Annotated in this window: 103 protein-coding genes and 2 tRNA genes (1 of these 105 running past the window's edge); 61 read left to right on the top strand and 44 right to left on the bottom strand. The window is 62.3% G+C overall.

The window, feature by feature from the left end; genetic code table 11:
- On the bottom strand, positions 1–827 hold the 5' portion of the coding sequence (locus tag MU846_RS12060; protein WP_246953059.1) for a M48 family metalloprotease. It extends 616 nt beyond the left edge of the window; 827 of the gene's 1443 nt are visible here — the first part of the coding sequence; it begins with the start codon at positions 825–827; the stop codon falls past the left edge of the window.
- Between the two features lie 109 nt (positions 828–936).
- On the opposite strand from MU846_RS12060, the gene MU846_RS12055 reads away from it, so the two are divergent.
- Positions 937–1215, top strand: a complete 279-nt coding sequence (locus MU846_RS12055) for a sulfurtransferase TusA family protein (RefSeq protein ID WP_246953057.1) — start codon at positions 937–939, stop codon at positions 1213–1215.
- 12 nt (positions 1216–1227) lie between these two features.
- The gene (locus tag MU846_RS12050; RefSeq protein ID WP_246953055.1) at positions 1228–2301 is read left to right on the top strand and encodes an AI-2E family transporter; all 1074 of its coding nucleotides are present in this window, start codon (positions 1228–1230) and stop codon (positions 2299–2301) included.
- Between the two features lie 139 nt (positions 2302–2440).
- Here the strand turns inward: MU846_RS12050 and MU846_RS12045 are convergent, their stop codons facing one another.
- Positions 2441–2911 carry a peroxiredoxin gene (locus MU846_RS12045; protein WP_246953053.1) on the bottom strand — a complete coding sequence of 157 codons (471 nt, stop codon included), beginning with the start codon at positions 2909–2911 and terminating at the stop codon, positions 2441–2443.
- Positions 2912–3067: 156 nt separating this feature from the next.
- Entirely contained in the window at positions 3068–3289 is a 222-nt protein-coding gene (locus tag MU846_RS12040) for a hypothetical protein (protein WP_246953051.1), read from the bottom strand.
- 54 nt (positions 3290–3343) lie between these two features.
- On the opposite strand from MU846_RS12040, the gene dapA reads away from it, so the two are divergent.
- Genes dapA through purC form a run of 4 tightly spaced genes read left to right on the top strand, consistent with a single transcriptional unit; the run spans position 3344 to position 6381 of the window.
- Positions 3344–4231 carry a 4-hydroxy-tetrahydrodipicolinate synthase gene (gene dapA / locus MU846_RS12035; protein ID WP_371738943.1) on the top strand — a complete coding sequence of 296 codons (888 nt, stop codon included), beginning with the start codon at positions 3344–3346 and terminating at the stop codon, positions 4229–4231.
- Entirely contained in the window at positions 4228–4839 is a 612-nt protein-coding gene (gene bamC / locus MU846_RS12030) for an NlpB/DapX family lipoprotein (RefSeq protein ID WP_246953049.1), read from the top strand. The genes dapA and bamC overlap by 4 nt, the downstream gene beginning before the upstream one ends.
- Positions 4836–5615: an MBL fold metallo-hydrolase gene (locus MU846_RS12025; RefSeq protein WP_246953047.1), complete on the top strand. Its 780-nt coding sequence runs from the start codon at positions 4836–4838 to the stop codon at positions 5613–5615. The genes bamC and MU846_RS12025 overlap by 4 nt, the downstream gene beginning before the upstream one ends.
- A gap of 49 nt (positions 5616–5664) precedes the next feature.
- Positions 5665–6381: a phosphoribosylaminoimidazolesuccinocarboxamide synthase gene (gene purC, locus MU846_RS12020; RefSeq protein ID WP_246953045.1), complete on the top strand. Its 717-nt coding sequence runs from the start codon at positions 5665–5667 to the stop codon at positions 6379–6381.
- Between the two features lie 268 nt (positions 6382–6649).
- Here purC and MU846_RS14780 read toward each other — a convergent pair whose 3' ends face one another.
- On the bottom strand, positions 6650–6883 hold the full coding sequence (locus MU846_RS14780; protein WP_371738940.1) for a pentapeptide repeat-containing protein: 234 nt from the start codon (positions 6881–6883) through the stop codon (positions 6650–6652).
- 170 nt (positions 6884–7053) lie between these two features.
- Here MU846_RS14780 and MU846_RS12015 point away from each other — a divergent pair, with 170 nt between their 5' ends.
- Together MU846_RS12015 and MU846_RS14775 are read left to right on the top strand one after the other, a co-directional pair.
- The gene (locus MU846_RS12015) at positions 7054–7509 is read left to right on the top strand and encodes a hypothetical protein (RefSeq protein ID WP_246953043.1); all 456 of its coding nucleotides are present in this window, start codon (positions 7054–7056) and stop codon (positions 7507–7509) included.
- A gap of 636 nt (positions 7510–8145) precedes the next feature.
- Positions 8146–8838 (top strand): GntR family transcriptional regulator, encoded by a 693-nt coding sequence (locus MU846_RS14775; protein WP_246953042.1) that lies wholly within the window; start codon positions 8146–8148, stop codon positions 8836–8838.
- Here the strand turns inward: MU846_RS14775 and cysZ are convergent.
- Complete coding sequence (gene cysZ, locus MU846_RS12005; protein ID WP_246953040.1) at positions 8786–9631, bottom strand: sulfate transporter CysZ; 846 nt, start codon at positions 9629–9631, stop codon at positions 8786–8788. The genes MU846_RS14775 and cysZ overlap by 53 nt on opposite strands.
- 317 nt (positions 9632–9948) lie before the next feature.
- Between cysZ and smc the strand changes: the two genes are divergently transcribed.
- The 6 genes from smc to MU846_RS11975 all read left to right on the top strand — a co-directional run bounded on the left by smc (position 9949) and on the right by MU846_RS11975 (position 18320).
- Positions 9949–13443 carry a chromosome segregation protein SMC gene (smc, locus tag MU846_RS12000; RefSeq protein WP_246953037.1) on the top strand — a complete coding sequence of 1165 codons (3495 nt, stop codon included), beginning with the start codon at positions 9949–9951 and terminating at the stop codon, positions 13441–13443.
- 58 nt (positions 13444–13501) lie between these two features.
- The gene (gene zipA, locus MU846_RS11995; RefSeq protein ID WP_246953035.1) at positions 13502–14506 is read left to right on the top strand and encodes a cell division protein ZipA; all 1005 of its coding nucleotides are present in this window, start codon (positions 13502–13504) and stop codon (positions 14504–14506) included.
- Positions 14507–14588: 82 nt separating this feature from the next.
- Positions 14589–16919: an NAD-dependent DNA ligase LigA gene (gene ligA / locus MU846_RS11990; RefSeq protein ID WP_246953033.1), complete on the top strand. Its 2331-nt coding sequence runs from the start codon at positions 14589–14591 to the stop codon at positions 16917–16919.
- The gene (locus tag MU846_RS11985) at positions 16916–17515 is read left to right on the top strand and encodes a transglycosylase SLT domain-containing protein (protein ID WP_246953031.1); all 600 of its coding nucleotides are present in this window, start codon (positions 16916–16918) and stop codon (positions 17513–17515) included. The genes ligA and MU846_RS11985 overlap by 4 nt, the downstream gene beginning before the upstream one ends.
- A 33-nt stretch (positions 17516–17548) precedes the next feature.
- Positions 17549–17977 carry a hypothetical protein gene (locus MU846_RS11980; RefSeq protein WP_246953029.1) on the top strand — a complete coding sequence of 143 codons (429 nt, stop codon included), beginning with the start codon at positions 17549–17551 and terminating at the stop codon, positions 17975–17977.
- 118 nt (positions 17978–18095) lie between these two features.
- Positions 18096–18320 carry a hypothetical protein gene (locus tag MU846_RS11975; RefSeq protein ID WP_246953027.1) on the top strand — a complete coding sequence of 75 codons (225 nt, stop codon included), beginning with the start codon at positions 18096–18098 and terminating at the stop codon, positions 18318–18320.
- A gap of 14 nt (positions 18321–18334) precedes the next feature.
- Here the strand turns inward: MU846_RS11975 and MU846_RS11970 are convergent, their stop codons facing one another.
- The gene (locus tag MU846_RS11970) at positions 18335–19081 is read right to left on the bottom strand and encodes a hypothetical protein (protein WP_246953025.1); all 747 of its coding nucleotides are present in this window, start codon (positions 19079–19081) and stop codon (positions 18335–18337) included.
- A gap of 94 nt (positions 19082–19175) precedes the next feature.
- On the bottom strand, positions 19176–21488 hold the full coding sequence (metE, locus tag MU846_RS11965) for a 5-methyltetrahydropteroyltriglutamate--homocysteine S-methyltransferase (protein ID WP_246953023.1): 2313 nt from the start codon (positions 21486–21488) through the stop codon (positions 19176–19178).
- Between the two features lie 118 nt (positions 21489–21606).
- Between metE and MU846_RS11960 the strand changes: the two genes are divergently transcribed.
- Positions 21607–22524: a LysR family transcriptional regulator gene (locus tag MU846_RS11960; protein ID WP_246953021.1), complete on the top strand. Its 918-nt coding sequence runs from the start codon at positions 21607–21609 to the stop codon at positions 22522–22524.
- 43 nt (positions 22525–22567) lie between these two features.
- On the opposite strand, the gene MU846_RS11955 is transcribed toward MU846_RS11960, so the two are convergent.
- On the bottom strand, positions 22568–23230 hold the full coding sequence (locus MU846_RS11955; RefSeq protein ID WP_246953018.1) for a glutathione S-transferase family protein: 663 nt from the start codon (positions 23228–23230) through the stop codon (positions 22568–22570).
- A gap of 235 nt (positions 23231–23465) precedes the next feature.
- On the opposite strand from MU846_RS11955, the gene MU846_RS11950 reads away from it, so the two are divergent.
- Positions 23466–23541 (top strand) — tRNA-Glu (locus MU846_RS11950).
- Between the two features lie 172 nt (positions 23542–23713).
- A tRNA-Gly gene (locus MU846_RS11945) sits at positions 23714–23789 on the top strand.
- A 313-nt stretch (positions 23790–24102) separates the two neighbouring features.
- On the opposite strand, the gene MU846_RS11940 is transcribed toward MU846_RS11945, so the two are convergent.
- The 4 genes from MU846_RS11940 to MU846_RS11925 form a co-directional block, all read right to left on the bottom strand.
- Positions 24103–25035 (bottom strand): nucleotidyl transferase AbiEii/AbiGii toxin family protein, encoded by a 933-nt coding sequence (locus tag MU846_RS11940; protein ID WP_246953016.1) that lies wholly within the window; start codon positions 25033–25035, stop codon positions 24103–24105.
- Positions 25028–25786: a type IV toxin-antitoxin system AbiEi family antitoxin domain-containing protein gene (locus MU846_RS11935; protein ID WP_246953014.1), complete on the bottom strand. Its 759-nt coding sequence runs from the start codon at positions 25784–25786 to the stop codon at positions 25028–25030. Before MU846_RS11935 ends, MU846_RS11940 begins: the two co-directional genes overlap by 8 nt.
- A 307-nt stretch (positions 25787–26093) precedes the next feature.
- The gene (locus MU846_RS11930) at positions 26094–26525 is read right to left on the bottom strand and encodes a VOC family protein (protein WP_246953012.1); all 432 of its coding nucleotides are present in this window, start codon (positions 26523–26525) and stop codon (positions 26094–26096) included.
- 42 nt (positions 26526–26567) lie between these two features.
- Positions 26568–27182 (bottom strand): glutathione S-transferase family protein, encoded by a 615-nt coding sequence (locus MU846_RS11925; RefSeq protein WP_246953010.1) that lies wholly within the window; start codon positions 27180–27182, stop codon positions 26568–26570.
- 123 nt (positions 27183–27305) lie between these two features.
- Here MU846_RS11925 and MU846_RS11920 point away from each other — a divergent pair, with 123 nt between their 5' ends.
- A complete protein-coding gene (locus MU846_RS11920) occupies positions 27306–27653 on the top strand; it encodes a LysR family transcriptional regulator (protein ID WP_246953077.1) in 348 nt (115 codons plus the stop codon).
- A gap of 13 nt (positions 27654–27666) precedes the next feature.
- Complete coding sequence (locus MU846_RS11915; protein ID WP_246953008.1) at positions 27667–27999, top strand: hypothetical protein; 333 nt, start codon at positions 27667–27669, stop codon at positions 27997–27999.
- 171 nt (positions 28000–28170) lie between these two features.
- Here the strand turns inward: MU846_RS11915 and MU846_RS11910 are convergent, their stop codons facing one another.
- Entirely contained in the window at positions 28171–30207 is a 2037-nt protein-coding gene (locus MU846_RS11910) for a CocE/NonD family hydrolase (RefSeq protein ID WP_246953006.1), read from the bottom strand.
- Positions 30200–31531: an ATP-grasp domain-containing protein gene (locus MU846_RS11905; protein WP_246953004.1), complete on the bottom strand. Its 1332-nt coding sequence runs from the start codon at positions 31529–31531 to the stop codon at positions 30200–30202. Before MU846_RS11905 ends, MU846_RS11910 begins: the two co-directional genes overlap by 8 nt.
- Positions 31532–31983: 452 nt before the next feature.
- Between MU846_RS11905 and MU846_RS11900 the strand changes: the two genes are divergently transcribed.
- On the top strand, positions 31984–32508 hold the full coding sequence (locus MU846_RS11900; RefSeq protein WP_246953002.1) for a DUF4142 domain-containing protein: 525 nt from the start codon (positions 31984–31986) through the stop codon (positions 32506–32508).
- A 178-nt stretch (positions 32509–32686) separates the two neighbouring features.
- Positions 32687–33937: a cytochrome P450 gene (locus tag MU846_RS11895; protein ID WP_246952999.1), complete on the top strand. Its 1251-nt coding sequence runs from the start codon at positions 32687–32689 to the stop codon at positions 33935–33937.
- 10 nt (positions 33938–33947) lie between these two features.
- On the opposite strand, the gene MU846_RS11890 is transcribed toward MU846_RS11895, so the two are convergent.
- A complete protein-coding gene (locus MU846_RS11890) occupies positions 33948–35048 on the bottom strand; it encodes a mechanosensitive ion channel family protein (RefSeq protein WP_246952997.1) in 1101 nt (366 codons plus the stop codon).
- Positions 35049–35101: 53 nt separating this feature from the next.
- The gene (locus MU846_RS11885; RefSeq protein WP_246952994.1) at positions 35102–35611 is read right to left on the bottom strand and encodes a ferritin-like domain-containing protein; all 510 of its coding nucleotides are present in this window, start codon (positions 35609–35611) and stop codon (positions 35102–35104) included.
- 432 nt (positions 35612–36043) lie between these two features.
- Here MU846_RS11885 and MU846_RS11880 point away from each other — a divergent pair, with 432 nt between their 5' ends.
- The 6 genes from MU846_RS11880 (at position 36044) to glgB (ending at position 46136) form a co-directional block, all read left to right on the top strand.
- On the top strand, positions 36044–36883 hold the full coding sequence (locus MU846_RS11880) for a ZIP family metal transporter (protein ID WP_246952992.1): 840 nt from the start codon (positions 36044–36046) through the stop codon (positions 36881–36883).
- A gap of 200 nt (positions 36884–37083) precedes the next feature.
- Positions 37084–37524, top strand: coding sequence for a con-10 family general stress protein (locus MU846_RS14770; RefSeq protein WP_371738935.1), 441 nt, complete (start codon positions 37084–37086; stop codon positions 37522–37524).
- Between the two features lie 170 nt (positions 37525–37694).
- Positions 37695–38549, top strand: a complete 855-nt coding sequence (locus MU846_RS11860) for an SDR family oxidoreductase (RefSeq protein ID WP_246952990.1) — start codon at positions 37695–37697, stop codon at positions 38547–38549.
- Complete coding sequence (locus tag MU846_RS11855; protein ID WP_246952989.1) at positions 38542–40623, top strand: alpha-1,4-glucan--maltose-1-phosphate maltosyltransferase; 2082 nt, start codon at positions 38542–38544, stop codon at positions 40621–40623. The genes MU846_RS11860 and MU846_RS11855 overlap by 8 nt, the downstream gene beginning before the upstream one ends.
- Positions 40613–43876: a maltose alpha-D-glucosyltransferase gene (gene treS, locus MU846_RS11850; RefSeq protein WP_246952987.1), complete on the top strand. Its 3264-nt coding sequence runs from the start codon at positions 40613–40615 to the stop codon at positions 43874–43876. Before MU846_RS11855 ends, treS begins: the two co-directional genes overlap by 11 nt.
- A complete protein-coding gene (glgB, locus tag MU846_RS11845; RefSeq protein WP_246952984.1) occupies positions 43869–46136 on the top strand; it encodes a 1,4-alpha-glucan branching protein GlgB in 2268 nt (755 codons plus the stop codon). The genes treS and glgB overlap by 8 nt, the downstream gene beginning before the upstream one ends.
- A gap of 749 nt (positions 46137–46885) precedes the next feature.
- Here the strand turns inward: glgB and MU846_RS11840 are convergent.
- Genes MU846_RS11840 through glgA form a run of 6 tightly spaced genes read right to left on the bottom strand, consistent with a single transcriptional unit; the run spans position 46886 to position 58969 of the window.
- Positions 46886–48190, bottom strand: a complete 1305-nt coding sequence (locus tag MU846_RS11840) for a zinc-binding dehydrogenase (RefSeq protein ID WP_246952982.1) — start codon at positions 48188–48190, stop codon at positions 46886–46888.
- Between the two features lie 19 nt (positions 48191–48209).
- Positions 48210–50348, bottom strand: a complete 2139-nt coding sequence (gene glgX, locus MU846_RS11835; protein WP_246952979.1) for a glycogen debranching protein GlgX — start codon at positions 50346–50348, stop codon at positions 48210–48212.
- Complete coding sequence (treY, locus tag MU846_RS11830) at positions 50345–53158, bottom strand: malto-oligosyltrehalose synthase (protein WP_246952978.1); 2814 nt, start codon at positions 53156–53158, stop codon at positions 50345–50347. Before treY ends, glgX begins: the two co-directional genes overlap by 4 nt.
- Entirely contained in the window at positions 53155–55302 is a 2148-nt protein-coding gene (gene malQ / locus MU846_RS11825; RefSeq protein WP_246952975.1) for a 4-alpha-glucanotransferase, read from the bottom strand. The genes treY and malQ overlap by 4 nt, the downstream gene beginning before the upstream one ends.
- Complete coding sequence (gene treZ / locus MU846_RS11820) at positions 55290–57419, bottom strand: malto-oligosyltrehalose trehalohydrolase (RefSeq protein ID WP_246952973.1); 2130 nt, start codon at positions 57417–57419, stop codon at positions 55290–55292. The genes malQ and treZ overlap by 13 nt, the downstream gene beginning before the upstream one ends.
- Entirely contained in the window at positions 57419–58969 is a 1551-nt protein-coding gene (glgA, locus tag MU846_RS11815) for a glycogen synthase GlgA (protein WP_246952971.1), read from the bottom strand. Before glgA ends, treZ begins: the two co-directional genes overlap by 1 nt.
- An 899-nt stretch (positions 58970–59868) precedes the next feature.
- Here glgA and MU846_RS11810 point away from each other — a divergent pair.
- Both MU846_RS11810 and MU846_RS11805 read left to right on the top strand, forming a co-directional pair.
- A complete protein-coding gene (locus MU846_RS11810) occupies positions 59869–60420 on the top strand; it encodes a hypothetical protein (RefSeq protein WP_246952968.1) in 552 nt (183 codons plus the stop codon).
- Positions 60421–60446: 26 nt separating this feature from the next.
- The gene (locus tag MU846_RS11805) at positions 60447–60872 is read left to right on the top strand and encodes a hypothetical protein (RefSeq protein ID WP_246952966.1); all 426 of its coding nucleotides are present in this window, start codon (positions 60447–60449) and stop codon (positions 60870–60872) included.
- On the opposite strand, the gene MU846_RS11800 is transcribed toward MU846_RS11805, so the two are convergent.
- Genes MU846_RS11800 through MU846_RS11790 form a run of 3 tightly spaced genes read right to left on the bottom strand, consistent with a single transcriptional unit; the run spans position 60827 to position 63785 of the window.
- Complete coding sequence (locus MU846_RS11800; protein ID WP_246952964.1) at positions 60827–61807, bottom strand: lysylphosphatidylglycerol synthase transmembrane domain-containing protein; 981 nt, start codon at positions 61805–61807, stop codon at positions 60827–60829. The genes MU846_RS11805 and MU846_RS11800 overlap by 46 nt on opposite strands.
- Positions 61804–63009, bottom strand: a complete 1206-nt coding sequence (gene clsB / locus MU846_RS11795; RefSeq protein ID WP_246952962.1) for a cardiolipin synthase ClsB — start codon at positions 63007–63009, stop codon at positions 61804–61806. The genes MU846_RS11800 and clsB overlap by 4 nt, the downstream gene beginning before the upstream one ends.
- Positions 63006–63785 carry an endonuclease/exonuclease/phosphatase family protein gene (locus MU846_RS11790; RefSeq protein ID WP_246952961.1) on the bottom strand — a complete coding sequence of 260 codons (780 nt, stop codon included), beginning with the start codon at positions 63783–63785 and terminating at the stop codon, positions 63006–63008. Before MU846_RS11790 ends, clsB begins: the two co-directional genes overlap by 4 nt.
- 247 nt (positions 63786–64032) lie before the next feature.
- Between MU846_RS11790 and MU846_RS11785 the strand changes: the two genes are divergently transcribed.
- Both MU846_RS11785 and MU846_RS11780 read left to right on the top strand, forming a co-directional pair.
- The gene (locus MU846_RS11785) at positions 64033–64539 is read left to right on the top strand and encodes a DUF3775 domain-containing protein (RefSeq protein ID WP_246952958.1); all 507 of its coding nucleotides are present in this window, start codon (positions 64033–64035) and stop codon (positions 64537–64539) included.
- On the top strand, positions 64532–65839 hold the full coding sequence (locus tag MU846_RS11780) for an iron-containing redox enzyme family protein (protein ID WP_246952957.1): 1308 nt from the start codon (positions 64532–64534) through the stop codon (positions 65837–65839). Before MU846_RS11785 ends, MU846_RS11780 begins: the two co-directional genes overlap by 8 nt.
- 105 nt (positions 65840–65944) lie before the next feature.
- On the opposite strand, the gene MU846_RS11775 is transcribed toward MU846_RS11780, so the two are convergent.
- Positions 65945–66631 (bottom strand): TetR/AcrR family transcriptional regulator, encoded by a 687-nt coding sequence (locus MU846_RS11775; RefSeq protein ID WP_246952955.1) that lies wholly within the window; start codon positions 66629–66631, stop codon positions 65945–65947.
- Between the two features lie 93 nt (positions 66632–66724).
- Between MU846_RS11775 and MU846_RS11770 the strand changes: the two genes are divergently transcribed.
- Together MU846_RS11770 and MU846_RS11765 are read left to right on the top strand one after the other, a co-directional pair.
- Positions 66725–68221 (top strand): flavin-containing monooxygenase, encoded by a 1497-nt coding sequence (locus MU846_RS11770; protein ID WP_246952953.1) that lies wholly within the window; start codon positions 66725–66727, stop codon positions 68219–68221.
- A gap of 72 nt (positions 68222–68293) precedes the next feature.
- Positions 68294–68545, top strand: a complete 252-nt coding sequence (locus MU846_RS11765; protein WP_246952951.1) for a YheU family protein — start codon at positions 68294–68296, stop codon at positions 68543–68545.
- 186 nt (positions 68546–68731) lie between these two features.
- Here the strand turns inward: MU846_RS11765 and MU846_RS11760 are convergent, their stop codons facing one another.
- Both MU846_RS11760 and mnmC read right to left on the bottom strand, forming a co-directional pair.
- Entirely contained in the window at positions 68732–69133 is a 402-nt protein-coding gene (locus MU846_RS11760; protein WP_246952950.1) for an MAPEG family protein, read from the bottom strand.
- A complete protein-coding gene (mnmC, locus tag MU846_RS11755) occupies positions 69130–71031 on the bottom strand; it encodes a bifunctional tRNA (5-methylaminomethyl-2-thiouridine)(34)-methyltransferase MnmC2/FAD-dependent 5-carboxymethylaminomethyl-2-thiouridine(34) oxidoreductase MnmC1 (RefSeq protein ID WP_246952947.1) in 1902 nt (633 codons plus the stop codon). Before mnmC ends, MU846_RS11760 begins: the two co-directional genes overlap by 4 nt.
- 96 nt (positions 71032–71127) lie before the next feature.
- Between mnmC and MU846_RS11750 the strand changes: the two genes are divergently transcribed.
- Positions 71128–72009 (top strand): AEC family transporter, encoded by an 882-nt coding sequence (locus MU846_RS11750; protein ID WP_246952945.1) that lies wholly within the window; start codon positions 71128–71130, stop codon positions 72007–72009.
- Here the strand turns inward: MU846_RS11750 and MU846_RS11745 are convergent.
- Positions 71971–72612 carry a hypothetical protein gene (locus tag MU846_RS11745; protein ID WP_246952943.1) on the bottom strand — a complete coding sequence of 214 codons (642 nt, stop codon included), beginning with the start codon at positions 72610–72612 and terminating at the stop codon, positions 71971–71973. The two genes, MU846_RS11750 and MU846_RS11745, sit on opposite strands and share 39 nt — an antisense overlap.
- 119 nt (positions 72613–72731) lie before the next feature.
- Positions 72732–73073, bottom strand: coding sequence for a hypothetical protein (locus MU846_RS11740; protein WP_246952942.1), 342 nt, complete (start codon positions 73071–73073; stop codon positions 72732–72734).
- A gap of 136 nt (positions 73074–73209) precedes the next feature.
- On the opposite strand from MU846_RS11740, the gene MU846_RS11735 reads away from it, so the two are divergent.
- From MU846_RS11735 to MU846_RS11725, 3 genes are all read left to right on the top strand, one after another.
- Positions 73210–74454 (top strand): NADH:flavin oxidoreductase/NADH oxidase family protein, encoded by a 1245-nt coding sequence (locus tag MU846_RS11735; protein WP_246952940.1) that lies wholly within the window; start codon positions 73210–73212, stop codon positions 74452–74454.
- Between the two features lie 177 nt (positions 74455–74631).
- On the top strand, positions 74632–76866 hold the full coding sequence (locus tag MU846_RS11730; protein WP_246952939.1) for a patatin-like phospholipase family protein: 2235 nt from the start codon (positions 74632–74634) through the stop codon (positions 76864–76866).
- A gap of 757 nt (positions 76867–77623) precedes the next feature.
- A complete protein-coding gene (locus tag MU846_RS11725; protein ID WP_246952938.1) occupies positions 77624–77971 on the top strand; it encodes a hypothetical protein in 348 nt (115 codons plus the stop codon).
- Here MU846_RS11725 and MU846_RS11720 read toward each other — a convergent pair.
- From MU846_RS11720 to MU846_RS11710, 3 genes are all read right to left on the bottom strand, one after another.
- The gene (locus MU846_RS11720) at positions 77965–81075 is read right to left on the bottom strand and encodes an error-prone DNA polymerase (RefSeq protein ID WP_246952937.1); all 3111 of its coding nucleotides are present in this window, start codon (positions 81073–81075) and stop codon (positions 77965–77967) included. The genes MU846_RS11725 and MU846_RS11720 overlap by 7 nt on opposite strands.
- A gap of 531 nt (positions 81076–81606) precedes the next feature.
- Positions 81607–82209: an HPP family protein gene (locus tag MU846_RS11715; protein ID WP_246952936.1), complete on the bottom strand. Its 603-nt coding sequence runs from the start codon at positions 82207–82209 to the stop codon at positions 81607–81609.
- A 221-nt stretch (positions 82210–82430) separates the two neighbouring features.
- The gene (locus MU846_RS11710; RefSeq protein WP_246952935.1) at positions 82431–83465 is read right to left on the bottom strand and encodes a hypothetical protein; all 1035 of its coding nucleotides are present in this window, start codon (positions 83463–83465) and stop codon (positions 82431–82433) included.
- Positions 83466–83665: 200 nt separating this feature from the next.
- Between MU846_RS11710 and MU846_RS11705 the strand changes: the two genes are divergently transcribed.
- Positions 83666–84988 (top strand): DUF2157 domain-containing protein, encoded by a 1323-nt coding sequence (locus tag MU846_RS11705; RefSeq protein WP_246952934.1) that lies wholly within the window; start codon positions 83666–83668, stop codon positions 84986–84988.
- A complete protein-coding gene (locus tag MU846_RS11700) occupies positions 84978–85646 on the top strand; it encodes a GDYXXLXY domain-containing protein (protein WP_246952933.1) in 669 nt (222 codons plus the stop codon). Before MU846_RS11705 ends, MU846_RS11700 begins: the two co-directional genes overlap by 11 nt.
- A 148-nt stretch (positions 85647–85794) precedes the next feature.
- Here MU846_RS11700 and brnA read toward each other — a convergent pair whose 3' ends face one another.
- The 4 genes from brnA to MU846_RS11680 all read right to left on the bottom strand — a co-directional run bounded on the left by brnA (position 85795) and on the right by MU846_RS11680 (position 88097).
- Positions 85795–86064: a type II toxin-antitoxin system BrnA family antitoxin gene (gene brnA, locus MU846_RS11695; protein ID WP_246952932.1), complete on the bottom strand. Its 270-nt coding sequence runs from the start codon at positions 86062–86064 to the stop codon at positions 85795–85797.
- On the bottom strand, positions 86054–86215 hold the full coding sequence (locus tag MU846_RS11690; RefSeq protein ID WP_246953073.1) for a BrnT family toxin: 162 nt from the start codon (positions 86213–86215) through the stop codon (positions 86054–86056). The genes brnA and MU846_RS11690 overlap by 11 nt, the downstream gene beginning before the upstream one ends.
- 121 nt (positions 86216–86336) lie before the next feature.
- Positions 86337–87032 carry a pirin family protein gene (locus MU846_RS11685; RefSeq protein WP_246952931.1) on the bottom strand — a complete coding sequence of 232 codons (696 nt, stop codon included), beginning with the start codon at positions 87030–87032 and terminating at the stop codon, positions 86337–86339.
- 3 nt (positions 87033–87035) lie between these two features.
- On the bottom strand, positions 87036–88097 hold the full coding sequence (locus tag MU846_RS11680) for a helix-turn-helix domain-containing protein (RefSeq protein ID WP_246952930.1): 1062 nt from the start codon (positions 88095–88097) through the stop codon (positions 87036–87038).
- 153 nt (positions 88098–88250) lie between these two features.
- Between MU846_RS11680 and MU846_RS11675 the strand changes: the two genes are divergently transcribed.
- Both MU846_RS11675 and MU846_RS11670 read left to right on the top strand, forming a co-directional pair.
- The gene (locus MU846_RS11675) at positions 88251–89219 is read left to right on the top strand and encodes a sterol desaturase family protein (RefSeq protein WP_246952929.1); all 969 of its coding nucleotides are present in this window, start codon (positions 88251–88253) and stop codon (positions 89217–89219) included.
- On the top strand, positions 89185–89919 hold the full coding sequence (locus tag MU846_RS11670; RefSeq protein ID WP_246952928.1) for an NYN domain-containing protein: 735 nt from the start codon (positions 89185–89187) through the stop codon (positions 89917–89919). Before MU846_RS11675 ends, MU846_RS11670 begins: the two co-directional genes overlap by 35 nt.
- A gap of 11 nt (positions 89920–89930) precedes the next feature.
- Here the strand turns inward: MU846_RS11670 and MU846_RS11665 are convergent, their stop codons facing one another.
- The 5 genes from MU846_RS11665 to imuA all read right to left on the bottom strand — a co-directional run bounded on the left by MU846_RS11665 (position 89931) and on the right by imuA (position 94498).
- Positions 89931–90356, bottom strand: a complete 426-nt coding sequence (locus MU846_RS11665; RefSeq protein ID WP_246952927.1) for a VOC family protein — start codon at positions 90354–90356, stop codon at positions 89931–89933.
- Between the two features lie 495 nt (positions 90357–90851).
- The gene (locus MU846_RS11660; RefSeq protein WP_246952926.1) at positions 90852–91859 is read right to left on the bottom strand and encodes a DUF6607 family protein; all 1008 of its coding nucleotides are present in this window, start codon (positions 91857–91859) and stop codon (positions 90852–90854) included.
- Entirely contained in the window at positions 91840–92022 is a 183-nt protein-coding gene (locus MU846_RS11655; RefSeq protein ID WP_246952925.1) for a hypothetical protein, read from the bottom strand. Before MU846_RS11655 ends, MU846_RS11660 begins: the two co-directional genes overlap by 20 nt.
- A complete protein-coding gene (locus MU846_RS11650; protein WP_246952924.1) occupies positions 92022–93554 on the bottom strand; it encodes a Y-family DNA polymerase in 1533 nt (510 codons plus the stop codon). The genes MU846_RS11655 and MU846_RS11650 overlap by 1 nt, the downstream gene beginning before the upstream one ends.
- Positions 93555–93556: 2 nt before the next feature.
- Positions 93557–94498: a translesion DNA synthesis-associated protein ImuA gene (gene imuA, locus MU846_RS11645; protein ID WP_246952923.1), complete on the bottom strand. Its 942-nt coding sequence runs from the start codon at positions 94496–94498 to the stop codon at positions 93557–93559.
- Between the two features lie 78 nt (positions 94499–94576).
- Between imuA and MU846_RS11640 the strand changes: the two genes are divergently transcribed.
- The 3 genes from MU846_RS11640 to MU846_RS11630 all read left to right on the top strand — a co-directional run bounded on the left by MU846_RS11640 (position 94577) and on the right by MU846_RS11630 (position 96764).
- The gene (locus MU846_RS11640) at positions 94577–94906 is read left to right on the top strand and encodes an ArsR/SmtB family transcription factor (protein WP_246952922.1); all 330 of its coding nucleotides are present in this window, start codon (positions 94577–94579) and stop codon (positions 94904–94906) included.
- 20 nt (positions 94907–94926) lie between these two features.
- Positions 94927–95352, top strand: a complete 426-nt coding sequence (arsC, locus tag MU846_RS11635) for an arsenate reductase (glutaredoxin) (RefSeq protein WP_246952921.1) — start codon at positions 94927–94929, stop codon at positions 95350–95352.
- A gap of 101 nt (positions 95353–95453) precedes the next feature.
- Positions 95454–96764: an arsenic transporter gene (locus MU846_RS11630; protein ID WP_246952920.1), complete on the top strand. Its 1311-nt coding sequence runs from the start codon at positions 95454–95456 to the stop codon at positions 96762–96764.
- A gap of 47 nt (positions 96765–96811) precedes the next feature.
- Here MU846_RS11630 and MU846_RS11625 read toward each other — a convergent pair whose 3' ends face one another.
- Together MU846_RS11625 and MU846_RS11620 are read right to left on the bottom strand one after the other, a co-directional pair.
- Positions 96812–97273, bottom strand: a complete 462-nt coding sequence (locus MU846_RS11625; RefSeq protein ID WP_246952919.1) for a CYTH domain-containing protein — start codon at positions 97271–97273, stop codon at positions 96812–96814.
- 308 nt (positions 97274–97581) lie between these two features.
- Complete coding sequence (locus MU846_RS11620) at positions 97582–97986, bottom strand: DUF4279 domain-containing protein (RefSeq protein WP_246952918.1); 405 nt, start codon at positions 97984–97986, stop codon at positions 97582–97584.
- A gap of 179 nt (positions 97987–98165) precedes the next feature.
- Between MU846_RS11620 and ccmA the strand changes: the two genes are divergently transcribed.
- The 17 genes from ccmA to dmpE all read left to right on the top strand — a co-directional run bounded on the left by ccmA (position 98166) and on the right by dmpE (position 114359).
- The gene (ccmA, locus tag MU846_RS11615) at positions 98166–98798 is read left to right on the top strand and encodes a cytochrome c biogenesis heme-transporting ATPase CcmA (RefSeq protein ID WP_246952917.1); all 633 of its coding nucleotides are present in this window, start codon (positions 98166–98168) and stop codon (positions 98796–98798) included.
- A complete protein-coding gene (ccmB, locus tag MU846_RS11610) occupies positions 98795–99463 on the top strand; it encodes a heme exporter protein CcmB (protein WP_246952916.1) in 669 nt (222 codons plus the stop codon). The genes ccmA and ccmB overlap by 4 nt, the downstream gene beginning before the upstream one ends.
- A 62-nt stretch (positions 99464–99525) precedes the next feature.
- The gene (locus tag MU846_RS11605; protein WP_306799386.1) at positions 99526–100458 is read left to right on the top strand and encodes a heme ABC transporter permease; all 933 of its coding nucleotides are present in this window, start codon (positions 99526–99528) and stop codon (positions 100456–100458) included.
- The gene (ccmD, locus tag MU846_RS11600) at positions 100458–100643 is read left to right on the top strand and encodes a heme exporter protein CcmD (protein ID WP_246952915.1); all 186 of its coding nucleotides are present in this window, start codon (positions 100458–100460) and stop codon (positions 100641–100643) included. Before MU846_RS11605 ends, ccmD begins: the two co-directional genes overlap by 1 nt.
- Entirely contained in the window at positions 100640–101089 is a 450-nt protein-coding gene (ccmE, locus tag MU846_RS11595) for a cytochrome c maturation protein CcmE (RefSeq protein WP_246952914.1), read from the top strand. The genes ccmD and ccmE overlap by 4 nt, the downstream gene beginning before the upstream one ends.
- 253 nt (positions 101090–101342) lie before the next feature.
- Positions 101343–101573 carry a bacterioferritin-associated ferredoxin gene (locus tag MU846_RS11590; protein WP_246952912.1) on the top strand — a complete coding sequence of 77 codons (231 nt, stop codon included), beginning with the start codon at positions 101343–101345 and terminating at the stop codon, positions 101571–101573.
- Positions 101574–101824: 251 nt separating this feature from the next.
- A complete protein-coding gene (gene bfr, locus MU846_RS11585) occupies positions 101825–102301 on the top strand; it encodes a bacterioferritin (RefSeq protein ID WP_246952910.1) in 477 nt (158 codons plus the stop codon).
- Between the two features lie 372 nt (positions 102302–102673).
- Complete coding sequence (locus tag MU846_RS11580) at positions 102674–103390, top strand: GntR family transcriptional regulator (RefSeq protein WP_306799385.1); 717 nt, start codon at positions 102674–102676, stop codon at positions 103388–103390.
- A 422-nt stretch (positions 103391–103812) separates the two neighbouring features.
- Positions 103813–104817, top strand: a complete 1005-nt coding sequence (locus tag MU846_RS11575; protein WP_246952906.1) for a TAXI family TRAP transporter solute-binding subunit — start codon at positions 103813–103815, stop codon at positions 104815–104817.
- A 35-nt stretch (positions 104818–104852) separates the two neighbouring features.
- Positions 104853–106859 (top strand): TRAP transporter permease, encoded by a 2007-nt coding sequence (locus tag MU846_RS11570; protein ID WP_246952904.1) that lies wholly within the window; start codon positions 104853–104855, stop codon positions 106857–106859.
- A gap of 37 nt (positions 106860–106896) precedes the next feature.
- Positions 106897–108285: an aromatic ring-hydroxylating oxygenase subunit alpha gene (locus tag MU846_RS11565; RefSeq protein ID WP_246952901.1), complete on the top strand. Its 1389-nt coding sequence runs from the start codon at positions 106897–106899 to the stop codon at positions 108283–108285.
- Entirely contained in the window at positions 108285–108794 is a 510-nt protein-coding gene (locus MU846_RS11560; protein WP_246952899.1) for an aromatic-ring-hydroxylating dioxygenase subunit beta, read from the top strand. The genes MU846_RS11565 and MU846_RS11560 overlap by 1 nt, the downstream gene beginning before the upstream one ends.
- Before the next feature lie 77 nt (positions 108795–108871).
- On the top strand, positions 108872–109909 hold the full coding sequence (locus MU846_RS11555) for a zinc-binding dehydrogenase (RefSeq protein ID WP_246952897.1): 1038 nt from the start codon (positions 108872–108874) through the stop codon (positions 109907–109909).
- Positions 109910–109933: 24 nt separating this feature from the next.
- Positions 109934–110968 (top strand): 2Fe-2S iron-sulfur cluster binding domain-containing protein, encoded by a 1035-nt coding sequence (locus MU846_RS11550; RefSeq protein WP_246952895.1) that lies wholly within the window; start codon positions 109934–109936, stop codon positions 110966–110968.
- The gene (locus MU846_RS11545; RefSeq protein WP_246952893.1) at positions 110965–111822 is read left to right on the top strand and encodes a VOC family protein; all 858 of its coding nucleotides are present in this window, start codon (positions 110965–110967) and stop codon (positions 111820–111822) included. Before MU846_RS11550 ends, MU846_RS11545 begins: the two co-directional genes overlap by 4 nt.
- A gap of 269 nt (positions 111823–112091) precedes the next feature.
- Positions 112092–113552 (top strand): 2-hydroxymuconic semialdehyde dehydrogenase, encoded by a 1461-nt coding sequence (locus MU846_RS11540; RefSeq protein ID WP_246952891.1) that lies wholly within the window; start codon positions 112092–112094, stop codon positions 113550–113552.
- A gap of 21 nt (positions 113553–113573) precedes the next feature.
- Positions 113574–114359: a 2-oxopent-4-enoate hydratase gene (gene dmpE, locus MU846_RS11535; RefSeq protein ID WP_246952889.1), complete on the top strand. Its 786-nt coding sequence runs from the start codon at positions 113574–113576 to the stop codon at positions 114357–114359.
- Positions 114360–114461: the final 102 nt, after the last annotated feature.

Below are 114461 nucleotides of genomic sequence, written 5' to 3'. Positions count from 1 at the left end.
CGGATCAGCTGGAATTCCGGTGCGGCACGCATGCGCGGGCGGGGCAGTGCCTGGGCGCGGCTGCGGCTGTCGGCGACGCGGTCTTCTGTGACCGGGTGGCTGAGAATGAATTCCGGCGGGTTGCTGGCGTACTGGCGGGTGCGCAGCAGGCGCTCGAAAAAGCGCGGCATGGCGTGTGGATCAAGGCCGGCGTTCACCAGCGTCTGCATGCCGACGCGGTCGGCTTCCCGCTCATGGTGGCGCGAATAGGCCAATTGGGAATGGATCGCCGCCGCCTGGCTGGTGGCAATGCCGGCCATGCCAGCCTGGGCGTCACCGGCAATCGCCACCGCCATGCTCGCCAGCAAGGCTGCCAGCATGGTGTAATTCATGCGCTGGCTGTCGGCGTAGCGGCGGGTAAAGTGGCGCTGGCTGACGTGGGCAATCTCGTGGGCAATCACGGCGGCCACTTCGTCCTCGCTGTCGGCGTGCAAAAACAGCCCGGCGTTCAGGCCGATCACGCCGCCGGGCACTGCAAAGGCGTTGATATCGCGGTTGTTGACCACTACCACGGCCAGATCAGGCTCGGTCAGATCGCTGTAGGAGGCGAGGCGGTATACCAGATGCTCGACATAATCCTGCACCAGCGGATCTTCCAGCAATGGCACCTGGCCGCGCAAGCTGCGCAGCCAGCCGCGCCCGAGGCGGTATTCCTGCTCCGGGGTCAGCAGGGTGTCGCTGGGGTCGCCCAGATTCGGCAATTGCGGAGTATTCGCCCAACCGGCCAGCGGCGCGCACCAGAGCAGCGCCAGCAGCAGCGGGAGGCAAAATACGCGCAGGTGTGTCAAAGTCGTCTCCTGAAACGATCTTGAGCCAGTATAATGCAGGTGGCCTTCACTCCGGCAGCTTGTCGGGGTGCTCCCTTTTATATGTACGCCCCAAGCGCTTCGTGGAACCATGCCTGAAGTTACCCTGTCCGAACACAGCCCTGAACACGCCGATCTGACGCTGGATGCTACCGGGCTACGTTGTCCGTTGCCGTTGCTCAAGACCCGGCAGGCGTTGCGGCAGCTGGCGCCGGGGGCGCTGCTGCTGGTTCGGGCGACGGATATCGGTGCCCGGCGGGATATTCCCGCCTACCTGAGACAATCCGGGCACGAACTGGTTCGCGCCAGCGAAACCGATGGCGAGCTGCGCTTTCTGATTCGCGTGGCGGACACGACCTCTGCCCCCTGACTGGAGCCTTGCATGCTGGAAGTGTTGCGCAACTGGTATCACGCCTATTTTTCCGATGAAGAAGCAGTCTACCTGTTCTTCATTCTCGCTGCGGGGCTGGTGCTTATCCTGTTGTTTGGCCGCATGCTGGCGCCAGCGCTCACCGCGCTGGTGGTTGCTTACCTGTTGCAAGGGCTGGTGGGACGCATGACGCGCATGGGGCTGCCGGAAAAGCTTTCTGTGTGGCTGGTGTTCCTGTTGTTTCTCGGCGCACTGGTAGCAACGCTGGTGCTGCTGCTGCCGGTGATCTGGAAGCAGACCATGAATCTGGTGCAGGATCAGTTGCCGCGCCTGTTGCAGGCCAGCGAACGCTGGCTGCGCGAGCTGCCGACGGCCTACCCGGACGTCGTGTCGGTGCAGCAGGTGAACGCAATCATCGATCTGGCCCAGCGCGAGCTGGCGCACGCCGGCCAGGTGATCCTGTCGCTGTCGCTGGCCTCGATCCCCGGCGTGATGGATGCACTGATTTTTCTGGTGCTGGTGCCGCTGCTGGTGTTTTTCTTCATGGCGGACCGGCAAAAGCTGATGGACTGGGCGGCTTCTTTCCTGCCGGAACGGCGCCAGGTGTTGGCAGAAGTCTGGGCGGAAATGGATCTCCAGATTGCCAACTATGTGCGCGGCAAGGCGTTGGAAATCCTGATTGTCGCGGTGGCCTGTTTTGTATTATTCGCCACGCTGGGGCTGAATTATGCGCTGCTGCTGGCGGTGGTGGTGGGCGTCTCCACGCTGATCCCCTACCTCGGCACTATTTTTGCCACGATCCCGGTGGCGGCGGTGGCCTATGTGCAATTCGGCTGGAGCAGCGATCTGGCGCTGGTGATGATCGGTTACAGCGTCATTCAGTTTATCGACGGCAACATCATTCCCACGCTGCTGTTTTCGGAAGTGGTGAACCTGCATCCGATCGCCATTATTGTGGCGGTGCTGGTATTCGGTGGGCTATGGGGCTTCTGGGGTGTGTTTTTTGCCATCCCGCTGGCAACGCTGATCAAGGCGGTGGCGTACGCCTGGCCCAAGCGGCATCAGTCGCCCCTGCTGGAGGAGTAGCTGCGCAACGCCGCAGCAGGCCTGCTTCTGGCCGATACAGCAGCGGAAAGCAAAGCCGGGCAAAAATCTCCACGAAAATTGACGACGAACCAGAAAAACGGCTTGAAGCGTTGGCCGGGGAAGGCCCCGGCCAGAAGATTCAAAGCGCTTTGACGGCAGCCAGCACCTCGGCGGCATGGCCGGCCACTTTCACCTTGCGCCATTCCTGTCGCAACGTGCCGGTGGCATCGATCAGGAAGGTGGAGCGCTCGATGCCTTCGAATTCCCGGCCGTACATTTTCTTCAGCTTGATCACATCGAACAGCCGGCACAGGGTTTCGTCTTCGTCTACCAGCAGCTCGAACGGGAAGCCCAGTTTGGCCTTGAAGTTCTCGTGGCTTTTCAGGCTGTCGCGAGAGACGCCGAAAATCTCGCAGTCGGCCTGCTGGAATTCCGGGTACAGATCCCGAAAATCCGAGCCCTCGGTGGTGCAGCCGGGTGTGTTGTCCTTGGGATAGAAATAGATCACCACGTTGCGGCCTTTCAGATCAGCGGAACGGATGGTCTGGTTGCCGGTGGCCGGTGCGGAAAAAGCCGGCACGGCTTTGCCCACGGTAACAGTCTTGCTCATGAAACAGCTCTCCTTGGTGATGCCGAGTAAAGCGGATCAGCCGCTGACAAAGCGGCAGCGTAGCATTTGCGGCGCCATTGGCCGAATATCTGCGGCTCGGCTCGGCCCGGTGACTGGCAGGGCAAATGGTGTTGGCTGCCTTGCCGGTGTGGTGCGCTAGGTCGAGGTAAGCGTCGGGTGCCTGGTGCGGTGCTGTCTTGCCACCGACCATTGCGGCGCCGGCTGCAAGGCGCCTGTCGCTGGATAGCTGGCCGCAGGTTCGCCGGGTGCCGGATCGCCGGCCGCCGGATCGCCGGCCGCCGGAACGCCGGCCGCCTTGTCGTCAGGTAGGGCGGCAAGTACCATTATCCGCTTGCCACGCCCTGATTTGTCGGGCATCCCCAGGCGCCCCGGTTTGCCGGGCGACAATCTCACTTTAACGCCGGAGACAACGTGAATATTCGCGGCAGCATCGTAGCTCTCGTCACGCCCATGCATGCAGATGGTTCTGTCGATTGGGAGCGCCTGCGCAAGGTAGTGGACTGGCATGTGGAGCAGGGCACAGGGGCCATTGTTTCGGTCGGCACCACTGGTGAGTCGGCCACGTTGGGTTTCGAGGAACACGATCTGGTGATTCGCGAGACGATCTCGGCGGCCCGTGGCCGTATCCCGGTGATTGCCGGTACCGGTGCCAACTCCACCGAAGAGGCGATCCGCCTGACCCGTGATGCACAACGCGCTGGCGCGGATGCGTGCCTGCTGGTGACGCCTTATTACAACAAGCCGACGCAGGAAGGGCTGTACCAGCACTACCTGGCGGTGGCGCGGGAGGTTGATATCCCGCAGATTCTTTACAACGTGCCCGGCCGCACCGCTTGCGACATGCTCCCCGAGACAGTGCTGCGCCTGAGCAAGGTGCCCAATATCATCGGCATCAAGGAAGCTACCGGCAATCTGGAGCGCATTCGCGAGCTGCTGGATCGCTGCGGCGACGGTTTTCTGGTCTATTCCGGCGATGACGCCACGGCGATCGAATCGATCCTGCTGGGCGGCCACGGCAATATTTCGGTGACGGCGAACGTGATGCCGGCGCGCATGGCGGAAGCCTGCGCCGCAGCGCTGGCGGGCGATGCGGACAAGGCACGCGATCTGGATGCCACCATGCGTGCGCTGCACAGTGATCTGTTTATCGAATCCAATCCTATCCCGGTGAAATGGGCCTTGTACGAAATGGGTCTGATCGACCGAGGTATTCGCTTACCGCTGACGCCATTGTCAGCACCGGCCCAGGACACGTTGCGCGAGACCTTGCGCAGCGCCGGCCTGCTGGAGGTCAAATGAAGAAGGCTGGCCTGGCCATGCTGATGCTGCCGGCACTGCTGGCGGCATGCAGCTGGCTGCCCGACCGCACCATGATTTACCAGGAGGCGGAAACTGCGCCGCGCATGGAAGTGCCCGAGGGCATGTGGTTCAGCGGTTTTGATGATCGCTACCCGATCCCGGATGTGGAGCGCCGGGTGCAGGTAGAGGATTCGGCCAGCGAGCGCTTCGTGATTCCGACGCCGCCGCAGCTGGTGGTGCTGGGCCAGAGTGTCGAGGACGAGCAGGCAGCAACCGGCCCGGCGCCGGAAAACGTGCGTGCGATCCTCGGCCGCGATGGCAACGGCTATCCCATCATCATGCTCAATACGCAATTTGTCTGGGCCTGGGAACAGGTGGGCCAGGCAGTGGCGAAGACCGATTTGCGCATCGAGGATCGCAACCGCGAATCCGGCATCTACTACGTGCGTGTGCCTCGTGAATATGGGTTGTCCGAGCGTCAGGCACAATTGAAACTGAGCCAGACGGTCAATGGTATCCAGATCGCGGTCTTGAACCAGACCGGCACCAGCCTGGTGGATCAGGAACCCGGCCAGGCGATTCTGCAACGGCTTTATGACGCCCTGTGAACCTCGCTTCGATCGGCAGCGGTAGCAAAGGCAACGGCACCCTGGTGCGCTCGGGCGATACCATCGTGCTGGTGGATTGCGGTTTCACGGTGAAGGAAACCTGCCTGCGGCTGGCCCGGCTGGGGCTCTCGCCGGAGGATCTCAGCGCGGTGGTGGTGACCCACGAGCATGGTGATCATATCCGTGGTGTGCTGCCGCTGGCCCGTCGATATCGCTTGCCCGTGCACATGACCTTCGGTACCTTGCGCGCCATCAGCGCACCGGGCAGCCGGCATAGTCTGGCTGGCGTCACGGTGCAGGAAGTGCGGCCGGGCCGTCGTTTTTCGGTGGGTGCGGTGGAAGTGCTGCCCGTACCCGTGCCCCACGATGCACTGGAACCTTGCCAATACGTCTTTGAGGCAGGCACGCGCCGCACGGGTGTGCTCACGGATCTGGGCTCGGTCACGCCGCATGTGGTGGAGGCGTACGCCACCTGCGATGCGCTGTTGCTGGAGTGCAACCACGATCCGGAGCTGCTCGCCAGAGGGCCGTATCCGCCGTCGCTGAAGCGGCGTGTGGGTGGCGCCCGCGGGCACTTGAGCAATCAGCAGGCAGGCTCGCTGGTAACTGTGCTGGAGCGCAATCGCCTGCAACATCTGGTGCTTTCGCACCTGAGCGAACAGAACAACACACCGGAGCACGCGCTGGAAGCGGTGGCGGATGCCGGTTTCGATGACGCCCAGCGGGTGCGCGTGGCCAGCCAGCAGGAAGGCTTCGGCTGGCTGGATGTGAACTGACAACAATGGCCGGATCTCCGGCCTGCCTGTGAACGACAAGGTGACGGCAATGGAAAAACGTACAGAGCTCTACTCCGGCAAGGCCAAATCGGTATTCACCACCGACGATCCCCAGCGCTTTGTGCTGTGGTTCCGTGATGACACCTCGGCGTTTGACGGCAAGAAAAAGGAAAAGCTGGATCGCAAAGGCGCGGTGAACAACCAGTTCAATGCCTTCATCATGCAGAAGCTTGAAGAGGCCGGCATCGCCACTCACTTCGAGAAGCTGCTCTCTCCGCAAGAGTCGCTGGTGAAGCGTCTGGAGATGCTGCCGATCGAATGTGTGGTGCGCAATATCAGCGCCGGCAGCATCTGCCGCCGCCTGGGTGTGGCCGAAGGGCTGGACCTGAACCCCCCCACGTTCGAGCTGTTCCTCAAAAACGATGAGCTGGGCGATCCGATGATCAACGAGTACCACGCCAAGAGCTTTGGCTGGGCCGAGCCCGAGCACATCGAGCGCATGAAAGAGCTGACCTTCCAGGTCAACGATGTGCTCAAGGCGCTGTTCCTGAGCGGCAACATGCTGCTGGTGGACTACAAGCTGGAGTTCGGGCTGTTCGACGGCGAAGTGCTGCTGGGCGATGAATTCACGCCGGACGGCTGCCGCCTGTGGGACAAGGACACCCGCGAGAAGCTCGACAAGGATCGCTTCCGCCAGGGCCTGGGGGATGTGGTGGAAGCCTACGAGGAAGTGGGCCGCCGCCTGGGCATGAGCTTCGATTACTGATCGCTGATCGCGCTGGCCGTCCTCCCTCGGGCGGCTGGCCACGCAGACCGGTTTTGCCTTGCCGGGCGCGCCGGCCTGTACTTCGATGCCCGCCCTGATAATAGGAATCACAAGGCGAGCCTATGCTATCGCTGTTTCGATTGACCGCCCTGGCATTGCGGGTGGGCGCGCTCTCCGGCTGTTTCCTCACCAAGACTGCTTTTTCAGCAAGATGGTGGCTACGCCCGCGCGGCTGATGGGCTCCGCTGGCGCGGTGGTGGGTTCGGCGCTATCGATCCTGCCGCTGGTGGGCAGCCCCGATCAAGGACAGCTTCCGCGAGATCAACGCCGCCATCGACAGGATGGCCGATGGTGTGGATGACATTTCTGGCCGACCGGCTTCCCCTGTACCGTCTGTGGTTTTACGGCTTCCATTGGCGAGCGGCCCGTGGTGGCGGTGTTGCCGCAGGTTCGCCTGCCGCAGGTTCGCCTGCCGCAGGATCGCCTGCCGCAGGCTTGTCATCGGGCGGGGGGTTGCTCAAAATGAACGCCGGCAGCCGTTATGGCTGCCGGCTTTTTTCCGGGGTAACAACAGCGGCGGGCGCAAGATGGCCAGCCACTGCTGGCCAGATTCAGAGCCATCGGGCGCCAGCCAGGCTCTTATAACGAAAACAATAGAGGTTCTTTCCCACCATGTTGAAGCGAATCGCGCTTTGCGCGCTGTTGCTGCTGCCCGCGCTGTCACAAGCCGAGCTGCTGCTCGGTATCGGTTACGTCAATGGAATGGTCGGCCCCAACCTTGAGTGGGCCTGGCAGCGCCACACGGCCTATGTGCAGCCGGGCGCGCATCTGGGCGATTACGGCCTGGAAGACGATGAGCTGCGCTGGGTGGCCGGTATGCGCTACCGGATTGATCAGGGCACCACGGTGACCAGCGGTTTTTTCACCGGCCTCATGGTGGGTGATCTCGGCGGTGAGCGGCAATACGAGCGGCTCGGCATCGGCGGCGAGCTGGGCCATCAGTGGATGGGTAATTATCTGCGGCTGACCATCAGCGGCGGCATGGCCGTGCTGGAGGAGTTGCGCGAGCGCGATCTCGACGTGGAGCCACAGTTCCTGCTGGGCGTTACCCTGAGCGTGCGCCGCTGAAGCAAGCCCGCGTCAATCGGGCTTGTGGGGGTTGGTGAGCACTGTCGCGGTGCCGAGACGTCGAAGTTTTGCACAGCTTTGAAGCATGTTTCAGTTGGATGTCAATATCCCGCTGTAACTTGTTGATTCTTACATTGTCCGTTTTAACTTGTTGAAAATAATGATTTTCTCTCTTTGGGTGATTTTTCATCATTTTGATCTCATGCCGCCGCACACGGGCTTCGGAGCAAGTTCTCACCGTATTACCCACAGAGTTTTCCACAGATTCTGTGGGTAACTTTTTACGGCTTGCAGGGTGCGGGCAGGGGGCGCGGCAGGAGGCAAGGGGGGGCAGGTCCAAGGGATGAAAGTCAGGGGCAAAGTGCAAAGGCTGCGAGGAAAAGTGGCGTCGGCTTCCCGTAGTAGAGTGTCGTGAAGCAGCCCCCCAAGAGCGTGAGGCCGGCAGCAGCAAGCAAAATCAACGTCCGTCGCGGGGCGAAACAGAGCAGCGGTGGCCTGCCCAGAGCAGGCGGGCGGCGGCGGAGCGGGAGACACGGCCCGGGCGCACGCGCTCAACGGCCATTGCGCTTTGTTTTATAGTCAGACAGGATTCAAAGGATTGTCCAACAGGAAGCCCAGCCAGGGAGGCGTTGTGACGTGACCTTCAAAGCCAACGACAGTCTCTCCGAACAGATCGCCCAGCACCTGGGCCGCCAGATCATACGTGGCGAGATGCTGCCGGGGGATCGCATTCAGGAGTTGCGCATCGCCGCCGAGCTGGAAGTCAGCCGGGGCTCGGTGCGCGAATCGCTGCTGATTCTGCAGCGCCGTCATCTGATCGATATCCTGCCGCGCCGTGGCGCGGTGGTGAAAGATCTTTCCGAAGCCCATGTGCGCAGCCTCTACGAGGTCATGCAGGTGCTGCTCGGGCTGGTTGTGCGCAAGGCGATCAAGGTGATGCAGGAGGATGATCTGGATCGCTTTATCGAGCTGATCCACGCCTTGCAGCTACGGGTAGACGAGCGCGACACCGAAGGCTTTTTCGAAAGCAGCTTCGCTTTTTTCGAGGCGCTTTATCCTTACGCTCGCAACCCCTTCGTGGAAGATATCCTGGAAAACCTGCAACCGGCGATCCAGCGCGCCTACTACATGGCGCTGCATATCGAGCAGGGCGAGCTGCGCGAGTGCATGACCTTCTTCAAGGCGATCATCGAGACGATCTTCCGCCGCGATGTGCGTTCGGCGCTGGAGATCATCCGCGAGTTTGCCGAGCATCAGTCGTCGCTGGTGCAGGAATCTATCGTGCGCGCACGCCAGATCGAAGCGGCCTGGGGGCGGCGGAAGAAGTAGCCAGGGCTTCGCCAACGGGCGCGGGCCGGGCGCTGCCTTTCTCCAGCCAGAACAGCGTGCCGGCGATTACCGCCACCGGCATGATTACCAGATTCACCAGTGGCAACATGGTCAGGCCGAGGATCAGGCAGCCCAGGCTGGTCACCAGAATGCGCTGCTCTCGCAGCCGGGCGAGCATTTCGTCAAAGCTCACCAGCCGGGTATCGGCACCGTAATCAATGTACTGAATGGCGATCATCCAGCCCGACCAGATAAACCAGATGGCCGGCGCCAGCAGGTTGATCACAGGCACCAGTGACAGCAGCGTCACCAGCACCAGTAGCGGCACCGCGCGCAGCAGCCAATAGCCGGTCTTGCGCAGTTCGCGGCGCACCGTGCGCCAGATCATCGAGCGAATACTCTCCTCCGGTTGCGGTGGAAAGCCCAGCGGTGGAGCGAGCTGGTTATCCACCTGCGCCGCCAGAAAGCCCATGAACGGCGCTGCCAGCAACTGCACCACGTTGGTGAATACCATGGCCAGCAGCGCCAGCAGCAACAGCCAGACCAGCAATTGCAGCAGCCCGGTCACCAGGCTGATGGCAGGGTTGAGAAACGCCAGCCAGCCCTCCAGCGCCCAGCCCGCCGTGAGCGAACCGAGCAGCCCGGTGAGCCAGCTGCCTGTGAACCAGTAGGCACCGCCGAACAGAATGCTGTTGAACAGGATCGGCACGATCACCCAGGGGCTGACGGCACGGGTGCGGGCCAGCGCGGCGGCACGACGCAGATAGCTGAAGGCTTCGGTGAAAGGGGTCATTCGGTATGCTTCCGTGTCAAAGTCTGCCGGGCGATAGCTTCCGGTTCCAGGCGTCGGGCAGTGTAGCGAGGCAATGTACCGAAAGTGTACCGGAGGTTGTAGCGGTGCACCTCCGGCCGGCGCTGTTACATAGTGCGGCGCCCGGATTTTCTATACACTAGCCGTTTTTCCGGGGGCACCCGGAGGGCAGCCGCCGGCACCGGCCGGCCTCTGCGGTTTTCGCAAGAGCCTGTTATTGCATACTGCGCTGTCATTGCAGACATTCCAGATTACGAAGCGCCGCCGGAACGCGGCGCGCTGACCGGGCCCAGCACAACATGCGATTGAAAAGTATCAAGCTCGCGGGTTTCAAGTCTTTCGTCGACCCTACCACCGCCCTGTTTCCGGAGAACCTGACCGCCGTGGTCGGGCCCAATGGCTGTGGCAAGTCGAACATCATCGATGCGGTGCGCTGGGTGATGGGAGAATCCTCCGCCAAGCACCTGCGCGGCGAATCCATGGCAGATGTCATCTTCAACGGCTCCAACGCCCGCAAGCCGGTGGCGCAGGCCAGCATCGAACTGATCTTCGACAATGGCAGCGGCAAGATCGGCGGCGAGTATGCCCGGTACGCCGAGATCTCCGTGCGCCGCATGGTCACCCGCGACGGCCAGTCCAGCTACTTCCTCAACGGCACCAAGTGCCGCCGCAAGGACATCACCGATCTGTTTCTCGGCACCGGCCTGGGCGCACGCAGCTACGCGATCATCGAGCAGGGCATGATCTCGCGCCTGATCGAAGCCCGGCCGGAAGATTTGCGTGTCTATATCGAGGAGGCGGCCGGCATCTCCCGCTATAAAGAGCGCCGCCGCGAAACCGAAAACCGCATGCGCCGTACCCGCGAGAACCTTGAGCGGCTGACCGATATCCGCGAGGAGCTGGAGCGCCAGCTGGAGCGCTTGTCGCGCCAGGCCGCTGCGGCCGAAAAATACAAGCAATACAAGGAAGAGGAACGGTTGACCGGCGCGCAGCTGCGGGCCCTGCGCTGGCGTGCTCTGAACACCCAGGTGGAGCAGATCGAGCATGTCATGCGCGAGCTGGAAGTGGCGGTGGAAGCGAAGGTGGCGGAACAGCGCCGGGTGGACGCCGAGCTTGAGCGGCTGCGCTCCGGGCACACTGATGTGCAAGATCGTTTCAACAGCGTGCAGCAGGATTATTACGCCTTGGGCGCCGAGGTAGCGCGCCTGGAGCAGAGCATCCAGCATCAGCGCGAGCGCAAGCAGCAGCTGAACGAAGAATTGATGCAGGTGGAGCAGAGCTGGCGCGAGACCGCCGAGCACCTGAGCATGGATGGCGAACGCATTGCCGAGCTGGACGCGAAACTGGCCGAGCTGGAGCCGGAGCTGGAGCTGATCCGGGAGCAGGAGGCCGAAGCCAGCGAGCAGCTGGCCATGGCCGAAGAGCAGATGCAGACCTGGCAGCAGGAGTGGGAAAGCTTCAACCACCGCTCGGCCGAATCACGCCGCAAGGCAGAAGTGGAACAATCCCGCATCCAGCATCTGGAAACCTCCATCGAGCGGCTCGCCGACCGGGTCGAGCGCCTGAACCGTGAGCAGGGCACTCTTGATGCCGGCCCGCTGGCAGCGGAGATGCGTCAGTTCGAGGAACAGCAGGCGCAACTGCGCGAACAGGCCGAAGAGGCCGAGCTGCGCGCCGAGAGCGTGCAGGAGCAGATCAACGACATTCGCCGCGACAACGGCGAGCGCGGGCGCCAGCTGGAAGATGATCGCGAGCGCCTGCAAAAAATGCAGAGCCGTCACGCCACGCTGGAGGCATTGCAGAAAGCGGCTCAGGGCGACGATGGCAGCGTTTCCCAGTGGTATCAGCGGCATCAGCTTGAGCAGCGGCCGCGCCTGGCCGACCAGCTGGACGTGGAGCCCGGCTGGGAGCGCGCTGTCGAGGCCGTGCTGGCCGAGAGCCTGCAAGGCATCTGTGTGGATGGCTTCGAGCAGGTCGAGCAGTGGCTGAGTGATCTTTCACACGGCCGCATCTGCCTGCTGGCCCCCGGCAGCGCCGCCGGCGAGGGCGCCCACGGTCGCACCCTGGCGGCATTGGTGCGCGGCAATGTGCCGGCACAGCTGGGACACATCTACGCGGTGGAAACACTGGCAGACGCGCTCGCCCTGCGCGGCCGCCTGAGCAGCGCGGAATCCGCCGTCACCCGTGACGGCATCTGGGTAGGCCCGGATTGGCTGCGCGTGGTGCGCGAGCAGGATCAGCAGGCCGGGCTTCTGGAGCGCCGCCGCGAGCTGGAAACGCTGGAAACGGAGATGCCGGAAATCGAGGCCCGCGTGGCCGAGAACCGGGCGCGGCTGGAAGAAGGCCGCGAGCGCGTGCAGCAGCTGGAGCAGGAGCGCGAAGAAAGTCAGCGGCAGGCATCGCGCATCAACCGTGATCTGGGCGAGGTGAACGCGCAGATCAGTGCTCGTGCCGTGCGGCTGGAGCAGATCACCATGCGCCGCGAACGGCTGGGCCGCGAGCTGGAGGAAAGCCGCGAGCAACAGAGCCAGGAGCAGGAGCAGCTGAAAGAAGCTCGCGCCATCCTGACCGAAGCGCTGGATGCCATGGAGCAGGACAGCGGTCAGCGCGAGGCGCTGTTGTCACGCCGTGACTCCACGCGAGCACAGCTGGACGATGCACGGCAGAAAGCGCGCCACGCAAGGGATCAAGCTCACCAGTTGGCGATGGAAGTGCAGGGTGCGCGCACCCAGGCGGAGTCCTTGCGCCAGGGTCTGGCACGGCTGGATGTGCAGGTGGCCAACCTGGCGGAACGAAAATCACTGCTGGAGCGTCAACTGGATGAAGGTGACGACCCCGGCATCGAGCTGAAGGCGCAACTGGAAGAAAAACTGGAAGCGCGGCTGGAAGCCGAAGCACGCTTGCAGGAGGTGCGCCGGGAGCTGGAAGGCATCGACCACGAAGTACGCAACCTGGACGGCCAGCGGCAGCAATTCGAAGGCCAGGCGCAGGAAGTGCGCGCCGCGCTGGATGGCAAGCGTATGCAGTGGCAGGAATTGAAAGTGCGCCGCAGCACGGTGCAGGAGCAGCTGGCCGAGCAGCAATTCGATTTGCAGACCGTACTGGCCAATTTGCCGGAGGATGCTACCGAGGAGGCATGGAACCAGGAGCTCGAAGCCATTGCCGGCCGCATCAGCCGCCTGGGGCAGATCAATCTGGCGGCCATCGACGAGTACAAGACCCAAGCCGAGCGCAAGGAGTACCTGGATAGCCAGAACGCCGATCTGGAAGATGCGCTCAATACACTGGAAAACGCGATTCGCAAGATCGACCGTGAAACACGCACGCGCTTCAAGGAGTATTTTGATCGCATCAACAAGGGATTGCAGGAGCTGTTCCCGAAAGTGTTTGGCGGCGGGCACGCATATCTGGAGCTGACGGGCGAAGATCTGCTCGATACCGGTGTGGCCATCATGGCGCGCCCGCCCGGCAAGCGTAACAGCACCATTCACCTGCTTTCCGGTGGTGAAAAGGCATTGACGGCGCTGTCACTGGTTTTCTCGATTTTTCAATTGAACCCGGCCCCGTTCTGTATGCTGGACGAAGTCGATGCGCCGCTGGATGATGCCAACGTCGGGCGTTTCTGTAATCTGGTGCGGGAAATGTCGGGCGTGGTGCAATTCATTTATATTACTCACAACAAGATTGCGATGGAGATGGCACACGCGCTGATGGGTGTGACCATGCATGAGCCAGGCGTATCGCGCCTGGTGTCCGTGGACGTGGACGAGGCCGCGGAGATGGCCGCTCTGTGATCAATCACCGTATTTTTCCGGGGAATTGGGGTAGTACAAACAAGGAAGAGGCAAGCTGATGGGCCTGAATCTGGAAACCCTGGTTGGCATTCTCGTCATTCTGATACTGCTCATCATGGCGGATGGGCTGCGGCGCATGTTGCGCGAGCGCAACACCCGTTTGCGCATGAAGCTCAAGCCACGCCGCAGCCACACCGAGGAAAGCGATACCGCCAGCTCGGCTGATTTCAATCCGGAGCTGCCGTCCGGGGGCGCTCGCGTGGTGCAGCGCATCCTGGCCCAGCGGGCAGCCGAAGAAGCCGATGGCGAGGCCGCCAGCGGGCAGCGCGTCAGGGCGGAAGCGCGGGATACCGTGCGCGCCACCCAACAGGCGCTGTTCGATGAGGAATCGTTGCCGGATCAACCCCTGACACCCCGTGGCCCCGACGCTGATCTGGCCGAAAACGAGGCCGAGCTGCCGCGCATGCGCGCCGAGCGCGAGCTGCCAGCGGACGCCGCACCCGCACCTGCTTCCCCCACGCCGGCACCCGCAACCCCCAGGCCAGCGCCTGTGGCGCGCACACCTGCGCCACGGGCGGCACGCCGTGCCGAGCCGGCCCGTGCCGAGCCGACTCGTGAGCCGCCCCCGCTGCTGGAAGTGATCGTGGTGCATCTGATTGCGCCGCGAGGGCAGCGCTTTGATGGTCGCGAGCTGCTTCAGGCACTGCTGGAAAACGGTATGCGTTTTGGTGAGATGAATATTTTTCACTGCCACCGCAATGAAGGCGGCCGCGAGGTGTTGCAATTCAGCATGGCCAACGCGGTGGAGCCGGGTACTTTCGATATTGATCAGATGGATCGCGAACAGTTTGCCGGCATTACGTTTTTCCTCAAGCTGCCCGGCCCGGGTCGGCCGCTGGCAGCGTTGGAGCGAATGCTCGATACCGTGCGCGCACTGGCCGAGCAACTGGGTGGCGAGTTGAAAGACGAACAGCGCAGCGTGCTGACCCCGCAAACCATGGAGCATATGCGCCAGCGGGTGCAGGAGTTCGAGCGTCGCCTGCGTCTGAAAGCCGAGCTGTGAGCTGTGCCCGGCGCGCAGGTTTCGCTGCTGCAACGAATGTCGTGTCGAATGCCGTATTGACTGGATTCCGGAAACCCGCCCGATGAGCAAGCCCGCCGATAACACCCTGATCGCTGCCGCCGCGCAACTGCGCGAACAGCTCAACGACTGGAGTTATCGTTATTATGTACTGGCTGATCCGGCGGTGCCGGACGCCGAGTACGACCGCCTGTTTCGCCAGTTGCAGGTGCTTGAAGAACAGTACCCCGAGCTGATTACACCTGATTCGCCTACACAGCGCGTCGGCGAGCGGCCCTCCGACGGCTTTGCCGAAGTGCGCCACGAAGTGCCGATGCTGTCGCTGGGCAATGCCTTTGATGAATCCGATCTGGCTGATTTTGATCGCCGTATTCGCGAGCGCCTGGATATCGATGGCGAGGTGGAATATGTGGCCGAGCCGAAGCTCGATGGCCTGGCGGTTAGCCTGGTCTATGAACACGGCCAGTTGGCGCGCGGTGCCACACGCGGCGACGGGCAGACAGGCGAAGATATCACCGAGAATATGCGCACACTGCGCTCGGTGCCATTGCGCTTGCGCGGTGAAGCGCCCGCGCTGGTGGAAATTCGCGGCGAAGTGATGATGACCCATGCGGGTTTTGCGGCGCTGAACGAGCGGCAACTCGCTGCCGGGCTGAACGCCTTTGCCAACCCGCGCAATGCCGCTGCCGGCAGCTTGCGCCAGCTGGATTCACGGCTGACCGCCCAGCGGCCGCTGGAGTTTTTCGCCTACTCGGTAGCGCGCATAGAAGGCCAGCCCTGGCCAGCGCGGCACAGCGAATTGCTGGCGCTGGTGCGTGACTGGGGCTTGCGCGTCAACCATGAGGTAAAGAACTGCCTCGGTGTGGCCGGCTTGCTGGCCTACTATCAGGATATTCTCAAGCGCCGCGATAGCCTGGGCTACGACATTGATGGCCTGGTCTACAAAGTGGATCGGCTTGATTGGCAGAACGATCTCGGCTTTGTTTCCCGTGCGCCGCGCTGGGCAGTAGCGCACAAGTTTCCGGCGCAGGAAGAAATCACCATCCTGCGAGACGTGGAGTTTCAGGTAGGGCGCACTGGCGCGATCACGCCCGTGGCAAGGCTTGAGCCGGTGCAGGTGGGCGGTGTGACGGTGAGCAATGCCACGCTGCATAACATGGACGAGATCGCCCGCCTTGATCTGCGCATCGGCGACAGCGTGGTGATCTATCGTGCCGGCGATGTGATCCCGAAAGTGGTCAGTGTGATTACCGAGCGGCGCCCGGCGGACGCCCGGCCGATTGTGTTGCCGACACATTGCCCGGTTTGCGGCAGCGATATTTTTACTGCCGAAGGCGAGGCCATCGCACGATGCACAGGCGGGCTGATCTGCAGTGCCCAGCGCAAGGAAGCGGTGCGCCATTTTGCCTCGCGACGGGCGATGGATATCGAAGGGATTGGCGAAAAGCTGGTGGATGCGCTGGTGGAAACCGGCATGGTCGGCACGCTGGCGGATCTCTACCGGCTGGAGGCTGAGCCGCTGGCAGCGCTCGAGCGCATGGGCGAGAAATCCGCCGCCAACGTGCTTGGCGCGCTGGAAAAAAGCAAGCAGATGCCGTTATCGCGGTTTCTGTTTGCGCTCGGCATCCTGCAAATCGGCGAAGAAACCGCCAAGGCATTGGCCAGCTCCTTTGGTGAACTGGCTGCCATTCGCGAGGCGGACGAAATACTCCTGCTGGCGGTTCCGGATGTGGGCGTGAAGGTCGCGCAATCGGTGGCGGCTTTTTTTCGTGAACCGCATAACCAGGAAGTCATCGACGAGCTGCTGCAACTGGGCCTTGAGGCATCAGGGCCAGGAGCACCGGCGGCAGATTTTGTCTCACGGCTGACGGTGGCGCACGTGCTCAATGCGGCCAAGGCGTTGGGTGCGCCGTTGCACGGCATCGGCCAGAAATCGCTGGAACGGATCGGCACGCAGTTTGCCGATCTGAATGCACTGCGAAACGCCACAGCACCGATGCTGGCCGAAGCGGGCCTGCCGGAGAGCGTGGCCGAAGCGGTCACTGGGCTGGTCGCGGATGAGCATTGGGCTTCGCGGCTGGGGCGGTGCCAGGCGCAGATAGAGGCGCTGCGGGAGAAAGCACCGAAAAAAGACGATTCGGTACAGGCGCTGGACGGCGAAACCTGGGTGCTCACCGGCACACTGGCGTCGCTCAGCCGTGATCAGGCCAAAGCGCTGCTGGAGCAGCTCGGTGCCAAGGTGGCCGGCAGTGTGTCGAAGAAAACCACGGCCGTGGTGGCGGGCGAGGCGGCCGGCAGCAAGCTGGCGAAAGCGGAACAGCTTGGCATTCCGGTGCTGGATGAAGCGGGGCTGCTTGCCATGCTGGCCGAACACGGGTTAACTCCGGAGCCATGAGATATTCCCGGTGGTTGGGCCTGTGTCTGATGTCGGTGGCGCTGCTCGGCAGCGGCTGCGCCATGCGCGCACCGGAAAACGTGAGCAACGCCTGTGCGATCTTCGATCAGCGCGGCGGCTTCATCAATAACTGGCAGCGCCAGGCCAAACGTGCCGAGCGTGAGTTCGGCGTGCCGATGCCGATCCTGTTGGCTACTATTTATCAGGAATCGCGCTTTCATCCGCGGGCGCGGCCGCCGCGCAAGAAACTGCTCGGCTTCATTCCCTGGCGGCGGCCCTCCAATGCGTTTGGTTATGCACAGGCGCTGAACTCCACCTGGGACTGGTATCGGGAGGATACCGGCCGTGGTCTGGCACGGCGCAGCAAATTCAAGGATGCGGTGCATTTTGTCGGCTGGTACCACGACCAGACCCACCGCCGTAACGGTGTTGCCAAAACCGATGCCCACAACCTTTACCTGGCGTACTATTCCGGCCACGGCGGCTATGCGCGTGGCACCTGGCGCAACAATCGCACCATCATCAATGCCGCTGCTCGCGTATCAAGTATGGCGCAGACCTACGATACGCAGCTGCGCGGTTGTGGCCGCCGCTAGCGCAGCGACAGGGTGAGTGAAAGAGGGGAAATAGTGGATTCCGAATCCATTGTCTACGGCTGCATCAAGCATTTGCCGTTCGGCGATCTGGTGCAACGCAAGGCCAGCTGCATGCATAACCGCCTCGCCATCCGGCAATTGCCGCAAGCAGATCAGTGGCCGTTTCTGTGCCGTGAAATGTTTGCCGTGCCGGGGGATGACCTGATGGGAGGCACCTTCCAGACACAGGTCATTCATTTCGGCATGTCCTATCAGGCGGTGGAATACGAATGGGAACACTGGTTGCAGAAATTCGAGACGTTGCTCAAGCGCATGTATTGGGTGAGTGCCGTGGTGCATCTGGAAACCGAGCTTTCCGGGCACCACACCTTTGCGTGGGATGCCGCCGAGGTGTGCCACGAACCGAGTGATGAGCCGCTGCGAGTGCGTTGCGAGTGGGCGCGAGAAGGCACTTTTGCTTGATACCACCCGCTGTGCGCACGTCGGCCATACGGCCCGCCGGGCGGGTGCAGGGCTTGCAAGGTGGCAGCAGCTCAGGCAGGGTTCACCTCAAGGGGAAAACAAGGGGAAAGCGAGACTGATGAGAACCATCTCCGAAACGGCACCATTCACCCGGCGACTGCCGCCGCAGGCCGCACGCGAAAGCGAGCGCAACCTGCTTGAGCGCCTGCTCGCGTTGCGTTTCGGCTCCTTGCCCGCCACCGTATCAATACGGCTGGCACAAGCTGAATCCTGCCAGCTGGAAATCTGGGCGCAACGCATGTTGCAGGCCGATTCCCTGGAACAGGTGTTCACCGACGCCTGATCGGCGCTTCCTCTTTACCAGCCCTCGCTGAACACGCCTTGTAGCTGATCCAGCCGTGCCTGCGCGGTGCGGATATAAGTGCGTACATCGCTGCGCCATTGCGGCGGTTGGGTGCTGGCGGCGATCACCGCCGCAGCGGGCTCGGTGAGGATTTCGGCAGCATCGCGGCAGCGCGGTGGTGCATCCGGCAGGCCGCGTCCTTCACGATAGTCGCGATCCAGGCTCGCCTGATCCAGCTGGGGCAAGTGTTGCGCGAGAGTGATCGCCTGTTGCAAATAATCGGTGCACTCCGTGTAACGCAACATCACGCTATCGAGCAGCGGCAGCGATTGATCCACCAGCGCCTGGGCCATAGGCTCCACATGGTCGGCGTTATCGTCATCATCAAGCAGGCGCAGCAATTGGTCAGCGCTCTCCTGGTAACGCTGCACCAGTTCACGGCTCACCACACCGCCTGGTTCCGCTCGTTCGGCAATGGTTTCGCTGTCGGTTTCCGGATCGGAGCAGCCGGCCAGCGCTATCAGCAGCGGCACCAGCACAAGTTGGGTGAGGCGGACTGGTCGGGGTGCCCTGGCGACAGGCGCGCTAGCACGCGGTGCGACAGTGAAAGGCTTGTCCGCAGGAAGTACATCCGCGCAAGACATATCCGAGAATGGTGTCTCGACGGAAGGCGCTTTTGAGGCAGGCACTTTCAAGAAAAGTACATCCGCGCCGGAACGGGCGCGGGCATCAGGGCAGGAGCAGGATTCCAGGGGGTGCATGTCTTCCTCCTTGTGAATGATCACCTGCCCTTGATGTTACGCCTGATGCCGAGCGGCGGCGCCCGCGCAGCCCGGCATCAGCAAATGCGCTGTGTTATTTGTGCACGGCGTCCTTGCTATAGCGCTGCCGTAATTGCTGCGCTGCTTGCACCATATTTTCAAGCGCCGGCCGTGTTTCTTCCCAGCCACGTGTCTTGAGGCCGCAATCCGGGTTCACCCACAGCCGCTGTGGCGGCAGATTGGCGGCGGCTTTTTCCATCAGCGTGACCATCCATGCCACGTCGGGGATATTCGGTGAATGAATATCGTACACGCCCGGCCCCAGATCATTCGGGTAATGGAAATCCTCGAACGCGCGCAGCAGCTCCATGTTCGAGCGCGAGGTTTCGATGGTGATGACGTCGGCATCCATGCTGGCGATGGCTTCGATAATGTCGTTGAACTCGGCATAGCACATATGTGTATGCGTCTGTGTGGTGTTCTTCACGGCACCCGTGCTCAGGCGAAAACAATCCACCGCCCAATCGAGATAGGCAGGCCAGTCAACACGACGCAGGGGCAGCCCTTCGCGCAGCGCCGGCTCGTCAATCTGGATCACCTGAATGCCGGCATTTTCCAGATCCAGCACCTCCTGGCGCAGCGCCAGCGCCAGTTGTTCGCAGGTGCGCTGGCGCGGCTGATCGTCGCGCACAAATGACCACTGCAAGATCGTTACCGGGCCGGTAAGCATTCCTTTTACCGGCTTGTCGGTGAGTGATTGTGCGTAGGCACTCCAGGCCACGGTCATCGGCTCCGGGCGGCTCACGTCGCCAAAAATGATCGGCGGCTTCACACAGCGCGAGCCGTAGCTTTGCACCCAGCCATTGGCGGTAAAAGCGAAGCCTTCCAGCAGCTCACCAAAATATTCCACCATGTCGTTGCGCTCGGCTTCGCCGTGCACCAGCACATCAATACCGATCTCTTCCTGATAGCGGATGCACTGTTCGATTTCGGCACGGATGGCGGCATCGTACTCCGCCTGAGTGATGCTGCCTCTTTTCAGATCCCGGCGCAGGCCGCGGATGCCTCGCGTTTGCGGGAAGGAGCCGATCGTGGTGGTGGGGAAGGCCGGCAGTTGCAGCGCCGCCTGCTGGGCGCGAATGCGCTCGGCAAAGGGCGCTTGCCTGGCCCGCGACACCGCTGCCAATGCAGCCATCTGTGCCTGCACAGCTGGGTTGTGAATGCGCGTGGAGGCGGTGCGGGCCGCGATCACGGCACGCTGGGCCGCCAGCTCGCTGACCACTGCCTCCGGCTCGCGCAGCGCCTGTGACAGCAGCCGCAGCTCGCCCAGTTTCTGGTGCGCAAAACTGAGCCAGCTTTTCAGCTCGTTATCCAGCCCGTGTTCCTGGGCGAGATCCACCGGCACATGGAGCAGGGAGCAGGACGGCGCCAGCCACAGCCGTGTGCCCAGTTGCGCCTGTGCCTGGGCCAGTAATGCCTCCGCCTGGTCGAGATCGGTGCGCCAGATATTGCGGCCATCGATCACGCCGGCCGACAGCACTTGCTCCGGCTTGAGCCGCGCCAGCACAGCCGGCAGTTGCTCGGGTGCCCGATGCAGATCCAGATGCAGCCCGGTGACCGGCAGCTCCAATGCAGTGAACAGATTGTCGCCCAGCCCGCCAAAATAGGTGGCCAGCAGCAGTTTGACCGGGCTGGCGGCAAGTTGATCGTAAACACGCAAGAACGTCCGCTGCCAGGCATCAGGCAGATCCAGCACCAGAATCGGCTCGTCGATCTGCACCCATTGCACGCCCTGCTCAGCCAGCCGCGCCAGCACCTGGCGATACACCGGCACCAGCCGCTCCAGCAACGCCAGCTTGGTGGCATCACCGGGGCCATCGTAGGCATCGCCCTTGCCCAGCCAGAGCCAGGTCAGCGGGCCGGGGATCACCGGCTTGGCCGCATGGCCCAGCGCCTGCGCTTCCGCCACTTGCTGGAACAGGCTCTCGCTGGCGATGCGGTAATCCTGCGCCGGGTGCAGCTCCGGCACGATGTAGTGGTAGTTGGTATCAAACCATTTGGTCATTTCGCAGGCGGCGGCCGGCTTGCCGCTGGGGGCGCGGCCACGGGCCATGCGAAACAGGGTATCAATATCCACTGGGGCTGTGTGGTCCTGATCAAAGCGCGGCGGCACGGCACCGAGCAGGCAGCTCCATTCCAGTATCTGGTCATACCAGGCGAAATCGCCCACCGGCAGCAGCGTGATGCCGGCGTCGGCCTGAGCGGCCCAGTGGCGAGCGCGCAACTCGCGGCCGACGTGCTCAAGCTCGGAGCGTTGCAGCGTGCCAGCCCAGTACGCTTCCTGAGCCAGTTTCAGTTCGCGGTGCGCGCCAATGCGCGGAAAACCAAGGGTATGCAGCGTTGTCATGATGTTATCCAGCCGGGTAATCGAGGCGGCACGGGCCGCGGGTACAAGGCTGGCTATTGTGGTGCCTGGGTCACATGAGCCAAAATCAAGTTCTGCATAGGCACTATGAGTGTTGTTCATGTTGGAGTTGCGACATCTTGAAACCCTGACGGCCATCCGCGAAGGCGGCAGCCTGGTGGAAGCGGCGGATCGGCTGCATGTCACCCAATCGGCGCTGTCGCATCAGTTGCGGGAACTGGAAAGCCGGCTGGGCCTGCAATTGCTGAACCGGCGCACCCGGCCGGTACGCTTTACCACCGCCGGGCTACGTATTCTGGCGTTGGCCGATGAGGTGCTGCCGCAAATGCGCAGCACCGAGCGCGAGCTGAAGCGGCTGGCGGCCGGGCAGACCGGGCGCCTGCACCTGGCGATCGAATGCCATTCCTGCTTTCAGTGGCTGATGCCGACACTGGATGTGTTTCGCGGCCAGTGGCCGGAGGTGGAGATGGATCTGTCCGCCGGCTTTTCTTTTGCGCCCCTGCCGGCACTGCTGCGCGGCGATCTGGATCTGGTGATTACCTCTGACCCGATTGCTATGGAAGCCGTGCGCTATGTGCCGCTGTTTCGTTATGAGCTGGTGCTGGCGGTCGCGCGCGATTCAACGCTGGCGGCGGCGCGCTTCGTGCGCCCGCAACAACTGGCGGAGGAGACGCTGATCACCTATCCGGTAGAACGCGAGCGGCTGGATGTGTTCACCGCATTTCTCGATCCCGCCCTGGTGGAACCGGCTGCGCAGCGCACTGCAGAGCTGACGCCGATGATGATACAACTGGTGGCCAGCGGCCGGGGCGTGGCTGCCTTGCCCAACTGGGCGCTGACGGAATACCTGTCACAAAAACTGATCGCCACGTGCAGGCTGGGAGAGGAGGGGGTCTGGCGCACCCTGTATGCGGCCGTGCGGGTGGAAGAGGAAGAGGCCGCGTACATTCAGGATTTTCTTGCCACCGCGCGCGAGCACTGCTTCCGCGATCTCAGCGGCATTCGCAGGCCTCGTTGAGCGCCTTTGTCGAGGCATGTGCCTCAACAAAGGCTCGGCTGGGTCAGTTGGCAGCGCCCCGTACCTTTTCCACAAAGCCGCGCTCGCGCTCCAGCAAGGAAGCAAAGCTCGGGCGTGCCAGCAGCTTTGCAACGTGCGCGGCCAATGCAGGCCAGCGGCTGGCATCAATCCGTTCGCCGCCATGTTGCAGGTTGGCAAACTGTGTCGCGACGGCGATATCCGCCACCGTCAGTTGCTCACCGACAAACCAGTCACGCCCTTTGATCTGCTCTTCGAGATAATCCAGCAGCGGCGGCAGTTTCTCCGACAGGGCTTTTGCAATGCGTTCTTCGTCGCTGGGCTTGCCCAGCAGCGGCATCAGCACCCGGTTGCGGAATACGGTAAAAGTGGTGTGCGGGGCAAGCTCGTAATCGGCAAATTTTTCCAGCCACAGCACGCGCGCATACTCGGCGGCGCCTGCGGGATAAAGCGGCTGCTCCGGGTAGGCTTTGTCCAGATAAGCGCAGATGACGCCGGAATCGGCCAGCACGGTGTCGCCATCTTCCAGTGCCGGTATCCGCCGCAAGGGGTTCAGTCGCGAGTATTCCGGCGGGCAGTTGAACGGATCGACGTGTACAGCCTCGTAAGCCAGTCCTTTTTCGGCCAGTGCAACCCGCGCCTTGCGCACGAAGGGTGACAGCGCGGCGCCGTGGAGTTTGATGCTCATGGGTGCTTCCCCTGATAGATGAAGAGTGGGCTAATCTGAGCAACCCAGCGAGCCGAGGTCAATGGCAGGTTCGATCAGGTTGCGTGGGTGGTCAACAGCCATGAACCAGTGCACCGAAGCCTCGCTGCCACCACAGTGGCCACGCCGAAGCAGAGGCCGAAATCATTTTCCCCTTGACGAAACGCACCCGCCTGATAGAATTTGCGCCGCTCGGGACAGCCCGGGCAAACACAGCGTCCCCTTCGTCTAGAGGCCTAGGACACCGCCCTTTCACGGCGGTAACAGGGGTTCGAATCCCCTAGGGGACGCCATTAAAAAAGCGTGCTTGCACGCACCCTGATTGAAATCCCCGTGGGGATGAGAACCATCCATTCAGGGGTTTGACCGGCGACGTGTCGCCGGAACGGTCACACGAAGAGTGACCGGCCCGAAGGGCAAGCGGCGCAGCCGCGCAGTAATCCCCTAGGGGACGCCATTAAAAAAGCGGGAATAGCTCAGTTGGTAGAGCGCAACCTTGCCAAGGTTGAGGTCGCGAGTTCGAACCTCGTTTCCCGCTCCAATCTCCTGCCGGTGGACGTGCCCAAGGTCCATCGGCAACTCCTGGAAAATCCTGAATAGCTCAGTTGGTAGAGCGCAACCTTGCCGAGGTTGAGGCGGGGCGCGCAGCCTCGCGAGTTCGAACCTCGTTTCCCGCTCCAAGCTCTCTATCCGTCGTATCCGTGGACAGCACCAACATCCAAGGAGACGTCCGGTTCTCGAACAGGAGTAGCCTGCTCCAGGGGCAGACGCCTCAACACTTTTTGTCTTTTCAGAAAAACAAATAAGAAACGGATATCGGTGCAACCGCTTTTCTCAGGGGCAGGTGTACTGTGTTAGCCCTCGGTGGGTGAGGCGGCAAAGCCTGCGTCAAGCGCGTCAGCTTGCGCAATAAAGTCTTGTGGGCGCCGCTGCTGGAAAGTGTTCAGGTTCGCAAGCTTCCAGCGTAGGGCCGGTAACTGCTCTGCATGTGCACATTGCAAAAGTGACCAGTCGGGTTGTGCACGGGCCAAACCGCTGAGAAACCGTTGATGGGCGGCACTCAGTCGTTGCGGCAGTTCACGGCGCAATCGGGCACGGGTGGCGAGCAAGGTTTCCAGCGTACAAGCCACCTCAGTCATGCCGACGAAGGCACGTTCATATTCTCCTGAGATATCCTTGTCGTTACCAAACAGCACTTCATGAATTGGTCGGTTGTGTCCCGCCAGATAAACCACGAAGCATTCGATCATTGCATCGGTCAGGCCGCCGGTTTCGAATAGTTGCCAGGCATCAAACAGGTCTCGCGGATGCTGTCGGTCCAGAGCGGCGATTAATTTGCCGGCATAAAGTTCGTCAGGTGCCAGCGTTGGCACTTCGAGCTCAATTCCAAACAGATTGCTTGTTCTTGAGCTCAGCCGCCGACGCTCTACGGGTAGCACGGTGCCCCGAAATACCGCATTGACCTCAAGCTTTACCTGGCTGGTTTCGTTTTCCGCGATCAATTTGGCATCCAGGCTGTCCCGGCTGCGAAGCAGGCGCGTCTGCACGCCGAAGCGTTCGAGCCGCTGTGCGATGGCGCTCAGCTCCTTGCTGATGGCTTGCAACGCCTGCTCACGCGAGCTCTGCCAAGGGATATAAACCAGGTCTATATCCACGGACAGGCGAGGCATCTCCTGCACAAAAAGATTGATGGCAGTGCCGCCTTTCATGGCAAAAATATCGTTGTCGAACACGTCGGGTGCGATGCTCAGTAACAGGCGAACGGTGTCGGCGTAGTATTTATCCATGAGGCTTCAGACTCAGCAGGGTTCCATCATCGAGCCGGCTCATCCAGCGTTGGTTACTGCCAGTGCGTATCGGGTATTGCTCAAGCAAGGCATCGATGTCGACAATGCCTGTTTCGCGCGCCCAGGTCAGGAACAGACGCACGGCTTTAACGCTGGTGCAGCAAGACAACAGCTGCCCGAGTACCTGCTTGCGCGGTGAGCGCAGGCCATCGAACAAGTTGCGGGCTTCTTCGAGGCTTTGCCGGGTTCCGGCTTCGTAAAGCAGCTCCAGCACGGCACGTTCCGGCACCGCCACTCGCAGCCCGGGCGGCTGCCCCGGTGGTGCGGTCAAGGTTTGCTCAGGGAGCGCGTCGTCGAGCCAGTCGAACAGTCTGGCGTTGACGTACCGCGCTGGAAAGCGCGCGGTGAACCAGGTCGGCAGCACAAAACGGACATCACCCCAAAGGATGAGAGTCTCCTGACCAGCCAGATTGTGCCGCACGCCTTGCAGAGCCAGAGCACTCTTGCCGCCGAGGTGCAGGCCGGCAACCCTCTCTTGCAGAAACCGTAGCCCCCCGTATACGTCGAAGTCATCGTTAGGGAAGGCATAGACCCCATGAGCCAGGCGCACCAGCCAGCCGCTGTTGGCGTAGCGGGCAGCCAGTTGAGGCGACACGCCGAAGGACTCGAGCACGGCGAGATCGAACGGGGCTCCACGGGGCAGCTCCGCCTGAAGGCGCTTGATTATCTGGTGTCTCGTTTTTGAACTCATGAGCTATATTTACAGCAATATCTAATCATCCGCCACTCACACAGTTGGATTTTATACGGATAAATAGCCTCATGGTTTAACTTTGCGTATGAATCTAATCAAATTTGAGGGCTCTCGACGATAGGCTCTCGACGATAGGAGAGCCGACCCGAACTCTGGCCAAAACTGCCGGTCGCGGTGTCAGACGGTCGAAATCGCGCATTCCAACCTTGTTTCCCGCTTCAGCTCACTGCTTGGCCCCCATCGGCCCGGCTGTCGCAAGAAGGCGCCGCAGGGTTCCTTTGCTGTTTCTCATGCCGCGTGTGTGTCATAACACCTGCGGCTCGGCTTCGCCGTTCAGAATCTCGTTGAACTCCAACACATTCAGATCCGGGTCATGGATAAAGCAGACGATACGGCGGCCGTGGCCCATTGATACCGGCCCTTCGCTTATCGGAATGTTTTCCCGCGCAAGCCATGCCACCAGTGCGTCCATGCTGGGAATGATAAAGGCGGCATGGGTGTAGCCAGGTCGCTTTATCGGTGCGTCGAGCAGCACGTTGCCCTCGCTGGCGGGTTCGCCGTTGTAGATCAGATGAATTCTCAGGCCGGTCGGGTGAACCAGGCCGCTGGCTTTGGCTGCCGGGGCGAATTCGTCGGGGTCGCGCTGGAAGCCCAGTTTGGCGTAAAAGCGCTCCGCAGTGGCGAGATCGCTGACGCGGATGCCGATGTGGTCGAGGCGTAGTGTGTCAAAGCGCATAGCGGTGCTCTCCACGTGATCGAGAATGGGCGGGGCGACGGTTCAGGCTTCAAGGCCGGCTCTGGTGCGTTGGAACGGGATGAATCCGGGTAGCGCTTCGATCTGACGCAGCCAGCGGCGCACGTTGGGGTACGTGGAGATATCGACGTTCCCTTCGGGGGCGCGTTCTGTATAACTGTATAACGCAATGTCGGCGATGCTGGCGGCCTCGGTTGCGGCGATCCACCGGTGTGTTGACAGTGTGCTTTCCATTACGCGCAGGGTGTCATGGGCGCGGCGGATGACTTCGTCTGCATCAAAAGAAGCGCCGAACACGGTAATGAGGCGTGCGGCGCAGGCGCCATAGGCGATCTTGCCGGCGGCGACGGAAAGCCAGCGTTGTATTCTGGCCTCGATGGCCGGGTCGGTGGGCAACCAGTGGGAAGGGCCGATTTTTCTGGCGGCGTAGACAAGGATCGCCAGCGAGTCGGCGATGATAGTACCGTGATCGTCGAGCACCGGTACTTCGCCAAAAGCGTTCAGGGCGAGAAACGCTGGCTGCCGATGCTGGCCCGCTGGCATGTCGACTGCTACCAGTTCGTGGGTGATGCCGGCGACCGACAGGAAAAGTGCGGCGCGATGTGCGTGCCCTGACAGGGCGTAATGATATAGCTTCATGGGAATTACTCTGTTCGGTAACGGGATACTCAGTATGGCCGTCAACCTCGACGAGATAATCAGCCGGCGCCGCAATTCAGTATTGCGGTGCCGGATAATAATCAGGCCAGTTGCGGGGGCGTGATGGACAAGCTGCGAACACTGAAAACATTTATCTGTGTTGCTCAACAGGCAAGTTTTGCAGAGGCCGCGAGGCAACTGGATATGTCGGCGGCCAGCGTGTCGCGGGCGGTTGCGGCGCTTGAGGCACAGTTGGGCGTGCAGCGGTTGAGGCGGACGACGCGCAGTGTGCGGCTGACGCAAGAGGGCGTAGATTTTCTCGCTCGATGCCAGGCGGGAATCACTGAAATCGAGAGTGCGTACGAGATCGCTCGCAGTGGGCAGTCGGGGCCACGCGGCACAATGACCAGGGCAGCGCGGGTCAGTTTCCATGAAGGCTATATCGATACCGCTCCTGCCGGGGCCCTTTGATGGGGCAAACCGTTTGCTGACATTGCACTTTCTGGCGCCGCCGCAGCGGCTGCAAACATTGAAAGCACTGCAACAGCGCCTGCGCCCCGGCGCACCTTTGGTGGTGGCGCATCACAGTTTTCCGCGGGTGTCGCAGGATCTCTGGCTGCGCCGCAACGCCAACCTGCTGATGGCCAAAGGTGTTCCCGCAGCACAGGCAGAGGCCGGCATCAGCACCATGAAGGAGCGCCTCCCTGCGCTGTCGCCGGCAGCGGATGAGGCGCTGCTGGCGGAGGCCGGGTTCACTGATATCCAGTTGTTCTATGCAGGCTTCACCTTCAAGGGCTGGGTGTGCTATCGCGCTTGAGAAACCTGGTATGTGCGGTCATACCTGTTCCGTTGTCCGGAAAAAAGGTTCCGCTTGAAACAGCGGTTCGTCAGAAACAAGGCTGCCTGACATATAGCCGCGTTGCGCCGCGCCCACTGCTTCCCATTCCGCAAGATGGTGCTTGCATGTTGAGCCGGCGCCCGCACTTGTTTACAGATGATCGCGCGGAATGGCGTAATCCCAGTTGTCCGAATAAATGCGGTTACCGTCTTCGTATGCATCCAGCTGGGCGTGGATGCGGAAGGTGGTGGCATCGCAGCGCAGCAGGGTGCGAGTGGTGACGCGCACCTGCCAGTCTTCGCGGTGAAATTCTCGTTCGGTGAAGGTTTCGCCTTCCGCCGAAAGCACATCGTTGTGACGGATGCGATACCACTCGCGGGTGGCGCGGCGCACGGCGGTATCGGTTTCGGTGATATGAAAACAGCCCTGATCGTTGATCACTTCCAATGTTGAACTGTTGTCGGCCAGATCTCGGATCACGCGCCAGGCATGTTCGCCGGGCAGGCGCCGGGTGGTAGCCAGCGGCGGTGCGCTTTCGGGTGCCGCAAACGGCGCGAGCGATGCATCCTGCGGTTGTGCCGGCCGTTGTGGCAAGACCAATTCGCAGCCGCCGGTGTTGATCATCAGGCGAGTGGCGGTGGGCGAGGGCCAGGCCAGCGGCCAGTAGCTGCTCGACACCGACAAGCGCAAACGATGCCCGGCGGGGAAATACTGGGCGATGCCGTTGAGATCCAGGCTGACGCGATAATACCGAAACGGCTCCAGCAGCGTCGGCTGCTCATGGCTGTCTCGATGGCAGAGATTGAGCAGGCCGTAGGTGACGCGGGTGGCTTCGCCATTGGGTGCCACATCGCTCAGGCGCACGGCCAACATGGCGCGCGGTGCGTCGGCGGCGATGTCGAGGGTGATGCGTGGCTGGCCGAGAATGGCCAGCCCCCGTGTCAGCGGTGCGCTCTGGAACACCAGTGCGCCGCCATCTTCCTCGCGCTGATCGCCGGGCAGATCTGGCGTGGCGGCGTAGGAGCACCACTTGCCGGCGAACATGCCGACGCTGGTGGGCGAGCTGACACTGAGGACAGTGCTTTCTTCCGTGCGGGGGTGGGCATTGGTGATCGGCAATAATTGATGGGGGGCCAGTTGCCAGCGTTGCGGCTGGATGCCGGCACCGGGCCAGCCGGTTTCGGCGATCCAGCGGCCGGGGCGGTCTTCGTAGCTGGTGTCCGGCGGCACGCTGTCCTGCTGCCAGGCGCGCAGCATGGGTTCGTCCATGATGCCGGTGTCGATATCCTTCAGCCAGTGATCCCACCAGCGCAGGCATTCCTGCAAAAAACCGATAGCGGGGCCGGGCACACCTTCATGGGGGTATTTGTGCCCCCAGGGGCCGATCAGCCCTTTCCGGGGCACCTGCAAATGTTGCAGCAGTCGGAAGATGGTATTGGTGTAACCGTCGGCCCAGCCGCCGATGGCGTACACGGGGCAGGTGACAGCGCTGTAGTTTTCGCATACCGAATTGGTTTTCCAATAATCCGTGCGGCGTTGGTGGCGCAGCCATTTTTCCAGCCATAGTCCCGAGCCGGCGAGGCGCTGCTGCCACATATCGCGCCAGCGATCCTCGCCGACAATGCGCGGGTCCGGCGGCAAACTGTTGAAGGCAAACATGACCGTGGCCTCCGAGAGATTGTCGCCAAGCAGGCAACCGCCCATGTAATGCATATTGTCGGCGTAAACATCATCACTTGAGCAAACCGTGATGATCGCTTGCAACGGTGCCGGTGCCTCGGCGGCCACCATCAGGCTGTTGAAGCCGCCCCAGGAGATGCCCATCATGCCGACGTTGCCATCGCACCAGCGCTGCGCTGCCAACCAGTGGATCACGGCCACGGCGTCGTCTTTTTCCTGGCGCGTATATTCATCAGTAAGCACGCCGTCGGAATCGCCACTACCGCGCATGTCCACACGCACGCAGGCATAGCCGTGGGCGGCCAGCCAGGGGTGGGTAAGCGCGTCGCGCGCGCGGGTGATATCCCGTTTGCGGTAGGGGATATATTCCAGAATGGCCGGCACCGGATGTTGCAGTGCATCAGCAGGCAGCCACACGCGGGCCGCAAGCCGGGTGCCATCGGGCATGGTGATGAACAGGTTTTCGATTTCATGCACTTTATCAAGCGCGCTGGCCTGCTCAGTCATGGTGTGCTGCTCCTGCCGCTTGCGCGCTGCGGGCGCCTTGTGGCAGCAGCGGTTCAAAAGCAAAGGGCAGCGCTTGCAGGCAAGCCTGGTAATTGGCCAGCAATGCTTCGCGGCTTTCGGCGCCGAGGTAGATATCCCCCAGCTGGTAGCAATAACTGTCCTGATTGGGCAGCGTCGACAGGCGCATGCCCGGGCTCACGTGCAGACGGATATCAAGCCCTGGAAAACGTGCGGCAAGGGTTTGCATGTCGCGTTTGTCGGGTACCGCAGTAACGATGGCATCATCCGGGTAGGGGATGCTGAATTTGCCCGCTACCGGATAGCGGCCCTCGCCACGAGGCATCTGCGGCGTGCGGCCGAGCAAAACATCCAGCGCCACTTCGTGATTGGACACGCCATCCACCATCACAAACATTTCGCTATGGGATTGCGAGATGCGGGTATTGAACTCGATCACGCGCAGCTGATCTGTCGCAGCATCCCAGATGAACTCCGCATTGAAACAGCCATTGTCGAACCCGATATGATGCAGGAATTTACGACACGCTTCGGCAATATCTTCCTGCACACTACGTGGCAGCGACGAAGGATAAATCAGGTTTTCGTAACGCTGGCCGGCGGCATCGCGCTGCATGTCGAACAGCCCGTGAACCTGGAAATGTCCGTCAGCCACCGAGCCTTCCGGCGCCACCTGAACACCTTCCACGATTTCCTCGATGATGCAATGGCGCCCACCGATACCGTGCAGTGAGGCGGGTAAATCAATATGGGCAAGTGCCTGATCAAAGGCGTCGCCCAGATGGCCGATACCGGCGCGTATTTCTGCCAGCGCCTGTTCGAGATCGGCTGTGTTCTCGATGCGGAATCCCAGCTGTGATGAAAATGATTTGACCGGCTTGATCCAGAACGGAAACGGCAGGCCAATATTATCGGCACTGTGCTCGGAAAAAGGGTCAAGCACGCTGAAGCGTGGCACATATTCGGGAATTACCTGTTGCTGCAACAGGCGGCTCCAGTATTTGTGCTCGCACATCAGCACGCTCTCCAGGGACGGCGAAGGGAGCGCCTGATCGCGAGACAGCATGGGCACCAGCACGCTGGTGGGGAAATCCCAGTGGGCGATCAGGCCGGTAATGGGCACGCCGAGCGCGGCCAGGGCGGTGCGGCATTGCTGTAGCAAGGCATTGAAGTCCACCTGCCCTGCTTCCACCAGCGTGCGCACATCCAGTAATGGGTGGAACAGGCAGTCGCCGGCGTTGCGCAATGTTTCCAGCTCGGTGCGCTGGCAATCTGCCAGCGCGGGGATAACGATGTGGTGTGGCATGGCCGGCTCTCCTGAACAGCAACAAGACTGGGCCCGGCAGCGTGCCGGGCCAGGCGGCACGGGCGGCCGATGCAGCAGATATCTGACACGCTAGGCGAGGGCAGCGCCGAAGGGGTGTAAAAAAGCGTTATGTCGCGCCGGCCGGGCAACGTGGATCACATAAAGCGTGCCTGCTATGGCAGTACCGGCGAAAAGGCGAGCAAGCCGGATTCGCGGGAGCCCATACCGGAGCAGCAGCTGACCAACCGCTGCAAAGTGCGAACTGCTGCATGAGAAGCACGCAACGGTTTTGCAACCTGAGGCGGCCTTTGGGCAGGGTAGGTGTCTGCGCTGCAATGGTGCCTCAGGCTGACAAGGATACGACATGCGGGGGCATTGTTCGGGCATACCAGAAACCGATATTACTCAACCAAACACGCAATCAGACAACCAAAGAGGACAAGGAGTCAGCCATGCGGATTCGTTATGCACTGCCGGTAATGTTTTGCCTGGTTGCACTCGCAGGTGGGCTGGGCGCATCAGCCCGTGCCGACGAGCAACCGATGACGGCGGACAATTTCCTGACCACGGCCTCGGCCATGAACAAAGGTGAAATAAACGCTGCCGAGATGGCGCTGAAGCAGGATGACGCAGCACAGGAGATCAAGGGCCTGGCAGATCAGCTTTATCGAGATCATCAGCGGCTCGGTGAACAGCTTGAGCAGCTGGCGCAGTCACGCACGCTGTCGCTGGCGGCCACTGCGGATGCGCGCAGCCTCGGTAATGCGGCACGTCTGGCGGTGCTTGGCGGGGCCAATTTTGACGAGGCGTTTCTGGAGACACAGGTTGCGGCGCACGAGCGTTTCATCCGGCTGATGGAGCGCGCCGCGCAGGAGCTGGAGGATGATGAACTGCGGGAATTTGCTCGTATGCAGGTAGCACCCTTGCGCGCCCATCTGGAACGGGCAAAAAAGCTGGCGGCCTCACGTTCTGAATGAGGCCGTGGCGTTGGCTGGCCGGTGGAACGTGCCGGCCTTGTCTGTTTTTATGTCTGCGGCACTGGCGAATCTCTTCATGGCCGAGTAAGGCGGAGGCGACCTGGCCGGCTTGGCCCTGTCGGCCAGATCCGCTCGAGGCGACCCGCTCGACGCGACCCGATCTACATGAGCAGACAATATGAGTTCGATTCCGTATGCACCGGGGTTTGACAACAGTCTGGCCCTGCTTGCCGAAGGCTACGCTTTTATCGGCCGTCGTTGTGAACAACTCGGATCAGATCTGTTTCGCACACGCTTGCTGATGCAGGATGTGATTTGCCTGCGCGGCCAGGACGCCGTGGCACTGCTGTACGGCGACAACCGCATACAACGGCAGGGCGGCATCCCGCACAGCACGTTGCGGCTGTTGCAAGGGCCGGGCAGCGTGCAGACGTTGGAGGGCACAGCGCATCATCATCGCAAGGCGATGTTCATGGGCATGATGGGCGAGGCAGCGCAGGCAAAGCTGGTGCGCCATTACGCCTACGGCTGGCAGCAGGCGTTACAGAGCTGGCAGCAGCGTGCCGAAATCCGGCTCAAGGACGAGGTACCTGCGGTGCTGTTGCAGGCGGCCCACGCCTGGGCAGGTATTGCTCTCCCGCCGGAACAGATCCCGCGCCGCGTCACGGAACTGGTGGCGATGGTCGAAAACGCCGGCCGATTCGGGCCCGGCCACTGGCGCGCCAGATGGCTGCGGCAGCGTTGTGAATACTGGGCACGCAAGCATGTGCGGGCGGCGCGGCAACAGCCGGCGGCGGAGGTGCTGACACCGCTGGCGCGTATCGCCCATCACCGCGACGAAAAAGGCGCGCTGCTGCCTGAGCACGTGGCCGCCATCGAACTGATCAACCTGTTACGGCCGCTGGTGGCCGTACACCGATACGTGCTGTTTCTGGTGCTCGCATTGCATCAGCATCCCTATTGGGAGAATGCCTTTCGCCAGGGGGACGAAACGCATCTTGACGCCTTCGTGCAGGAAACCCGGCGTTTCTACCCATTCTTTCCGTTTGTCGGTGCCAGAGTGCGCCAGCCGCTGACGTGGCAAGGCTATCCGCTGGCGCGCAACCAGTGGCTGCTGCTTGATCTCTATGGCACGGATCACCACCCGACACATTGGGCAACCCCGCAACTTTTTTTACCCGAGCGGTTTCAGGCCCGGCCGGCCGAAGTGCCCGTGGCGCAGGGCGGCGGCAGCTTCACCGCCAGCCATCGCTGTGCTGGCGAGCCGCTGACGGTAGCGCTGATGAAAGAGACGGTTCGGCAATTGACCAAGATGCGTTATCGGCTGCCGCCGCAAGATTTGTCGATCAGCCTGCGGCGCATTCCGGCCATGCCGGCCAGCGGTGTTATTCTCAGCGGCGTCTCGCAGCGCCGAGCGCCCCATCAGTGACGGCGGCGCCTCAGTGCCGTGAGGTAAGGGGCCCGTCGGGCGACGAGGATTCGTCCTCGTTCATCATCTGTTGCCAGGCCGGGCCGGGCTCGATGCGCCGGATTGGCAGGGCGAAGCGCACCCCCATCTCTTGCAGGCCGGAGAGCAGCGCCAGGTTGATGTCCTGCTGGATATCCATATAGCGGTTGTAATCGGCGCTGAGCACGATATAAACCACTTCGATGGTCAGGCGTTGTTCGTCAAACGCCAGGAAATGCGCGCGGTCAAAGCGCGCTTCCGGCTCATCGCGGATGACTTGTTCCACCAGCCGGGTGACAGCACGGATTTTATCTGCATCGGTGTCGTAGGTGATGCCGAAGCGAAATTCCACCCGTCGCGTTTCCATGCGTTTGTAGTTGCGCACCACCTGCGCCAGCAGATCCGCATTGGCGCAGACAATCTGTTCACCGGAGAGGCTGCGGATGCGGGTGGTTTTCAGGCCGATGTGTTCGATGCTGCCGGCGACGTCACCGAACACCACAAAGTCGCCGATCTCGAACGGTTTGTCGATACCGATGGCGAGCGAGGCAAACATGTCGCTGAGCAGGGTTTGCACCGCCAGTGCTACGGCAATACCGCCGACACCGAGGCCGGCCACCAGTGCAGTGACGTTGATACCGAGATTGGCGAGCACCGACAAGCCCATCACTGACCACACCAGCATGCGCAGCATGATGCTGATCAGCAAGGTGGTGACCGGGTTGCGATCACCGTCGGCGCGGGCGATGCCGCGCACCCATTCGCGAATACCGTGATCAAGCCATAGCGCAGCCTGCAACGCCAGCACCAGGAACCAGCCGTGAGACAGCGGGATGGCCCAGGCGGGTGGGAGTGTCGCTGCCTTGAGGCCGAGCAGCAATGCAAACAGTGCCACCAGAGTGCGGTGGGTGTGTTGCAACATGCTGGCAACGTAGCCGATGGCGCGCCGGTCGCTGTGCGCACTGTGCCGCTGTAAACGCCGCGCCACGGCCTGTAGCAGAAACTGGATGACACAATAGCTGACCACGGTGACGCCCGTAGCAATCACCACATCAGCCCAGCTAATCTGCTCCACAAGCGCTTGCCAATCCATGTCGGCCATCCTCGGCACAGGTCAACGGCACGGAGTGTTCCGTGCCGTGCGCATCAGCGTTTTGCTGCGCGGTGGGCGGCTTCGTCGCGTGCCAGAAATTCCTGCGTGAAGCGCGCCATATGCGTTTCCAGCCAACTGGCCATGGCTTCCTCTTCTTCACAGATCCGCTCGCAGATATTAGCAGTTTCCAGATCCTGCTCTTCTTCCGCTGCGGCCACCAGAATACGATAGGAAGCGATCTCCATGTGCTCAAAGGTATAGCTGGCGAGCAGCCCCTTCACCACTTCATCGCCGCTGAGCATGTTGCCCATCGCCTGCATCATGGCGCTAAAGCGCCCCGCAGTATCCTTCACCACGGATGCATCCACCCCGCGCCGCTTCATGCAGCCCTCCAACTGGTTTCGTTGCGCCTGGGTTTCGGTGAGATGCTGTTCGACGCGGGCTTTCAGTTCGGGATAATCATCCAGACGTTTCGCCTGCGCGGTCAGCATGTGCTCGGCCTGAACTTCCATTGCGTGTGCGTCGCGGAGCCATTGATCCAGATGTTTGGCTGTTTCGGTCATGGTTCTCTCCTTGAGTTTTGGCCTTGAGTCCTGGCCTTGGGCCTCGGTCCTTTTGTCTTGAGGCATCTGCCTCGCTGTAATCCGTCAGCGTCCGGCATTGATGAAACTGATTGCCGGATTTATGGCTGCGACCCGGCCAGGTATCGGGGAGTTCATGCAGCTGCACAACGTTGTTATCCGTATCGAGGAAATCAACCCAGCACGGCCGGGCCGCCGACAGGGCTGGTAGCCTCCGCCTGAAGCGGGCCTCGACGGCGCAGTACACGAACTGCCAACAGTAGCGCGCAGCGTGGGCTATCGATGCGCGGCTTGCGAGCGCTATGGTAGTTACGGCCCGCTGCGACAGAGTGTTGCGCACCGCAGCACATCGATGCCGCGACATTGAGGCGAGATTGACACAAGAGGATGCACCCCATGCCGGAGAGCCACAGCATGCCAGCCAGAGGGTCCACGGGGCGGCTGCGCGCCGCGAATGCCATCTGGCTGGCATTGGCCGGCCTGCTGCTGGTGCTGGGTGTGGTGGCTTCGCAAGCAGGCCCGCCGGGGCGGGTGGCGCTCTACGGTGGCATGATCTGCGCCGGCGGCACGGCGCTTGGCGGGCTGTCCTGCATGGTGCTGCCGTTCATGCAGGTGCTGAATCGTTATCTGCTGGCATTGGGCGCGGGGATCATGCTGGCCGCGGTGGCGTTTTCCTTGCTCGGCCCGGCACTGGCGCTCGTGCCGGGGAGCGCTTTTCCCGTGGTGCCGGCGCTGATTGCCGGGGCGCTGGCGCTGCTGGTGCTGGACTGGTGTATCAGCAATGCCTGGCGGCACGGTGGCCGCGACGATACCTCGGCGGCGGGCATGTTGCTGTTGGCCGTCACCCTGACGCTGCACAATTTGCCGGAAGGGCTGGCGATCGGCTTTGCGGCACTGTCTCCGGTGCGCGATGACGTGCTGGCCTGGGGCATTGCCGCACAGAACGTGCCGGAAGGTTATCTGGTCGGCTATGCCTTGATGCGGGCCGGCTTTGCACGCGCCACGGCGGTGGCGGCGGCGATAGCCTCCGGGCTGGTGGAGCCGCTGGCGGCAGTTACAGCGACGCATTGGGTGCTGAGCGAGATGGCCTTGGCGGCAGCGCTGGCCTGTGCTGCGGGTGCCATGCTGGCGGCGTTGATGGCGCTGGTGATGCCGGCCATTGCCTGGCAGGACGTCACCCATCGCCGCTGGCTTGCCGGCGCCGTCTGCCTCGGTTTTGCGTTGCTGCTGGCGTTGGATGCAGGGCTTTCCTGATCTGTCTGCTGGCGTTCAGAGGGACTGGCTTTTCTTGCAGTGCGACACAGATAAGACGCCCGCCTGCAACTCACAGGTGAAATGATTCACACGCGCCACAAGAGCAACGAACCTCCTCCTCATTTCCGCTTTCTCATGTCACGACGGGGCAATTCCGTCCCGCCATTGACGACTCGAACATATGTGATGAGGAGAACGAGATGGCTACGCATCAAGGTGGAAAAGGCAATTTTGCAGAGGACCGCGAACGCGCATCGGAAGCTGGCAAAAAAGGCGGCCAGATGAGCGGCGGCAACTTCAAGAACGATCCGCAACGGGCCGCCGAGGCCGGCCGCAAGGGCGGTCAGCAGAGCAGTGGCAACTTTCAGAATGACCCGCAACGTGCTGCCGAGGCTGGGCAGAAAGGCGGCCAGGTGAGCGGCGGCAACTTCAAGAACGACCCGCAACGTGCTGCCGAGGCCGGCCGCAAGGGCGGTCAGCAGAGCAGCGGCAATTTCCAGAATGACCCGCAGCGTGCTGCCGAAGCCGGGCAGAAAGGAGGCCAGGCCAGCGGTGGCAATTTCAGAAACGATCCCCAACGTGCCGCGGAAGCCGGTCGCAAGGGTGGCCAGCACAGCCAGGGTCAGGGCGCACGCCCCTGAGCGAGCGGGTAGCAAAAGGATGAAGAGAGCGAAGAGCCGGGCGGAGCCGCTGCTTCCGCCTGGTTTCGGCATCCGTGCTTGTGCCGAGTGGCCAGCCGAGCTGCCCGGTTTTCTTCGGATCTGAAACCGACGCCCCGATGGCAAGGGGTGGCAAGGAAAGGAGCCGTGCCATGTCCGATCAGACCATGCCTCCGCAGCACCAGCCCCGGCAGCCGGGCCGCGAAGGCGCGATGCACCCGGAGCCGGTGTATATCGCGCCCGGCTATCGTGGTTCAGGGAAACTGCAAGGTAAAGTGGCGCTGATTACCGGCGCGGATAGCGGCATCGGTCGTGCCGTCGCGTTGCACTTTGCGCTGGAAGGCGCGTATCTGGCGCTGGCATATCTGGATGAACACGACGATGCCCGCCACACCTTGGAAGAGGTAGAGCGTGCCGGCGCCGAGGCAGCGATGTTTGCCGGTGATCTGGCGCGAGAGTCATTCTGCAACGAAATCATCGACGCCGTCGTGCAGCGCTGGGGCCACATTGATGTGCTGGTCAATAACGCCGGTGAGCAGCACCCCACCGAGCGGTTGGAAGATATCCCGCAGGAACAATGGGAGCGCACCTTCAGCACCAATATGTTTTCCATGTTCATGCTCACCAAGGCGGCGCTGCCACATATGCAAGCGGGCGGTGCGATCATCAATACCACCTCGATTACTGCCTACAAGGGCAACCCGGTGCTGCTGGATTATTCTGCCACCAAGGGCGCCATTACCTCGTTCACTCGCTCGCTGGCGATGAACCTTGCCGAGCGTGGCATTCGCGTCAACGGCGTGGCGCCGGGGCCGATCTGGACGCCACTGATTCCGTCCACATTTGATGAAGAGTCGGTAGCGCAGTTCGGCGCCGACACCCCGATGGGCCGCCCCGGGCAGCCCAGTGAAGTGGCGCCTGCGTTTGTTTATCTCGCCTGTGACGATGCCTCTTACGTCAGCGGCCAGGTGCTGCATGTCAATGGAGGCGTGGTGGTCAATGGCTGAGCAGGGGGCAGCGGAAATTGCGGTGCGTCGCGCCGTTGCCGCGCCTCGCATTGTCATTGACGAGATAACGCCCGCAGTGGATGGCGGTCGCTTTGCCGCGAAAGCCGACGAGGCCACGGCAGTGCCGGTCGCCGCCACGGTGTTTTGCGACGGCCACGAAGCGTTGCAAGTGCGGGTGCTGTGGCGCAGAAGGGGCAGCCGCCGCTGGCAGGCGCAGCCCATGGCACCGTGCGGCAACGATCGCTGGCAGACAATGCTGGCGCCGCTGCTGCTGGGCGATTACGAGCTGGCCATCGAAGCCTGGATCAGCCCTTTTGATAATTTGCTGAACCGTTTGCAGGCACGTTTCGAAGCCGGTTTTGCCGTGCAGCAGGAATGGCTGGATATGGAGCGCTTTCTGTTGGCACTGGCTGGCGCAGGTGATGAGCCGCCAGAGGCAACGTTGACGGCGAAACTGGATGTGTTGCGGCAACATCAGGCGTGCGGCGAAGTGTTGCTGTTACTTGCGCAATTGCACAATGCTGCGCTGCGGGAAGCGGTGGCATCGCTGGCACCTCGCCCGCATAGCGTGCGCAGCAACCGGTTGCCGTTGCGGGTGGAACGATTGCGTGCCCGGTTTGCCAGCTGGTATGAATTGTTTCCTCGTTCACAGAGCGGCTCACCCTTGCGGCATGGCACGTTGCGGGACGTCATTGCCCAGCTGCCGCAGATTCGCGCCATGGGGTTTGATGTGCTGTATCTGCCGCCGATCCACCCGATCGGCCAGACACACCGCAAAGGCCGTAACAACAGCCTGGTGGCGGGCCCGGATGATCCCGGCAGCCCGTATGCCATCGGTGCGGAAGCAGGCGGGCACGAGGCACTGCACCCGGAGTTGGGTTCGCTGGAAGATTTTTCCGATCTGGTCGCCGCGTTGCATGAACAGGGTATGGAGCTGGCGCTGGATTTTGCCGTGCAGTGTTCGCCGGATCACCCCTGGTTGCGGGAACACCCTGGCTGGTTCGACTGGCGTGCCGATGGCAGCTTGCGTCATGCGGAGAACCCGCCGAAGCGTTATGAGGATATCGTCGTGCCGGATTTTTATCAGGCCGATGCGGTGCCGGCGCTGTGGCTGGCATTGCGCGACGTGGTGGAGACCTGGGTACGTCGTGGTGTGATGATCTTTCGTGTGGACAATCCGCACACCAAGCCGTTGCCATTCTGGGAGTGGCTGATCAGTGATATACGCGGCCGCCATCCACGGGTGATATTCCTGTCGGAAGCCTTTACCCGGCCGGCCATGCTGCACCGCCTGGCCAAATGCGGTTTCAGCCAGAGCTACAGTTATTTTACCTGGCGCAACGACAAGGCGGCGCTGACAGAATTTTTTATCGAGCTGGCGAGCAACGATACCGCCAACTATCTGCGCCCGCACCTGTTCGTGAACACACCGGATATCAACCCTTATTTTTTGCAACACGGTGGCCGGGCTGCGTTTCTGATCCGTGCCGTGCTGGCGGCCACCGGTGGGGGCCTGTGGGGTATTTATTCGGGCTTTGAAATCTGCGAAGCGGCGGCGTTGCCGGAGCGCGAGGAGTATCTGGACGCGGAAAAATATCAGTTACGCCCCCGGGACACTTTTGCACCGGGCCATATTCGTGCCGAGATCACCTTGTTGAACAGGCTGCGCGCTGCGCACCCGGCATTGCAGACCCAGCGCGGCTTCACTGCCTACCAGGCCTGGAATGAACATATCTTTTATTTTGGCAAGCATGTGGCGGGCACGGATGAGCACATACTGGTGGCTGTTTGCCTGGAGCCGTTCGACGTGCAGGAGGCGGCATTTGAAGTGCCTTTGTGGGCGTTGGGGTTGCCCGACGACGCCACGGTAGATGTGGAAGACCTGTGCAGCGGCGAGCATTTTCACTGGCACGGCAAGATACAACACATGCGCATTGATCCGCTGCAACAGCCGTATCGAATCTGGCGCTTGATAGCGCCGCCGACATCATCGGAAGGGCCGTCACAGCTGTCAGCCGGTATCGCCGGCAACGGATCGGTCACGCATGAGGGAGGCAGGCCGGATGACTACTGAGGCCAGCGGCTGGTACAAGGATGCGATTATCTATCAGCTGCATGTGAAATCCTTTTTCGATGCCAACCACGATGGCACCGGCGATTTTGCCGGCCTGATCGAAAAGCTGGATTACATTGTCGATCTGGGTGCCACGGCGGTCTGGCTGCTACCGTTTTATCCCTCGCCCCGGCGCGATGACGGCTATGACATTGCCGACTATCGAGGCGTGCACCCGGACTACGGCACGCTGGCGGACGTGCGACGTTTTATCCGCGAGGCGCACAAGCGACGCTTGCGTGTGATTACCGAGCTGGTGGTGAACCATACCTCGGATCAGCACCCGTGGTTCCAGCGTGCCCGGCAGGCGCCACGAGATTCTGCCGCACGGCGCTTTTATGTGTGGTCGGACACCGATCAGAAATATCAGGATGCGCGCATTATTTTTCTCGACAGCGAGCACAGCAACTGGGCCTGGGATGCGGTCGCCGGCCAGTACTTCTGGCACCGGTTCTATGCCCACCAGCCTGATCTGAATTACGACAACCCGGCGGTGCTGCGCGAAATCATGGCGGTGTTGCGCTTCTGGCTGCGCGCCGGTGTCGATGGCTTGCGCCTGGACGCAGTGCCTTACCTGATCGAGCGCGACGGCACCTCCTGCGAAAACTTGCCGGAGACCCATGCCATCCTGCGGCGTATCCGCGCCGAAACGGAGCGCCTGTACCCGGATTGCATGTTGCTCGCTGAAGCCAATCAGTGGCCGGAAGATGCGGCGCAATATTTTGGTGACGGCGACGAATGCCATATGGCGTTTCACTTCCCCTTGATGCCGCGGATGTACATGGCGATTGCACAGGAAGATCGATATCCGATCACCAACATTTTGCGGCAGACGCCGGCTATTCCCGAGACGTGTCAATGGGTGATTTTTCTGCGCAACCACGATGAACTGACGCTGGAGATGGTCAGTGATCGGGATCGGGATTATCTCTGGCAGTGGTACGCAGACGATCCACGGGCGCGGATCAATCTGGGTATTCGCCGCCGTCTGACGCCGTTGATGAACCGCGATCGCCGGCGCGTGGAATTGCTCAACGGGCTGTTGCTTTCCATGCCCGGCACGCCGGTGATTTATTACGGTGATGAGCTGGGCATGGGCGACAACCTGTATCTGGGTGATCGCGATGGCGTGCGCACACCGATGCAGTGGAGCGGGGACCGCAACGGCGGCTTTTCGCGGGCTGATCCCGCAGCGCTGGTGTTACCACCGGTGATGGACCCGCTATACGGCTTCCAGACGGTGAACGTGGAAGCCCAGACCCGCGATCCGCATTCACTTCTGAACTGGACCAAACGTATGCTCGCCGTGCGGCGCGAGCACCTTGCCTTCAGTCGCGGCGATCTCAGTTTGCTGACTCCGCAAAACCGCCGCGTGCTGGCTTATATGCGCCGCCACCAGAGCGCCGATGGCGAGCAGGAGCTGTTGCTGTGTGTGGCAAATCTGGCCGGCAGTGCCCAGGCGGTATCGCTTGATCTGGCCGCTTATGCGGGCCAGGTGCCGACGGAATTGACTGGCGGCAGTCACTTTCCCGCTATCGGCGAGGCGCCCTATGTGCTGACGCTGGCGCCGTATGGTTTTTACTGGTTTGTGCTCGGCCCGGCCGGGGTCGATACGCCCGCTACAGAACCGGCACAGGAAATCTGGCCGGAACTGCCGACGCTGGTGGTGCGCAATACACTCGCTGAACTGGCGCATGGCGCGGCACCCGACTCGGCACATAGCGCTACACCAAGCGCGTCCTCTGGCTTGCTGGCAAGCGAGGTGCTGCCACGGTTCTTGTCCGGCAAGCGCTGGCTGGGTGAGCAGCCGCTGGCGCCGGCCGCGGTCGCCTATCTGTGCCCCTTGCCGTCACCAGATGATCCGGGCGCCTTGCTGGCGTTGGGCGAGATCGTGATTGGTGAGCGCCATTGGCAGTTGCCGATCGGCTTTCATGAGGAACATCTGGATCACCCGGTGCCACTGGCGGCAACCTTGTCGCGGCTGCGTCGCGGTGCGCGTGAGGGCCTGCTGGTAGACGGCCCTTGGGCAGACGGTTTTGCCCATGCGGTGATGCAGCATCTGGCCCCGGGCAAAACGCTGCCGCTGGGTGACGGCAAACTATGCTTCCAGCCGGAACCGGCAGCGGGCCTGACTGCCTCCGGTTATGAGCAGATCAGCGTGGCCACCGGTGAGCAATCCAACACCACTGTCTTCCTTGGCCATCAATGGATGCTGAAGCTGTATCGTGCGCTGGCGCCGGGGGAGCACCCGGAAGCCGCCATGCTGCGTTACCTGACCCGCGCCGGTTTCGCCGCCATTGCGCCGCTGGCTGGCGAGGTGTTTCGCTGCGATGCCGAAGGCCGGCGCTGGCAGCTGATGGTGCTGCAACGCTATGTGGTCAACGAAGGCGATGCCTGGCGCTGGTCGCTGGAGCGATTGCTGCACGCAGGCGCGCAGGCTCAGGTTCAGGCCAGCCTGCCAGCTGCGTTCGCGCGGCTGGCGGAACGGCTGGGGCGGCGGCTAGGCGAAATGCACACTCTCCTGGCGCAAGAGAATGACCAGGAGGGTTTCGGTCGCCGCGCACTGGCACCGGAGCAGGCGCAGACGTTGGCCCGCGACGTCGCCCGGCAGGTGCGCCAGGCGCTGGATGCAGTGCAACCGCACCAGGCCGGGTTGCCCGCATCGGCCGCCCGCGCCGCCGAGCAGCTGCTGGCCGGCAGCGAGACACTCGGGCAGCGGCTGATGGTGCTGGCAGAGCAGAGCATCGGCGGCGTGCTGTGCCGCGTGCACGGTGATCTGCATCTGGGGCAAGTGCTGGTGACGCCCGATGACGTGTGCCTGATCGATTTCGAGGGCGAGCCACTGCGGCCGTTGGCGCAGCGCTGCGCCTGGCACTCGCCCTGGAAAGATGTGGCCGGCGTGCTGCGTTCGTTCGCCTATCTGGCCGCCACTGCGCGCCAGCATGGGCCGGGCACGGCGGCCATGGATGCGCTGTGCAGTGCCTATGAAACCGTTTCCGCACAACGCTTCCTGCAAGCCTACCGGCAGGCCAGCGCGGCGGTGCCGCACCGCTGGGCCAGCGCCGGCGGTGAACAGGCCATGCTGGCGCTTTACAGCATCGAGAAGGCAGCCTACGAAGTGATGTATGAAGCCCGGCACCGGCCCGGCTGGCTGGCCATTCCGCTGACCGGGCTGGCGGCGCTGTTGGCGCCGGAGGGTAGCGAACGTGATTGACTCGCGCACCGACCCGCAGGCAGCCGCCTTGCCGCCGGAGCGGGCGCAGGCCATTGCCCGCGGCGAGGAACCGGATCTGTTTGCCTGGCTGGGGCCACACCCGTTACCGACAGGGCAAGCGGTGGTGCGAGCCTTCGTGCCTGGTGCAAAGGGGGTGACATTGCTGGAGCGCGCCAGCTGCACGCCGCTGGGCGCACTGCAGGCGGCGGGAGAAGAAGGGCTGTTCGCCATCGTATTGCCAGCGCCGGTGGATTATCTGTTGCGTATTCACTGGCCGGGCGGCGATCAGGACAGCGAAGACCCGTACCGGCTGCTGCCGATGCTCGATGCGGGTGTGCTGGCTCGTTTTCATCAAGGCGACCCCCAGGCTGCGCTGGCACTGGGAGCACGCCTGTTGCGTCATGGCGGTGTCGAAGGTGTGCGCTTCGCCGTCTGGGCACCGCACGCACGGCGCGTCTCGGTGGTGGGCGATTTCAACAGTTGGGATGGACGCCGGCATGTGCTGCACAGGCACCCCGGTGGTGTCTGGGAAATCTTTGTGCCGCAGCTGGCCGCCGGCGCGCTGTATAAATTCGAGCTGCTCACCGCCGATGGCCGGCGCTTGCTGAAGGCCGATCCGTTTGCGCGCCGTGCAGAGCTGCCGCCGGGCACTGCCTCCATCGTCGCGGCCAGCGAACTGGCGCATCAATGGCATGACGCCGCCTGGTGCGCACAGCGCAGCGCGCAGCCGCCCTGGGCAGCGCCGATCAGTATCTATGAAGCGCACGCCGGCGCCTGGCGCCACCTGCCGGGTGAGCCCGGCACAGCAATGCACTGGCAAGCGCTCACGGAAACACTGGTGCCCTATGTGCATGAAATGGGCTTCACCCATATCGAGCTGATGCCGCTGGCGGAATATCCCTTTGGCGGCTCCTGGGGTTATCAGCCGGTGGCGCTGTTTGCGCTGACCCAGCGCTACGGCAGCGAGGAGGCGTTTGCCGCTTTTGTGGAGGCGTGCCACGCGGCCGGTATCGGTGTGCTGCTGGATTGGGTGCCGGGGCATTTCCCCGGTGATGCGCACGGGCTGCATGAATTTGATGGCCAGCCTTTGTTCGAATATGCGCACCCGTTCGAAGGCCGGCACGCAGAGTGGGATACCTGGGTGTACGACTACCGCCGCCCCGAGGTGCGCGCCTTTCTGATCGCCTCGGCGCTGCACTGGTTAAGGCGTTTTCATCTCGATGGTCTGCGGGTGGATGCCGTGGCCTCGATGCTGTATCGCGATTACGGCCGCGCCGCAGGGCAGTGGCTGCCGAACCATCGCGGCGGCGTGGAAAATCTGGAAGCGGTGAGTTTCTTGCGGCGGTTGAATACGGCAGTGCATGCACAATGCCCCGGCGCGCTGGTGATCGCGGAAGAATCCACCGCCTGGCCGGGCGTCACCCATGGCCTGGCCGAAGGCGGGCTGGGGTTCGATTTCAAATGGAACATGGGCTGGATGCACGACACGCTGCGCTATATGGGCCGCGACAGTGTGCACCGGAGCTATCACGGGACGGATATCACCTTCGGCCTGAGCTATGCGTTTTCCGAGCGCTTTGTGCTGTCCGTGTCCCATGACGAGGTGGTGCATGGCAAGGGCTCGTTGCCGCAGCGAATGGCCGGCGATCCCTGGCAGCGCTTTGCCAATCTACGGCTGTTTCTGGCGCTGATGTGGACGCACCCCGGCAAGAAGCTGCTGTTCATGGGCTGCGAATGGGGCCAGTGGCGGGAGTGGCACCACGATCGCGAACTGGATTGGGCGCTCCTGGAGGCACCCGAACACGCCGGCGTGCAAGCGCTGGTGGCGCGGCTTAACCGGCTGTATCGCAGCCATCCGGCCTTGCATCAGGGCGATGCCGAGGCGGCCGGGTTCCAGTGGCTGGTGGCGGACGATCGGCGCAACAGCGTATTCGCCTGGTTGCGCTGGAGCCACGATCACGCGCCGGTGCTGGTGGTACACAATACCACTCCGGCGCCGATGGAAAATTATCATGTCGGCGTGCCGCTGCCGGGTGCCTGGGCGGTGTTGCTCAACACAGATCAGGTGGAATTCGGCGGCAGCGGCTACACCGTGCCGGCGACGGTGATGGCCGAAGGGCGTGGCTGCCACGGCCAGCCATGCTCACTGAGCCTGCGCTTACCGCCATTGGCCACGCTGGTGCTGGCGCCGGTAACGGCCGCCGATCGCGGCTCCCTGCCAGCGCAACCGAGCGGATTCGCGCCGAGGCGATCGACCTGACCTGGGCGTACGGCCCCGAGATCAAGATCAAGGAGATCAAAGCAGGGGCTTGCGGCTATCGGGATCAGAAGTATTTCTGCCTCAAAAACCGTGCCGCATTTCCCAGTATTCAACGACGCAACTTTTTTTTAGCCCCTCTCCCCTTGTGGGAGAGGGGTTGGGGAGAGGGGGGATTATGGCAGGGAGTATATGCTCGGCACTTGCTCCAGAACGAAACTGGATAATGCTAGGTATTTTTTTGGCTGTAGAATTTTTATAGAAGTTTCTACTGAAGGTAACTGAAAGTAATGCAACATGTAGCAGATATCGTGACAGCTGGATGTCCGTCGACCCCTCTCCCCCAACCCCTCTCCCACAAGGGGAGAGGGGGGCAAAAAGCTTATTCGCTCACCCTTCGGGCCAGCCTACGGCTGTTCTGCGCTTCGCTTGTCCCACAAGGGGAAAGGGGGCAAAAAGGATCGGCATTTTGGACAAACCAATTGGTACTTTCTCGGATATCAGGGATGCTTCCAAGAAAATCGACGATGAATCAAAAAATTGCCAGCACGCCATTTCGCAGCACGGGTTCTGCCGTTGCTGTTGGCGTGAGTGCCTTCGGTGCTTGAAGGGGCGGCGGGTGGTGCCAGTGCCGGTCTTTGCTGGCCTTGCTGGGCAGTTGCCGCTGCTGGTGCCTGGCCAGCAGCGGCTGGCGTGGGCTTGCGCTTGCCGCCGCTGGGTTTGCTGGTGTTGCCGCCAGCGGCGGTCGCTGATCAGTGATCGCCTGGCCGGGCGATGGACGGCGGATCGCTGGCGGGGAAGGAATCTTCCAGCGCATCATCCAGTTGGGCTGATTCTGCTGCTGCGTCGGCGTCGGCCTTGGTGTTGGTGTTGCTGGTGGTATCAGTTCGCGCCGCTGGCTGTTCGGTGGGCGCCGGCTGGAACGCCAGTTTGCTCCAGGGCCGCTGGTGCTGATCCAGTTGCTGGTAGGCCTCGGCGGCATTGGCCATCGGCTCGGTGTGCAGCGGAATGGCGCTCACATCGATGCGACCGGCCAGGCACAGCTCGATGACTTTTGGCAGATAAATGCGGTAGTGGCAGAAGCCGGCGCGGATGGTGAGGTTGCGGGCCACCGCCAGCGCTATCGGCACGCTGGCGCCGGGGCCGGACCACAGCCCGGTGAGTGCCAGGGTGCCGGCTTTGGCGAGTGCATCCATGGCCCATAATTGCACGCTTTGCCGAGGTTGTTCTGCGCTGCCGTCGGGACAAGCGGTTTGCTGCGTATCGCTGCCGGCGGTTGCGGACAGGTCGCTGCCGGCGGCGTCGATGGCGCGATCCACACCGATGCCGTCGGTGAGATCGCGCAGCACGGCCACAGGGGATTCTTCGCCGCTGTGAATCACTTCCGCTCCCAGCGCACGGGCGCGGGCCAGTCGATCTTCATGCCGGTCAACGGCGAACACGCGGGAGGCACCGCGCAACAGCGCGCAGGCCACGGTAGCCTGGCCCAGCGGGCCGCAGCCAAACACCGCCACCGTATCGCCCTGGCGGATTTCCGCCAGATGCGCGGTGAACCAGGCGCTGCTCCAGATATCGGCCAGCATCACGGCTTCGGCGTTGCTGATCTCGTCCGGCAGCCGCACCAGAGTAGTGTGGGCATAGGGAACGCGGGCGCGCTCGGCGCACAGGCCGGGCAGGCCGCCCAGTGTTTCCGGTGCACCGAACAGCGCCGGGCCGCTGGCTTGTCTGCCCGCGTCGGTGGCGTTGCACTGGGCGTGGTAGCCGGCGCGGCAGTAGACACAGTTGCCGCAGGCGATAGCCGGGCAGATCACCACCCGGTCGCCACCGGAAAGATTGCGCACGTCACGGCCTGTTTCGCGCACCAGCCCGACCGCTTCGCGACCGACGATGGTACCCGGCGTCAGGCCGGCGTGCGGGTCATCAATGAAGTGCCGGTCGGTGCCACCGATGGCGGCCAGCTGGATATCGACAATGGCGTCGGATGCGTGCAGCAGGCTTGGCTCGGGCATCTCGCGGGTGGCGAGCCGGCCGGGGCTGTCGAACACGATGGCTTGCATGGGAGCCTCCTCGAATAGGTCAGGGTGGTGTGGCGGCGAGGGTATTGTCCTGGCGCCATAACAATTGCAGGGAGTGGGCCGCCAGTTGCACTTGCGCGTCAGCGGCGTGGCGAGGGGTGGCATCGCTGGCGGTGTCCAGCAGGCATTGCCAGCTTTGCGCGCCGGCCACTTCTGGCAGTTGAAACGGGCAGGCATCGCCGGCGTTGAGCAGCCATAGCAGCGTGTCACCGGCGTGCAGCGGTGCGTCAGCCGGGGTGATGGTGGCGCGGGCATCCAGCAACATGCCCAGGCAACGGCCCTCGGCCGCTTGCCAGTCTTCCGTGGTCATGGCCCGCCCGTGTGGGTGCAGCCAGGTGACATCGCTGATCGGCAGGCTGGCGTGGCGCTCGCCGGTGAAAAAGCGGTTGTGTCGCAGCAGCGGAAAGCGCCGCCGCAGCCGCGTCAGGCGCCGGGTGAAGGCGAGCAGCGCCCGGCCTTCGCGATCCGGGCGCCAGCTCAACCAGCTCAATGGGCTGTCCTGGCAATAGGCGTTGTTGTTGCCCTCCTGGCTGCGGCCGGTTTCGTCGCCGGCCACCAGCATCGGCGTGCCCTGAGCCAGCAACAGGGTGGCCAGCAGGTTGCGCATCTGTTGCAGCCGCAGCTGGCGGATGGCCGGATCATCAGTCGGGCCTTCGGCGCCGTGACCGCTGCTGATTTCTGCCGGGTTGCCATCGCGGTTGTCTTCGCCGTTGGCTTCGTTGTGGCGGTGGTCGTGGGACACCAGATCGCGCAGCGTGAAGCCATCGTGGGCAGTAATCAGATTTACCGAGGCGAACGGTCGCCGGCCGCGCTGGTTGAACAGGTCGCCGGAAGCGCACAGGCGCGCTGCCAGCTCCGGCAACTGGCCATCGTGGCCGAGCCAGAAGGCACGGGTGGTATCGCGGAAGCGGTCATTCCATTCGGCCCAGCCTGGCGGGAAGCCGCCCACCTGATAGCCGTCCGGGCTGCAATCCCACGGCTCCGCGATCAGCTTGATGCCGCTGAGTTGCGGGTCCTGCCGGCAGGCCACCAGGAAAGGGTGGCGCTCGTCGAAGTGGCCCTGCTGGCGGCCAAGCACGGTGGCCAGATCAAAGCGAAAGCCATCCACGCCCATGTCGCCGGCCCAGTAGCGCAGCGAATCCGTCACCAGCCGTACCACGCACGGGTGGCTCATATCCAGCGTGTTGCCAGTGCCGGAATCGTTGATGTAATAGCGGCGCTCATCGGCCAGGCGGTAGTAGGTGGCGTTGTCGATGCCGCGCATGGACAGTGTCGGGCCGCGCTCGTTGCCTTCGGCGGTGTGGTTGTAGACCACATCCAGTAGCAGCTCCAGGCCGGCGTCGTGCACATGGGCTACTGCCGCCTTGAATTCGTCGATGCGCGGCGTGCTCAGGTAGCCGGGATGCGGCGCAAAGAACGCCAGCGTGTTGTAGCCCCAGTAATTGCACAGGCCCTTTTCCAGCAGGTGCTGATCGTGCACGAAGGCGTGGATCGGCAGCAGTTGCAGTGCAGTGACGCCCAGTTCGCGCAGGTGTTGCAGCAGCGCTGGCTGGCTGAGTGCGGCAAAGGTACCGCGCTGGCCGCTGGGCACCCGTGGATGGCGCATGGTCAGCCCGCGCAGGTGCGCCTCGTAGATCACGGTGTCTTCCCACGCGTGTTGCAGCGGTGGCTGCGCCGGCCAGGTGAAGGCCGGGTCGATCACGCGGGCCTTGGGCACAAACGGGGCGCTGTCCTGTTCATCGAAGCTGAGATCGCCATCCGGCGAATCCAGCTGATAGCCGAACAGCGCCGGCGACCAGCGCAGCGTGCCACTGAGCTGCTTGGCGTAGGGGTCGAGCAGCAGTTTGTGAGGGTTGAAGCGGTGGCCGTCTTCCGGCGCGTAAGGGCCATGCACGCGATAGCCGTAGACCTGGCCGGGGCGTGCCTGCGGCAGGTAGCCGTGCCAGATTTCGTCGGTGTATTCCGGTAGCGGGATACGTGCCAGCTCGCGCTCGCCACGGCGATCGAACAGGCACAGCTCCACGGCAGTGGCGTGGGCCGAGAACAGCGCAAAATTGACGCCCAGACCATCCCAGGTGGCGCCCAGCGGAAATGGCCGGCCTTCGGTCATGCGCCAGTGGCGCGGGGTGCTGCGGCTCATGGGGCGGGCTCCTTCAGGGTGGGCGAAGTGGTCAGCACGGCCACGGGCCAGTACGCCAGCAGCGACGCCAGCGGAAGCCGGGCGTCGCGTTCGGCGAGTGCCGTGCAGGTAGGAAACGTCTGACCGGAGACGATGTCGGTCAGCGGCGCTGCTGCGAGCGCAGCCGGCAACAGCAGGGCGCTGTCGCCCCAGCGCTCTGGAGCGATATGCGGCACATCAACGCCGGCCAGCGCGGCGGCACTGTGATACGGCGCGATCACGATCAGCGCCTGATCTTGCCAGCTGCGCGCAAACGCCAGCACGCTGGCGGGGAGAGCGCCTTGGGTGGCCAGCGGCTGGTAATCGCCGTGGCTGAACAAGGTGGGTCGGGCGCGGCGTAGCTCCAGCACGCGGGCGATCAGCCATTGCTTGAGGCGGCCGTCGCGCCAGCCGGCCAGCAGTGCCTGCGGGCTGGCCGGTTGCTGCAACCAGCCGGCGCGCAGGCCGAAATCCACCGGGCGTCGGTTGTCGGGGTCGACCAGATTGAAATCCCAGCCGTCGCCGCCCTGATAGAGATCGGGCACGCCGGGCGTGGTCAGCCGCAGCACACATTGTGTCAGGCTGTTCAGCGCGCCGGGCACCATCAGGCTATGGGCGGCCTCGCACAGCGCATGCCACAGTGGTGCGCTGGCGGCGTGCCGGAACAGGCCTGCGAGAAAGTCGGCACAGTGCTGTTCGTAAGCGGCATCCGGTGCCTGCCAGTGGCTGCGCTGGCGGGTTTCACGCAGTGCCTTGCGCTGCCACTGCTGCAGGCGCTGATGAAATTCCTCGGCCAGGGGGCTGTCGCGCCGGCTCAGCGTCATTGGCCAATGGCCGAGCAGCGTCTGGTAGAGCCGCGTCAGATCAGCCGGATGCGGCTGGTCGTCGCTGGCCATCAAGGGTGCGGCCAGTTGTGTCAGGCGTGGCCAGAGCTGGCGCCATTGCTCGGCGCGCTCGCTGAGCACGGCCAGGCGTGCGCGAGCATCTTCGCCGCGTTTGCTGTCGTGGGTGGCGGTGGCCAGCAGCGTTGCCGGCCAGCGTCTGGCGCGGCGCTGGCAATGCTGGTGAAAGCGGGTCGCATCACCGGCCAGGCGTGACAGATCGGCGCCCACTTCGTTGCGGGAAAGCAGCAAGCTGTGGCGGTAGCAGAGGGTGTCTTCGATGCCCTTGGCGGCCAGCGGTGCGCTCAACTGGCCAAAGCGTGCCACCGCTTCCCGGTGGCTGGCCGGGTCGGGGCTGTGCTGCGGATCGGTGGTGAGCCAGCGCAGCAGCTGCGCCAGCACCGGATGATCGGTGGCCGGCAGGTGCGCACGGGCAGCCTGCGCAGCCTGGGCGAGCCAATGCTGATCGGCGCTACCGGTCAGGTGGCCGTTGTGATAAATGCGATAGACCGGCAGCGCCAGTGCCAGGGCGCGAATCGCCCGGTGCAGGGCAGCAGGCGCAAGATCGCTGGTGGCCAGTGATTGCTCGGCCAGCGCGCTGAACTGGCGCACCGTGCGTGCCAGATCGCAGGCGAGACTGCCGTCGAGGATATCGGCGCGGGCCTGCCAGGTGGCCTGTTCAAGTGGCGGGCCGTCATCCAGTGCCGCCCAGAGCGCAGCCAGTGCCGGGCCGCCGCGGGCGTCGTGCAACAGCAGTGAGACTTCCTCCATGAACTCGTAGCCAGTGGTGCCGTGCACTGGCCAGTCGCCGGGCAATGTTTCCTCCGCCGCCAGTATTTTCTCCACAAACAGCCAGGGGCCGGGCCCGCGCCCCGGCCAGTGCTGATCCAGTTGCTGCCGTAGCAGGCGGCAATAGGCGCCGGGATCGGCCAGGCCGTCCACATGATCCACGCGCAGCCCGTGCACCAGGCCATCATGCACCAGTGGCCAGAGGGTATCGTGCAGCAGGGCGAACACCTCCGGCCGGTTGCCTTGCACGGCAGCCAGCTCGTTGATATCGAAAAAGCGCCGCCAGTTGAGCAGATCAGCGCCGCTGCGCCAGTGCACCAGGCGGTAGTGCTGGGCGCTGAGCAGGCTGTGCCAGCGCTCGGTGCGCTGGCCATCGTCCTCATGAAAACGGGTGCACAGATCAGCCAGTGCTCGCTGGCCGGCCGGTTGCGCTGCCCACTGCCCGGCCTGCGCCAGTGCCTCGGCAGCCTGGCGCGGATGAGTGGCGCGCAGCAGCGCCTCGGCGATGCTTGTGTGGCCAGTGATGCCGGTATCGCGCAGCAGGCCGCCGACGCTGGCGACGCTCAGTGGCAAGTGCAGGCCGTCGTTGACGGCGATGCGTAGCTCGCTCTCTGGAGCGCGCTCTGGTGCGCTCTCCGGCTCGTTTTCCCGTTCGCCCCGCCGCTCGCGCTGCACCAGCCGCAGCTGGCCTTCCGCCAGGCACTGGCCATAGGGGGCTGGCAACACCGGCAGTATCATCTTGCCGCCCGCCGCCGCCCAGTCGATATCGAACAGCTGCGCGTGGGCGCTCGCCGGCCCCCAGCGCAGCACATCATCCCAGAACGGGTTGGCGGGGTGCGCGGCCATATGGTTGGCCACCACGTCGAGGATCAGCCCCATATCGTGCGCGCGGGCGCCTTCTGCCAGGCGGCGCAGGGCTGCTTCGCCGCCGGCCTCGGGGTTGATGCGGCGCGGGTCGGCCAGATCGTAGCCGTGCCCGGAGCCGGGCATGGGCGCCAGCACTGGGGAGAGGTACAGGTGGCTGATGCCCAGCGCGGCGAAATACTCCAGCCAGGCGGCGGCGTCGTCGAAGGTGAAGCCGGCATGGCATTGCAGCCTGAGGGTGGCGCGCAGCGGGATCATGGCGGCGGGGTCTTTTTGGGTGGCGGGTTTTGAGCCGGGTCTTGCGTCGAGTTTCGAAACGGGTTCTGAGGCCGGCGCGTTGCGGCGTCGGCGCGGGCGTCGCGCAATGTGGCCAGGCGCTGGCTGGCGGCGGGCTCGGCCAGCAGCGCCTCGGCATTGTGGTGCCAGCGGCGGCGCCAGTTCGGGTGCAGGGCGCCACCACCGGGCAGGTTCGGCTGCTCCAGCTCGCCCATCACATCTTCCAGCGGGATCAGCACCAGCGGCGCCTGGCTGCGGCCCAGATAGCGCAGGGCGCCGTCCAGCCCGGCCTGCTGATCGGGCAGGGTGGGCTGCCCGGCATTCAGGGCGCGCTGTAGCCGGGTGGCTTCGTGCTGGCGCTGGGCGCTGGCTTGCTGTGCCTGATAGATGGAGCTTTGCCCGGCCTGGTAGCGCCATTCGATATCGCGGCTGCGAAACCAGCCCAGCGTGGTGGGCAGATCATGCGTGGTGGTGGTGGCCAGCACGGGCTCATCCCAGCAGCTGTCCGGGGGCAGGCGGCCGCGCTCCTGCTCGAACATCAGCACTCGGGTGCCGAGAATGCCGTGCCGGGCCATCTGCTCGCGCAGGCCATCGGGCACGGTGCCGAGGTCTTCGCCCACTATCAATGCCTGATTGCGGTGCGCGGCCAGCGCCAGCAGGCGGATCAGATCGGCGGCGGGGTAACGCAGGTAAACGCCGTCACGTGGGCTGGCACCGGCAGGAATCACCCAGAGCCGTGCCAGGCCCATCACATGATCGATCCGCAGGCCGCCGGCATGGCGCAGGCAGGCGTGCAGCATATCGAGAAAACCCCGATAGCCATCCGCTTGCAAGCCGGCGGGAGAGAAGGTGGTGAGGCCCCAGTTCTGGCCGTCGGTATTGAGCAGATCAGGTGGTGCGCCAATTGTCAGGCCGTTGAGAAAATGATCCTGCTCGGCCCAGGCCTGGCAGCCGCCGGGATCGGAACCGACGGCAAGATCGGTCATCAGCCCGATGCCCATGCCGGCTTCGCTGCTGCGCCGGTGCAACTGTGCCAGGCTTTCTTCGGCCAGCCACTGACAGAACATGTGAAAATCGCCTTGCGCGGCGTAGCGCTTTTGGAAGCGCTGCACGGCATCGCTGCCGGGGTGCCGTAAATTGGCCGGCCAATGGCGCCAGTCGGGGTTGCCGGTGCGGGGCGTCAGGGATTCTCGCAATGCCTGAAAGCAGCTGAACTGGCGTAGGGCCGGGCTGGCGTTGCGACAGTAATCGATAAAGGCCTGGCGGCGCGGGTGCTGCGAATGCAAGAAGCCGGCATAGAGTTGCCGCAGCAGCGCCAGCCGTACCTGCCGGGCGGTGGGCCAGTCGATCAGTTGCTGCGCCTGCAAGCGCTCCCATGTGTCGGCGCAGCCGGCGGCTTGCAAGGCGCTGCGCATGGCTTCGTGGCCGAGGACACGATCCGGCGCGGCATGAAACAGGTTGAACAGGCGCCGATCGGACGGCGAATAGGGGCTGCACTCGCGGGTATCCGGGTCGCAGGCATGTAACGGGCTACTCAACAGTGCGTCGGCGCCATGGTGCGCGGCGCTGACGGCCAGATCGGCCAGCGCACCGATATCGCCCAGCCCGCCATCGTCGGCCCGGCGCAGGGAATAGCACTGGGCGATCAGACCCCAACGGCAGCCACGAGCGGCTTGCGGCGGGCCGACTGGCGCCACCGCCACCTGCAAACGTTGCTCCCCGGCCTCCACTTGGTAGAAACCGGGCACCGTGAGCAGCGGCAGGCAGCCGTGCTGATCCAGTTGCCCATCGCGCACTCGGCCCTGCTCATCGGTGAGCTGGAACGCCGCGCCGGGCGGCAGCGGCGGGTGCAGCTGTGCCGGCTGCGCGGTGTCGGTGACGATCAGGCGGGTTTCATGGATGGATTGGGGGCCGGGTTGATAGTTGGAGCGAGAGCCGGGCTGGCTTGCCCGGCTCAGGCTGTCACGGATCTGCGCGCGGTTGTTGGCAGGAAAGCCGAGGGCGGCCAGCACGGCCCGCAGCGTGGCCGGGCTGACCTGGTGCGCGGCGCCGTGGGCGTCTGTCCATTGAGGCAACAAGCCTGCGGCGTCGGCCAGGCGTATCAGTGACTCGTCTACCTCAGCCATGCCTGTCCTCCAACGCTTGCTTCGGGTGTGGGGCCGCGCATCGAGCGCCCACGCCACACGCGCATGGCATCGGCCAGCGTTGTCTCGGCAGGGTGTTCTCCAGTATGGCCCTCGCTAGACAGGTGATCGTCAGTCAGCCCCTTTTCGGGCCGATACTTTTCAGACCGATGCTTTCCATGCCCACTCTTTCCAGATTGACCCTTCTCGGTGAGATTTTTTTCAAGCTGATTTTTTTTCGACGGATATTTTTTTTGCAGGCCTCTTTTTTGCAGGCCTGTTTTTTGCAGACCCTGGTCTGACACACCTGCGTCTGATCGACCCTTGTCCGACTGATCCTGGCGAGAGTGCCCTGCGGCTGCTTGCAGGTAGATTGCCACGGCCGGCGCGGGTAACGCGTCGCCGGGCGGGGTCAGAGCGAGCGGAGAGGGAGCAGGCGGATTGCGCTCGGTGATGCCGTGGGTGAACAGAGGCACCGCCGTGGCGTTGTCGATGGGCAGCGCCACCGGCTGCAGGCCGAGGTTCAGCGCGATCAACAGCTGGCTGCCATCGCCCAGCTGCCAGCGCCACAGCACGGCACCGTCGCCGAGCAGCTGGGCAGGCTCGGCATGGCTGCCGGGCAAGGCGGGCATGATTATAGCCTGGCGCAGTGTCAGCAATTCGCGGTAGAACGCGGGCCACGGGAAGCCGTCATCGGCCGGGGCGGGCCTGGATGCCTGAAAGGTGGCCGGGGCAATCGGGTCAGGGATGTTCGCAGCAAAACCGGCGAAGGTGCTGAATTCCTGCCGCCGGCCATTGCGCACGGCCTCGGCCAGCTCGCCCTGGTAATCGACAAAATAAAGAAAAGGCGTGATGCTGCCGTGCTCCTCGCCCATGAACAGCAGCGGGATCATCGGGCTCAACAGGAATGCGGCGGTGGCACAACGCACCGCCACCGGATCGGCCAGCGACAGTAGACGCTCGCCGAAGGCGCGGTTGCCGATCTGGTCGTGATTTTGCAGGGCAATGATGAATGCCTGCGGTGGCAAATCGGCGCAAGGCTCGCCGCGAGGTTCGCCGCGTCGGGTGGGCTCGCCCTGGTAGACAAACCCTTCGCTCAAGGCCCGCGCCAGCTTGGTGGTGGGTTGCTGCTGGAAGTCGGCATAGTAGCCGTCCCGTTCGCCGGTCAGCAGGGTATGCAGCACATGGTGCGCATCGTCGTGCCACTGTGCATCCAGTCCCTGACGCAACAAGCTGGCGCTGTTGCGCTCGTTCTCCACCATCAGATGCAGCGAGCGCCCGGCCGGCAGGGCGGCACGCAATTGCGCCGCCAGCCAGACGACGAACTCGTCATTATTGATGGCGTGCACGGCATCCAGCCGCAGCCCGTCGAAGCGATAGTCGCGCAGCCACATCAGCGCGTTTTCCAGATAGAAGGCGCGCACGGCAGGCTGCGTGAAATCAATCGCCGGACCCCAGGGAGTCTGGCGGCTGGTATCAAAAAAGGCGCTGGCATAATGCGGCAGGTAATTGCCTTCCGGGCCGAAATGGTTGTAGACCACATCCAGATACACCAGCAGGTCGAGGCCGTGGGCGTCATCGATCAGCGCCATCAGCTCCGCCGGGCTGCCATACGCAGCGGCCGGTGCAAACGGCAGCACCGGGTCGTAGCCCCAGTTACGCTGGCCGGGAAAGCTACCCACCGGCATCAGCTCGATGGCGGTGATGCCGAGCGCTTTCAATGCCGGCAACTGCTGCCGCACGCCATTGAAGCCGCCGCACAACCCGGTATGCAGTTCATAGATCACCGCTTCGTGCCAGGGCCGGCCCGGCCAGCCCGCATGGTGCCAGAAATGCGGGGTGCGCTCGGGCACGGCGCTGGCGCCGGCCACCCCATCGGGCTGCCAGCGTGCTGCCGGATCGGGCACTAACTGCTCGCCATCGATCAGGAACTGGTAGCGGGCGCCAGCCTCGCAGGAAACGCTGATCTGATAGAAGCCTTCGTCGTCGCGCTCCATGGGCAGCTGCGCCTCGGGCAGGGACAGATGTACGCTGCGCGCATCCGGTGCCCACAGCGCAAAACGCACCCGGCCATCGCCGAGATGCCAGGGCCCGTGGCGTGGTGGTTGCGCCACGGCCATCAGGCTTGTGCCTGCCGGGCCGCCGGCACGGGCAGCGCGCCGTAATCGTGCAGCAATTGCTGATACAGGCGGTGGTAGGGCTCGGCGGCGTGATGCCAGCTCCGGGGTGCTCGCATGGCCTGGCGGCGCATCTGTCGCAGGCGGCGCGGGCACTGGTACACACTGAAGGCGCGATCAATGGCGGCCTGATAGCCCCCGGCTGCGGCGTCATCGAACAGGAACCCGGTGGCGCCATCGGTGATGGTATCCACCAGCCCGCCAGTGCGCCGGGCGATCGGCAACGAAGCAAACCGCTGTGCATACATCTGGCTCAGGCCGCAAGGCTCGTAACGAGACGGCATCAACAGAAAATCACTGCCGGCAAACAGCCGCCGGGCTTCGATTTCATCAAAGCCGATATGCACAGCGATCTGCGCCGGGTGGCGCTGTTGCAACTGGCACATGCGCTGCTCCAGCGCCGGCTCGCCTTGGCCCATCACCACCAGATTGCCGCCATGGGCAACAATATGCCCGGCCACCTGCTCGGTCAGATCGATGCCTTTTTGTTCCGCCAGCCGCGAGATCACGACGAACAGCGGGCCGTCCGCACGGACATCATATTTCTCGCTCGCATAGCGCCGGCTAAGCGCCTTGCCGCGCCAGTCGCCGGGATGAAAGTTGCCCGGCAAGGCCGGATCGGTGGCGGCGTCCCAGTGAGGATCGATGCCGTTGGTGATGCCCGTCAGCCGGCCTTCATGCAGTCGGACAGCAAGAATCTCCTCCAGCCCGCAACCGATGCCGGGGCGCACGATTTCCTCGGCGTAGGTCTGGCTCACGGTAGACAGCCGATCCGCGTGCACGATACCGGCTTTCAGAAAGCACAGGCTCTGGTGGTGCAGCAGATCCTGATACGCAGGCTGCTCCACATCCAGGCCGAGATCGACGCCGCTGGCGGCATGAAAAAGGCCCTGATAGCCGAGATTGTGAATAGTCAGCAGCACCGGCGCCGGCTGCGACAAAAAGCAGGGTGCCAGTGCGCTGGGCCAGTCGTTGAGGTGCAAGAGATCCGGTTGCCAGCCCAGCCAGTTCGGGCCGGCGGTGAGCTGGGCGGCGGCCAGGCACAGGCGGCCGAAGCGGATATGGTTGTCGCACCAGTCGCGGCCATGCTCATCCAGATAGGCATTGCCGCTGCGCTGATACAGTTCCGGGCACAACAGCAGATAAACCTGCAAACCGTCTTCCAGTGTCGTGCGGCCAACCCGGCAAGGGGGAATATGTGCCTGGCCGGGCAGTTCGCCGAGCACCCGGACAGGCTGGGCCCGGCGCAGCACTTCGGCATAGGCCGGCATCAGCACGCGCACATCATGCCGGCGCGACAGCGCTGTGGGCAGCGCTCGCGCCACATCGCCCAGCCCGCCGGTTTTCGCCAGGCCGGCGATTTCCGACGTTACGAACAGAACTTTTTGCCGAGGGGATGCAGCCTCATGGGCGACGTGTGTTTGCGGCGCCGAGTGCGTAGAGTGCGCCGATGTCCAGTGCGATAAAGCCGGTCTGGCTGCCGGGGTGGCCATAGTGCGTGCTCCTTTCATCAATAGTGGGCGTCCGCTGCCGCCTGCCTGCCGGGCCAAGCGGAAGGTCTTTCTCGAAGATCCGTGTTCAGGCGGCCTCCGATTCAAAGGGCTCTGTTCAGGAGTCCAGGAAGTTCTGGTTCAAAGGCCTATGCTTCTGCCGACTAGCCGAGCGGTGTCGAAGTTTCTGCTACGAACGAGTGCGCCAGCTATTTGCGAGGGATATCGCAGGCAACTACACAGGCAACCACAGCTGTGCCGGAGACCGCTGGGGGTTGCTTCGTCATTTGGCAGGTAACAGCGGGTAGGCGAGTGCAATAACCGAGGCAGCGGAGGGCATCGCGGCAGTGTTACCAGGGGTGTCCGACAGGTAACGAAAGGTAGCAGCTATTTCTCAAAAAAGAGCAAGAAATGGGAGTGCGGGTTCTGTTCGGATATGGCGCTGTAAAAAAGTGTGGCTTCGCCCACTGATGCGCGGTTTCGAGAAATATATTGCTGTTGCCTGCGTCACAAAAAGCAGGGCGCTTTTCAGCACTTTCGTAAAATGTTGCATAGCGCACTGTTCGGTTGGTCGGGAATAACGCGGCGCAGTTACGTTCGAGACGCATGATGGCACTTTGTTGGCGCCGTGTGCGTTGGTTAACTCAGGCGGCCACGACGGGGCCACCTTGCGAAAAAGCCAGAGGCTACGGACAAAGGATGAGCGTACCAGTATGGACAACTGTAACCAGATATGTCGGGCGCCTGCTCTGCATTGAAAACCGTTGCAAAGCGACCGTGTCGCGGGAATGTAAAAAACGCCAAGGTCAGTAAATCGGGGGGGTGGCATGTCGCTACCAAAAGAGTAGTTTTTCTACTGACCCTGAAAAACAAGCGTGACACTGTTAAAGGAGGAACTGGTAATGCCCACGCAAAAGCAGATCGAAGCGGCGCGCAGGAACATCCGTAAGGCTCAGCGTAAATGGCAATCCATGTCGCCGTCCGAGCGGTCGCGCTCGAACCCCGAGGGGCGCCGTCGTATCAAGGCCGGCCGTAACGGCAACGGCGATTACTACCATGTGGAAGTGCGCGACAAGTTCTATTTCGAGCTGTTTCGTACCTACAGTATCGGCAGCGAAGGTATTCAGCGGGTTGACGGCCGGCAAGCAGACGGACGCTGGCTGACGTTGAAATGGCTGTTTCCGAAAACGCAAATGAAACTGGTGGAAGGCCGACTGGTGCCGCTGACCGAGGAAGCGCAGCAGATCCTGGCGCAGATCGAGCCGGCGCCACGGCGGGTAAAAGGTGACATTTTCCACGCCAAGCACCCGGCCCGGCATCAGGCGCACGCGCCCATTGGTGGCGCGCGAGTGCGTCCCGGCGCCTTGTTGACGCTGCCCTTGCGTGGGCAGAAGAAAACCCCGGTGGGCGGTACCGACTGCATGTCGGCACGCCGTAGCCGCTGGCCGCTCTGAAATTCTCAGTCATCAAGGAGGTGGTTATGGTTCGTATGCAGACCATATTGGCGCTGCTCGCCAGTGTATTGCTGGCCGGCGCTGCGGCGCAGGCTGGCGCGCAACAGGACGCTGCCGGCAGTGCTCAGCAGACGGAAGACGGCGGCGCGCCGATGATGCAGCAGCGCACCCCGGATTCACCGACACAGCAACCCGATGATGTCGACAATGCCGCACCGGATAGCCAGCGCCAGCGGCATGAACATGATCGTGCGCCCATGCACGCGCCACGGGAGCCGGAAATGACCGCGCCCGGCGTGGAAACCGAGCGCGGCGGTTCGGTGGGCGAGCGGCCGCAACGGCAGCGCGGGCAGGAGGCTCCGCAAACGCTGGACGAAGCCGAGCGGGAGGCTGAGCGCAACGACGATCAGGAAAGCGGCGCCTGGTGGCGCTTCTGGGAAGGGGAAGAGTGAGCGCCGGCCTGCCGGCGGCGGTGGGCCAGCTCAAGCCAGGGATACAGCACGGCTGCGCCTGCTAACGGCAATAGAAAATAACACACACGAAAACCGATCAGGGCGGCCATCAGCGCCGCCTGATCGTTCTCTCCCCGCAACAGCACCAGCGCAGTGGCCTCCAGCACACCCAGCCCGGCCGGCACCCGCGACACCAGCCCGGCAAGGCTGCTGGTGAGCAGTACCGCCAGCACAGTCGGGTAGCTGTGATCCGAGGGCAGCAATGCGTAAAGCACGGCGGCCATCAGCATCCAGTTGGCACTGCCCAATAACAATTGCGCGCCGCACAGCCGTGGCCCCGGCAAGGTGAAGCGGTGCTGCCGGAAATGCCAGCGCCGGCCTTGCCAGCGCAGCGTCGCCAGCGCTGCCAGCAGTGGCACGCACAACATGCCCAGCCCGAGCAAGCGTTGCACCGAGCCGGCCAGCGGCCAGTCGCCCGGCAGTGTCGGCAGGCCAGCGATAAATAACATGCCCAGCAGCAGCGTGTAGCCCAGCCAGTTGGCCGTGATGCTCAAGGCGATCACCTGGGTGATGGTATCCACGCGCAATCCACAGCGCGTGTAAAGCCGGTAGCGCAATGCCATGCCGCCGAGCATGGCGCTGAGATTGAGATTGAACGCGTAGCACACCAGCACCCGTGGCAGCACAACTCGCACCGGCAGGCCGTGCTGCGTGTGTGCACGGCCGAGCAAATCAAAGCAGGCGTAGACGAGGTGCCCGGCGAGCGCAAATAGCAGTGCCGGCGCCAGCTGCGCGACAGAATAGCTGCGCAGCGCGGCGCTGATCTCCGGCCAGTCCAGTTGCCGGAACTGGTGCCACAGCAGTACACCGATCACCGCCAGAAACACGGCTGTCAGCGTGCGCCAGAGCCAGCGTCGCCGGCCGGCACGGGTCATGATGATTTCTCCCGCTCGCAGGGGGTGGTCGCCTGTTGTGGTTCGTCACCGATCAGCCGCACGCGGGGAAACCGGGCCGGCAGCCGTGCCGCGATGGTGGGAAAATGCCGCATGAAGTGGTAGCACAAAAAGGTCAGCGGTGTGCGCCAGCGTGGCTGCCGTTTGCCTTGGGGCGGCTGCACTTCCTGGCAGTGTTCCTGCGCCAGTGTGGTCAATTCCTGAAACAAGGTGGCGACGAACTCCGGATCGCGAATGATGATGTTGGCTTCCAGATTCAGCGACAGGCTCAGCGGATCAAGATTGCTGGAACCGACCGTGGCCCACTCATCATCCACCAGCGCCACTTTGGCGTGCAGCGGGCGTTCGCAGTATTCACGAATACGGATGCCGTCTTGCAGTAGATACCCGTACAACGCCTGAGAGCAGACCCGCACCCAGGGTCGGTCCGGTTGCCCTTGTAGAATCAGCGTTACATTCACGCCGCGTTTCACCGCGTCGCGCAACGCACGCATCAGCCGGTAGCCGGGAAAGAAGTACGCATTGGCGATCACGATGCGCTGCCGTGCAGCACGGATCGCAGCAAGATAGTGTACTTCGATATCGGTGGTGTGACGGTGGTTGTCGCGAATCGCCAGCCGCAGCCGGGCATCACCGGCGATGCACTGGAATGGATGTCGTCGTAGCCGGCGCACGCGACGGCCGAGCAGTTTCAGGCTGGCGCGACGGATATCCTCCACAATCGGGCCACGCACTTGCACGGCGTAATCCTGTTTCGCCATCGGGCCGAAAGAGGCCAGGTGCTCGGCACTGAAATTGATGCCGCCGACAAACGCCACCTTGTTGTCCACCACCACGATCTTGCGATGCAGGCGGCGGAAAAGATTGGTGCGCACACCGAGCAGTTTCGGCTGCGGATCGAACAGCCGGACTTTCACGCCAGCGTCGGTCAGCTCCTGTACATAAGCAGCGCCAAGATCAGCGCTGCCATAACCGTCGGCCAGCAACTCCACACGTGCGCCGCGATGCGCGGCACGCAGCAGCGCTTCTTTCAGTGCCTGGCCGACCTCGTCATCAAACAGAATAAAGGTTTCGATCAGCACTTCTCTACGCGCACTGCGGATGCTGCGAAAAACGGTGGGGAAAAATTCTTCACCGTTGGTAAGCAGACGTACTTCGTTGCCTTCCCGCCACTGCTCGGTCACAACAGCACCTCCGTCACCAGTGGGGCGTGATCGGACAAGTGCGACCATGGTTGGCGAATCAACACTTGCGGAGCACGCACGGCCAGGTTGCGTACATAAATGCGATCCAGCGGTAGCAACGGCAGGCGCGCAGGGAAGCTGCGTGCCGGGCGGCCGCTGGTGCTGACGAACGCTTCGGTCAGGCCGCACTCGGTCAGCGCCGGGTGCAGCCGCATGCGCCAGTCATTGAAATCACCTGCGACAATCAGCGGTTCGCTGGTCGGCAGTGTGTGCAACAGCTCACATAGCAGTTGCGCCTGACGTTGCCGGTGGGATTCGCGCAGGCCCAGATGTACACAGATGGCATGACAAGGGCCGTGGCCCGGCCAGTCCAGCCGAGCGTACAACAAGCCACGCTCTTCGTTGCCGCGCACCGACACATCCAGGTTGTAGTGATCGACAATCGGAAAGCGCGATAACAATGCATTGCCGTGGTGGCCTTCCGGGTAAACCGCGTTGCGGCCATAGGCGTACTCGGGCCACATGCTGTCGGCCAGGAATTCGTACTGTGGTTGCCAGGTGCCCTCGGGAAACAACCGCTGATGCTCGCCCAGCACCTCCTGCAGGAACACCAGATCGCAGGACAGAGTGCGCACCGCCTCGCGCAGTTCCGGCAGGATGAACCGACGGTTAAGCCAGTTGAAACCTTTGTGGCAATTCACCGTCAGCAAACGCAGCGCAGAAGGTGTGCGCGGCTGTAATTGCGTGCCGGGGCAGCGGCGTGCTGGCACAGTCATCCCGATCTCCTTTCCTGGCTTCTTTCAACAAGGCCTCTCTGTTGGCGGACATACCCGCCGCCGTTTGGTTCTTGCCTGCAGTGTGATGCGGGTAATAACACGCACTTGTGAACGTCGCTTCGGTGTGCTCGGCTGTATTTGCTGTGCAGTTAACGACATTTAACGCGCCGCGCTTGAACGCAGACGCTGCCGCAGGGTCGATCCTTCAGGAGCCTTGCAAAGGCATGGCCAGGGCATGGAGGCAATGATGAAGGATCTTGATCCAGATGATGCGTGCTCATTGATTGCGTTGGCGCGGCGTTTTCAGATGCGCGAGCAGGATGTTGCCCAGATGCGAGAACAAGGTGGTGTGCCTGACACAGGGGCTCTTGGTACGGATATCTCTGACACGGATATCTCGGGCGCGGATATCTCTGCTGCGGATATGTCTGGTATGGCGGATATGTCTGGTATGGAGAGCCCGCCGCTGGCGGGCACCGAGCATAATGTGCTCGCGGAAGATTGCTGCGATCCGGTGGAACAGGAGGTGCGCTCATTGGTGCAAGGTCTTGGCCGCCCGCAGCAGCACGAGCTGGTGGCACTGATGTGGCTCGGCCGCGGCGATGCCGAGCCGGAAGAGTTTGCGGCGCTGGTGCAGCAAGCCAGAGATGATTTGCCGGCCGATGATGTGAGCGATTATCTGCTTGCCCACCCGCAACTGGCAGAATATCTCGGCATCGGGCTGGCGCACTTCGGGTATGCCTGCGATGAATGACGATGCCCCTGTCTGCCCGCGTAATCTGTATCTGGCACTGCGTGCCGGGCCGCCGGATGCAGCACTGAAAACGGCGGCGCGCCGCTATTTGCAAGCGGCCCTGGCGGCCGCCCGGCCCGCACCACTGGCCCGAGATGTGCCTTCCCTGCGCCGCGATCTGCTGGCAAGCAATCATGCCACCGGCCAGCGTTTTCAACGTTACCTGATGGCGCGTCGGGCTGGCATGCCCAGGCGATTCTTCCCACGGCGCGCACACGCATTGTCATTCATCCGGCACAGCGCTCCGACCAAACTTGTCGATGGCGCCTGGCTGCACGGGTTGCTTCGGTATTGGCAGGATGCCCGCTATCACGGGTTGCTACGCATCTACCTTGAAGAGCTGGGTGAAGGTTGCGCGAGCCGCAATCATGTTTGCCTTTATCAGCGTTTGCTGGCCTCACTGGATTGTGACGCCGGCAGCGAATTGCCGGCGCGTTTTTACCAGCAGGGCGCGCTACAGCTGTGCCTGGGCTGGCTCGCGGACGAGTTCATTCCTGAAGTCATCGGCTTCAATCTCGGCTATGAACAGTTGCCGCTGCACCTGCTGATCACCACGCACGAGCTGCGCGAACTGGGCATTGATGCTCGTTATTTTTCGCTGCATATCAGCATCGACAATGCCGACACCGGCCATGCCTTTCTGGCTACCGAAGCGGTGCACGCACTGCTCGGCAGCCGGCCAGGTGATGAAGATTACCGCCGGCTATGCCGCGGCTTTGCTCTCAATGACGTGGGCATCGGTGCGCAGGCGCTGGTGCGGGAATGTGATCTCGAGGCAGAGCTGGTGGCGATCTTTCGTCGCAAGCGCGCGGTGGGCCAGAACCTGCACGCGCCGCACTGCCGCTTGGGCGGCGAGCCGGTATCGGCCTGGCTGGCAGACCCGCATCGTGTGCCGGAGATGCTGCACCAGCTACGCCGCGATAACGCATTGCGACCGGGACAGCCGCTCACCGCGTGCCGCTTCGGCCGGCTGCTGGATATGGACAGCGGCGCAATGGCTGGCGTGTTTTCCGCGTATGAACAACAGTTGCTGGCGGATTGGCTCGGCGCGCCGGTGGCCGCCGCTGCCAGCCGGGCAACCCGCCCATCGCGCGCCGGAAAGCTGACGAGCGAGGGCGTCAAAGCGATGGCGCCACAATATAAGGCGCGGGCGGCCGAGCTTGCTCCCGAGGAGCTGCTTGACTGGATGTCGCCGGCGCGCCACTTCACGCCACTGGGGCTGGCGGCCACGCAGCGCTTCTGTCGTGCCTGGCACCACTGAACGGCATAGGAGCTGCTTTACCGGATGTCGCTAGTGCAGCCACGTCAGGCACCCGGCACTTTTGCCCGGCCTCGCTTTTGCCCTGTCCGGCACCGCTGAATGGCATCAGCCGTCGCTGGGCGACTCGCTGCTGGCAAGGTGGTTGTCTGCAAGATGCGTCGTGACGGCGACCAGAACGGTCTGTGCGGCGGCGACCACGCTCTCAAGCGGCTCCCGGTAGCCGGACAGCATCCAGCGCATGGCCATGTTCACCAGTGCACCGATCAGGCCGGTGGCGACCATGCTCTCGTGCAAATCATCTTGTGCCGTACCGGGATAAAGCGCTTGCCGTGTGCTGCGCAAAAACTGCGCGAACTCTTCCATTACCCGCCGATACTGCTGATCCACCATCGGGCTGACGCCGAGAATCTCGATCATGATCAACCGGGCGTGCTCGGGGTGATCGCGCAGGTAGCTGTAATAGCTGGTCAGCGCTGCTGCCATCAAGGTATCCGGCTGCCCCTGATGGGCGTTGAGGCTGGCCGCGATGCGTTCGCGCAATTGCGTGATGATGTGGGCATAGGCTTCACACAGTAGCGCTTCGCTGTTGCTGAAAGACTCGTAGAAATAGCGCTCGGTGAGGCCCGCCTCGACGCAGACCGCTTTCACGGTAGTGGCGTGGAAACCCTGGCTGCCGATCACGGCGACGCCGGCCTGGAGGATCTTGTGCCGGCGCCCGGCGCGCCGGGCCTCGATGCTGACGCCTCGATAAGCGCGGCCCCGTGGGCTTCTGGAGGGGGATGATGTGCTCATGGTGGCCATGTTGACATGGTGTGTTGTCAGAAGTAAAGTGACACGAATTGTTGTCAGATGGTGGCCGGCGTGCCACAGCGGGGTAGAACGAGGATGGAATCGGTCAAGCATACGAGCACAGCAACACTTGCGCAGGGCAAGGCGCCTGATGTGGAAGTAGCCATCATCGGCACCGGCTTCGCCGGGCTGGGCATGGCAATCCGGCTGAAGCAGAGCGGCCAGACGAGTTTCGTGCTGCTGGAGCGGGAAAGCGAGGTCGGCGGCACCTGGCGAGATAACCATTACCCCGGCGCCGCCTGCGATGTGCCGTCGCACCTTTATTCGTTTTCCTTTGCACCGAACCCGGACTGGTCGCGCAAATACCCGACCCAGCCGGAGCTTTATGACTATTTGCGGCGGGTAGCCAACGATCACGGGCTATACCCGTTCATTCGCTTCAATGAGACGCTGGAAAGTGCGCGTTTTGATGAAGAGAGCGGGCTGTGGGAAGTGAAGAGTACGGGCGGAGTGCTTACGGCACGCTCCGTGGTGATGGCCAGCGGTGGCCTGGCAGAGCCGAAGCTGCCGGATATTCCCGGTGTGGAAAATTTCCAGGGCAAGACCTTCCACTCGGCGCGCTGGGATCATGATTATGATCTCGCCGGCAAACGGGTGGCGGTGATCGGCTCGGGGGCATCCGCGATTCAGCTGGTGCCTGAAATCGCCAGGCAGGCCGGGCAGCTGGATGTTTATCAGCGTACGCCTAACTGGATCATTCCCCGCCAGGACAGGGCGTATCTGGGGGCGGAAAAGCAGTTGTTCCGCAAGCTGCCGCTGGCACGCCAGCTGCACCGGGCGGCGATCTACTGGGGCCACGAGAGCCGCGTAATGGGCCTGGTGCTGAATCCGAAACTGATGACGGTGTTTCAGAAACTTGCCGAATGGCACATTCGCCGCCAGGTCAAGGACGCAACACTGCGCGAGCGCGTGACGCCGGATTACACCATCGGCTGCCGGCGCATCCTGATTTCCAACGACTGGTATCCGGCCCTGCAACAGCCGAATGTGGAGCTGGTCACCGAAGGTATTCGCGAGATTCGCGCCAACAGTATCGTCACTGCGGATGGCCAGGAGCGCGAGATTGATGTGCTGGTATTTGCCACCGGTTTTTATGCCACCGAAAATCCGATCGCGGAAGTGGTCAGCGGCCGGAATGGCGAAACCCTGGCGCACGCCTGGCGCGATGGCGAGGAAGCCTACCTGGGCACCTTGGTAAACGGTTTTCCGAATCTGTTTTTCATCATCGGCCCGAATACTGGCCTGGGGCACACCTCGATGATTTTCATGATCGAAAGCCAGGTGGAATATATTGCCCGGTTGCTGGCGTTACGAGAGCGGCGCGGCGCCGGGCTGATTGAAGTACGGCCCGAGGTACAGCAGCGCTATAACGACCGGCTGCAAAAACGGCTCGGCAACTCCATCTGGGCGACCGGTTGCGACAGCTGGTACAAGCACCGCAATGGCAAGATCACGGCGCTCTGGCCGGGCTTCACTTTCGAGTTCCGGTTGCGTACCAGCCGCTTCAATCCGGGTGATTACCAACTGGGCTGATCGGTTGACGGCCTGACGAGACTGACCGCGCCAGCGTATACTGGCGTGGTCTTTTTTTTATGGTGTGACGTTATGCAAGTGCCCTGGCAGGATATCGCGCCGGATACACTGGCCAATCTGATCGAAGAATTCGTCACCCGCGACGGCACTGATTACGGTGCGGTGGAGATAGAGGTGGCGACACGGGTCGAGCAGGTGCGCCGGCAGCTGGAGCGGGGCGATGCGGTGATCTGGTTTGATCAGACCACCGAGAGCATTTCCATCTTCACCCGGCAGCAATTGCGCGAGCTGGGGCTTGCTGGCCCTGACACCAGCGATGGCTGAGGCGCCAGCAATGTTTTCAGACGCCAGCGATGCTTGAGACGTCAACGATGCTTGAGACGTCAGCGATGTTTGGGACGTCAACGACGCTTTGAGACGTCAGCACTACTCGGGAAGCCAGCGCTACCAACGAAGACGAGACGCCGGGCTCCCCGGCTTTCAAGGTCTGGTTTCCCGGCGTCGGCACGTTCAATAAAGCATATGCAGCAAGGCTTTCCAGATCAGTTGTACCGCCATCGCCAGCATTACCAGCCAAGTGAGCAGGATGCCGCCCTTGCGTGCATTACTGACGCCTTGTGGCTGCGCCAACCCCCAGGCGTGCAGCAGCCGGCCAAGGAAAAATACCCCGCCATACAAATGCAGCAGCACGGCACTGGTGCCCATATTTTCCAGTACGCTCAGGCTGATCAGCACAATCGGCACATATTCGGCTGCGTTGCCATGGGCACGGATGGCCTGGCGCAACGCAGCATCGCCGCCGTCGCCCAGTGATACCTGCCCGCGCAGGCGGCGCCGCACAACACTCGCAGCAAGGGCTAGCAGCAGGATCAGAAACAGGCCGGTATAAAGAGCAGTAACGGTCAGGATCATGGTGTCCACTCCGGTTGTTTTTTTCGTTTGCGAAGGATAAAGCGTTCGGGCGTCAGGGCATTGCGCAGTATCTTGTCCATCGGTGCGGGCTCGTCGTTGATCTGCGCTGCAATCAGCTCGGCGCACAGGGCCGAGCCGGTTATACCACGGCTGCCATGAGCGATGTTCAGATACAGGCCCGGCAAGTGAGTAATGGCGGCGCCCAGCAGCTGCGGCACCGGCCCGGCCAGCGGCAGGAAATCGGTACTTTGGCAGCGGAAGCCGACCCGGTGGCCGGCCAGCGCGGCCTGCGCGCCGCCCAGTTGCGCGTAATGCAGAGGCAGGTTGTCGGCCAGCTCGGCCAGATTGCGGGCATCGTCAGCGGCCTCGGGAGCAGGATCAAGCCGATGCAAATCAAACGTTGCTCCCACGCAATGCAATCCTTCTATTGCCGGCGTGAGATAACCGCTGTGGCAGATTGCCTGTGCCCAGGCACGGCTGGCTTCGGTGGCGCGATAATAGCTCACCTGGCCGCGAATCTGTTTCAGCGGCAGCCAGTGCAAGCCCTCGAACTGTGCCGCCGCTGCTGCGTTGGCGAGTACTACCGCATCGGCATGGTGCGGCCCGACCGATCGCGGCCCGACCGACGTACTGATGTGCCAGCCGTGATCGGCGGGCGTCAGGCCGGTGACGGTACACGGCTCCACAGTGATGCGTTCGTGCGCCAGCAAGTGGCGGCACCAGGCGGCCGGGTTGATGTAGCCACCAGCAGGCAGCAGCAGGCTATCGGGCGGCCAGCCTTCGCCCGCGCTGCGCAGGATTTCGGTCGGCCACAGGCCGCTGCCCAGTGCGGCGCGTTGCTTGTCACGGTGGCGCTGGTCGGGCGGGCATTGCACCACACCGGTGAGCGCACCTTGATCAACGCTGTACGGAAAGCGATACCGCGCCAGCCAGTGCAAGCTATGCAGATAGCTGCTCTGGTAAAAGCGGTTTTGTGCGGTGCCATGTGCGCTGGGGGTGGTGTAAATCACACCGGCGAGATTGCCCGATGCGTGCTGGGCGATGCCCGCCGGATCGCACACGCGCACCTGCCAGCCACGCTCGGCCAGCGCTCGTGCAGTGGTCGCACCGGCCAGTCCGGCCCCAACCACCAGCGCCTGGCCACGCAACGGCACCACCGGCTGCCAATGGCTGGGCCGCTGCCCGGTGAGCATCTCGCGTTTGCGGCCGAAGCCGGGCACACGGCCGACCTCAAAGCCTTGTGCCGCCAGCCCACGGCGCACAAAGCCGGCGGCGGTAAAGGTGGCAAAGGTGGCGCCCGGCGCGCTCAGGCGGGTGATGGCCTGAAACAGCGTCTCGCTCCACATGCCGGGGTTGCGCGCTGGCGCAAAGCCATCCAGAAACCAGGCATCAACTCGCGCCCGGCATTGCTGCAAGAGCGCCCCCGCGTCACCGAACAGCAGCGTCAGCGCGATGCGCCCCTGGCATAACCACACACGATGAAAGCCGGGCGTGAGCGCAGGATAGTGCGCCGCCAGCTCGTCGCTGATGTGGCGCAGCGCGGGCCATTGTTGCAAGGCACGGGTGAGGTCGGCACGGGTCAACGGATGTTTTTCCGCCGAGATGAAATGCAGCACGGTATCGTCGGGGGCGCTGTCGAGAAACAGCGCCGCCGCGCAGAGAAAATTCAGGCCGGTGCCAAACCCGGTTTCACCAATGACAAAGCGTGCCCCACGGGGCAAGGCGCGAAAGCGGGCCGGCAGCCCGTTGCCCTGTAAAAAGACATGCTCGGTTTCCGCCGGGCCGTCATCGCGAGAAAAGTACGGATCATCAAACACCCTGGCCACCGGCGTGCCGGCTTGCCAGTCGATCTGCGCCGGCTGTAGCGGGGCGAAGGTATCTGCCTGAGATTGCGTCATAGGGGAATCATTCCGTCCGTGCGCCAGCCGCGTGTTGGCGTCCTCATCGCGGGGCCACTATTATGCCCCACGCCTCCGCTGTTGATACCTTCCTTCATGATTGCGCAAATATTCAGCATTCTTGCTCCGGTGCTCACCTGTGTCCTGATCGGACTGGTCTGGGTGTGGCGTGGTCGTTCATACGATACCGGAATGGTCTCCACGCTGGTGATGTATATCGGTGCACCGTGCCTGATCATTGCATCACTCGGCAAGATTACGTTGTCTGCCGAGGCGCTGCTGGAAATCGCCTGGCTGTATGCGGCGGTGCTGATGATCACGGCACTGGTGGCCGGATTGCTGATCTGGTGGCTGCGGGCGCCGCCGCGTATTTATCTCTCGGCGATGATCTTTCCCAATACTGGCAACCTGGGGCTGCCGCTGACCATGCTGGCGTTCGGCGAGCAGGGACTGGTGCTTGGCCTGGCCTGGTACATGCTCAATTCCATCGGCCATTTTTCCGTGGGGGTGGTGCTGGTCAGCGGCAAAAGCCTGTGGCGGGAGCTGCTGACCAATCCGGTGGTGATTTCCATCTTCATCGCGGTGGCGCTGGTGGTGACGGAGTTGTCGTTGCCGGTTTGGGTGTTCAATACCACCGATCTGATTGGCGCCATTACCATTCCGATGATGCTGATTACTCTCGGCGTGTCGTTGGGGCAGTTGAAAATCGGCGGGCTGCGGCGCGCCACGCTGTTTGCGCTGTTGCGCTTGTTGCTTGGCTTTGCAGTGGGCTTTGCCGTCTGTGAAGCATTCGCCATCGAGGGAGTGCTGCGCGGTGTGGTGCTGATCCAGTCGAGCATGCCGGTAGCGGTGTTCAATTATCTGTTTGCGGTGCGCTACCGGCAGGGGGAGCAGGAGGTGGCGGGCATGGTAGTGATGTCCACCGCGCTGGCCTTTGCGCTACTGCCCTTGCTGCTGGGTTACCTGCTCGCCGGCTGAGGCATTGGCGTCGGCAAAATCAATCACCGCTTGGTGCAGGATTTCGTCAAGTGGGTCGGCCTGATCAGCCGGGCCGGTGATGTGCGCGCTGATGAACACCGGCGGCACGGCGGTCAGCGCCATCAGTGTGACCAGCGTGCGGCTGCTGTAGTGTTGCAGCAGCCGGCCGCGTGCCATGGGATAGGCCAGGCTGGCCTCGCCAGCGAGTGTTTCCATCAACGGCAGTACTTCCTGAGCGCCGTGGCGCAGGGCACGCTCGATCATGTCCTGGCGCTGCTGGCCATATTGCCCGGCGACGGCGCGACCCGGTGTCATGGTGTCCCAGCCGCCGGGAAACGGGAACAGCACCAGATCCAGCAACGTGCCGTCGCTGTTGCGATAACGCAGCAGGCGCAGCGGCTGATCATCCAGGCTCACCTCGCCCTGAAAATGAAAGCTGCCCAGTGTGGGCGGCACCTGCCAGGCCGACAGATCGGTTTCCGCCGGGGGAATCTGGCGGGGGATTTCATCCAGCGCAGGCACCGGCGCGGTTTCGATAGTGGTGCACGCGGCCAGGCCGAGCGTCAGCAAGGCAAGTGTGATAAGGCGGGGCAGGATGGTCATGGGGCAACGGTTCCTCGGCAGCAAAACGCCGACATTGTAGCGGTGCTGGCGCATTACGGCGCGGGCCGGGCTGACCGACGGCCCCAGAGCGCGGATCGAAGTGCACATCCGGGCGCGGGCTAGAGCGTCAATGCCTGAAGCAGATTCAACAATACGGCCGGCAGCCACGGCTCCAGTGCCGCCAGGCTACTGAGCAGCACGGCCGGCAGCAGGCCGGTCAGGGCGCCGCATTGCCGTGTCATGGCGGCCACGATGCCGAGCACCAGCGCAGCCAGCGCGCCGCCATGGCATAGCGCCAGGCCAACCAGGTGCCATTGCAGCGAGGCGAGGGCAAGGCAGGCGCCAGCCAGTGCCAGCAGCGCGCTCAGGCGCACCGGATACAGATAACGTGCCCGGCGCTGTCGCGGCAGAGCAGGCCGGCTGGCTGCGAGGGTGCCGCCGGTGGTGGTGAAACTCAGCATGGCGAATGTCCCGATCCGATCATTTTGTCTGGGGAGGGCAAGGCATAATGCGCTCTGATCTCCAGAGCAGACAGGGCACGAGAGTGCCAGGCCTGCTTTGCCAAAGCATGACAGACCCGACCGGCAGGAATATGACATGACGCAAGAAACGGTATCGATTGATCAACCTTTGACACTGCCTTGTGGCGTGGTGGTGAAAAACCGGCTGGGCAAATCGGCCATGAGCGAGGCGCTGGGCACGCGTGACAATCGGGTGACCGGCAAGCTCGCTACCTTGTATCGCCGTTGGGCCGAGGGCGGCAGCGGGCTGCTGGTCACCGGCAATGTCATGATTGATCGCCGTGCGCTGGGCGAGCCGAATAATGTGGTGCTGGAAGATCGTCGGGACATGGCGGCGCTGAAAGCCTGGGCGCAGGCGGGCACCGCCGATGGCACACAGTTGTGGATGCAGCTGAATCATCCCGGCAAGCAGAGCCCGTCGATGCTTTCCCGCCAGCCGGTGGCGCCTTCGGCGATCGGCTTTTCCAACCCGGCGCTGAGGCGTTTTTTTGCCACGCCACGAGCATTGACCGGCGCTGAAATTCAGAATCTCGTCACGCGCTTTGCCACCAGCGCTGCGCTGGCTCGCGAAGCCGGTTTCACCGGCGTGCAGGTGCACGGTGCGCACGGTTATCTGGTCAATCAGTTTCTGTCGCCGTTGCATAATCAGCGCGAGGATGAATGGGGTGGCTCGCTGGAGAACCGGATGCGGTTTGTGTGCGAGGTATATCGCGCTATCCGTGCCAGCGTGGGGGATGATTTTCCGGTATCGATCAAGCTCAATTCGGCGGATTTCCAGCGCGGCGGTTTTACCGAAGAGGAATCCATGCAGGTGGTGCAGCGGTTGGGCGAGCTGGGCATGGATCTGATCGAAATTTCCGGCGGCACTTATGAAAAACCGCGCATGGCCGGGCAAGATGCGCCGCAGAGCACCCGCGAGCGAGAAGCCTATTTTCTCGATTATGCCGAGCAGGTGCGGCAGCGTGTCAGCACGCCATTGATGGTCACCGGCGGTTTTCGCACCACCGCCGGGATGCAGGCGGCGCTGGCCAGTGGCGCCACGGATATGCTGGGCCTGGCGCGCCCGCTGGCGCTGGCGCCCGCCATGCCGCGCGAGGTGCTGGCCGGGCGAGCAGTGACCAGCGAGGTGAAGCCGATTCGCACCGGCATCAAGCCGGTGGACGATATGGCGATGATGGAAGTGTCCTGGTACACGCTGCAACTGGATCGCCTCGGCCGTGGCAAGGCGCCGCTGCCGGATGCCTCGGGGCTGGGGTCGTTGCTCAAGGTGCTGGGTGTGGTCACCTGGCGCCGGCTGCGTATGGGCCGGATGCGCGCCTGAGCGCACGCCGCTTTTTTACAACTGAATAGTGAACTGCACCCGGCTGCCAGGGCTGCCGGGTTGTGGTCGTTGCGGCCATGTTGTACAAGAAGTCGGTTGGCAGTCGCGGTTTGCTGGCCTGCGGGATGAGCCGAGCCTGGGGCTGCCCCCTCCTTTAGCGCTGTGGAGCAGTGGCCGATGGCACGGAAGCGCAGTCTCCTTCTCCGGGGTTTCCTTTTCTTTTTTCTGTTGCCCATGCTGGCGCCTGCGCAAGAGCGCATCGGGCTGGTGCTCAGTGGCGGCGGTGCACGGGGTTTTGCCCATATCGGTGTGCTTCAGGCGCTGGAGGAATACCATATCCCGGTGCACGCCATTGCCGGCACCAGCATGGGTGCTATCGTCGGCGGCCTGTACTCTGCCGGCAAATCGGCCAGCGAGATCGAACAGATCGCACGCACGACCGATTGGGCTTATGCCTTTACCGACCGCTCGCCGCGCCGAGACCAGCCTTATATCTTTCGCCTGCTCGATACCGGCCTGGCGGTGGATTACCGCCTCAACATTCGTGATGGCGGTATCGCGCTACCTCGCGGCCTGCTGCAAGGCCAGCACCTGACGCAAATTCTGGATGATCTGTTTGCCGACATTGATCGGGTCAGTGACTTTGATCGCCTGGCGATCCCCTTTCGTGCCGTGGCGGCGGATCTGGTCAGCGGCGACGCCGTGGTCATCCGGCAAGGGCGTCTGAGCACGGCGGTGCGCGCCAGCATGTCGATTCCCGGTCTGCTGGAGCCGGTGGAGTGGGAAGGGCGGCTGCTGGTGGATGGCGGGATTGCCAACAACGTACCGGTGGATGTTGCCCGGCAGATGGGTGTGGACCGGCTGATCGTGGTGGATGTCGGCACGCCGGCGCGGCCGGCAGATGAAATCCGCTCGGTGGTGGATGTGGTGGATCAGCTCACCGGGCTGCTGGTGCGCGGCAGCAGCCAGCGGCAGCTGGAAGCGCTGCAAGAGCAGGATATTGTGATCCGTCCGCAACTCGATAGCGTGACTAATTTACGTTTTGATGCCGTCGATGAATCGCTGGCGGCCGGTTACGCTGCGGCCATACAGACGCTGGCCGCCGGTGACATGCTGGGCTTGATGGTGCCGCAGGCTATCGATGAGCCGGAGGCGCACGAGGAGCACGAGGATCATAAGGAGCGCACCGGTGAAGTGGCGCACCTGCCGACCATTCATTTTATCGAAGTGGAAAACGATGGCCCGGTGGATGATCGGATCATTCGCAACCTGGTGCGCCAGCGTACCGGCGAGCCGCTGGATACAGCGCGCTTGCAGGAAGATATCTCGGCCATCTACGGGCTGGATTATTTTCGCGATATCCGTTACCGGGTGATCGAGCGCGATGGCCAGACCGGGCTGCGGCTGGTGGCCCGCGAGCGCCACGAGGGCAGCAACTTCCTGCGGCTGGGCTTCCGGGTGAGCGATGATTTCCGCGGCGATTCCGATTTTGGCCTGGGTGCAAGCCTGCGGCTGGCCGGGTTGAACCGGCTCGGTGGCACAGCGTTCTTTCGTGCCGATATCGGCACCACACCGCGCCTGGAAGCGCGCTTTGTGCAGCCGCTGGATTATCACATGCGCTACTTCATCGAGCCGCAGCTGTTGTACCAGGCTGAGCGAATTGATCTGTTCGATGAAACGGTGCAGGACGAAGCGCTGGCCAGCTACCAGCGCCGTGAACGACAGGCGGGCCTGGCCATCGGGCGGCAGCTGTATCGCCAGCGCGGCGAGGTGCGTGTCGGGGTAGTGCGGCGGCGTGGTGAGCTGGAATTTCGCAGTGGCACGGCGATGGGCGAGGGCCATTACGAGGACGGCTATTACGGCGCACGCCTGGGCTGGGACACGCTGGATGATCTGGCATTTCCCACCTGGGGCAGCCGCTGGTCGGCAGAGTGGCGCTGGCATGAGCCGTCGCTGGGCGCGGAACGCTCGGTGCGCCGGTTTATCGGTGAGGTCAGTATTGCACGCAGCTGGCGACGCACCACGTTCTTGCTGGAGGGCGATCTCAGTGTCAGTGACAGCGATCAGCTGGATATTGCCAACGTCGTCCCGATTGGTGGCTTTCTTGAACTCTCGGGCCTGGGGCCGCGCAGCCGTTGGGGTCAGCATCGTGCGTTGACGAGGCTGGTGGCGATGGTGTCGCTGGGGCAGGAAACGCCACTGCCGACAGCGCTGCCACTGTTTGCCGGCGCCTCGCTTGAGCGTGGCAACGTGTGGGAAAAGCACAGTGCCATGAGCGCGGGCAATGCGATCACGGCGGGCAGTATTTTTCTGGGCGCGGATTCACCCATCGGGCCGGCCTATCTTTCCCTGGGCGTGGCAGAAGGTGGCCATTACGCGGTCAATCTTTTTCTCGGCCAGTTGTTTCGTTAGCGGGCTGGCGGGCGCCTTGCCGGTGCAGACTACTCTGGTTACAGCGGGTTTGCTTGAATAGATTTTGGTTGAACCGGGGTTTGATCGAGCAGGGTTGCTTGAACAGGGCTTTGATTGAGCGGGGCTTTGATTGAGCGGGGCTTTGATTGAACAGAGCTTTGATTGAGCAAGGCTTTTGACAAGCAGGGCGAATTAAACAGAATCCCGGCAAGCAGGTTTTCAGAAAACAGAATTTAACTTATCAGGCTTTCGGTGCACAAACAGTCACGCACTCAGGGTGCATGAAAGCAGTTACAGTGTGGCGTTGTTCACTCACTGGCCGTTCATCAGAATTCTCCCTCGATGTGATCTCTTCGTTATTTTATCTTGCCGTTTTCTTCGTATACTCCGCATCAGTTGAATGCACCTTCCTGATAGTGTGATTTTTGTTGCTGCCTTAGCGCAGTTTAGATACGCCCCCGGCTTACCCACCGGGGTTTTTTTGCCCAGCTGCCCCGCGCCTTTATCGTCTTCCAGTCCCGTATGGCTCACTCCAGAACCTATGAAGTCTGGGCTCAAGAGTCCTCATCCACCGTTAGAGCCTCACGGAAATCGACGGTGCACCAAAAAATGATCGGTGTTTGGGACAACCCATTGGTGCTTTCGCGGATGTCGGAAAGAATTCCCCCGGAAATCGACGATAAACCGTTTTAGCCCCTCTCCCCTTGTGGGAGAGGGGTTGGGGAGAGGGGGGAGATTATGGCAAGGAAATATATACTTGGCACTTGATCCAGAACGAAACTGGCTAGCGCTCGGGATTTTTTTAGATATGGAATTTTTATGGAAATTTCTACTGAAGATAAGTAAAAGTGCAGCATGTAGCTGGCGTCGTGACAGCTGCATGTTGTGTAGTCCCCTCTCCCCCAACCCCTTATTCGCTTCGCTCACCCTTCGGGCCAGCCTGCGGCTGTTCTGGCTGCGTTTGTCCCACAAGGAGAGAGGGGAGAAAAAAATACCGGTATTTATGGCAACCATTGGTGCTTTCGCGAATGTCGGAAAGGGCTCTCCAAAAATCAACGATAAACCTTTTATTTTTTTCATGCCGGCCAGTGCCAGGCATCAATGAAAATCCCGTGATCGGGTTTTCAATTCAGCCAGCGCATGGCTTTCATCGCTGATGTGGCCGGCGAGCACATGGATCACGCCATCTTCGTTTTTTTCCAGCGTGCCTTTCACGACTAGCAGCTGGCCACTTAAAATGGCCTGCCGAAAACGCTCCTGAAGCGTGCGCCACACAATCACGCTGGTGTTGCCGGTTTCATCTTCCAGTGTCAGAAACAGCACGCCGGAGGCGGTGCCGGGCCGCTGCCGATTGGTAACGACGCCGGCCACGCGCACAAAACGCCCCTGGCTCAGATGGCGCAGGTCACGCGCTCGCTGGCAGCGCTGGAAAGCCAGCTGCTGGCGCACCAGTGCCAGCGGGTGACGGCCCAGCGTCAGGCTGAGGCTGCGGTAATCGGCCAGCAGGCTGTCCACTTCCGATGGCGCATCCAGGCGCACGTCATCACGCAGTGTGCCGTGCAGTGCTGGGCCGGCGGCTTCGAACAATGGCCGGGATTCTTCTATGGCGAGCATTTCCCACTGTGCCTGATGACGATGGCCAGTTAAACGGGGCAGGGCATTGGCGGCCACCAGTGCTTGCCGTTCACGGCGGCTCAGTTGCGCACGGGCACACAGATCGGCCACATCGATAAAGCGAGCCTGGCGCCGTGCCTGCACGATCCGTTCGGCAGCCTGTTCATTGAAACCGCTGATCTGGCGCAGGCCGACGCGCACGGCGGGCTGCACGCCCAGCGCCTGCCGCCGGGTATCTTCCAGGGTGTAATCCCAGTGGCTGTGATCGACACAGGGCGGTCGGATTTCAATGCCGTGCCGGCGCGCATCTTGCAGCAGCTGGGAAGGAGAGTAAAAGCCCATCGGCAAGCTGTTCAGCAGCCCGCAATAAAAGGCGCTGTTGTGGTGCCGCTTGAGCCAGGCCGAGACATACACCAGCAGTGCAAAACTGGCCGAATGGGATTCCGGAAAACCGTAACCGCCAAAGCCTTTCACCTGCTCGAAAATACGCTCTGCATAATGCTGGCTGTAGCCGTTGGCGAGCATGCCCTGAATCATTTTTTCACGAAACTGCATCAGCTCGCCGCTTTTGCCCCAGCGAGCCATGGCGCGGCGCAGTTGATCCGCTTCGCCGCCGCTGAAGCCGGCAGCGACCATGGCCATCTGGATCACCTGCTCCTGAAAAATCGGAATGCCCAGGGTGCGCGAGAGCACTTTTTCAATGCGTTTGTCCGGATACTCCACCGGCTCCAGCTTGTTACGGCGGCGCAAATAAGGGTGCACCATATCGCCCTGGATCGGGCCGGGCCGGACAATGGCGACCTGAATCACCAGATCATAAAAGCAGCGCGGCTTGAGGCGTGGCAGCATGGTCATCTGCGCGCGCGATTCCACCTGAAACACACCGACGCTGTCTGCCTTGCACAGCATGTCGTAGGTGGGTGCATCGTTCGCCGGGATATCCTGCATGGCGATCGGTGGCTGGCCGCTTTGCTGGCGATAGGCATTGATCATCCCCAGCATTTTGCGAATTGCAGTCAACATGCCCAGCGCCAGCACATCCACTTTCAGCAGGCCGAGGGTTTCCAGATCGTCTTTGTCCCACTGGATGATGGTGCGCTCGGGCATGGCGGCATTTTCGATCGGCACCAGCGTGGCCAGCGGCGGCTGGCTGATGACAAAGCCGCCCACGTGTTGCGACAAGTGGCGCGGAAACCCCAGCAGCTCGATCACCAGCGTCTGATACAGACGGGCCAGCCGGGTATCGTGCAGGCCCGCTTCGCGAAAGCGCTCCGGCAGGCTCTCGGGCTTGTCCCACCAGGCCAGCTGGCGGCTCAACAAGGCCAGCCGGTGCGGATCAAATCCCAGCGCCCGGCCGACATCGCGAATGGCGGAGCGCATGCGATAGGAGATCACGGTCGCGGCCAGGGCGGTGCGCTCGCGGCCGTACTTGCGATAAATGTACTGGATTACTTCTTCGCGCCGTTCGTGCTCGAAATCCACATCGATGTCGGGCGGCTCGTCCCGTTCGCGGGATAGAAAACGCTCGAACAGCAACTGGCTGCGGGAAGGATCGATTTCGGTGATGCCGAGGCAATAACACACCGCCGAGTTGGCCGCCGAGCCGCGCCCCTGGCACAGGATGCCCTGGGCGCGGGCAAAGGCGACGATGTCGTGCACGGTGAGAAAGTAATATTCGTATTGCAGCTCATGAATCAGCGCCAGCTCTTTTTCCACCTGTTCGCGCACGGCCTCGGGCATACCGCTCTCCGGCCAGCGCCGGGCGGCGCCCTGTTCCACCAGCTGGCGCAAATAGCCGGCGGGGGTGAGGCCCGCAGGCACCACTTCCTGCGGATAGTGGTAGCGCAGGGAGTCCAGCCGGAAGGTGCAACGTTCGGCAATGCGCAAGCTCTCATGCAGCAACGCGGGTGGATACAGGGTGCGCAAGCGTGGCAACGGGCGCAGATGGCGTTCGGCGTTGGCAAAGCGACGCGTGCCCAGTGCCTGCACTGTGGTGCGGTGGCGCAGGGCGGTCAGTACGTCCTGTAACGGCTGGCGCTCGGGCGTGTGCATATGCACATCGTTGCAGGCCACCATCGGTAACTGATGCTGATTGGCTAATTGATACAGGCGCTGGTAGTGCGCATGGTCGTCGCCTTCCTGAAGCAGGGCGCAGGCAATCCACAGGCGCTGGGGGAACAGTTCGCCCAGCCAGCCCAGATCACTGTCGGCTGCCGGCTCCGTGGGCAACCACAGGCACAGCAGGCGCTGGCTGTGCGCAGCGAGCAGCTCGCGCGGCAGGTGGTAGCTGCCTTTGCTGCTGTTGCGCCGGGCCTGGGTAATGAGCTGGCACAGATCGGCATAAGCGGCGTTGTCGGGCGCCAGCAGCACCAGCGAGGGGCCGCCTTCGGCCAGGCACACCCGGCTGCCGACAATCAGTTTCAGCGGTGTGTCGCGGGCGGCCTGCCAGGCGCGCACGATGCCGGCCAGCGAGCATTCATCGGTGATCGCCAGGGCGCTGTAGCCCAGCTCCAGGGCACGATGCACCAGTTCGTCAGGCTGGCTGGCGCCGGTCAGGAAGGTGAAGGATGAGGTGACATGCAGTTCGGCAAACATCGCGGCTCTCTGTCGGCTTCGCTATCAGCCACTTGATCAGCCTTTCCTTTGGCTTCTCTCTCAGTCTCTCCAGAATTTCTCCGTCGGTCTCGATTTCTCCGCCGATCTTTCACCGATCTCTCAACCGCTCTTGCCACCGGTTTCGTCATGCGGTTTTCACTCGGTGTGATGCAGGGGGCGTTCTATCGGGGCTTTCGATCCGGGCTTTCGATCCGGGCTTTCGATCCGGGCTTTCTATCTATCGAGGCTTCCTGTCAAGCTATCAAAGCTCCCTGCCCGGGCACTCTTCTCCGGGCGCTTCATGAAGGCTCTCCATCCAACCCAACGGCCTTTCTGGCGAGCTTCCCGGTCTGCCGGGTTTCTCTATGGAGTTTCTGCCGCAGGAGGCGGCAGCGATGGTGGCTGGGTGGAAAAAGTCCGGGAGCAAGCGCCGTCCCTGGCGCTGGGGAGATCGTCACGGTGTGGCGTTGCAGTACCACAGTGTCCGTGTGCTCGCCGGATTTTCAGAATACTGTCCCTATGGACAGTGTGTCAAGCGCTGGGCAAACGTTTTGCCCAGATCGGGTAGGGGATGCCCGCCAGGCGGTTGATTACCATCGCCTGGGCCAGCAACAGCATGACGCCCGCCAACAGCACGCCAATCTGATAGAGGCTGGTCATGGTGCCCAGCGCTACCATCAAGGCCGTGGCGGCAGCCGGAGGGTGCGCGGTGCGCAGCAGCACCATCACAAAACAGGTGGTGCCGAGCGCCAGCCCGGCCGCGCCCACACGCGCCAGCTCGACGCCGTTGAGCATCGCCTCCGGCTGCTCCTGCAGGCCGAACGCTACCAGGCTGAGCCAGCCGACCACTGCGCCGATCAGATGCCCGCAAAAGGCGTTGCGCGGCGAAGATGCTTCCGCCAATGGCAGGTAAAACAGCAAAAAGGCGGTGGCGCCCAGCGACGGGAAGATGAAAGCTTCCTGGCTGATCAGCGCAATAAAGGCGATCAGCGTGATGCTGACGCCGGCATTGACGAAGTTGAAGGTGGCCAGCACCAGTTGCGGATCGAAACGGGCGCTCCAGCGTTCCAGATGAAACTGCCTGAGCAGCCCCGTGACCAGCTGCCAGCGCAGGCGGTCATTACGTTCACTCATGGGATAAGTTCACAGCGGCGGTGGATCGGGCGGGCGGGATGATAGCGTAAAGTGCGCCGCAATGCCCGGATGCCGCAGTGTGGCACCCGGGGAAACCGGGCGGTGCGGGCTGGCTCAGCCACCCGGAAAGCGCCAGAGGAAGCTCTAAAAGCACCGCCGGACAAGCTGCGAAGAAAGCGCCAGAGAGCGGCCCGGAGGAGATTCCCGGAGAACCTCCGGCCTCACAAGGCGGCCAGAGTGCTCTCCGAGAACCAGAAGCCTTCCAGGCGCCGACGCAGGGTGTCGTGCAGTACGCCACGCTCCTTGAGCACCGCGAGGATGCCGGGCGCGTAGTGCAGCAGCTCCTGCAACACCATTTTCTTGTCCACGCCCATTTCGGCGATCAGCTTGTCCAGCGACGTATCGCCGTATTTCTCGAAGAAGAAATCCACACCGGCATCAAGCAGGTTGGCGAAATAGCGGGTGCTGCGAAAGCGCTTCCAGGCTTCCAGCCCGGCAACCATGGTGTCTTCCAGTTCGTCGCGGGTGATGTAGCGCCGCAGGCTGGCGACTTTCTGTTCCTTGATATCGTCCCAGAAATCCAGCACCGCCTGGCGCAGCTCGCCGCTTTCGATGGCCTTTTCCAGCCGCTTCTCGCTCTGGCGAATAATGCCGCGGGTGTTGTGGGCAATATATTTGCGGATGTTCTGCTCGGCGGATTTCTCCAGCCCCGGCGCGGCCTTGTTGACCACCGATTTGCCCAGCTTGAACATGGAGCTGGCGCCGGGAATGCTGCTGGCCATGTTGCCGGCTTTTTGTGTGCCCTGGGTGACAAATCCCTGAATGCCGCGATAAAGCATGTCCGAGATCAGATGAATGACCAGCGGGCTGCCGCCGATTTCCTGAATCAGCCGGGTGCGCAGGGCATCCATTTCCAGTGCCACGTCGATCAGCTCGGTCAGCTCCTGATCACTGATCAGATCCTCGAAACTGTTCTTGTCGTGCCCCGGATGATTATAGAGCCGGTCGGCAATCTCGCCGATCAATTCCGGAATCGCCCCGGCGATAGGCATTTCCACTGTGTAGCGGTGTGCTGTCTCGCGTACTTGCGCGGCGCTGACAACATCCTTCAGCCGCAGGGTTTTCATCACCTTGAAGGCGATGTCGATTTCTTCTTTGGCCAGTTTGCGAAACTGTTTTTCATCCAGCTGGCTGACCAGATAAGCCACCTGGGCATCCAGCAATTGTTCGGCCTTGGCGCGCTGCGTGTCCGTCATGATGATAAATCCCGTGAGTTATGCCCGCAGGGCTGTCAAAGAGGCAGGATAGAGCCTCGCGGCCGGGCCTGCGTTGGCCGCAGTGACGGCCGGTGCAGGCCGGGCATCGATCACGGCTGGCGCGTGGCCGGCGTGAGATACTGGCTTGCGGCCGCCGCAGCGGGCACTCTTGCGGCAACAGGATGGAAAGGACGTGCGTTGTGCGTGTATTGCGATGGTTCAAGGGTGAACTGGTTCAGGAGGTGCGCGGCTGGGTCGATGATGGGCTGATCGCGTCGGAACAGGGGGAGGCGATTCTGGCCCGCTATCAGCGCTCGCTGGCGGATGCCGATCAGCCGGGCGCGGGTTACCGGGTGCTGATGGCGCTGGCGGTGCTGTTTGGCGGGGCTGCGCTGCTGCTGGTGCTGTCCCACAACTGGGATGAGCTGTCGCGGCTGGGGCGTATGATCGGCCTGATGGGCTTTACCGCGCTGCTCAATGGCGCCGGGCTGGTGGCCTGGTGGCGCGGGAAGCGCGATACCGCCGTGTTGTGGTTGTTCGCCGGCGGTATCAGCTACGGCGCCAGCCTGATGCTGATCGGGCAGATTTATCATCTGGGCGAGCATTACCCGGATGGCTTCTTGTGGTGGGCGTTGGGTGTGCTGCCGCTCGCCTGGTTGACGGCCAGCCGCCTGTTGCATGGGTTGCAGCTGTCTGTGGCGACGGTGTGGATGTTCACCGAGCAGCAATTTGCATTGCCCTGGCTGATGCCGCTGTTCATCGCCGCCGCCTTGTATCAGGTGCTGTATCGCAAACGCCATGGCGTGCTGCTGATCGCTGCGGTGAGCATGGCGCTGTACTGGTGCAATCTGGTTTACGCCGAGTTTTATCACGCACCGTTCTGGAATGGCGGTGTGGCGGCCCACGTGGGGCTGACGGCGATACTGCTGTTGCTGGTGTTCGGGCTGGCGCTGACCCAGCGGCAGCATCCGTTGCCCGGCCGGCGTCGGGATGCCGCATTATTGCTGCACTGGCTTGGCCGCCTCGCTGTGCTGACGCTGCTGGTGTTCAGCGAGCCGAGGGTGTGGTCGGAGTTTCTGTTTGACTGGATGCTCTATGGCCGCCCGCTGCTGTGGCTGCTCGCCGGTGTGTTGATGGCGTTACTGGCGCTGACGCCCTGGCTCACACCGCCTGCCCGCCGCCTGCTGGCGGCTGCGGCGGTCATGCTCACCGCCATGCTCGGCCTGGCCGGCAGCCTGCCCGAAGAGCGGCTGGTGATGCCGCTTACCATCGTGACCAATCTGCTGTTGCTGGCGGCGGGCATCGGCCTGATTGCCTGGGGCCTGCGCTCCTTCACGGCGCGGCGCTTCTATGCTGGCGTGGTGTTGCTGCTGACGCTGATGCTGGTGCGTTACATCTCCCTGATCGGCGATTACCTCACCAGCGCGTTACTGTTTGCGCTGGCGGGCGGCGTGCTGTTTGCCTCGGCACGTTACTGGCGACGGGCGATGGCGGCCGTGCGGGAGGTGCCGGATGAGCAATGAGCAGCGTTTGCGTGAGCTGGCGGAAAAGCCGGTCAATTGGCGTGGCTGGCTGTTGCTGCTGGCGGTGATCGCGCAACTGGCCGTGCTGGCCGGGGTGTATGCCGGCGCTCGTTACCCGGCCTGGGTGGGCGAGGCGGTGCAGCTCAGAGTAGTGCCGGTCGATCCCCGTGATCTGTTCAGAGGCAACTATGCGCGCCTGAATTACACCATCACGCGCTTGCCCGTGGAGATGGCCGACGAGCCACATCGGTTACAGCGCGGCGCCAGAGTGTATGTGAGCCTGGTCGAAGGCGAAGGCGAAGGCGAAGGCGGGCTGTGGCAGGCGCAGCGTATCCACCACCAGCACCCACGCGAGGGCACTGTGCTGCGAGGTCGCGTGAGCTGGGCCACCACAGAAATAGCCTGGATCAATTACGGCATCGAGGCGTGGTTTGCCCCGAAAGAGAAGGCGCTGGCGCTGGAACGGGAGTTGCGCAGTGGCGCTGTGGCAACGATCAAAGTGGCGCCTAGTGGGCGTGCAGCGCTGATCGCGATCGACGCCGGCGAAGGGCTGCCGCCATTGGCGCCACGGGCGGAAGCAGACCCGGCCGAGCTACCGGCTGCCGCCGAAGAAGAAACGGCTAGTTCTCCACTGCGCCCGCCGCCGAACGCGCCTTGATCAGGGCGAGCCCCGGCGCCCCGGACGTGCTCCGGGCCGCCGTCCGGGGCGCTCCGCAGCAGCCCGCCAGGAGGCCAGCGCGGGTTGTCGGCGTAGGGCGGGGAAGGTATGTGGGCAGGGTGGGGAGGGTATGCGGGCTATCGCTCCGCTAACGTGCGCTGCCTGCGGCGTCACCATTGAGCGACTTTTTAGCGGCTTCTGCCTGAAGACGCTCCACCAGCCACACCTTGATGATGGATTGCCGGGTAACGCCAATGCGTGCAGCCTCACGATCCAACGACTCCACAACCCAGGCCGGGAAATCGACATTGATTCGTTTTTGTTGCTGATTCACACGACGAGCAGAGGACAGATCGAGATCATCAACAATATCATCCTGATTTTCCTCAAACTTCTTGTCGAAGTCTTTAGCTTTCATAGAGCTCTACCTCCTTCTTGCGGGAACGCCTGACCGAAATCAGACGAATACGAGCATCTCTGCAAGTGACGACAGCCGACCAGTGCTTTTCAGCAGTCTTGCCTACCAACAAAAACCTCGGCTCACCCTCTGATTTTGCACGGACCTCCAGCAGACACGGGTCTTTCCAGAGCCCTTGGGCAGCAGCGAATCGATACCATGCTTATCCAGGTTGGCCTTGCTTTTGGCTTCGTCGAATTCAAACCCATCCATGAGTACAAATTGTTCCTTTTTTACTCATCCCGCAAGTTCCGAGAGGAAGCTGTAGTGGCTAACAGGATCACCAGCGAGTCCTGCTCGGCTTCCAATTGCAGATCCTCGCCCTGAAACAGTGTCTCCGCTGCCAGGGAAGTGCGCTGGCCGGCTTCGGTGGCGTGCAGCTGGCCGTTGACCAGAAAGCCGAGCGTGGGCCCTGGGCTAAATTGCTGCTGGCCGGCGTGGGCGGGCCAGATACCCACCGCTGTGTTCGTGCCCGGCTCGTCGCCGTACACGCGGGTCAGTTGCCCGGCCGCAGGCCGGTAATTGCGATAGCGCGCCGGGCCTTGTGCCACAAGCGGCTGCATCCACAGCTGGATCATGTGTGCCCCGTGTGGCGCCGGGTTGATTTCGTTGTGGCGAAACCCCTCGGCGCCGGCGTATTGCACCTGCACCTCGCCGGCTTCCAGCGTCTCGCCGTGGCCGAGGCTGCCTTCGTGGCGCAGGTGCCCGCGCACCAGCACCGAGATGATATCCACCTGCTGGTGATCGTGGGCGCCGGTGCTGCCACGGGGCAGGAAAATGGCGTCGGCCAGATAAACCAGCTGCTCGAAACCCTCCCGGCTGCCGGGGGTGGTGTGGTCGCCGAAACGGCGCGGGTCCATCACATAGATGCGCTCGCGCAGGCCGGCGAAGCCGCCGAGATCCAGATCGTGGCGTGTGAGCAATTGCATGAATCAGTCATCCTTGTTCGGGCCAGCAGGCTCGTCCGGTGCCAGTGGGGTGAGCGCGGAAGGCAGCTCGCTCGCGTGCCGGCGCCAGCGCCCTGGTGTGCTGCCGTGCCAGCGCCGGAAGGCACGGGTGAACGCACTCTGCTCGGAAAAACCCAGTAGCAGCGCCACATCCGATAGCGACAAGGTGTGATCCGCGAGGTATTCGGCGGCCAGCCCGGCGCGGGCATGGTCCAGAAATTGCTGCCAGTTGGCGCCGTGTTCGCTGAGGCGTCGTTGCAGGGTGCGGGGCGACATATGCAAGGCAGCAGCCATGTCTTGCAGGCTGCCTCGCCCATCTGTGAGCAGGCGAGGCAATGCCTGGCGCAAGGCGCGGTGAAAGGCGCTGCTCTCCGGCATGGTGCGCAGTAGCGCCTGAGCCTGACGGTCAAGCAGGGTGCGCAGCGCCGGATCGCGGTGGGGCATCGGCAGTGCCAGCAGCGGCGTGGGAAAACGCACCGCCACATGGACATCGTTGAACACCACCGGGCAGCGGAAAAACGCGGCATAGGCCTCTTCGGCCTCGGGGCTGTGCGGCTCACCGCTGAAGCGTACCTGCATCGGCGATAGCGGCTCGGCCCACTGGCGGCGCAGAAAGGTGATCAGTGCGGCGATGGCGGCGCCGTCGGCAAGCTGCCCCAGCGGCACGGCCGTGGCTGGCCAGCGCAGCTCTGTACTAGCGCCGCTGATCGCTACTTCGGCCACATTGACGCCATAAAACAGCCGTTCGTAACGCTGGTAGGCAAGCATGGCTTCGCCCAGGGTATCCGTGGCCAGCACCAGATAGCCGAGCACGCCCACATGATGTGGCTGCACACCGCTGCCGATTGCCAGCTCGGGCGCGGTATGCTCTGGCCGCAGGGCAACGGCGCGGGTCAGCAGATCACGCCAGACCTCGGGCGGCACTGCATCGTCGGGGGCGTAATGCGCCAGCGTGGCGCGAATATCCGGGGCGGGCATCGCCTCGGTATCGAGCCAGTCCGTCAGCAGGCCGGTCCAGGCGCCGGTAAGCCGTAGCAGCATACTCATGAGCGGTGCGACCCTCTATTGGCGAAGCGGTGGCTTGAGGTCGATGGCTTGAACAGAGTGGCGTGGATTGTCAAAAAAGAGGCGTGTAAAGTCAATAAAGTGGCAGGCACCGGGCCATAATGGAGCCATCATAATAAATATGGGCGAAACATCATGTCTCTGCTCGACATGTTCAACGAAGTGATTCAGCACAGCGGGCTGCTGGCGCTGCGGGATGCGTTGCCGGCGTGGCTGGCGCTGGATTTGCGGCAGTTCATCTTCATGGTGGCGACGCCAGTGTTCATCGGTGTAACGCTGCTGGAATACCGCCGCATCCGTCATGATCCCGATTTGTTCAATACGCCGGAGGCGGTGCGCAATTTCATGCTCGGCGCCGGCTATCAGATGACCGAATTACTGTTTGCCGGGTTGATCGCGTTTCCGGCGTACGCACTGGCTTATCACTATCGGTTGTTCGAGGTATCGCTGAATATCTGGACAGTGCTGTTGCTGTTCATCGGGATGGAATTCTGTTTTTACTGGATGCACCGCGCCAGCCATCGGGTGCGCTGGTTCTGGGCGGCGCATGTGGTGCATCACTCGTCCACACGCATGAATTTCTCCACGGCGATGCGGCAAAGTGCATTGAACGTGTTTGTCGGCCACTGGATATTTTTTGTGCCGATGGCGCTGCTGGGCTTCAACCCGGTATGGATCGGGGTAATGTATGCGCTGTCGCTGGTGTATCAGTTCTTTATTCATACCACGCTGGTGAAGCGCCTGCATCCGGTGGTGGAGTATCTTTTCAACACACCGAGCCATCACCGGGTGCACCATGGGAAAAACCCTGGCTGCATTGATACCAACTATGGCGCAGTGCTGATTCTTTTTGATCGCTTGTTCGGCACTTTTGCAGACGAGCGTGACAAGGGCGAGCTGCAATATGGCGTAACCCGCCCGCCGGCCTCCAGCAACCTGCTCACATTGTGGACGCACGAGTATCGCGATATGTTCCGTGATATGAGCCAGCAGGGCTCACTGTGGCAGCGGCTGCAACATGTATGGCGGCCGCCGGAGTGGCAACGTGACGGGCAGGCGGGGCAACAGCGTGGCAAAGGACATACGGATAGCGTTACTGATTGATTGTGACAACGTCAGTTATCGCTCGGCGGAAGGCGTGCTTGAGGAGCTGTCCAAGTACGGCAAGGTCAATGTGCGCCAGGCCTACGGCAACTGGAAAAGCGAGCAGTTGAAAGGCTGGGAGGAGCAGCTGCATCCGCTGGCGATCAAGCCGATCCAGCAGTTTGCCTACACCAGCGGCAAGAACGCCACGGATTCGGCGATGATCATCGAGGCCATGGATCTGCTCTACGGCGGCAATGTGGATGCCTTTGCCCTGATGACCAGCGACAGCGATTTCACACCGCTGGTGATGCGCTTGCTGGCAGAGGGCAAGCTGGTATTCGGCTTCGGCGAGAAGAAAACCCCGATGCCTTTCGTGAAAGCCTGCTCGCAGTTCATCTATACTGAAAACCTCGAAAAAGACGACGAGACGCAGACCGAAGGCGATGCGCTGGCCAAGCGCAAGGTGCCACGAGCCAAGCTGCGGCAGGATGCGGAGCTGGTCAAGCTGTTGCGCACTGCCGTAGAGCAATCCGCCGATGAAGATGGCTGGTCGCACCTGGGCCGGGTGGGCCAGTATATTTCCAATAACACTTCTTTCTCGCCGGTGAATTACGGCTACAAGAAACTCAGTGATCTGATTCGCGCCAGCGAGCTGTTCTCGGTGCAGATGCGCAATGATAATTCGGTGGTCTATATCCGCGATGCGCGCACGCGTTAATCGCGCGCCCATCACTGGGGAGCAAAAAGCGTTTCGCCCTCTGCGGTGATCGGCCAGGCCGGGTTATGCGCCACTTCCCACAGGTGCCCGTCCGGATCGGCAAAATAGCCGGCATAACCACCCCAGAAAGTGGCCTGGGGCGGTTTCACGGCGGTGGCACCCGCAGCGAGTGCCTGTGCAAATACCGTATCGACCTCCGCTTGCGAGCGCGTATTGTGAGCCAGCGCAAAACTGCTGTGCCCCGGCTGCCATGGCCGGGTGCTGTCCTCGACAAAACCCTGCTGCCGGAACAGCGACAGCACCAGGCCGTTGAGCTGGAAAAACACCACCTCCTCGTTGGCGAACGCCGCCTCCCAACCCAGGCCGGCGCAGTAAAACGCCTTGCTGCGGGCGATGTCGGTGACGGGCAGGGTAATGACCGAAACACGCTGTTCCATAAACACACCTCATGAGCGCCGCAATAGCAGTAAGCCTGCCTCGCTGACGACGGTGGGTAATCGACGGCATGTGGCGGGCGTTGGACACGATAAGCGCCGGCCCCTGCGCCAGAACTGCCGGAGGATGACCGGGCTCTTTATTCTGATTGCTGCCCTGAGCGCTGTTGTGATCGTGCCATGGTGTCACTGATGCACGTAATGAAAAAGCATTTTGGTTAGGCTGGTACGGCAGCAGGCCGGTGATGAATAGTGCGTGTTCGAACGGTGGCGAGAGGTTCTTAGGGCACGCTATTCTGCTGGCGCTTCATTCGGTCGTTGCTATCGGTTGTACTTTCGCTTCACTTCCGGTTGAACTTTTGGTTCACCTTCACCTTCACCTTCGACTTCCGGTTCCGGTCATGATCTCCGCCACGGAGCAGGCCGGGCGGGCGCTATGCGCGGTTGCTGCCCTGCGCCGTGGCCGGGCAGCAACCGCATCCGCCGTGAAATACCGTTTTACGGGGCATCTGCCAGGTAGGGCGCCAGCGTGTCGCGAACCAGCTCCGTCAGGGCATCGTTGTCGAGCTGCTGGTGCGAGAGATCGTTGGCCTGTTCCAGCATTGCCATCAGATGCGACGAGCTGTCGGTGTCGCTGGGCTGCATCAGGGCGACGCTCGGGTTGTTGTAGAGCAACTCGTCCCAGTAAGCGCGCACCGCCGCCCAGAAGCGGTTTGTTTTCTCCCAGTAGGCACTGGCTGCGCTGAGATCGGTGGTGTTGCTGCGGGTGTAGGTGTTGGTGGCCACTTCGTGGGCCAGATAACGATCGCTGGCACGGTCGAGCTTGTAATTGTGCTGTTCGTGGGCCCAGCCAGCGGCGGTGAGGGTGTGGCGGTTGGTGCCTATCAGTACATCGTAATCGTCCCGGGTGGTGTGCTCGCGGCGAGGCAATGGGCGCCAGGTTTCTTCCGAAGTCCAGCGGGAGATGCCGTGAGCGTGTTCCCAGCGGCCGAGGGCGGCGTAGCGCGGGCTGTCATCCACTTGCCAGACGGTCTGCACCCATTTGCCGGCAGCCTCTTCTGGCGCCACGTTGCGCTGCGCCCAGCGGTAGCCACCGAGATAGCGCCAGGAGCGAGCCGGCTGGTATTCCCAGTCCTGCCGCCAGTGCTTGACCACATGGCCCCGGCTGCTGACGAGCAGGTGCTGGAGCACGATGCGTTCGGGGCTGTCTTCCAGCACCAGTACCCGTTCGTGGCCGCCGGAAATGTGAGGTTCGTGCGTGCTGTAACCGGGCGCCAGAGCGAGGTTTTCGATGAATTCGAAGCGCACTTCGTAGTCGCCAGCCATGGCGAGGATCGCCTGGCGATCCTGTTCGGGATGACCGCTCACGGGGCTAGGGCTGGCGGGTGGATGCTGGGCGCAGGCGGCAAGGGTGAGCAAGGAGAACAGGGAGAGCAGGATCGGGGGCCAGGTGGTGAGCCAGGTTGGGAGCCAGAGTGTCAGGCGCTCAGGTGATGCAGATGCCATCGGGCGGGTCCTTTGCAAGCGTTGGAAGATGCGCCATCTTTTCACCAATGGGAATCGTTATCAATATCATTCGCGCCAAAAATACAGCTTGATCAATGCCGCAAGAAGGTTCGCAGTGGCCGGACAGCGCCACAAAGACCTCGGAACAGCGCCAGAACAGCATCAGAACAGGCCATGCAGAAACCAGCCGTCGGCGGCTCGATAGACCCAGCACAGGTGCTGCTCGGTGGGATGACGGGCGATGAAGTAGGCGCGCTTCTGCGGTTGTTGCCACCAGTGGCTGCTCAGGCGCTGGTCAGCGCCGACCAGCGAGAGTGCCGCGCCGCGCCAGCGTGGCCGGCCGTGCCGATCACAGGCCAGCGGCTGCGGTGGATCAAACAGCCACAACGGCTGGCGCGCATGAGGGGCGGCTTGGGGTGGAGTATCCGCGGCGGGTAGCAGTGGATCGGTAAGCCCTTGCGCCTGCTCCGGCAGGTGGTCATCGCAGCGGTGCAAGCGTTGCAGGTGCAGGCCGGGCAGGCTGGCGAGCCGTTCCAGCAGCAGCTCGCAACTGGCGCGCTCGCCGGGGTCAGGGAATAGCTGCTCGCTATGGCCTTCGATTTTTTCCGGCCGGCTGGTGGTCAGCAGCAGAGACAACACTGGCGCCCGCAGCGGCCAGCGCTCCAGATGGCGATCGGCAAGAGTGAGCCAGGTGTCGGCATCGGCGCCAGCGTGCGCGCGGCGCACCACCAGAGCCGGCGCCTCGCCCTGGTGATCGAACAGCTGCCAGCGCACGCTGCGCACCGCCTGATGCCGCCAATGCAGATAATTTTCCAGCTCCTGGAGTTGCCGCGCCATGACAGGCAGCAGCTGCTGTTGATGAGCTACCGGCTCATCAAAATCGGCCCGGCTGTGAAAACGTGCTGGCGGGGTGATCGGTTCGCGGGGGTCGGGGCGTTCGCCAAGCAGCCTCTCCAGCCAGTGCAGGAGTGCCTTGCTGAAGCGCTTGCCCAGCGCTGGCCGTGGCAGGCTGGTCAGATCTGCCAGAGTGCGAAAGCCGGGGGCGAGCAGCTTTTCCTTGAGCGCCGGGTGCAGCGGCAGGCTTTGTAGCGGCAGGGTTTCCAGTGCCTGCCGAAACAAGTGTGCTGTCTCTGCAGTGGAGCGTGACTGGCTGCGCTGCAAGGTAGTCAGGCTGATCTCGGCGGGCGCATGGCTGAGTGCCCAGGCCGCCAGTGGGGTATGGCCCAGCCCGGCCTGCCAGCTCAGCCCGGTGGCGGCGAGGGTGGTAAACAGCTCCACCAGCAGCGCTTCACTGCCCTTGAACAGCTTCAGGCTGCCGCCCAGTTCCAGCAGCAGGCCGGCAGCGCTGATCGTGTCATCGGCGTGCAGGCGTGCGGGGTGCTCTGCTTCACAGGCAGTATGCTCGGCTACATTGGGAGTAAAGCGCAGCAGGCGCCAGCCGAGCAGGCGTAACTGGCGGGCTTCGGCGGCCAGATCGCGCGCCAGCACTTGCAGGTTATCGATGAGCGCATGGGCGGTAGCGAGTTTCATGCCAGGAGCGATGCCCACTGTGGCAGCGGCTGCGTTGGCGAGCAGCACTCGATGCCGGCCTGCCAGCACGCTGGGCGCAGCAGCCTCGGCCGCCGGGGCCTCCAGTGTCTGGGCCTCCAGCGGTAATTGCGGCAGGTGAATGGCGCACCAGAGCGGCCTGGCCATGCTCAGCTCCCGGCGCGCGTCACGGCCTGCGGGTTCCTTTTGCGGCGTGCGGGGTGGCGCGGGGTGGCCGATGGCTGCGGCGTGCTCGGTGCTTCTGTGGCAGCGGAGCCGGGCATCTGTTCAGGCATTTGTTCGGGCATTTTTTCGGGCAACGCCAACGGCGGCATGGGCATTTTGCCGGGCAGCCCGAGCCGGTGCTCCGGCAGCTCCGGCGGCGGTGCGGGCTGGGGCGTAACGGGCTGCTGCTGTGGCGCCTCAGTGGCCATGTGGCTCGGCGCCGCCAGCTGGGCCGTGGCGGGCCGGGTGTCGTGCAGGCTGGCGGGCAGCCAGGGCAGGGTCAGCCGCTGGCCGGCCCAGCCGCCCGGTTGCTTGATGATTTCCACTGTCATATCAGCGCCTGCGGGCTGTAACTGCAGCCGCAGCGGGGCGGGCGAGCTGTGCTGGCGAAAGCGGTGCGGGCGGATCGCCACCAGCCAGCAACGGCCCTGTTGAGCGGCCAGGTGCAGGCGCCTTAGCAGGCGTGGGTCTTGCTCGCGCGCGGGCAGCCACAGCAGCAAGGCAGCCACGGCATCGGAGCTGGCGGCTTCCAGGCAGGCCCGGCGCAACAATGCCGGCTCGCTGGCCGGTGCCGAGAGCAGCAGCAAGCGCGCCAGATCAATGCCTGCGGCCGCCCATGCCTGGGCTCCAGGCAGCGCCGGTGGGTTGGCCAGCACGATCAAGCCCTGGCGCGCCGCTTGAGCCAACGCTGGTAGCAGCAGCCGTAATGGGCACAGTGGTTCGCACAGCAGCTCGCTCAGGCCATGAGCCGGCCAGCCACCTTGATGCAAGGAGGCATCCAGCGCTGCAAAGCCGGTTTGCCACACGGTCAACCGAGCCGAGCGGGTATCCCGGCCGCGCCACAGATCCGGCCGGCTTAGCAGTGATTGCAGGGAGGGTGAGTTCATGGGCTCACTATACTGTCCATATGGCCAGCAATAAAGCGAAGCTTGCTTGTTGTCTGACGCGTCCATATTATCGGACATATGGACACGAATGCTGCGCTCGACAGTTTTGCCGCGCTCTCCCAGGAGACCCGGCTGAAGGCTTTTCAGTTGCTGGTGCGTCACGAGCCGGAGGGCCTGCCCGCTGGCCAGCTCGCACGCCTGTTGGCGGTGCCCCATAACACTCTGTCGGCGCATCTCGGTGTGCTGGCGCGCGCCGGGTGGGTGCTGGCGGAACGGCAGGGCCGCTCGATCATTTACCGGGCACACATGGCGCATATGAAGCAGGTCATCCGGTTTCTGGTGCGTGACTGCTGTGATGGTCACCCGGACGCCTGTGAGCCGTTGCTGCCGCGCATGTCCGACATTTAAAAAAACGAGGCCAGGCGCGTATGAAAACGCTGATTTATCACAACCCGCAATGCGGCACATCACGCAACACACTGGCCATGATCCGGGCCTCCGGTGAAGAGCCCGAGGTAGTGGAATATCTGCGGCATCCGCCCCGCCGTGAGCGGCTTGCCGAACTGATCGCTTTGATGCACATCACCCCTCGCGAACTGTTGCGTCGCAAGGGCACGCCTTATGACGAGCTTGGTCTGGATGATCCGTTTCTGACAGACGATCAGTTGCTGGATGCCATGCTGGCGCACCCTGTGCTGATCAATCGCCCGATCGTAGTGGCGGCAAAGGGGGTGCGCTTATGCCGGCCATCGGAACAGGTGCTGGCACTACTGGAAAATCCGGTGGCGAGCTTCACCAAAGAGGATGGCGAGGTGGTTCACTATCGGGGCGGGCAGGGCGAGAGCCTGGCCTAGCCTCCTGTCGGCCGGGGCAGGCGCGGCCGGTGGGCTGTCAAACCGCTTTTCATGTATGGCGTTTTTCTGAGCGCAGATCCTTTCTTTTTCGAGATTATTCGATGATGGCTTCGGTTGTTTTTGTGCTCACACTGGTGCTGGTGATCTGGCAACCCAGGGGCCTTGGCATTGGCTGGAGTGCACTGGGGGGCGCATTGCTGGCGCTGCTGGTGGGCGTGGTGCAGTGGGCCGATGTGGCGGTGGTGTGGGGGATCGTCTGGGATGCGACCTTCACCTTCGTGGCGCTGATCATCATTTCCCTGATTCTGGATGAAGCCGGGTTCTTTTCCTGGGCGGCGCTGCATGTGGCCCGCTGGGGCAATGGTCGCGGGCATTTGTTGTTTCCCCTGATTGTGCTGCTTGGTGCAGTGATTGCTGCTTTTTTTGCCAACGATGGCGCTGCGCTGCTGCTGACGCCCATTGTGATCGCTATTCTCTTGCGCATGAAATTCACACCGCAGGCGGCGTTGGCGTTCATTATTGCTACCGGGTTTGTGGCGGATACCACCAGCCTGCCGCTGGTGATTTCCAATCTCGTCAATATCGTCAGCGCCAATTATTTCGGTATCAGTTTCAATCGTTATGCGCAGGTGATGGTGCCGGTGAATCTGGCCTCGCTGGCGGCCACCCTGGCGGTGCTGTGGCTGGCCTTCGGGCGGCATATTCCGGCGCGCTACGATGTGGCGGAACTGGCACCGCCACGCAGCGCGATCCGCGACGCGCTGGTGTTCCGCAGCGCCTTTCCGTTATTGGGTGTGTTGTTGCTGGCTTACTTCGCCACCGCGCCACTGGGCATTCCGATTGCTGCTATCACCAGTATGGCAGCGCTGGTGTTGCTGGCCATCGCTGGCCGCTGGTGGCGGGCCGGCAGTGGCGCGGTGGTGCCGGTGCGGTCGGTGCTGCGCGGCGCGCCGTGGCAGATCGTGCTGTTCTCTCTGGGCATGTATCTGGTGGTGTATGGGCTGGGCAATGCGGGCCTGACGCGCCATGGCGCGGCACTGCTGCAATGGTTGGCGCTGCAAGGCGATGTTGTGGCCACATTGGGCACTGGTTTTGTGTCTGCGCTGGTTGCCTCGGTGATGAATAACCTGCCCTCGACGCTGGTGGGGGTGCTGGCGATTGCCGAGGCGGATGTGCCGCCATTGACGCGAGAGCTGATGATTTATGCCAACGTGATCGGCAATGATCTGGGGCCGAAATTCACGCCCATCGGCAGCCTCGCTACATTGTTGTGGTTGCATGTGCTGGCGGGCAAGGGTTACCGGATCAGCTGGGGGCAGTATATGAAAATCGGCCTGCTGATCACGCCACCGGTGCTGTTGGCGGCGCTGGCAGCATTGGCGCTGTGGTTGCCGCTGCTGCCAGCGGCATGAAAGTGCTGGCGGTGCTCACCGTTTACGGCACTCACTATTTACGAAACTCACCATTCACGAAATGGATGCAGGCTCAGCGCGCTGTTGTAATAACGCGGGTCATCGGTGACTTCTTCCCCGGCCCAGGCGGGCAAGGTGATGGGTGCGTGTTCATCCGGCAGCTCCACTTCGGCAACAATGAGCCCCTCATTGGCGCCGTGAAACACGTCCACTTCCCACACGTACTCCGCCACGGGAATGCGGTAGCGGGTTTTTTCGATATGCCCGGCCGGGCATAACAGCAGCAGGGCGCGGGCATCTTCTATCGGCACCGGGTATTCGAACTCGGCCCGGCGCGCTCCCTGATTGCGGCCCTTGACGGTCAGAAAAGCCTGTTCGCCGCTGATGCGCACGCGCACGGTGGCATCCGGTGTGTGGCTCAGATAACCCTGGCTGAGAAAAGCGCCTTGCTGGCCCGCCAGCATGTGGGTGTCGCGTACCAGAAATTTGCGCTCGATTTCAATACCCATGGTGCCCTCGCGGTGTAGTGGTCGATATGCGGTGGTGGCGAGTGTAGCGGATCTGGTGCTGTGACGAGGTGCGAGGCGGGAGCTGCTAGAGGAGGTGTGACGACGTTGCAGCTATCCCGTTCAGACAAGAGAGCGACGCTGCTGGCCGCAGCGCTGTGGTGTGCGCTGGGCCGGAGGGCTGCCAGCAAGGGGGCGATGCGGCGGTTGGCGCACCTGTCGTTGTGCTAAGGCCGTCGTGCTGATTCGCTGTGCCGAACGCCGAACGCCGAACGCCGAACGCCGAACGCCGAACGCCGAACGCCGAACGCTCAAGCGGGCGCATCGAGCCCGAGTTGATCAAAACTCAGCGGCAGGCCCAGGCGTTCGAAGCGCGCCAGCAAGTCGGCGGGTAGATAAAATACCGGGTCGTCCATGAAAAAATACTGTGAGACACCGATGCCGCACCGGTAGCGCTGGCGCAGTTGCGGCAGGCGCTCGCCGAGCCGTTCCAGCTTCAGGCACAGGCGCTCGAAATGATCGCGGTGGCTGGCATCACGATCCAGGTTGCTGGAGAGAATCCAGCGGCTGTCCAGGCGCCGCGCCGGCGGCGTCAGGCCGCCATAGGGATCGCCCGCGCACCAGCTGTCGTCGGGGCTGATGCCTGCCAGCAGCGAGATCGCCTGCGGCGGTTCGCTGAAGCCGAATACCGCAAAATAAACATGATGCTCGTACATGAGCGTTTCTCCAGCCACTGCCCGCCGCGATTCTGGCGTGCTGCGCCGGGCGGATCAATCACCAGCGCCGGCGATGCTTTCATTGCGCCAGATCAAGACAATCCGGGTGGGCGAAGGGCGAACCGGCGGCTGCAGCGTGATATACTGCGCCGCCGCCGGACCTGCCTCAGTGAGAGTACGTGAGCCCGACCACACCCACATCACCCATTCTGCGGGTTGAACAGCTTGGCTGCGAGCGCGACGAGCGGATATTGTTCCGTGATCTTGCCTTTCAGGCCTGCGCTGGCGAGATCTGGCAGGTGGCCGGAGCCAACGGCACCGGCAAGACCACGCTGCTGCGCATTCTCGCTGGCCTGCACGGTTTCCATGATGGCCGCGTACGCTGGCAAGTGCCGGGCGCCCGGCACGCCAGCGCCCATGACCAGATCCTGTTCCTTGGCCACCTCGCTGGCCTGCGAGAAGAGCTTACCGCCCAGGAAAACCTGCGTTGGCTGTGTGCCTTGCATGATCAGCCGGCTGCGATGATTCCCGCCGCGCTGTCGGCGGTCGGCCTGGCCGGCTACGACGATGCACCCGTTGCTACGATGTCGGCGGGCCAGAAGCGGCGTGTGGCGCTGGCCCGGCTATGGCTGCCGGGCAAGGCGGTCTGGATTCTGGATGAGCCTTTCACTGCGATTGATGCCACCGGCGTCGAGATGATCGAGCAACGGCTGCGCAAGCAGGCTGCTGCCGGCACGCTGGTGATTTACACTTCGCATCACCGGCTGGCGACGGATACCCGGCAGATTCACCTCGGAGGGCAGGGCGCATGAGCGTATTTGCTGCCACGCTACGCCGGGAGCTGTTGCTGGGGCTGCGCACGCCAGCGGAAATCATCAATCCGCTGTTTTTCTTTGTGGTGGTGGTCAGCCTGTTCCCGCTGGCCCTGACGCCCTCCCCGGAGACGCTGCGCCTGCTGGCGCCGGGCGTGGTCTGGGTGGCAGCCCTGCTGGCGGTGATGTTGTCACTGGACAGCCTGTTCCGCCGTGACGAGGAATGCGGCGCGCTGGAGCAGCTGCTGGTGGCGCCGGGCGAATTGTATCTACCTGTGCTGGCGCGGTTGTGCGCGCACTGGTTGCTGACCGGCCTGCCGCTGGTGCTGGTGGCGCCGCTGCTGGGTTATATGACGTATTTGCCGGTAGAGGTGCTGGACACGCTCTGGCAAAGCTTGCTGCTGGGCACGCCGGCGCTCACGGTAATCGGCGCGATAGGCGCGGCATTGACGGTGAGTGTGCGCCGCGGGGGCATCCTGCTGGCGTTGCTGGTGCTGCCGCTTTATGTGCCGGTGCTGGTATTTGGCGCTGGCAGTGTCGGGCGGGCGCTGGATGGCATGGAGGTCAGCAGCGTGCTGGCTGTTTTAGGCGCTATATTGGCGTTGGCAGTGAGCCTGGGGCCGTTTGCCGTGGCGCTGGGGCTGCGTATATCCAGCGGTGACTGAGTGCAGTGCAGAGCAGCGTAAGGCAGAGCAAGGAAACCGATGACGTACACGCGAGTAGAGGCATGACTGAAACAGCGCGGCCGGTGCCCGGCCATTTCTACCTGTGGAGCGGCCTGGGGCTGCTGGTGGCTGTGGCGCTGTATGTATTCTGGCAGGCACCGCAGCCCAATCGCACGGTGCTGGTGGTGGGCGGATACCTGCTGTCAGTGCTGTTCTATTTCGGTGCGGTACGTTATCCGCATTGGTACTGGCAGGCGCTGGTGCGCTGGTATCACCAGCTCGGCTCGCCACGGCATTTCTATCGCATCAGCGGTGTGTTGCTGCCTTATCTGGTGGCGCTCAGCGGCGGCTTGCTGCTGGTGGGGCTGATCTGGGGTCTGGCGTTCTCGCCGCCGCATCACGAGCAAGGGAACAGTTACCGCATCATTTATCTGCATGTGCCTGCCGCCAGCGGCGCCATGATGGGCTATATGGCGATGGGTATCTGCGGGCTGGTGTCGCTGGTGTGGCGCATGAAGATGGCCGAAGTGGCGATCAAGGCAATTGCGCCCTTTGGTGCCACACTGGCTGCGGTGGCGCTGATTACCGGCGCTATCTGGGGCCGGCCGACATGGGGCACCTACTGGATCTGGGACGCCCGGCTGACCTCGATGCTGATTCTGTTCTTCATGTATCTGGGTGTCATGGGCTTGCAGAACGCCATTGCCGATCCGCGCCAGGCGGGCCGCGCCGCGAGCCTGCTGAGCCTGGTGGGCATCATCAATGTGGTGATCGTGCGCTATTCGGTGGATTGGTGGCATAGCCTGCATCAGGGCAGTTCCATGAGCATCTTCGGTGCAGGCGGCAGCCAGATTCACCCGAGCATGCTGGCGCCGCTGCTGATCTCCATGTTCGGTACCTATTTCCTGTTCGCTGTGGCCGTGCTGATTCGCACACGCACTGAAGTGCTGTGGCGCGAACGCCGCAGCCGCTGGGTGAAGGAGGTATTGCGCTGATGTATTTCGAGTCTTGGTCGGCGCTGTGGCAAATGGGCACCCACGGCCCGTATGTGTGGAGTGCTTTTGGTATCGGGGTGGCGTTGATCGCTGCCAATGTGGCCTGGGCGCTGTGGCACAGCCGCACTGTGCGAGCTGATCTGAAACGACAACTTCAACGACAGGCAATGCAGGAGAAGCCATGAATCCGGTACGCAAACAACGGCTGCTTATCGTGCTCGGCGCCTTTGCCGGTGTCGCGCTGGCAGTCGGGCTGTTGCTGTACGCAATTTCGGGCAACATCAATCTGTTCTATACCCCGCAGCAGGTGGTATCGGGCGAAGCGCCCGTGGGCCAGCGTATGCGCGTGGGCGGGCTGGTGGTGGACGGCACGGTGCGCCGTGATGCGGAAAGCCTGAAAGTGCAGTTTGATATTACCGATGGTGCGGGCTCGTTTACCGTCTACTATCAGGGCATCCTGCCGGATCTGTTTCGCGAAGGGCAGGGCGTGGTGGCCAACGGCACGCTGGTGAGCCAGCAGCGTTTCGAGGCTACGGAAGTGCTGGCCAAGCATGATGAAACCTATATGCCGCCGGAGGTGCAGGACGCACTGGAGCGAGCGGGCCACCCGGCCGCAGCAGGCGGGGTCTGACACGGCGGCTTGGCCGGAGCAGTGAACGCTGCGCCGGCCTGATTGCTGCGTTGTTACCCTTTTTTTTCCTTCGCCCTTTCCATGTTCTCGCAAATTGTTGTGTTTTCTGGCATTGATGTTCTCGTAAGGCAATGAATTGACTGGTTTATTTTTTTGGAAGCAGGAGGTGCGACTGCTTCCTGAAACCACTTGATAATCATTATCATTAGCCTTACTATCTCGTTCATCGGATCACTGACTACGGATCAATCTGATGTACGTTTGTCTCTGCAAGGGCATCACTGACGGCCAGATACGGGATGCAGTCCACCAGGGCTGCGATAGTTTGCGCGATCTTCGTCGGGAACTCGGGGTGGCGAGTCAGTGTGGCAAGTGCGCCCGCCAGGCGCGTGAGGAGATTCGGTCCGCCCGTGCCGAAGCTGCTGCGCAGGTTTATGTAGCCAGGCAAGCCGAGCCGGTCATGTTCATACCCCAGCCGGCTTGAGCGTACTGTTGTTTTTTCCGTTAGCGATCTGATCCGGCACACCAGGGCCGCCCTTGGTGTGTCGCGTTTTATTCTGCCTTGAATCAATTCGTGCTTTCGTCCTCTCCTTTCCGCTCTTGTTATTGCAGTCAAGAGCGATAGTCATTGGCGTTCTGTTTCCCGCTTTCGTTTGCCGCTGAGAATGCGCGGTTGCACCCCGACGGCCGGTCGCCAACAATAGAGTCCCCCGCGATTTCCGATGGAGCAAGACCATGCAAGGTGATACGAAAGTGATCGAGTACCTCAACAAGGCTTTGGGGAACGAATTGGTCGCGATTAACCAGTATTTCCTGCACGCACGGATGTATCAGGACTGGGGCCTGGAGAAGCTGGGCCGCAAGGAATACGAAGAATCTATTGACGAGATGAAGCACGCCGACAAGCTGATTCAGCGTATTCTGTTTCTGGAAGGCATTCCCAACCTGCAGGATCTGGGCAAGCTGAGGATCGGTGAAAATACCGTGGAAATGCTCAAGTGCGATCTGCAACTTGAATACGATGCGGTGCCATTGCTGCGTGATGCAATCGAATACTGCGATTCGGTGAAAGATTACGTTTCGCGTGACCTGTTCAACGAAATCCTCGAATCCGAAGAGGAGCACATCGACTGGCTGGAGACACAGCTGGGCCTGATCGACAAGGTGGGTCTGGAAAACTTCCTGCAATCACAGATGGACGTCGAAAGCTGATCGCCTGACGGGCAACATCAGCGACCGTCGGCCCACCAGGGCTGGCTCTTGCGCCCCGTGATCGAGCTGCCTGAGGTGGTTCGGCAGCGGGGCGTTGTGCATTCGGACTGCGGTTTCCTATTTGCCACTGTGGGGTTGTTCAGCGAGCCAGCACTGCCCTTTGGTGCAGGCGTTGCCGTCGCTCTGGCGCGTGCTGTATCGCCGTTCAGGGCGCAGTGGATTTACCGGATAGCGGTTTATATGGTTATCATATAAGCCGCACACATTAAAAATACGCTACCTGCCTGGCTGCCACGACAGGGCCAGTGAACGCCGGTGCTACTGCCGGGCCGCACGGCAAAGCCACATGAATCCTTTCAAAATAGGTGTTGAATGAATATGTCAGGGGCGCCTTCGCCGTATGATGACGGAAGGCCTAAGACACTGACCGATCAGGCCTACCTGATGCTGCGAGCCGATGTGATCGCAGGCCGTCTGAAGCCCGGCGCCAAGTTGCGCGTCGAGCAGTTGCGTGGCCAGTACGAGGTGGGGGCCACCCCGCTGCGTGAGGCACTCAGTCGTCTCAGCGCCGATGGTTTTGTCATATCCGAGGGCCAGCGTGGCTTTCGTGTCGTGCCCATGAGTGTGGCGGACCTCCAGGACATTACGCAGGTTCGTATCCTGATTGAGACAGAAGCCCTGCGAAACAGCATTACCAATGGCAATGAGGCCTGGGAAGAAAGATTGGTGGCGGCGTATTACCGGCTCTCGAAACTGGAAGAGGGCCAAGGCAGCTTCAGTGCGCGCGAGCGGGCTAACGAAGAATTTCATGCGGCGCTGTTGTCGGGCTGCCGTTCACCATTGCTGCTGCGCATGCACCGTACGCTTTACGATCAGCACAAGCGCTATCGCAATATTTCACTGCTTACCGAGCATGTGCCGCGTGACGTGCACGAGGAGCACCGGGCTATCTATGACGCCGCACTCGGTCGCCGGGCGGAGGAAGCCTGTGAGGCGACCGGCCTGCATATCCGCCGCACGATGGAGGTCACACTGGAAGTGTTCCGGCGCGCTGAAGAAGCCGCAAGCGCTGAAGCCGAAGTACGCTGACTCGCCCCTCGGAGCCAGAGTGGCTGCGGGGGTTCTTCCTTCCACCAAACCCTACACACCCAAGCCTGTTTTCTCTCTTCCTGCTGCGGCGGGGCTTCGCCGGCCCGACTACGATAAGGTGGACGGCGCCAGCGAACCCTGCCTAATATGTGAGCACTGATATCGTTACGATATCACCCATCGCCGGCAAGCCGGGACGCCTGTCACCACGTCATTTCGCGCGCAGTTTGCATGGACTGTCGTCTGCACGAACGCTAACTAGATGATTTCTAATGATTTTCTCGTTTTATCTAGATTGGCGAATAATTTATATATTTTATTGAAAAATCGGTAAGCGCTGCTATAGTCGTTCTTATCAGCCCTGCGGAGCGCTACCCGCAGGGCGATGATATATACCGACAAAAATACGGGAGAACACAGCCATGATGCTGAAGAAGCCAGTAATGATCGCGCTGTTGGTTGCCGGCGCGGCAGCAATGCTCAACTCGGCCCATGCGAGCACCTTGCGCCTGTTGACGGCGCCCACCGGCTCCATCGTCCACTCCACCGGCTCTGCCATCGCGAGCGTCGTCTCACAGAAAACCGATTACACGGTGCTGGCTGCGCCGATGTCCGGCCCGCAAGTCTATGTGCCACAGGTTGACGCCGGTCGCGCCCAGTTCGCGCTGTTGAATGCGGCGGATGCACACGAAGCGTTCGTTGGCGGCGTGGGTTATCGCAAGGAATATCGCAATCTTCGCCTCGCCGCAGTGGGCTTCACCAATGAACTCGGCATTATCGTGCGTCGTGACTCCAATATTCGCACCGGTGCAGATCTCAAAGGGCGGCGCGTGAGTGGGGCTTTCTCCGCACACAAGACCTGCGAACAGCTGGCGACGGCTCAGATGGCTAACCTCGGGCTCGACTGGGAAGACGTCACGGTCGTACCGGTCACGCACTCGCGTACTGCGGTGCAGGCGTTGGGCGAAGGCCGGGTAGACGCTGCCATGTGTGTGCCCCTGGGCCAGGCTATCGTGCAGGAAATCAACGCGCAGACCCCGATCCGTTTTATCAGCATGAACAGTGATGAGGCTGCGGTGGCGCGCACCCGTGCTGCTTTCCCGGCGGGTGAGCTGGCGAGCTACAAGGCTGGTGATTCGGTCGGCCTGATCGACGATGCCTATGTCTGGAGCTATCCGTTTTATCTGGCGGTGAACAAAGATGTGCCGGATGAGCAGGTCTACACCGTGGTGAAAATGATCAGCGAACATATTGGGGAGCTGCGTGCCATTAGTGGTGTTTTCAATCGTTGGTTGCCGGAAGGCATGATCGCCGACAACCTCACGCTGCCCGTGCATGACGGCGCCAAACGCTTCTATGAAGAGCAGGGCCTGTGGACCGACAGTATTGAACAGCATAGCGCTGCACTGCTCGAAGCAGCCCGCTGACTGTTTTCTACGCGCAAAGCGAGAGGTGACACGTCGTGATAGAAGAAAAGATTCAGCGCATCGTGAAGGAGGACACCGGGGCGGCCAGTGATCGGCTGCAAGGCGGCTGGCTCCTGCTAACCAGAGTGCTGTTGGCAGCCATCCCGGTGGCGGGCATTCTTTATGCCTTCAGTGTCCCGTCCTACTTCGGTTACGCAATCTGGGGCGAGCAAGCATCTCTGGCGGTGCTTGGTCTGGCAATGTCCGTCACTTTTCTGCTCAAGCCAGCCCGGGTTAACACGCCGGTGCTGGCATCAGGACGGCCGCCGTTGTTCGATATTTTTTGTGCGGCATTGAGCTTCTTGCTGTGCCTGCAGACAGCCATTCGCTACGAGTGGCTGATGTCGATCGGCTTCATGGGCATGGGGGCGGAATATTATCTGAACCTGGTGGTCGCTGCTGTATCAATCGCGCTGTTGATCGAGGCGGTACGTCGTCTGACCGGGCCGACAATGGCGATTCTGGTGTTGATCTGTCTGGTGTATGCGGCGTTCGCCGACAAGATGCCCGGCGCACTGCAAGGGCAGGCGCCGGAGCTGGATTTCCTGTTCAGCTACCTGCATCTGGATGCTAGTGGAATGCTGGGTACGCCTCTGGCCGTGGTGGTTTCAACGGTTATTGCTTATGTATTGCTGGGCAATGCCCTGTTCCGCCTTGGCGGCGGTCAGCTGTTCATGGATCTCCCTCTGGCCGCAATGGGCCGCTACCGAGGTGGTCCGGCAAAGGCGTCGGTATTGGCCTCGTCGATGTTTGGCTCAATCTCCGGCAGTGCGGTAGCTAATGTCGCCACCACCGGGATTGTCACTATTCCGTTGATGAAAAAAAGTGGCTACAAGCCGCAGCAGGCGGCCGGTATTGAGGCGGTCAGCTCTACAGGCGGACAATTGTTGCCGCCAATCATGGGAGCGGCCGCGTTCATCATGGCGGAGTTTCTTGGGATTCCCTACGCCCAGGTAGCTCTGGCTGCCCTCATTCCGGCGATCTTGTTCTATGTGGCAATGCTGGTTCAAATTCACCTTCATGCAGCTCGTCACGGGATGCGGCCGATGACGGCGGAGGAGCGCCCGAACGCAAGGCTGGCGCTGCGTCGTTACTGGCCGTTCCTGATCCCGTTGCTGATGCTGTTCGCACTGCTGTTTGCTTTCCGCTGGTCCCCTGAACAAGCGGCTTTCGCCAGCCTGCTCGCGACCTTGCTGGCTGCGAAAATAGTGGGGGAGCACTCCGTCGGCTGGCGTTCGCTGCTCGGCATTCTTGAAGCAACCGGACGCAGCCTGCTGGAAATCGCCACTATTACTGCCGCAGCAGGGCTGATCGTCGGGGTGCTGTCTCTGACGGGGCTGAGCTTCTCGCTGGGGCTGACAATTGCCGATGTGGCTGGCTCCATGCCGTTGCTGCTGCTGTTTATTACTGCGATTACGGCCATCGTGTTCGGCATGGGTATGCCTACGACTGCGCTGTATGTACTGATGGCTGCGCTGGTCGCACCGGTGTTGGTGTCAGCTGGCTTCGACCCGCTCGCAAGCCATCTGTTCGTGCTCTATTTCGGCGTGTTGTCGATGATTACGCCGCCGGTATGCCTGGCCGCGTTCGCCGCCGCTTCATTGGCAGGGGCGCCATTCATGCGCTCTGGTTGGGAGGCAATGCGCTTCGGTGCAATTGCATTCCTGGTGCCGTTTGTTTTTATCGCTTACCCGGCATTGCTGCTGCAAAGCGATATGAGTAGCTCGCAATGGATCGGTACGTTGATCGCCTTCGCCACTGCCATGTTTGGTTTCCTGATGATCGGCGCGGCCATCGAAGGCTATCTGTTTCGCCATCTGAAAACACTGGCCCGGTTGTTCACCGCCGTGGCAGGTGTGTTGTTGATGATGCCGGAAGGCGGGGCGCTGATCATTTTCGAGGGCGTGCCCACTGACACCATTGGTTTGATCATGGGCTGCGTGATCATTGCCGTCACCTGGTGGCAATCTCGACAAGTCAAATCCTATGCACTGGGCCATTGAGCCGGGTACGAAACGAGTAGTCAGGAGGAGAAAGACAATGACTCAGAATACAAGCCAGCGGATCAGCGTTGAGCAAGCGCATGATGCCGATCCGAACCTGGAAGCGCTGCGCGAGCGTGCTGCGCGTATGGTCGACAGTCGCCTCAGCGAGGGTGTGTTCCGGGTCGATCGCAGCATCTACACCGATGAAGAGCTGCACGAGCTGGAAGTCAAGAATATTTTCGAGAAAGACTGGGTGTTTCTGTGCCACGAAAGCCAGATACCCAATCCGGGCGACTATTACTCGACGCTGATCGGGCGCCAGCCAGTGCTGGTGATCCGTGACAAGGACGGCACTATCAACGCGTTCATCAATGCCTGTGCTCACCGTGGTGCGCTGCTGACCGAGCGTCGCCAGGGTAATGCCACCACGCTGCGCTGCCGCTTCCATGGCTGGTGCTTCAACACGCAAGGAAAATGTGTGCGTGTGAAGAATGAAAAAACCGGCTGGCCGGACGGCGTCGACAAGTCGGCGATGGGCCTCAAGCACATCGGCCAGGTCGGAAGCTATCGCGGCTTTGTGTTCGGCAGTCTGGTAGCGGAAGTGCCGACCCTGGAAGAGCATCTGGGTGAAGCCAAAGTATTCATCGACATGCTGGCGGATCAATCACCGGAAGGCATCGAAGTGATTGGGGGCTATTCCGATTACGTGATTCGCGGCAACTGGAAAATGCAGGCCGAAAACGGTGTCGATGGCTATCACGTCAGCACCGTGCACCGGGTCTTTGCCGACACGGTGGCACAGCGTGAAACCCGTCAAGGCCGCGACGGCATGGCAAAAACAGAAGCAGGTCGGATCGCCGGTATTGTCCCGACCGGCTGCTACGACCTGGATGGCGGCCACATGGTGATCTGGGCCGAACGCGCCACCCCGGAAGTGGGGCCGCTGTGGGAAGCTCGTGAGGAGTTGCTGACCCGTGTGTCGGAGGAGCAGGTGAACTGGATGGTTGGCCGTGGGCGCAACCTGCTGGTATTCCCCAACGTACTGTTTATGGATCAGCCTTCTACGCAGATTCGTATCTTCCGTCCACTGTCGGTGGATCGCACGCTGGTGACGGTGTACTGCATCGCACCGAAAGGCGAGAGCGCGGAAGCTCGCACAGCGCGGATTCGCAAATTCGAAGACTTCTATATGGTGACGGGCATGGCCACACCGGATGATCTGGCTGCGTTGGAAGACTGCCAGACCGGTGCCCGCGGCGAAGCCGCCCGCTGGACCGATGTCACCCGTGGACTGAGCAGCATGATTGAAGGCCCGGACGAAGACGCCAAGGCTATCGGCCTGAACCCGGTGTCCAGCAACAACGACTGGGACTTTGAAACACTGTATTACAGCTTCTACCGCAAATGGCTGAAGCAGATGACCGGCAAAGGGGAGATCAACTGATGACCGCCATGCTCAACGATCAATACCTGCGGGTAATGGAAGTCACCGAGTTGCTTGCACGCGAAGCCGATCATATTGATCGCCGCGAATGGCAGGCATGGGTCGACATGTACACGCCGGATTCCGAGTTCTGGATGCCGGCGTGGCGCAACGAGGACGAGATCACCGAAGATCCGCTGAAAGAAATCAGCCTGATCTATCTACCGGATCGCGGCATCGAAGATCGCGTGTTCCGCTTTACCTCGGGCGACTCCTACGCCTCGACGCCGCTGCCAACCACCAGCCACTGCGTCGGCAGCGTGCGGGTGCTGTCTGATGACGGCGAGACAGTGGAAGCCAGCGCCAAGGCAATCGTCGCCACCATGGATCCGCGCATCGGCAACATCGTGCGCGGCGTGTGGTACGACTACCTGCTGGTGCGTATTGATGGCGAGCTGAAGATCAAGCGCAAGAAAGTGACCTTCCTTGAGCGCGTGATTGACGGCACCGTGGATGTTTACAACGTCTGATGCTGACCCAGCCGCCCGGCACTGAAATCCCGGTGCCCGGCGGTTGAACCCGAACGGCGGAATTTACGGAGACTACGATGCTCGCATTGTGCAAGACAGCGCCCGAAGTGGATGGGCTGGAGCTACGCCAGATCGACAAGCCGAGCCCCGGCGCCGGCGAGATCCGCCTGCGTGTACGTTTTGCCGGCGTGTGCGGCACCGACATGCATATCTATCACTGGGCACCGCGCATGGCACGGCGCATGGTGCTGCCGCGAGTCATGGGCCACGAAGTCTGTGGCATCGTCGACGAAATCGGTGAGGGTGTCACCGGTATCAAGCTGGGCGATCAGGTAAGCCTGGAGAGCCATATCTCCTGCGGTCATTGCCGTCCGTGCATGCTTGATCAGCGGCATCTTTGTGTGGATACCCGATATCCAGGCATCGATGTGGATGGCGGTTTTGCCGAATGGGTGGTGGTGCCAGCCAGCATCGCCTGGATCAATCCGCCGGATTTCTCGCCGCGGCTGTCGGCGATGATGGAGCCGTTCGGTATCGCCGTGCACGCCTGCGGCGAAGGCACTGGCGTGTCCGGGCAGCGCGTGCTGGTAAACGGTTGCGGGCCGATTGGCCTGATGGCGGTAGCTGCTGCGCGCGCACTGGGTGCGCGTCAGGTGATTGCCGCCGATCTCAATCCGGTGCGCCTGGGCACCGCAGAAGCGCTAGGTGCCAGCCATTGCATCAACCCGGCCTCCCATGATCTGACCAAGGAAGTGCTGGCGCTCACCGGCGGTGAGGGCGCCGATGTGGTGATCGAACTGACCGGCGCGGAGGCCGGCCTGCACGCTGCATTGGCCTCGTTACGTCGTGGTGGCGATTTCCGCCTGATCGGTGCGCCATCGCACCCGGTGACGCTGGATCTGACGCAGTGGGTAAGAACCGGCCCCACCATTCACAGCATTCATGGCCGCCGTATCTGGCGCAGCTGGAGCGAAGCGGCCGATCTGATTGCGGACGGGCGTGTGGATCTGTCACCGCTGGTATCGCATATCGTACCGCTGGAAGACGCACGCGATGCGTTTCAGCTGGTACTGGACGGGCAGGCCGTAAAACCGCTGTTGTCGGTACACGGCTGACAGGCCCCTTCAGGAGAGAGTCCGATGTCGAATAAATACAACATTACCTGTGTGTTCGAAGATGGTGCGACCACCCATTTCCATACCTCGGCCATCGAAACGGTCTATTCCGCCGCCTTGCGTAGCGGCTTGACTCTGGAGACGGACTGCCGCGAAGGCGCTTGCGGCGTCTGCAAGGCATTTCTTGCAGACGGGCAGTGCGACATCGGCGATGTGAGCGACGAGGCGCTGACCGAGGACGAACAGGAAGAAGGTTTCCTGCTGGCCTGCCAGGCGCGCGCACGCTCCGACATGGTGCTGGAGTTCGCCTACCCGCTGTCGATGCTGAAGAAAGAAGTAGCCGTCATCGATGCCCGCATCAGCGAGCTTGAGCCGGTTGCGGATAACGTCATGCGTCTGGTGCTGGAGAGCGATGCCGACACACCGGTATTTCTTGCCGGCCAGTATGTGAACATGACCGTTCCCGGCCGCGTGCCGGCGCGCAGTTACTCATTCGCCAATGCGCCGGGCGATAACGAGAAAATGGAGTTCTTCGTGCGACTGCTGCCGGAAGGTGCGATGAGCGATTGGCTGCGTGACCATGCCAAAGTGGGCGACAGCCTGCAGGTGCAGGGCAGCTACGGCCAGTTTTTCCTGCGGCCGCCACGCGCCGGGCGCGTGGTGATGGTGGCGGGTGGCACCGGGCTTGCACCGATGCTGAGCATGCTGGCGCAACTGAAAGCCAGCGGTAATCCGATGCCGCAGGTGACGCTGCTTTATGGCGCCAATTTTGCCGGCGAGCTGTTCGGGCAAGAACGTATCGCCGAGTACGGTGATAACGTCACGCTGCATCGGGTGGTGGTCAACGGTGAAGACGGCTGGCAAGGCCAGACCGGATTCGTCACCGACCTGCTCGCTGATGGCTTGCTGGATGACGCCGCCAGCACCGATGCCTATCTGTGCGGCCCGCCGCCGATGATCGATGCAGCACGCGAAAAACTGCTGGCTCTGGGTGTGCCCTCGGCGCGCATCTTCGCCGAGAAGTTTCTCCCGGCCACCAGTGTAGAGGGGGCAGCATGATCAATCTGCATGATATTCGTTATGTGCGCCTGGGCACGCCCGATGTGGAGGCCGCAACCCGTTACTGTACCGAGATTCTCGGTTTGCAGAAAATACGTACTCAGGGCAATGCCGTTTACTTTCGTTCGGATGATCGTGATCACACACTGGTCTATTTCGAGGGTGACGCCCGCGATCACGCCACCGCGTTCGAGCTGCACTCCTTCGAGGCGCTGGAAGTTGCCCGCAAGGTTTTACAGCAGGCCGGCACGGATTCGCATTGGGGCACGGATCAGGAATGCGAACAGCGCTTTGTACGCGCCTTCGTCTGGTTCCTTGATCCATCCGGCAACCGCATCGAGCTGATCTGGCGGCCGCAGCACTCCGGCTGGCGGTATTTTCCGTCGCGGGACGCGGGTATCACCGGGTTCTCGCATATCGGTTTGCGCAGCACGGATCTGGTTCGTGATGAAAAATTCTGGACGCAGATCATGGGCGCGCGCGTCTCGGACTGGATCGGTGATGCGCCGCTGCTGCGTATCGACGAGATCCACCACAAGATCGCGTTGTTCCCGTCGGAATATCCCGGCGTGCAACATATCAATCATCAGGTGCAGAGCATCGATGACATCATGCGTTCGTGGTATTTCCTGCAAGAGAAAGGCGTGAATATCACCTTCGGGCCGGGCAAGCATCCGACCTCAACGGCAATGTTCCTCTACTTCGAGGGGCCGGACGGCATGATCTTCGAATACTCCAGCGGCGTGCGCAGTATCGAAGATGAGGCAAGCCACTTGCCGCGGCAGTTCCCGTTCGAACCAGTGGGCTTCTGCATGTGGGGAGCGCGCCCGAACATCAAGGAATTCAAGACCTGACGTCAGGCCGGGGCGCCATGGCGGCGCGCCGGGTTGTTCAGGCAAGGGTGAAAATTTGGCAGGCGTGGTGCAGCGAACGCTGCACCTGGCCCAGCAGAAATGCGGGCTTTTTTTAACGCCTGATCATAAAAATCGAGATTAAGGCGAAATATCTATTGATGTGTCGCCGGTATCTGAAATCCAGGGCAAACGCCACCGATCCGCGGGTGACGTGGCAAGGGTAGAGCAAGCCGGGCACAGCGCCCGCTGATGATCCGAGGACTCAGTACATGAAAGAGATCAAGCATTTTATCAATGGAGAATACGTGCCCTCCGCACAACGTGGCACCTTCGAGAACCGAAACCCCGCCAATGGGGAGCTGTTGGCCCTGGTGCATGAGGGCGGTGAAGAAGAGGTGGGTCGCGCAGTGGCCGCCGCCCGCGCAGCGCTTCAGGGTGAGTGGGGCCGGATGCCGACGGAACAGCGCATGGCGCTGCTGCATAAAGTGGCCGACGGTATCAATGCTCGTTTCGATGAATTTCTCGAAGCGGAATGCCTGGATACAGGCAAGCCGAAATCCATGGCGTCGCATATCGATATCCCCCGTGGTGCCGCCAACTTCAAGATATTTGCTGATCTGGTGCGCAATGTGCCCACCGAAAGCTTTCTGATGGATACACCGGATGGCACTGGCGCCGTTAACTACGCGATCCGCAAGCCACGCGGTGTGATCGGTGTGATCGCGCCCTGGAACCTGCCGCTGCTGCTGATGACCTGGAAAGTCGGCCCGGCGCTGGCGTGCGGTAACACGGTGGTGGTCAAGCCGTCCGAAGAAACACCACATACCGCCGCCCTGCTGGGCGAGGTGATGAACGATGCAGGGATTCCTGCCGGCGTCTATAACGTGGTGCACGGCTTCGGCCCGAAATCAGCAGGTGAATATCTCACTCAGCACAAGGATGTCGACGGCATCACTTTTACCGGTGAAACCTCCACGGGTAAATCGATCATGAAAGCCGCTGCGGAAGGGTTGCGCCCGATCTCCTTCGAGCTGGGGGGCAAAAATGCCGCCATCGTATTTGCTGACGCCGATATGGACAAAGCCATCGAAGGCACCATGCGTTCGGTATTTGCCAACTGCGGTCAGGTTTGCCTGGCGACAGAGCGCGTGTACGTCGAACGCCCGATTTTTGATGAATTCGTGCAGCGTCTGAAAGAGGGCGCCGAACAACTGAAACCGGGCTGGTGGCAGGATGACGACGTGAGCTTCGGCCCGCTGATCAGCCGCCCGCATCTGGACAAGGTGCTGTCCTATTACGAAAAAGCCCGCGCTGATGGCGCCACCATCGTTACCGGGGGCGGCCGCCCGAAAATGGCGGAAGAGCTGGGCAATGGCAACTGGGTCGAGCCCACCATCTGGACCGGGTTGTCGGAAGATTCCGCCGTGGTGCGCGAAGAGATCTTCGGCCCTTGCTGCCACATTCGCCCGTTCGATACAGAGGAAGAAGCCATCGCGCTGGCCAACGATACCGAGTATGGCCTGGCAGCTGCGGTCTGGACCGAGAACCTGACACGCGCGCACCGGGTGGCGGCACAAATGGAAGTGGGCCTGTGCTGGGTCAACAGCTGGTTCCTGCGTGATCTGCGCACGCCTTTTGGTGGCAGCAAGCAAAGCGGTATTGGTCGCGAGGGCGGGGTGCACGGGCTGGAGTTTTACGCCGAGCTGTCCAACGTCTGTATCAAACTTTGACGCCGAAACGGGAGATGACATATGAACGATAACAAGATTCAGCAATACGGCGACGAGTTGTACAACGCGCTGCGCAACTGTTCCACCGTGACGCCGCTGACAGAGCGCGAGCCGGAGATCACGCTGGACGATGCCTACCGAATTTCCCTGAAAATGCTTGAGCGTCGCCTGGCGGATGGCGAGCAGATCATCGGCAAGAAAATCGGTGTCACCAGCAAGGCGGTACAGAACATGCTGAATGTGTACCAGCCTGATTTCGGCTACCTGACTGATCGCATGATCTACGCCAACGGCGATGAAATAAAAATCGAAGGTCAGCTGATCGCCCCGCGTGCAGAAGGCGAGATTGCCTTTGTGCTCAAGCGCGATCTGATCGGGCCCGGTGTCACCAATGCGGAAGTCATTGCCGCCACCGAGTGCGTCATGCCGTGCTTCGAGATCATCGATTCACGCATCCACGACTGGAAAATAAAAATCCAGGACACGGTGGCCGATAACGCCTCCTGTGGTGTGTTTGTGCTCGGTGATGCGGCGCGACTGCCATCAGAAATTGACCTCACCACTTGCGGCATGGTGATGGAAAAGAACGGTGAGATCGTGGCCACTGGCGCGGGTGCTGCTGCGCTGGGTTCACCGGTCAACTGCATCACCTGGCTGGCGAATACGCTCGGCTTGCTGGGTGTTCCGCTGAAAGCCGGTGAAGTGATTCTCTCCGGCTCACTGGTGCCGTTGATGCCGGTTGCAGCCGGCGATCATATTTCCGTAGCAGTCGGTGGCCTGGGCCACTGTGACGTGCGGTTCGGATAACGGAGGCGCTATGAAACGCAAGGCAGCCATCATCGGCTCCGGCAACATCGGCACCGATCTGATGATCAAGATCCTGCGCCACGGCAAGGCCGTGGAAATGGG

Origin of the sequence: Alcanivorax quisquiliarum (assembly GCF_023051175.1) — a bacterium.
GTDB classification, from domain to species: Bacteria; Pseudomonadota; Gammaproteobacteria; order Pseudomonadales; family Alcanivoracaceae; genus Isoalcanivorax; species Isoalcanivorax quisquiliarum.
This window is presented reverse-complemented; position numbering and strand designations above follow the sequence as displayed.

Excerpts from the sequence above, each read along its gene's own strand:
- MU846_RS11630 (WP_246952920.1), top strand. The coding sequence starts at position 95,454 with ATGATGGCTTCGGTTGTTTTTGTGCTCACACTGGTGCTGGTGATCTGG.
- MU846_RS11745 (WP_246952943.1), bottom strand. The coding sequence starts at position 72,612 with ATGACCATCCTGCCCCGCCTTATCACACTTGCCTTGCTGACGCTCGGC.
- MU846_RS11660 (WP_246952926.1), bottom strand. The coding sequence starts at position 91,859 with ATGGCATCTGCATCACCTGAGCGCCTGACACTCTGGCTCCCAACCTGG.
- MU846_RS11625 (WP_246952919.1), bottom strand. The coding sequence starts at position 97,273 with ATGGGTATTGAAATCGAGCGCAAATTTCTGGTACGCGACACCCACATG.
- MU846_RS11960 (WP_246953021.1), top strand. The coding sequence starts at position 21,607 with ATGTTGGAGTTGCGACATCTTGAAACCCTGACGGCCATCCGCGAAGGC.
- brnA (WP_246952932.1), bottom strand. The coding sequence starts at position 86,064 with ATGAAAGCTAAAGACTTCGACAAGAAGTTTGAGGAAAATCAGGATGAT.
- MU846_RS11975 (WP_246953027.1), top strand. The coding sequence starts at position 18,096 with ATGAGAACCATCTCCGAAACGGCACCATTCACCCGGCGACTGCCGCCG.
- MU846_RS11905 (WP_246953004.1), bottom strand. The coding sequence starts at position 31,531 with ATGCCACACCACATCGTTATCCCCGCGCTGGCAGATTGCCAGCGCACC.
- MU846_RS11810 (WP_246952968.1), top strand. The coding sequence starts at position 59,869 with ATGCCCACGCAAAAGCAGATCGAAGCGGCGCGCAGGAACATCCGTAAG.
- MU846_RS11780 (WP_246952957.1), top strand. The coding sequence starts at position 64,532 with ATGAATGACGATGCCCCTGTCTGCCCGCGTAATCTGTATCTGGCACTG.
- MU846_RS11740 (WP_246952942.1), bottom strand. The coding sequence starts at position 73,073 with ATGCTGAGTTTCACCACCACCGGCGGCACCCTCGCAGCCAGCCGGCCT.
- MU846_RS11700 (WP_246952933.1), top strand. The coding sequence starts at position 84,978 with ATGAGCAATGAGCAGCGTTTGCGTGAGCTGGCGGAAAAGCCGGTCAAT.
- MU846_RS12040 (WP_246953051.1), bottom strand. The coding sequence starts at position 3,289 with ATGCCCGACAAATCAGGGCGTGGCAAGCGGATAATGGTACTTGCCGCC.
- MU846_RS11675 (WP_246952929.1), top strand. The coding sequence starts at position 88,251 with ATGTCTCTGCTCGACATGTTCAACGAAGTGATTCAGCACAGCGGGCTG.
- purC (WP_246953045.1), top strand. The coding sequence starts at position 5,665 with ATGGAAAAACGTACAGAGCTCTACTCCGGCAAGGCCAAATCGGTATTC.
- glgA (WP_246952971.1), bottom strand. The coding sequence starts at position 58,969 with ATGGCCACCCCGGCAGCCAGACCGGCTTTATCGCACTGGACATCGGCG.
- MU846_RS11900 (WP_246953002.1), top strand. The coding sequence starts at position 31,984 with ATGCGGATTCGTTATGCACTGCCGGTAATGTTTTGCCTGGTTGCACTC.
- MU846_RS11860 (WP_246952990.1), top strand. The coding sequence starts at position 37,695 with ATGTCCGATCAGACCATGCCTCCGCAGCACCAGCCCCGGCAGCCGGGC.
- smc (WP_246953037.1), top strand. The coding sequence starts at position 9,949 with ATGCGATTGAAAAGTATCAAGCTCGCGGGTTTCAAGTCTTTCGTCGAC.
- bamC (WP_246953049.1), top strand. The coding sequence starts at position 4,228 with ATGAAGAAGGCTGGCCTGGCCATGCTGATGCTGCCGGCACTGCTGGCG.
- MU846_RS11895 (WP_246952999.1), top strand. The coding sequence starts at position 32,687 with ATGAGTTCGATTCCGTATGCACCGGGGTTTGACAACAGTCTGGCCCTG.
- MU846_RS12050 (WP_246953055.1), top strand. The coding sequence starts at position 1,228 with ATGCTGGAAGTGTTGCGCAACTGGTATCACGCCTATTTTTCCGATGAA.
- MU846_RS11565 (WP_246952901.1), top strand. The coding sequence starts at position 106,897 with ATGACTCAGAATACAAGCCAGCGGATCAGCGTTGAGCAAGCGCATGAT.
- MU846_RS12045 (WP_246953053.1), bottom strand. The coding sequence starts at position 2,911 with ATGAGCAAGACTGTTACCGTGGGCAAAGCCGTGCCGGCTTTTTCCGCA.
- MU846_RS12015 (WP_246953043.1), top strand. The coding sequence starts at position 7,054 with ATGTTGAAGCGAATCGCGCTTTGCGCGCTGTTGCTGCTGCCCGCGCTG.
- imuA (WP_246952923.1), bottom strand. The coding sequence starts at position 94,498 with ATGAACTCACCCTCCCTGCAATCACTGCTAAGCCGGCCGGATCTGTGG.
- MU846_RS11885 (WP_246952994.1), bottom strand. The coding sequence starts at position 35,611 with ATGACCGAAACAGCCAAACATCTGGATCAATGGCTCCGCGACGCACAC.
- MU846_RS11545 (WP_246952893.1), top strand. The coding sequence starts at position 110,965 with ATGATCAATCTGCATGATATTCGTTATGTGCGCCTGGGCACGCCCGAT.
- bfr (WP_246952910.1), top strand. The coding sequence starts at position 101,825 with ATGCAAGGTGATACGAAAGTGATCGAGTACCTCAACAAGGCTTTGGGG.
- MU846_RS11590 (WP_246952912.1), top strand. The coding sequence starts at position 101,343 with ATGTACGTTTGTCTCTGCAAGGGCATCACTGACGGCCAGATACGGGAT.
- MU846_RS14770 (WP_371738935.1), top strand. The coding sequence starts at position 37,084 with ATGGCTACGCATCAAGGTGGAAAAGGCAATTTTGCAGAGGACCGCGAA.
- MU846_RS11880 (WP_246952992.1), top strand. The coding sequence starts at position 36,044 with ATGCCAGCCAGAGGGTCCACGGGGCGGCTGCGCGCCGCGAATGCCATC.
- MU846_RS11685 (WP_246952931.1), bottom strand. The coding sequence starts at position 87,032 with ATGCAATTGCTCACACGCCACGATCTGGATCTCGGCGGCTTCGCCGGC.
- MU846_RS11640 (WP_246952922.1), top strand. The coding sequence starts at position 94,577 with ATGGACACGAATGCTGCGCTCGACAGTTTTGCCGCGCTCTCCCAGGAG.
- MU846_RS11775 (WP_246952955.1), bottom strand. The coding sequence starts at position 66,631 with ATGAGCACATCATCCCCCTCCAGAAGCCCACGGGGCCGCGCTTATCGA.
- MU846_RS11800 (WP_246952964.1), bottom strand. The coding sequence starts at position 61,807 with ATGACCCGTGCCGGCCGGCGACGCTGGCTCTGGCGCACGCTGACAGCC.
- metE (WP_246953023.1), bottom strand. The coding sequence starts at position 21,488 with ATGACAACGCTGCATACCCTTGGTTTTCCGCGCATTGGCGCGCACCGC.
- MU846_RS11760 (WP_246952950.1), bottom strand. The coding sequence starts at position 69,133 with ATGATCCTGACCGTTACTGCTCTTTATACCGGCCTGTTTCTGATCCTG.
- MU846_RS11765 (WP_246952951.1), top strand. The coding sequence starts at position 68,294 with ATGCAAGTGCCCTGGCAGGATATCGCGCCGGATACACTGGCCAATCTG.
- MU846_RS11555 (WP_246952897.1), top strand. The coding sequence starts at position 108,872 with ATGCTCGCATTGTGCAAGACAGCGCCCGAAGTGGATGGGCTGGAGCTA.
- MU846_RS11935 (WP_246953014.1), bottom strand. The coding sequence starts at position 25,786 with ATGAGTTCAAAAACGAGACACCAGATAATCAAGCGCCTTCAGGCGGAG.
- MU846_RS11730 (WP_246952939.1), top strand. The coding sequence starts at position 74,632 with ATGGCACGGAAGCGCAGTCTCCTTCTCCGGGGTTTCCTTTTCTTTTTT.
- MU846_RS11680 (WP_246952930.1), bottom strand. The coding sequence starts at position 88,097 with ATGAGTATGCTGCTACGGCTTACCGGCGCCTGGACCGGCCTGCTGACG.
- arsC (WP_246952921.1), top strand. The coding sequence starts at position 94,927 with ATGAAAACGCTGATTTATCACAACCCGCAATGCGGCACATCACGCAAC.
- MU846_RS11910 (WP_246953006.1), bottom strand. The coding sequence starts at position 30,207 with ATGACTGAGCAGGCCAGCGCGCTTGATAAAGTGCATGAAATCGAAAAC.
- MU846_RS11665 (WP_246952927.1), bottom strand. The coding sequence starts at position 90,356 with ATGGAACAGCGTGTTTCGGTCATTACCCTGCCCGTCACCGACATCGCC.
- dmpE (WP_246952889.1), top strand. The coding sequence starts at position 113,574 with ATGAACGATAACAAGATTCAGCAATACGGCGACGAGTTGTACAACGCG.
- ccmE (WP_246952914.1), top strand. The coding sequence starts at position 100,640 with ATGAATCCGGTACGCAAACAACGGCTGCTTATCGTGCTCGGCGCCTTT.
- MU846_RS11840 (WP_246952982.1), bottom strand. The coding sequence starts at position 48,190 with ATGCAAGCCATCGTGTTCGACAGCCCCGGCCGGCTCGCCACCCGCGAG.
- zipA (WP_246953035.1), top strand. The coding sequence starts at position 13,502 with ATGGGCCTGAATCTGGAAACCCTGGTTGGCATTCTCGTCATTCTGATA.
- glgX (WP_246952979.1), bottom strand. The coding sequence starts at position 50,348 with ATGAGCCGCAGCACCCCGCGCCACTGGCGCATGACCGAAGGCCGGCCA.
- MU846_RS11720 (WP_246952937.1), bottom strand. The coding sequence starts at position 81,075 with ATGTTTGCCGAACTGCATGTCACCTCATCCTTCACCTTCCTGACCGGC.
- MU846_RS11920 (WP_246953077.1), top strand. The coding sequence starts at position 27,306 with ATGGACAAGCTGCGAACACTGAAAACATTTATCTGTGTTGCTCAACAG.
- MU846_RS11940 (WP_246953016.1), bottom strand. The coding sequence starts at position 25,035 with ATGGATAAATACTACGCCGACACCGTTCGCCTGTTACTGAGCATCGCA.
- MU846_RS11560 (WP_246952899.1), top strand. The coding sequence starts at position 108,285 with ATGACCGCCATGCTCAACGATCAATACCTGCGGGTAATGGAAGTCACC.
- MU846_RS11575 (WP_246952906.1), top strand. The coding sequence starts at position 103,813 with ATGATGCTGAAGAAGCCAGTAATGATCGCGCTGTTGGTTGCCGGCGCG.
- MU846_RS11930 (WP_246953012.1), bottom strand. The coding sequence starts at position 26,525 with ATGCGCTTTGACACACTACGCCTCGACCACATCGGCATCCGCGTCAGC.
- treZ (WP_246952973.1), bottom strand. The coding sequence starts at position 57,419 with ATGGCCGTGGCGCAACCACCACGCCACGGGCCCTGGCATCTCGGCGAT.
- MU846_RS11855 (WP_246952989.1), top strand. The coding sequence starts at position 38,542 with ATGGCTGAGCAGGGGGCAGCGGAAATTGCGGTGCGTCGCGCCGTTGCC.
- MU846_RS11620 (WP_246952918.1), bottom strand. The coding sequence starts at position 97,986 with ATGTACGAGCATCATGTTTATTTTGCGGTATTCGGCTTCAGCGAACCG.
- MU846_RS11735 (WP_246952940.1), top strand. The coding sequence starts at position 73,210 with ATGACGCAAGAAACGGTATCGATTGATCAACCTTTGACACTGCCTTGT.
- MU846_RS11650 (WP_246952924.1), bottom strand. The coding sequence starts at position 93,554 with ATGGCCAGGCCGCTCTGGTGCGCCATTCACCTGCCGCAATTACCGCTG.
- malQ (WP_246952975.1), bottom strand. The coding sequence starts at position 55,302 with ATGGCTGAGGTAGACGAGTCACTGATACGCCTGGCCGACGCCGCAGGC.
- treS (WP_246952987.1), top strand. The coding sequence starts at position 40,613 with ATGACTACTGAGGCCAGCGGCTGGTACAAGGATGCGATTATCTATCAG.
- MU846_RS11605 (WP_306799386.1), top strand. The coding sequence starts at position 99,526 with ATGACTGAAACAGCGCGGCCGGTGCCCGGCCATTTCTACCTGTGGAGC.
- ccmD (WP_246952915.1), top strand. The coding sequence starts at position 100,458 with ATGTATTTCGAGTCTTGGTCGGCGCTGTGGCAAATGGGCACCCACGGC.
- MU846_RS11550 (WP_246952895.1), top strand. The coding sequence starts at position 109,934 with ATGTCGAATAAATACAACATTACCTGTGTGTTCGAAGATGGTGCGACC.
- MU846_RS12055 (WP_246953057.1), top strand. The coding sequence starts at position 937 with ATGCCTGAAGTTACCCTGTCCGAACACAGCCCTGAACACGCCGATCTG.
- MU846_RS11970 (WP_246953025.1), bottom strand. The coding sequence starts at position 19,081 with ATGCACCCCCTGGAATCCTGCTCCTGCCCTGATGCCCGCGCCCGTTCC.
- MU846_RS11785 (WP_246952958.1), top strand. The coding sequence starts at position 64,033 with ATGAAGGATCTTGATCCAGATGATGCGTGCTCATTGATTGCGTTGGCG.
- ccmB (WP_246952916.1), top strand. The coding sequence starts at position 98,795 with ATGAGCGTATTTGCTGCCACGCTACGCCGGGAGCTGTTGCTGGGGCTG.
- MU846_RS11750 (WP_246952945.1), top strand. The coding sequence starts at position 71,128 with ATGATTGCGCAAATATTCAGCATTCTTGCTCCGGTGCTCACCTGTGTC.
- MU846_RS14780 (WP_371738940.1), bottom strand. The coding sequence starts at position 6,883 with ATGACAAGCCTGCGGCAGGCGATCCTGCGGCAGGCGAACCTGCGGCAG.
- MU846_RS11925 (WP_246953010.1), bottom strand. The coding sequence starts at position 27,182 with ATGAAGCTATATCATTACGCCCTGTCAGGGCACGCACATCGCGCCGCA.
- MU846_RS11655 (WP_246952925.1), bottom strand. The coding sequence starts at position 92,022 with ATGCTGTTCTGGCGCTGTTCCGAGGTCTTTGTGGCGCTGTCCGGCCAC.
- MU846_RS11710 (WP_246952935.1), bottom strand. The coding sequence starts at position 83,465 with ATGACGGACACGCAGCGCGCCAAGGCCGAACAATTGCTGGATGCCCAG.
- MU846_RS11540 (WP_246952891.1), top strand. The coding sequence starts at position 112,092 with ATGAAAGAGATCAAGCATTTTATCAATGGAGAATACGTGCCCTCCGCA.
- treY (WP_246952978.1), bottom strand. The coding sequence starts at position 53,158 with ATGATCCCGCTGCGCGCCACCCTCAGGCTGCAATGCCATGCCGGCTTC.
- MU846_RS11985 (WP_246953031.1), top strand. The coding sequence starts at position 16,916 with ATGAGATATTCCCGGTGGTTGGGCCTGTGTCTGATGTCGGTGGCGCTG.
- cysZ (WP_246953040.1), bottom strand. The coding sequence starts at position 9,631 with ATGACCCCTTTCACCGAAGCCTTCAGCTATCTGCGTCGTGCCGCCGCG.
- MU846_RS11790 (WP_246952961.1), bottom strand. The coding sequence starts at position 63,785 with ATGACTGTGCCAGCACGCCGCTGCCCCGGCACGCAATTACAGCCGCGC.
- ligA (WP_246953033.1), top strand. The coding sequence starts at position 14,589 with ATGAGCAAGCCCGCCGATAACACCCTGATCGCTGCCGCCGCGCAACTG.
- MU846_RS11715 (WP_246952936.1), bottom strand. The coding sequence starts at position 82,209 with ATGAGTGAACGTAATGACCGCCTGCGCTGGCAGCTGGTCACGGGGCTG.
- mnmC (WP_246952947.1), bottom strand. The coding sequence starts at position 71,031 with ATGACGCAATCTCAGGCAGATACCTTCGCCCCGCTACAGCCGGCGCAG.
- MU846_RS11955 (WP_246953018.1), bottom strand. The coding sequence starts at position 23,230 with ATGAGCATCAAACTCCACGGCGCCGCGCTGTCACCCTTCGTGCGCAAG.
- MU846_RS11770 (WP_246952953.1), top strand. The coding sequence starts at position 66,725 with ATGGAATCGGTCAAGCATACGAGCACAGCAACACTTGCGCAGGGCAAG.
- MU846_RS11580 (WP_306799385.1), top strand. The coding sequence starts at position 102,674 with ATGAATATGTCAGGGGCGCCTTCGCCGTATGATGACGGAAGGCCTAAG.
- MU846_RS11890 (WP_246952997.1), bottom strand. The coding sequence starts at position 35,048 with ATGGATTGGCAAGCGCTTGTGGAGCAGATTAGCTGGGCTGATGTGGTG.
- MU846_RS11805 (WP_246952966.1), top strand. The coding sequence starts at position 60,447 with ATGGTTCGTATGCAGACCATATTGGCGCTGCTCGCCAGTGTATTGCTG.